This is a genomic window from Salinivibrio sp. AR647, from assembly GCF_001995415.1.
Taxonomy (GTDB): domain Bacteria; phylum Pseudomonadota; class Gammaproteobacteria; order Enterobacterales; family Vibrionaceae; genus Salinivibrio; species Salinivibrio costicola.
On the sequence record NZ_MUFE01000003.1, the window covers coordinates 288,358 to 378,827 of the forward strand.

83 protein-coding genes, 1 tRNA gene and 1 other annotated feature (1 of these 85 running past the window's edge) are annotated in these 90,470 nt (G+C 47.2%); of the genes, 49 read left to right on the forward strand and 35 right to left on the reverse strand.

Going from position 1 to position 90,470, the window contains the following annotated elements:
• From hisB to BZG76_RS05320, 9 genes are all read right to left on the reverse strand, one after another.
• Positions 1-987: the 5' portion of a bifunctional histidinol-phosphatase/imidazoleglycerol-phosphate dehydratase HisB gene (hisB, locus tag BZG76_RS05280; protein ID WP_077460407.1), read on the reverse strand. The gene continues 81 nt to the left of window position 1, outside the view; only the first 987 of its 1,068 coding nucleotides appear in the window; its start codon is at positions 985-987; its stop codon lies beyond the left edge, outside the window.
• A gap of 11 nt (positions 988-998) precedes the next feature.
• A complete protein-coding gene (gene hisC / locus BZG76_RS05285; protein WP_108743650.1) occupies positions 999-2,051 on the reverse strand; it encodes a histidinol-phosphate transaminase in 1,053 nt (350 codons plus the stop codon).
• Positions 2,052-2,053: 2 nt separating this feature from the next.
• A complete protein-coding gene (hisD, locus tag BZG76_RS05290; RefSeq protein ID WP_077460409.1) occupies positions 2,054-3,370 on the reverse strand; it encodes a histidinol dehydrogenase in 1,317 nt (438 codons plus the stop codon).
• Positions 3,371-3,376: 6 nt separating this feature from the next.
• Positions 3,377-4,273, reverse strand: a complete 897-nt coding sequence (gene hisG, locus BZG76_RS05295) for an ATP phosphoribosyltransferase (RefSeq protein ID WP_077460410.1) — start codon at positions 4,271-4,273, stop codon at positions 3,377-3,379.
• A gap of 34 nt (positions 4,274-4,307) precedes the next feature.
• Positions 4,308-4,446 (reverse strand) — a sequence feature (His leader region).
• 243 nt (positions 4,447-4,689) lie between these two features.
• On the reverse strand, positions 4,690-4,893 hold the full coding sequence (locus tag BZG76_RS05300; RefSeq protein ID WP_021022348.1) for a hypothetical protein: 204 nt from the start codon (positions 4,891-4,893) through the stop codon (positions 4,690-4,692).
• Positions 4,894-4,991: 98 nt separating this feature from the next.
• Positions 4,992-5,468 carry a YchJ family metal-binding protein gene (locus BZG76_RS05305; protein WP_077460411.1) on the reverse strand — a complete coding sequence of 159 codons (477 nt, stop codon included), beginning with the start codon at positions 5,466-5,468 and terminating at the stop codon, positions 4,992-4,994.
• Positions 5,469-5,497: 29 nt separating this feature from the next.
• Entirely contained in the window at positions 5,498-6,232 is a 735-nt protein-coding gene (lpxH, locus tag BZG76_RS05310; RefSeq protein WP_077460412.1) for a UDP-2,3-diacylglucosamine diphosphatase, read from the reverse strand.
• An 81-nt stretch (positions 6,233-6,313) separates the two neighbouring features.
• Positions 6,314-6,811 (reverse strand): peptidylprolyl isomerase, encoded by a 498-nt coding sequence (locus BZG76_RS05315; RefSeq protein ID WP_021022351.1) that lies wholly within the window; start codon positions 6,809-6,811, stop codon positions 6,314-6,316.
• A 197-nt stretch (positions 6,812-7,008) separates the two neighbouring features.
• Positions 7,009-7,587 carry a MarR family winged helix-turn-helix transcriptional regulator gene (locus BZG76_RS05320; protein WP_077460489.1) on the reverse strand — a complete coding sequence of 193 codons (579 nt, stop codon included), beginning with the start codon at positions 7,585-7,587 and terminating at the stop codon, positions 7,009-7,011.
• A 240-nt stretch (positions 7,588-7,827) separates the two neighbouring features.
• Here BZG76_RS05320 and cysS point away from each other — a divergent pair, with 240 nt between their 5' ends.
• The gene (cysS, locus tag BZG76_RS05325; RefSeq protein ID WP_101494572.1) at positions 7,828-9,222 is read left to right on the forward strand and encodes a cysteine--tRNA ligase; all 1,395 of its coding nucleotides are present in this window, start codon (positions 7,828-7,830) and stop codon (positions 9,220-9,222) included.
• 133 nt (positions 9,223-9,355) lie between these two features.
• On the opposite strand, the gene BZG76_RS05330 is transcribed toward cysS, so the two are convergent.
• Both BZG76_RS05330 and BZG76_RS05335 read right to left on the reverse strand, forming a co-directional pair.
• The gene (locus BZG76_RS05330; protein ID WP_077460414.1) at positions 9,356-10,204 is read right to left on the reverse strand and encodes an ion transporter; all 849 of its coding nucleotides are present in this window, start codon (positions 10,202-10,204) and stop codon (positions 9,356-9,358) included.
• A gap of 135 nt (positions 10,205-10,339) precedes the next feature.
• Positions 10,340-10,978: a YchE family NAAT transporter gene (locus tag BZG76_RS05335; protein WP_077460415.1), complete on the reverse strand. Its 639-nt coding sequence runs from the start codon at positions 10,976-10,978 to the stop codon at positions 10,340-10,342.
• Positions 10,979-11,620: 642 nt separating this feature from the next.
• Between BZG76_RS05335 and adhE the strand changes: the two genes are divergently transcribed.
• Together adhE and BZG76_RS05355 are read left to right on the forward strand one after the other, a co-directional pair.
• Positions 11,621-14,368 carry a bifunctional acetaldehyde-CoA/alcohol dehydrogenase gene (adhE, locus tag BZG76_RS05340; protein WP_274532496.1) on the forward strand — a complete coding sequence of 916 codons (2,748 nt, stop codon included), beginning with the start codon at positions 11,621-11,623 and terminating at the stop codon, positions 14,366-14,368.
• Between the two features lie 1,114 nt (positions 14,369-15,482).
• On the forward strand, positions 15,483-16,463 hold the full coding sequence (locus BZG76_RS05355; protein WP_077460419.1) for an IS110 family transposase: 981 nt from the start codon (positions 15,483-15,485) through the stop codon (positions 16,461-16,463).
• A gap of 545 nt (positions 16,464-17,008) precedes the next feature.
• On the opposite strand, the gene BZG76_RS05365 is transcribed toward BZG76_RS05355, so the two are convergent.
• From BZG76_RS05365 to BZG76_RS05400, 8 genes are all read right to left on the reverse strand, one after another.
• Positions 17,009-17,656, reverse strand: a complete 648-nt coding sequence (locus BZG76_RS05365; RefSeq protein WP_077460421.1) for an SDR family NAD(P)-dependent oxidoreductase — start codon at positions 17,654-17,656, stop codon at positions 17,009-17,011.
• Between the two features lie 259 nt (positions 17,657-17,915).
• Positions 17,916-18,428 carry a VC2046/SO_2500 family protein gene (locus BZG76_RS05370; protein WP_077460422.1) on the reverse strand — a complete coding sequence of 171 codons (513 nt, stop codon included), beginning with the start codon at positions 18,426-18,428 and terminating at the stop codon, positions 17,916-17,918.
• An 80-nt stretch (positions 18,429-18,508) separates the two neighbouring features.
• Positions 18,509-19,516 (reverse strand): alpha-L-glutamate ligase-like protein, encoded by a 1,008-nt coding sequence (locus tag BZG76_RS05375; protein ID WP_077460423.1) that lies wholly within the window; start codon positions 19,514-19,516, stop codon positions 18,509-18,511.
• A complete protein-coding gene (locus tag BZG76_RS05380; protein ID WP_077460424.1) occupies positions 19,509-21,038 on the reverse strand; it encodes an inactive transglutaminase family protein in 1,530 nt (509 codons plus the stop codon). The genes BZG76_RS05375 and BZG76_RS05380 overlap by 8 nt, the downstream gene beginning before the upstream one ends.
• A 56-nt stretch (positions 21,039-21,094) precedes the next feature.
• A complete protein-coding gene (locus tag BZG76_RS05385) occupies positions 21,095-21,913 on the reverse strand; it encodes an ATP-dependent zinc protease family protein (protein WP_077460425.1) in 819 nt (272 codons plus the stop codon).
• Positions 21,914-22,311: 398 nt separating this feature from the next.
• Entirely contained in the window at positions 22,312-23,283 is a 972-nt protein-coding gene (cmoB, locus tag BZG76_RS05390) for a tRNA 5-methoxyuridine(34)/uridine 5-oxyacetic acid(34) synthase CmoB (protein ID WP_077460426.1), read from the reverse strand.
• A gap of 171 nt (positions 23,284-23,454) precedes the next feature.
• The gene (cmoA, locus tag BZG76_RS05395; protein WP_021022363.1) at positions 23,455-24,183 is read right to left on the reverse strand and encodes a carboxy-S-adenosyl-L-methionine synthase CmoA; all 729 of its coding nucleotides are present in this window, start codon (positions 24,181-24,183) and stop codon (positions 23,455-23,457) included.
• A gap of 134 nt (positions 24,184-24,317) precedes the next feature.
• On the reverse strand, positions 24,318-25,160 hold the full coding sequence (locus BZG76_RS05400; protein WP_198532301.1) for a DUF72 domain-containing protein: 843 nt from the start codon (positions 25,158-25,160) through the stop codon (positions 24,318-24,320).
• A 304-nt stretch (positions 25,161-25,464) separates the two neighbouring features.
• On the opposite strand from BZG76_RS05400, the gene aspS reads away from it, so the two are divergent.
• The 17 genes from aspS to nadA all read left to right on the forward strand — a co-directional run bounded on the left by aspS (position 25,465) and on the right by nadA (position 41,374).
• Positions 25,465-27,249 carry an aspartate--tRNA ligase gene (gene aspS, locus BZG76_RS05405; RefSeq protein WP_021022365.1) on the forward strand — a complete coding sequence of 595 codons (1,785 nt, stop codon included), beginning with the start codon at positions 25,465-25,467 and terminating at the stop codon, positions 27,247-27,249.
• Positions 27,250-27,358: 109 nt separating this feature from the next.
• On the forward strand, positions 27,359-28,105 hold the full coding sequence (locus BZG76_RS05410; protein ID WP_077460427.1) for a YebC/PmpR family DNA-binding transcriptional regulator: 747 nt from the start codon (positions 27,359-27,361) through the stop codon (positions 28,103-28,105).
• Entirely contained in the window at positions 28,106-28,627 is a 522-nt protein-coding gene (gene ruvC, locus BZG76_RS05415; protein WP_021022886.1) for a crossover junction endodeoxyribonuclease RuvC, read from the forward strand. It begins immediately after the preceding gene.
• A 471-nt stretch (positions 28,628-29,098) separates the two neighbouring features.
• Entirely contained in the window at positions 29,099-29,728 is a 630-nt protein-coding gene (gene ruvA, locus BZG76_RS05420; RefSeq protein WP_077460428.1) for a Holliday junction branch migration protein RuvA, read from the forward strand.
• Between the two features lie 3 nt (positions 29,729-29,731).
• Entirely contained in the window at positions 29,732-30,745 is a 1,014-nt protein-coding gene (ruvB, locus tag BZG76_RS05425; protein WP_021024358.1) for a Holliday junction branch migration DNA helicase RuvB, read from the forward strand.
• A gap of 509 nt (positions 30,746-31,254) precedes the next feature.
• Entirely contained in the window at positions 31,255-32,838 is a 1,584-nt protein-coding gene (cydA, locus tag BZG76_RS05430; RefSeq protein ID WP_028569775.1) for a cytochrome ubiquinol oxidase subunit I, read from the forward strand.
• 11 nt (positions 32,839-32,849) lie between these two features.
• Entirely contained in the window at positions 32,850-33,986 is a 1,137-nt protein-coding gene (gene cydB / locus BZG76_RS05435; protein WP_077460429.1) for a cytochrome d ubiquinol oxidase subunit II, read from the forward strand.
• Positions 33,987-34,001: 15 nt separating this feature from the next.
• Positions 34,002-34,109 carry a cytochrome bd-I oxidase subunit CydX gene (gene cydX, locus BZG76_RS05440; RefSeq protein ID WP_021024361.1) on the forward strand — a complete coding sequence of 36 codons (108 nt, stop codon included), beginning with the start codon at positions 34,002-34,004 and terminating at the stop codon, positions 34,107-34,109.
• Positions 34,102-34,398, forward strand: coding sequence for a cyd operon YbgE family protein (locus tag BZG76_RS05445; RefSeq protein WP_158011321.1), 297 nt, complete (start codon positions 34,102-34,104; stop codon positions 34,396-34,398). Before cydX ends, BZG76_RS05445 begins: the two co-directional genes overlap by 8 nt.
• A 230-nt stretch (positions 34,399-34,628) precedes the next feature.
• Positions 34,629-35,036, forward strand: a complete 408-nt coding sequence (ybgC, locus tag BZG76_RS05450) for a tol-pal system-associated acyl-CoA thioesterase (protein WP_077460431.1) — start codon at positions 34,629-34,631, stop codon at positions 35,034-35,036.
• Complete coding sequence (gene tolQ, locus BZG76_RS05455) at positions 35,033-35,719, forward strand: protein TolQ (protein ID WP_021024365.1); 687 nt, start codon at positions 35,033-35,035, stop codon at positions 35,717-35,719. Before ybgC ends, tolQ begins: the two co-directional genes overlap by 4 nt.
• 3 nt (positions 35,720-35,722) lie before the next feature.
• A complete protein-coding gene (tolR, locus tag BZG76_RS05460; RefSeq protein WP_021024366.1) occupies positions 35,723-36,169 on the forward strand; it encodes a protein TolR in 447 nt (148 codons plus the stop codon).
• A gap of 9 nt (positions 36,170-36,178) precedes the next feature.
• A complete protein-coding gene (tolA, locus tag BZG76_RS05465) occupies positions 36,179-37,240 on the forward strand; it encodes a cell envelope integrity protein TolA (protein WP_077460432.1) in 1,062 nt (353 codons plus the stop codon).
• A gap of 107 nt (positions 37,241-37,347) precedes the next feature.
• Positions 37,348-38,679 (forward strand): Tol-Pal system beta propeller repeat protein TolB, encoded by a 1,332-nt coding sequence (gene tolB / locus BZG76_RS05470; protein WP_077460491.1) that lies wholly within the window; start codon positions 37,348-37,350, stop codon positions 38,677-38,679.
• 50 nt (positions 38,680-38,729) lie between these two features.
• Complete coding sequence (pal, locus tag BZG76_RS05475) at positions 38,730-39,248, forward strand: peptidoglycan-associated lipoprotein Pal (RefSeq protein WP_077460433.1); 519 nt, start codon at positions 38,730-38,732, stop codon at positions 39,246-39,248.
• A 33-nt stretch (positions 39,249-39,281) separates the two neighbouring features.
• Positions 39,282-40,019, forward strand: coding sequence for a tol-pal system protein YbgF (ybgF, locus tag BZG76_RS05480; protein ID WP_077460492.1), 738 nt, complete (start codon positions 39,282-39,284; stop codon positions 40,017-40,019).
• A 311-nt stretch (positions 40,020-40,330) separates the two neighbouring features.
• Positions 40,331-41,374, forward strand: a complete 1,044-nt coding sequence (nadA, locus tag BZG76_RS05485; RefSeq protein WP_077460434.1) for a quinolinate synthase NadA — start codon at positions 40,331-40,333, stop codon at positions 41,372-41,374.
• Between the two features lie 546 nt (positions 41,375-41,920).
• On the opposite strand, the gene BZG76_RS05490 is transcribed toward nadA, so the two are convergent.
• The 3 genes from BZG76_RS05490 to BZG76_RS05500 all read right to left on the reverse strand — a co-directional run bounded on the left by BZG76_RS05490 (position 41,921) and on the right by BZG76_RS05500 (position 43,872).
• The gene (locus BZG76_RS05490) at positions 41,921-42,241 is read right to left on the reverse strand and encodes a nucleotidyltransferase family protein (protein ID WP_443216259.1); all 321 of its coding nucleotides are present in this window, start codon (positions 42,239-42,241) and stop codon (positions 41,921-41,923) included.
• Positions 42,231-42,644 (reverse strand): HI0074 family nucleotidyltransferase substrate-binding subunit, encoded by a 414-nt coding sequence (locus BZG76_RS05495; RefSeq protein ID WP_077460435.1) that lies wholly within the window; start codon positions 42,642-42,644, stop codon positions 42,231-42,233. Before BZG76_RS05495 ends, BZG76_RS05490 begins: the two co-directional genes overlap by 11 nt.
• A gap of 655 nt (positions 42,645-43,299) precedes the next feature.
• Complete coding sequence (locus BZG76_RS05500) at positions 43,300-43,872, reverse strand: UPF0149 family protein (protein WP_077460436.1); 573 nt, start codon at positions 43,870-43,872, stop codon at positions 43,300-43,302.
• 229 nt (positions 43,873-44,101) lie between these two features.
• On the opposite strand from BZG76_RS05500, the gene BZG76_RS05505 reads away from it, so the two are divergent.
• Positions 44,102-44,189, forward strand: a tRNA-Ser gene (locus BZG76_RS05505).
• A gap of 81 nt (positions 44,190-44,270) precedes the next feature.
• Here BZG76_RS05505 and BZG76_RS05510 read toward each other — a convergent pair.
• Positions 44,271-44,741, reverse strand: a complete 471-nt coding sequence (locus BZG76_RS05510) for a helix-turn-helix transcriptional regulator (RefSeq protein WP_077460437.1) — start codon at positions 44,739-44,741, stop codon at positions 44,271-44,273.
• Positions 44,738-46,099 carry a type II toxin-antitoxin system HipA family toxin gene (locus BZG76_RS05515; RefSeq protein ID WP_077460438.1) on the reverse strand — a complete coding sequence of 454 codons (1,362 nt, stop codon included), beginning with the start codon at positions 46,097-46,099 and terminating at the stop codon, positions 44,738-44,740. Before BZG76_RS05515 ends, BZG76_RS05510 begins: the two co-directional genes overlap by 4 nt.
• Positions 46,100-46,290: 191 nt before the next feature.
• Here BZG76_RS05515 and BZG76_RS05520 point away from each other — a divergent pair, with 191 nt between their 5' ends.
• The gene (locus tag BZG76_RS05520) at positions 46,291-47,457 is read left to right on the forward strand and encodes a nucleotide sugar dehydrogenase (RefSeq protein ID WP_077460439.1); all 1,167 of its coding nucleotides are present in this window, start codon (positions 46,291-46,293) and stop codon (positions 47,455-47,457) included.
• Between the two features lie 89 nt (positions 47,458-47,546).
• Here the strand turns inward: BZG76_RS05520 and uhpC are convergent, their stop codons facing one another.
• The 6 genes from uhpC to BZG76_RS05550 all read right to left on the reverse strand — a co-directional run bounded on the left by uhpC (position 47,547) and on the right by BZG76_RS05550 (position 55,921).
• Positions 47,547-48,836, reverse strand: coding sequence for an MFS transporter family glucose-6-phosphate receptor UhpC (uhpC, locus tag BZG76_RS05525; protein ID WP_077460440.1), 1,290 nt, complete (start codon positions 48,834-48,836; stop codon positions 47,547-47,549).
• A 12-nt stretch (positions 48,837-48,848) separates the two neighbouring features.
• Positions 48,849-50,360 carry a signal transduction histidine-protein kinase/phosphatase UhpB gene (gene uhpB / locus BZG76_RS05530; protein WP_077460441.1) on the reverse strand — a complete coding sequence of 504 codons (1,512 nt, stop codon included), beginning with the start codon at positions 50,358-50,360 and terminating at the stop codon, positions 48,849-48,851.
• Positions 50,357-50,965, reverse strand: coding sequence for a transcriptional regulator UhpA (gene uhpA, locus BZG76_RS05535; RefSeq protein WP_077460442.1), 609 nt, complete (start codon positions 50,963-50,965; stop codon positions 50,357-50,359). The genes uhpB and uhpA overlap by 4 nt, the downstream gene beginning before the upstream one ends.
• Positions 50,966-51,070: 105 nt before the next feature.
• On the reverse strand, positions 51,071-52,468 hold the full coding sequence (gene uhpT / locus BZG76_RS05540) for a hexose-6-phosphate:phosphate antiporter (protein WP_077460443.1): 1,398 nt from the start codon (positions 52,466-52,468) through the stop codon (positions 51,071-51,073).
• Between the two features lie 213 nt (positions 52,469-52,681).
• Positions 52,682-53,890, reverse strand: coding sequence for a mannose-6-phosphate isomerase, class I (manA, locus tag BZG76_RS05545; RefSeq protein ID WP_077460444.1), 1,209 nt, complete (start codon positions 53,888-53,890; stop codon positions 52,682-52,684).
• Between the two features lie 120 nt (positions 53,891-54,010).
• Positions 54,011-55,921, reverse strand: coding sequence for a PTS fructose transporter subunit IIABC (locus BZG76_RS05550; protein WP_077460445.1), 1,911 nt, complete (start codon positions 55,919-55,921; stop codon positions 54,011-54,013).
• Between the two features lie 249 nt (positions 55,922-56,170).
• Between BZG76_RS05550 and BZG76_RS05555 the strand changes: the two genes are divergently transcribed.
• Entirely contained in the window at positions 56,171-57,034 is an 864-nt protein-coding gene (locus BZG76_RS05555; protein WP_077460446.1) for a helix-turn-helix transcriptional regulator, read from the forward strand.
• Here the strand turns inward: BZG76_RS05555 and BZG76_RS05560 are convergent.
• The 3 genes from BZG76_RS05560 to malI all read right to left on the reverse strand — a co-directional run bounded on the left by BZG76_RS05560 (position 57,025) and on the right by malI (position 59,241).
• The gene (locus BZG76_RS05560) at positions 57,025-57,789 is read right to left on the reverse strand and encodes a PTS sugar transporter subunit IIA (protein ID WP_077460447.1); all 765 of its coding nucleotides are present in this window, start codon (positions 57,787-57,789) and stop codon (positions 57,025-57,027) included. The genes BZG76_RS05555 and BZG76_RS05560 overlap by 10 nt on opposite strands.
• Complete coding sequence (locus BZG76_RS05565; RefSeq protein WP_077460448.1) at positions 57,786-58,091, reverse strand: PTS fructose transporter subunit IIB; 306 nt, start codon at positions 58,089-58,091, stop codon at positions 57,786-57,788. Before BZG76_RS05565 ends, BZG76_RS05560 begins: the two co-directional genes overlap by 4 nt.
• A 127-nt stretch (positions 58,092-58,218) precedes the next feature.
• Entirely contained in the window at positions 58,219-59,241 is a 1,023-nt protein-coding gene (malI, locus tag BZG76_RS05570) for a Mal regulon transcriptional regulator MalI (protein ID WP_077460449.1), read from the reverse strand.
• Between the two features lie 233 nt (positions 59,242-59,474).
• On the opposite strand from malI, the gene malX reads away from it, so the two are divergent.
• The 22 genes from malX (at position 59,475) to BZG76_RS05680 (ending at position 83,330) form a co-directional block, all read left to right on the forward strand.
• Positions 59,475-61,049: a maltose/glucose-specific PTS transporter subunit IIBC gene (malX, locus tag BZG76_RS05575; protein ID WP_077460450.1), complete on the forward strand. Its 1,575-nt coding sequence runs from the start codon at positions 59,475-59,477 to the stop codon at positions 61,047-61,049.
• A gap of 82 nt (positions 61,050-61,131) precedes the next feature.
• The gene (locus tag BZG76_RS05580; RefSeq protein ID WP_077460451.1) at positions 61,132-62,310 is read left to right on the forward strand and encodes a MalY/PatB family protein; all 1,179 of its coding nucleotides are present in this window, start codon (positions 61,132-61,134) and stop codon (positions 62,308-62,310) included.
• A gap of 136 nt (positions 62,311-62,446) precedes the next feature.
• Positions 62,447-63,379, forward strand: a complete 933-nt coding sequence (locus BZG76_RS05585) for an alpha/beta hydrolase (protein ID WP_077460452.1) — start codon at positions 62,447-62,449, stop codon at positions 63,377-63,379.
• A gap of 166 nt (positions 63,380-63,545) precedes the next feature.
• Positions 63,546-64,907, forward strand: coding sequence for an MBL fold metallo-hydrolase RNA specificity domain-containing protein (locus tag BZG76_RS05590; protein WP_077460453.1), 1,362 nt, complete (start codon positions 63,546-63,548; stop codon positions 64,905-64,907).
• 236 nt (positions 64,908-65,143) lie between these two features.
• On the forward strand, positions 65,144-66,232 hold the full coding sequence (gene rfbB / locus BZG76_RS05595) for a dTDP-glucose 4,6-dehydratase (RefSeq protein ID WP_077460454.1): 1,089 nt from the start codon (positions 65,144-65,146) through the stop codon (positions 66,230-66,232).
• A 4-nt stretch (positions 66,233-66,236) separates the two neighbouring features.
• Positions 66,237-67,106: a glucose-1-phosphate thymidylyltransferase RfbA gene (gene rfbA / locus BZG76_RS05600; RefSeq protein ID WP_077460455.1), complete on the forward strand. Its 870-nt coding sequence runs from the start codon at positions 66,237-66,239 to the stop codon at positions 67,104-67,106.
• On the forward strand, positions 67,106-68,062 hold the full coding sequence (locus tag BZG76_RS05605; RefSeq protein ID WP_077460456.1) for an NAD-dependent epimerase/dehydratase family protein: 957 nt from the start codon (positions 67,106-67,108) through the stop codon (positions 68,060-68,062). The genes rfbA and BZG76_RS05605 overlap by 1 nt, the downstream gene beginning before the upstream one ends.
• A complete protein-coding gene (gene glf, locus BZG76_RS05610; protein WP_077460457.1) occupies positions 68,059-69,189 on the forward strand; it encodes a UDP-galactopyranose mutase in 1,131 nt (376 codons plus the stop codon). Before BZG76_RS05605 ends, glf begins: the two co-directional genes overlap by 4 nt.
• Positions 69,186-70,046 (forward strand): glycosyltransferase, encoded by an 861-nt coding sequence (locus BZG76_RS05615; protein WP_077460458.1) that lies wholly within the window; start codon positions 69,186-69,188, stop codon positions 70,044-70,046. The genes glf and BZG76_RS05615 overlap by 4 nt, the downstream gene beginning before the upstream one ends.
• Positions 70,043-70,816 (forward strand): ABC transporter permease, encoded by a 774-nt coding sequence (locus BZG76_RS05620; RefSeq protein WP_077460459.1) that lies wholly within the window; start codon positions 70,043-70,045, stop codon positions 70,814-70,816. The genes BZG76_RS05615 and BZG76_RS05620 overlap by 4 nt, the downstream gene beginning before the upstream one ends.
• Positions 70,813-71,784, forward strand: a complete 972-nt coding sequence (locus tag BZG76_RS05625; protein WP_077460460.1) for an ABC transporter ATP-binding protein — start codon at positions 70,813-70,815, stop codon at positions 71,782-71,784. Before BZG76_RS05620 ends, BZG76_RS05625 begins: the two co-directional genes overlap by 4 nt.
• 337 nt (positions 71,785-72,121) lie before the next feature.
• Positions 72,122-73,228, forward strand: a complete 1,107-nt coding sequence (locus tag BZG76_RS05630) for an ISAs1 family transposase (RefSeq protein WP_077460461.1) — start codon at positions 72,122-72,124, stop codon at positions 73,226-73,228.
• Positions 73,229-73,437: 209 nt separating this feature from the next.
• The gene (locus BZG76_RS05635) at positions 73,438-73,893 is read left to right on the forward strand and encodes a hypothetical protein (RefSeq protein ID WP_077460462.1); all 456 of its coding nucleotides are present in this window, start codon (positions 73,438-73,440) and stop codon (positions 73,891-73,893) included.
• Complete coding sequence (locus tag BZG76_RS05640; protein WP_077460463.1) at positions 73,883-74,728, forward strand: sugar nucleotide-binding protein; 846 nt, start codon at positions 73,883-73,885, stop codon at positions 74,726-74,728. Before BZG76_RS05635 ends, BZG76_RS05640 begins: the two co-directional genes overlap by 11 nt.
• Positions 74,729-74,730: 2 nt before the next feature.
• Positions 74,731-75,759 carry a GDP-mannose 4,6-dehydratase gene (locus tag BZG76_RS05645; protein ID WP_077460464.1) on the forward strand — a complete coding sequence of 343 codons (1,029 nt, stop codon included), beginning with the start codon at positions 74,731-74,733 and terminating at the stop codon, positions 75,757-75,759.
• A 12-nt stretch (positions 75,760-75,771) separates the two neighbouring features.
• Complete coding sequence (locus tag BZG76_RS05650; RefSeq protein WP_077460465.1) at positions 75,772-76,803, forward strand: GHMP family kinase ATP-binding protein; 1,032 nt, start codon at positions 75,772-75,774, stop codon at positions 76,801-76,803.
• Complete coding sequence (locus tag BZG76_RS05655; RefSeq protein ID WP_077460466.1) at positions 76,791-77,378, forward strand: D-sedoheptulose-7-phosphate isomerase; 588 nt, start codon at positions 76,791-76,793, stop codon at positions 77,376-77,378. The genes BZG76_RS05650 and BZG76_RS05655 overlap by 13 nt, the downstream gene beginning before the upstream one ends.
• Before the next feature lie 4 nt (positions 77,379-77,382).
• Positions 77,383-78,060, forward strand: coding sequence for a nucleotidyltransferase family protein (locus tag BZG76_RS05660; RefSeq protein ID WP_077460467.1), 678 nt, complete (start codon positions 77,383-77,385; stop codon positions 78,058-78,060).
• The gene (locus BZG76_RS05665) at positions 78,057-78,587 is read left to right on the forward strand and encodes a D-glycero-alpha-D-manno-heptose-1,7-bisphosphate 7-phosphatase (protein ID WP_077460468.1); all 531 of its coding nucleotides are present in this window, start codon (positions 78,057-78,059) and stop codon (positions 78,585-78,587) included. The genes BZG76_RS05660 and BZG76_RS05665 overlap by 4 nt, the downstream gene beginning before the upstream one ends.
• 12 nt (positions 78,588-78,599) lie before the next feature.
• Complete coding sequence (locus tag BZG76_RS05670; RefSeq protein WP_077460469.1) at positions 78,600-79,910, forward strand: glycosyltransferase; 1,311 nt, start codon at positions 78,600-78,602, stop codon at positions 79,908-79,910.
• The gene (locus BZG76_RS05675) at positions 79,903-82,092 is read left to right on the forward strand and encodes an FkbM family methyltransferase (RefSeq protein WP_077460470.1); all 2,190 of its coding nucleotides are present in this window, start codon (positions 79,903-79,905) and stop codon (positions 82,090-82,092) included. The genes BZG76_RS05670 and BZG76_RS05675 overlap by 8 nt, the downstream gene beginning before the upstream one ends.
• 104 nt (positions 82,093-82,196) lie before the next feature.
• Positions 82,197-83,330: a glycosyltransferase family 4 protein gene (locus tag BZG76_RS05680; protein WP_077460471.1), complete on the forward strand. Its 1,134-nt coding sequence runs from the start codon at positions 82,197-82,199 to the stop codon at positions 83,328-83,330.
• On the opposite strand, the gene BZG76_RS05685 is transcribed toward BZG76_RS05680, so the two are convergent.
• Complete coding sequence (locus BZG76_RS05685; protein WP_077460472.1) at positions 83,320-85,188, reverse strand: polysaccharide biosynthesis protein; 1,869 nt, start codon at positions 85,186-85,188, stop codon at positions 83,320-83,322. The genes BZG76_RS05680 and BZG76_RS05685 overlap by 11 nt on opposite strands.
• 158 nt (positions 85,189-85,346) lie before the next feature.
• Between BZG76_RS05685 and BZG76_RS05690 the strand changes: the two genes are divergently transcribed.
• Together BZG76_RS05690 and BZG76_RS05695 are read left to right on the forward strand one after the other, a co-directional pair.
• A complete protein-coding gene (locus BZG76_RS05690) occupies positions 85,347-86,336 on the forward strand; it encodes a UDP-glucose 4-epimerase family protein (protein ID WP_077460473.1) in 990 nt (329 codons plus the stop codon).
• Positions 86,337-86,376: 40 nt separating this feature from the next.
• Positions 86,377-86,925, forward strand: a complete 549-nt coding sequence (locus BZG76_RS05695; RefSeq protein ID WP_077460474.1) for a sugar transferase — start codon at positions 86,377-86,379, stop codon at positions 86,923-86,925.
• Here BZG76_RS05695 and BZG76_RS05700 read toward each other — a convergent pair.
• Entirely contained in the window at positions 86,922-88,313 is a 1,392-nt protein-coding gene (locus BZG76_RS05700) for an O-antigen ligase family protein (protein ID WP_158011323.1), read from the reverse strand. The two genes, BZG76_RS05695 and BZG76_RS05700, sit on opposite strands and share 4 nt — an antisense overlap.
• Before the next feature lie 261 nt (positions 88,314-88,574).
• Between BZG76_RS05700 and BZG76_RS05705 the strand changes: the two genes are divergently transcribed.
• Together BZG76_RS05705 and BZG76_RS05710 are read left to right on the forward strand one after the other, a co-directional pair.
• Positions 88,575-89,681: a hypothetical protein gene (locus BZG76_RS05705; RefSeq protein ID WP_077460476.1), complete on the forward strand. Its 1,107-nt coding sequence runs from the start codon at positions 88,575-88,577 to the stop codon at positions 89,679-89,681.
• Positions 89,682-89,929: 248 nt separating this feature from the next.
• The coding region (locus BZG76_RS05710; RefSeq protein ID WP_131825312.1) for an SDR family NAD(P)-dependent oxidoreductase at positions 89,930-90,470 on the forward strand (541 nt) is incomplete at its 3' end.

Sequence of the window (90,470 nt, forward strand, 5' to 3'; positions counted from 1 at the left end):
TAAGCTTTCTACCAAGTGATGGGTGTTTTCGCCATCGACGGTCAGGTGAAGGGTACAGGCCAAAGTATCGGTCAATGAGCGGAAAAAATGCCCGACCATTTCGGTCGACATATCGCCCACTTGTGGTTGCGGGAAGCTGGCCTCAAATTTAAGAAACGGACGTCCGGATAAATCCAACGCACATTGCGCCAAGCATTCATCCATCGGCAGGCTAAACCCAAAACGGCCAATACCGCGCTTATCGCCCAGCGCCCGTTTAAGCGCGTCGCCCAAGGCGAGGGCGGTGTCTTCAATGGTGTGGTGGTCATCGATGTGCAAATCGCCTTTAACGCCAACGCTCAGCTGAAAACCGCCGTGGGTGGCGATTTGATCCAACATGTGGTCAAAAAAGCCCAGTCCGGTTTCAATGCGGCTGCCGCCACTCTTATCCAGGTTAACAGCCACCTGAATGTCGGTTTCTTTGGTGGTGCGAGTCACCGATGCGATGCGCGGCTGCAAGGTCAGACGCTCGACAATCTGCGGCCAGCCCATCACCTCACGTTGGTATTTGATCCCTTGTAGCGCCATATTGTTGGCTAAGGTGATATCGGTGTCGCGATCGCCAATCACCGCCGATTGGGCGAAATCAATCCGGCCTTGCTGCAGATAGTCTTTTACCAAGCCTAATTTGGGCTTGCGGCAGCTACAGTCGTCGCTATCAAAGTGCGGACAAATCAGCACGTCTTCAAAATGGATCCCTTGTGAGCGAAATAGCGTCATCATCATGTTGTGTGGTGCATCAAAGTCCGCTTGCGGGAAGCTATCGGTCCCTAAACCATCTTGATTGCTCACCATCACCAAGGTGTAGCCCGCCGCTTGCAGGCTAAGTAGTGCGGGGATCACGTCCGGCTCAAAGGCCAATTTATCCAGACGATCCACTTGGTAGTCTTCAGGCGGCTCCACAATCAAGGTGCCATCACGGTCAATAAATAAAATCTTGTCTTTCACAGTGGTTGTCCTTATTCACTGAGCTGCTGGCGGATAAAAGCCAACACTTTTTCACATTCGTCACGGTTGCCAATACTGATGCGTAAGCTGTTCTCGATCGCGGTACGGCGCACAATAATCCCCGCATTACCCAAGTGCTCGAACACCGCATCGGTGTCGTCCAGGCTTATCAGCAGGTAGTTACCAAAGCCTGGATGCACCTTGATGCCGGGCAGCATACTGAGGCCGGCTTGCAAATAGGCACGGTTGGCGGTTAAGTCCAAAACCTGATACTTCATCCGCGCCAAGCCCGCTTCAGAGAGCGCTTGCTCGGCAATATCTGCCACGGGCACCGGCACCGGATACGGCGGGATCACCTTGAGCATCAAGTTAATAATAGCGGGATTGGCGAGGGTAAAGCCGCAACGTAGTCCCGCCAGAGCGAACGCTTTTGATAGCGTGCGCAAAATGGCGAGATTCTCAAAGCGCGCGAGTAAATCGGTGCAGGTCGCTTCTGGACTAAATTCGATATAGGCTTCATCCAACACCACAATCGCGCGACCTTGGGTGCGGGTGAGTAGCGCTTCTATGTCGTCGCGGTTAATTAAATTACCGGTCGGATTATTAGGACTACATACGAAGATAAGCTTGATGTTGGCATCTGCCTCCAAGGCGGAATCAATTCCTGCCATGTCCAGCTGCCAGTCGGCGGTGAGCGGCACTTGGGTGGTCGCGATCCCTTGGTTTTCTGCACTGACCGCATACATGCCATAGGTGGGTGGGCAAATCAGTACGCTATCTTGGTTTGGCTCGCAAAACGCGCGCAGCAATAAATCAATCCCTTCATCGGCGCCACGAGTGGTAATCACTTGGCCCTTGTCTACCCCCGCATAGTTAGCATAGGCATTAATCAATGATGCCGGCTGACAGCTGGAGTAGCGATTGAGTCCTTGGCCGCTCAGGGTATAAGCATTGTCAAAGGGGGATTCATTGGCATTGAGCCACACATCCCCGCTGCCACCGATACGGCGGGCTGACTGATAGGGCGTGAGCGCTTGTACTTGCTCACGGGCGAGTTTATCGATGCTCATACTAACGGGTCCTCTGAGGCTTGGGCTTGTTGTAGCTTATTTAGACGAATATCGACCGCTTGGCGATGCGCATCCAAGCCCTCGGCTTCTGCGATTCGCATCACGGTCGGGCCCAGTGCTTGTAAGCCGCTTTCGCTGACCTGTTGCACTGTCATCCGCTTATTAAAGTCGGCCAATCCTAAACTGCTGTAGGTACGGGTATAACCGTAAGTCGGCAACACATGGTTGGTGCCTGAGGCGTAATCACCCACGGATTCGGGCGAATAGGCGCCCAAGAAAATCGAGCCAGCGTTATCCAACAGCGGCAACAAATCTCGAGGCTGCTGAGTCTGCACAATCAAGTGCTCTGGTCCGTAGCGGTTAGAAATCGACACGCATTGGGTGAGAGTATCGGCAATAATAATCACACTGCTGCCCAGCGCTTGCTTGGCAATTTCTGCACGACTGAGCGTGGTTAATTGCTGCTGCACCGCATCGGCGACTTTTTCTGCCATCTCAGGGGCCGGCGTCACTAGCACTACTTGTGAATCGGGGCCGTGCTCCGCTTGGCTGAGTAAATCCGCGGCAACAAAGTCGGGATCCGCGCCGGCATCAGCAATCACCAAGACTTCAGAGGGGCCGGCAGGCATGTCCATCGCTGCGCCATTGGCAGCAAGGCTCACCTGACGTTTGGCTTCGGTGACATAGGCATTGCCCGGACCGAAAATCTTATCCACCTTGGTCACACTTTGGGTGCCAAAGGCCATCGCCGCCACCGCTTGTGCGCCACCCAGGGTATAAATTTCATCAATCTCACACAGTTTGGCACAGTATAAGATTTCATCGGCCACTGGCGGTGGGGTACAGAGCACCACTTTGCGGCAGCCAGCAATTTGCGCCGGCACGCCCAGCATCAACACTGTAGACGGCAAGGGCGCGCTACCGCCAGGAATATACAGCCCGACGCGATTAATTGGGCGAGTGATGGATTCACATACCACCCCTGGCATGGTTTCGACTTTCAACGGCTGGGCTTTTTGTGCGCGGTGAAAGGTGCTGATGTTGTCGTAGGCTTGACGTAGGGCAAGTTTGATATCTTCCCCCAATCGCGCTTCGGCATCGGCCAAGATCGCTTTGTCGAGTTTGATGCTATCGAGGTCGACACCATCAAATTTTTTTGTCAGCGCCTTTAAACTTTCATCTCCGCGCTCTCGGACATCGGCGATAATCTCCGCGACGCTCGCTTGGGTTTGGGCACCGGTTGTGATCGCAGGGCGGCGCATCAAGCCCTCTTTTTGTGACTCTCCGAGTGATTTCCAGACTACTGTTCGCATGGTGACTTACTCCATCATCTTTTCAATCGGCAGGACCAAGATTGAGCTTGCGCCCAATTGTTTGAGCTTTTCCATGGTTTCCCAGAACAGGTTTTCGGTACTGACAAGGTGCACCGCCACACGGCTTTTTTCGTGTGCGAGCGGCAAAATGGTCGGGTCTTCGGCACCGGGAAGCAGCTCAACAATTTTTTCTAGCGCCTCGCTTGGCGCGTGAAGCATGATGTATTTCGACTCTTTGGCTTGAATCACGCCTTGCATGCGAGTGAGCAAGCGTTCAATTAATGCGGTTTTCTCTTCGCTGAAGCTGCCTTCACGCTGAATTAACACTGCCTTGGAGCGAAAAATGACTTCGGCTTCTTTCAAGCCGTTGGCCTCTAAGGTGGCGCCCGTTGAGACCAAATCACAAATCGCATCGGCGAGCCCCGCACGTGGCGCCACTTCCACGGAGCCATTGAGCATACAGGTGCTGAAATTCACACCCTGCTTGTCCATGTAGGCTTTAAGAATATTGGGATAGGTGGTCGCAATCCGTTGCTCAGCGAGATCTTGTGGGCCGTTGTAATTTTGGTCTTTATCCAGCGCAATGGAAAGACGACAGCCACCAAAGTCGAGGCGACGAAGCAGCTGATACTGGCTTGGCTCACCCAACTTGATGCGCTCAAGGCGAACCTCTTCTAATTCGTTCTCACCAATCACACCTAAGTCGACTACGCCGTCCATGATAAGGCCAGGGATATCATCATCACGAACCAGTAGCAGATCGATGGGCATGTTTTCGGCGTGGACCACCAAGCGCTCGCCGGTGTAGTTAATTTTAACCCCGCAACGTTTGAGCAGCTCCTGGCACTCTTTGGCGAGACGGCCCTTTTTTTGGATGGCGATACGTAAGCGTTGTGTTTGCATGTGTGCTTCCTTGTCTAAAAATGAAAAGCTAAAAAAGAAAAAACCCTCGGAAGACGATGCTCCCGAGGGTCTGAATCTGTTAGCTGGCTAATGACCGACGGAAGCGCTTTTTACTCGTCTTCCAGTCGAAACCATTCCTCCCGAAAGACTAGTCAGGATGATGGTGGTGATGCATGGTCATTAGTGCTGAAATCATTGTTGGTCGTCCATTATCTAGCGAAAATACGCTCTGTGGCAAAAAATAAGCTCTATACCAAAAAGCTTAACTGTTTATGACCATATCAAAATCCGTTTGGATTGCAACCAGTCAACGCGCGTTTTTTTCACGTGTCTTTATGCCAGGTGTCGTGCTAAGTAGGTGTCGTGCTAAGTAATTGTCGCTATCGCCATGAACAGCGAGAGAATCAACACCGGGGCTAGACATAAATATCGAGTTCACCGTCTTTTTTAGGTGTTTTTTCCTCGTGCTCTTGGTGCGGTTGCTGAGCGTGATCATTGAGATCGTCTAGCCGCCGCTCTTTACGCGCATCAATGTGTTCCGATTTGCGGATCGCCCATACTTTCGTGGGCGGTGCATGCGGCGTGCGATACACAGGACTCAAATTGCCAAGCCAGTTCATGATGGTCCTCCTTTGGTCTTACTATTAGTATCGACCACGAAGCACCAAACTTGATGATTTTTTAACCAGGAGTTATTTAGAATGGCGAGGCTAGGGGGCTAGCAGCAACACTTTTTAAACTTACGCCCACTGCCACACGGGCAAGGGTCATTGCGGCCGGCTTTGACATGGCCGGGGAAAACACCATCGATATATCGCCATTGAGGCTGTCCATTGATTGTTTCTTGGATAAACCGAGACCGCTCATGCAAACACTGAGGCTCACCGTCGGCAATAAAGTGGGCTTTGAAGGTCACAAATCCAAGCTCACCGTGGTTTAATACCTCGCTATCTAGCACCTCAAGTGATTGCCACTGATGATCGGTCATCATGGCAATATCATCCCGAAATGCCTCGGCGCCGCATTCGCGGTGATAGGTCGCGACAATAAAGTCCACCAAGCCTTTCGGATGTGCGCTGTAGCGAGCGCGCATTAATTGCTCAGGGTGGGCAGCGTTGGCCGGATGTTGATGAACGGGCGCGCAGCATTCGGCGTAGGGTTTGTTACTACAACAAGGGCATAAATCAGTCTGCATAAAGATCTCTTAACGATAGGCTGAACAGCTTAGTGATGAGTAAAGTCGCGAGTTTGTAAGTCACAGCCTTGCGGGCCACACACTAATACCGACCCGTGTTGGTACCAATCGCCTAACACGATGCGCTGGTAATCGTGGCCTTGATCACACCATTGATGGACATGGGGGCGATGGGTATGGCCGTGAATCATGTTAACCACTCCTGCGTTATCTAACTGGCGCTGCACTTCTTGTGGCGTCACATCCATGATGGTGGATGACTTTTGCTGATTGGCATTGGCACTGCCCGCGCGCATTTTGGCCGCAATACGACGACGCAACGCTAAGGGTAAACATAAAAACACGTGTTGTAGCCAGCGCTGGTGGACTTTGCGACGAAATGCTTGGTAGTCGGCATCCGCCAAACATAGGGTATCGCCATGGAGAATCAAGGTCGGCGTACCATATAAATCAATGCGTGTGTGCTCATCCAACAAGGTGATGCCTGTTTCACGGGCGAAACGCTTTCCGATTAAAAAATCACGATTGCCATGAATAAAGTACACAGGCACGCCTTGCTGTGTCAGGGTCGCAAAGGCGGTTTTGATTTGCTGATGAAAGGGGCTGTGATCATCATCGCCAATCCAAGCCTCAAACAAATCTCCCAGCACATAGAGTGCATCAGCGTGGACCGCTTCCTCGGCCATAAATCGCAAAAAGCAATCAGTGATATCTTGCCGAGTAGGGCTGAGGTGTAAATCAGCAATAAAGAGGGTATGTGGCATGTATTGGCTTTTTATTGGCAAAACGAGCGGCTCACTCAAAAAGAAAGGGTAGCTTTAGCTACCCTTGTTGACGAGTGCGGCTTAGTCTTCGATAGTCACGCTATTGATTAATACTTCTTCAACAGGGACGTCTTGGTGGACATAACCCCAATTGCCGGTGGCAACGCCTTTGATCTTATTGACCACGTCCATGCCGTCGACGACTTCGGCAAACACACAGTAGCCCCAACCGTCTGGCGTCTTGGCTTTGTGATCCAGGAATAAGTTGTCATTCACGTTAATAAAGAATTGTGAACTGGCTGAATGCGGCTCCATGGTACGCGCCATGGATAAACGACCGGTAAGGTTACTTAAACCGTTATCCGCTTCGTTTTTGATCGGTGCACGCGTCGACTTTTCTTCCATGCCAGAGGCCATGCCACCGCCTTGGACCATAAAGCCGTCGATAACACGGTGGAACAGGGTTCCGTTATAAAAGCCGTCACGGCAATATTGTAAAAAGTTCTCGACCGTGGCCGGTGCTTCGTCTGCATACATGCGGAGTTTGATATCACCGAACGTGGTATGAAGAGTTACCATGATGTAATCCTGTCATTGGCTTGGCTAAAAAGGATCACAGATTTTAGCCTAACGAGCCGGGTGATCAAGCATGATCGCCCTGGATGTGGAATTAATCATCGCTAAGTGACCCCAAAGTGCCGATTTGCAGGGGCGCATTGTCATTTTAATTCCTCGAGATGACTTTTATTTCTCAAGATCACTTTTATTCATCGAGATCATTCTGACGATACAGGTTCAACATGCCCGAGCAACTTTTTGAGTAAATCAGCCAAGTTGGCTTGCTCACTGGTGGTGAGTCCAGCCAGGAGCTGATGCAAGTTATTGGTATGATCGGTCACCGCCTTATCGATCAAATCCAGCCCTGCGTCGGTGAGTGAGACATAGACCCCACGGCGATCGTTGGGATCGGGGCTGCGTGCCACCAAGCCTTTGTGCTCCAACCGATCAATGCGGTTAGTCATGGCGCCGGAGGTGAGCATCAAAGCATCCAGCAGCTGATTTGGGGTTAACGTGTAGGGTTTGCCCGCACGCCGTAACGAGGCCAGCACATCGAATTCCCCTGGGTTTAGATTGTATTGGCCGAAAACATGCTGCAGTTTGGGATTAATGTGGCCGTTGATACGTGCCAACCGGCCTGTAATCGCCATGGGGCTCGGATCAATATCAGGGCGTTCACGGTGCCACTGGCTCAGAATGAGATCAACCTTGTCAGTTTGTGATGGAGTAACACCTTGTTCTTGGCTTTTTGAAGCAGCCGTGGTTACTGGGTGTGTGCACGTTGAATTTTTTGTCATAATGGTTATCGATAAAGATTCTTTACCGAAAAATAAATGATCACCCCGACCCAACTCAAGCACCGATTGGTCGGTTTTGGTTCAAATCGTGCTTTTTCTCTTAACTTGTGAACTCGGTCGTCGCGCTTTATCGGGCCAGACACCGGGTCGATGCTTGCGTCACGCTAGCAGAAAAGGTGTAATAGCAGCTTCACTTTACTCATTGTCATTACTGTAACGAGTCATCTAATTATTATGTCGATGCAAACCCCCCCGTTAAAGATCTACAACTCACTGACGCGAGAAAAAGCCGTCTTTCAGCCTATCACGCCAGGAAAAATTGGTATGTATGTGTGTGGGGTGACGATTTACGATCTTTGTCATATCGGACATGGGCGCACCTTCGTTTCGTTTGACATGATTTCTCGTTACCTGCGTTATCTGGGCTTTGATCTGACCTTTGTGCGCAACATTACGGATATTGATGACAAGATCATTAAGCGTGCCGCTGAAAATGGCGAGACTTGCGATGCGTTAACAGAACGTTTGATTGGTGAAATGCATCAAGATTTTGATGCCTTAAACATGGTGCGTCCTGATATCGAGCCGCGTGCGACCGATTATATTGACGAAATCATTACCTTGGTAGAAACGCTGATTGCGCGTGGTTTTGCCTATGTGGCCGATAACGGCGATGTCATGTTTGAAGTCGCTAAGTTTGATGAATACGGTAAGTTGTCTAAACAAGACTTGGATCAGCTCCAAGCTGGTGCCCGTGTGGATATTGAAACTGCGAAACGCAGCCCGCTGGATTTTGTGGTGTGGAAAATGTCGAAACCCGGCGAGCCGACGTGGGAATCCCCTTGGGGCCCGGGCCGTCCAGGTTGGCACATTGAATGCTCAGCGATGAACTCAGCGCTTCTGGGTAAGCACTTTGATATTCATGGCGGCGGCTCAGACCTACAGTTCCCGCATCATGAAAACGAAATTGCTCAGTCGTGCTGTGCCCATGACACCCCATATGTGAATACGTGGATGCACAGCGGCATGGTGATGGTCGATCGTGAGAAGATGTCTAAGTCACTTGGAAACTTCTTTACCATCCGTGACGTGCTGGTGCACTACGATGCTGAGACCGTGCGTTATTTCTTGCTGTCAGGCCATTATCGTAGCCAGCTTAATTACAGCGACGAAAATCTTAACCAAGCCCGCTCAGCATTAGAGCGCCTTTATACCGCATTGCGTGGTTTAGACACTCAGGCAACCCCGGCAGGTGGCGACCAATACGTGGCGCGTTTTGAAGCGGCAATGAATGACGACTTCAATACGCCAGAAGCCTATTCAGTGTTGTTTGATATGGCCCGTGAGATTAACCGCCTCCGTGCTGACGATATGGCCGCCGCGTCTGCGCTGGGCGCGCAAATGCGCAAATTGGCGTCTATTCTTGGTTTGCTCGAGCAAGACGCCGATAACTTCTTGCAAGGTGATGCTGGCGCTGATGATGAAGTTTCTGACATTGAAGCCTTAATTCAAACACGTAATGATGCCCGTAAAGCCAAAGACTTCGCGGCAGCCGATGCGGCGCGCGATGCGCTCACAGCGATGGGTATTGTGCTGGAAGACGGCCCGCAAGGCACCACCTGGCGTCGTAAGTAAGCAGATAAAGCGCCATCCGGCCGAGAATAATAGCAATCTAATGGAAACGGAGCCAAATAAGGCTCCGTTTGTTATTGTCGGTGTGATAATCGTGTGACACAGAAGGTCAAATGCGTGAAGGCACCGGCCTGGATTACCGTCCAGGCTTTACTTCACGCTTATCGGGCTCAGGCAGTTCACTACCACAATGTTTACAAAAGTCCGCATCAGACTCGTGCCCCCCTTTTGAACAATTTGGGCATTTGACTAACTGGCGATGCAGTGTCATTTGTTGGCCTATTTCAGCAGTAATGATCCCCGTGGGGACAGCGATAATGGAATAGCCCATCAGCATAGTGAAAGAGGCCAGCGTCTTACCAATATCCGTTTGGGGGACCAAGTCGCCATATCCGACAGTGGTAAGCGTTACTATCGCCCAATAAATGGCATAAGGAATACTGGTGAAACCATTCTCTGGTCCTTCTATCACATACATTAGAGCGCCGAATACTGTGACCAGAATCATGACTGTGGAAAAGAAAATCATCACCTTGCGCGATGACATGATCATCGAACGCATCAGAATATTGGAGTCTTCCAAAAAGCGCATGAGTCTCAGTATACGGAAAATACGTAATACACGGAGCAGACGCACCACCATCATATAAGTCGTGCCCGGAACAAATACGGCGATGTAAGTGGGGAGAATGGCAAGCAGGTCCACGACGCCATAAAAGCTACGTGCATAGGCGGATGGGCGTGGGGAGCAATAAAGACGTAGCAAATACTCAATGGTAAAAATGCCAGTAAATCCCCACTCAATCCAATATAGCCATTGTGACCAGCGGGCGTGGACACTTGCGATCGACTCCAGCATCAATGCCACCATTGATGCCAAAATCATGACGATCAATGCCAGATCAAACACCTTACCGTGCTTGGTTTCCGTACCAAAAATTGTGGTATATAAGTAATGCTGCAATCGGCTTTGTGGTTTGTTCATGGGCTTTCCTTGCTCGAAAAACATGATGATTGAGCTGAAAAACCGACACTGCAACACATAACATGGCTACAAAGCTCAACGTGCCGGTTTTTGATATTTGTTTACCGTGTAGCCTAAGGCCAATCTGCGACAGGGTCAGTTAAGGCCTGGAAACAAAGCCCGCATGCCAGAGGCAATAAACTCGATCCCGAGAGAGCCGAGAATCAGACCCATGATTCGAGTGATCACGTTAATACCGGTTTGTCCCAAGAATTTTACCACCGCAGGTCCCACTTTAAATAAGCCCCAAATGCCAGCGGCGAAGATCACCAGGGTTGAAATAAGCGTGACCGTACTCCATGTATCAGGGTATTGGGAGCCGTAAACAATGGTCGAACTGATCGCGCCGGGGCCCGCAAGCAACGGCATGGCAAGCGGCACCACGCCCACTTGCTCACGACTGATGGTTTCTGACTGCTCCTGCTTGTTTTGTTTACCTTCTCCTAACTTACCGTTCATCATCGTAAAAGCGATACTGAGCAGTAGCATGCCACCGGCGACACGGAAAGAGTCTAAAGAAATACTGAACAAGTCGAGCAACATCTGACCGGCAAGCAAGGACACAATCAAGATAATCGCCACCGCAATCGCTGCGGTATACGCAGTGCGGTTTCGTTCTTGCTTGTCAAGATGCACGGTAAGGGTCACAAAAACGGGCATGATACCGATAGGGTTCACGGCGGCAAAAAGCCCGACAAAAAACTGTACAAAAATCATGGTGTCAAAAACGGCCATGGCGAATCTCGTGATGCTGTGAGGAAGTCCAGTTTCTCTCGGGTTAAAAGGTGGGGCCAGTATAGCGACCTCAGCTTAAAAACCAACCGCTTAACCTTGCATTTTCTGCAAGTCTTGATTGCGGTTTTAGTGAAGTCATGGGAGGGAGCAAAAAAGTCCCCAAATGAGTGAGCAAGTTTGTTAGCGCAAACTATACTGAGCCACTAAACGGTTTTTACTCACTAGAGGAAAAAGAGTCACATTGGTGGGCTTACAAGAATAAAAGAAACAGCTTTATGGTAGACACTCACTTTTTGTTGAAAAAATAATACAAAATCACCGCTTTTGTTGGCCTCGCATGTAAAGGTCGTGTTACTTTGGTGAAAATATTGGACACGTGGCCTGTGTGCTACATGATGAATAAACCCAATGTTCATGGGGGTTAAGCAATAAATTCGTTGTGATTGATTTGATAACAAATGATCGAGATCAAGTTGCTATCGCTGTGAAAACTTATACTCAGTTTTGAAAGTTATTTACTAAATGCGATGCCGTTAGGGTGAAGAAATCTCGGTTAGAGGGGTCAAACGCCAGGCAGCCATCAAAAACCCAACCAAGCGGGTAGGCTGGTGGTCGCAAGCAGTTACTAAATGATTTTCAAATATGAACCAGGAGACAACTATGCCTGTTACTAATATTGCCGAACTCAACGCGATGGTTGAGCGTGTCAAAAAGGCACAACAAGAATTTGCTACCTATTCACAGGAGCAAGTAGACAAGATCTTCCGTGCTGCATCTCTGGCGGCAAACAACGCGCGTATCCCGCTGGCTAAACAAGCCGTCGAAGAGTCAGGCATGGGTATCCTCGAAGACAAGGTTATCAAAAACCACTTCGCGTCTGAGTTCATCTACAACAAATACAAAGACGATAAAACCTGCGGCATTTTGGAAGAGAATGACGAATTCGGCACCATGACCATTGCCGAACCAGTGGGTCTTATCTGCGGTATCGTTCCAACCACGAACCCAACGTCGACAGCGATCTTCAAATCTCTGATCTCACTGAAAACCCGTAACGGCATCATCTTCTCGCCACACCCACGTGCGAAAAACTCCACCAATGATGCCGCAAAACTGGTTCTCGACGCCGCGGTTGCCGCCGGTGCGCCTAAAGACATTATTGGCTGGATTGATCAACCGTCTGTTGAGCTTTCTAACGCACTGATGAAGCACGATGACATCAACCTGATTCTGGCCACGGGTGGCCCAGGCATGGTGAAAGCGGCATACTCATCTGGTAAACCAGCTATCGGCGTGGGTGCGGGTAACGTACCTGTCGTGATTGACGAGACTGCAGACATTAAGCGTGCTGTAGCTTCTGTGCTCATGTCTAAAACCTTCGATAACGGCGTGGTATGTGCGTCAGAGCAAGCGGTTATCGTGATGGACGAAGTGTATGACGAAGTCAAAGAACGCTTCGCCTCTCACAAAGGCCATGTATTGAGTAAAACCGACGCCGACAAAGTGCGTAAAGTGTTGCTCATTAACGGCAACCTGAACGCAGATATCGTCGGTCAATCAGCAACAAAAATTGCCGATATGGCAGGCGTAAGCGTCCCATCAGACACAAAAATTCTGATTGGTGAAGGCCTGGAAATCAGCATTGAAGAAGAATTTGCACACGAGAAACTCTCACCAACCTTGGGTATGTTCCGTGCCAAAAACTTCGAGCACGCCGTCGACATGGCTTGCAAAATGGTAGAAATGGGCGGTATCGGTCACACATCAGGCCTGTATACCAACCAAGATGTCAACCAAGACCGCATTAAGTATTTCGGTGACCGCCTGAAAACAGCACGTATTCTGGTGAACATTCCAACGACGCACGGTGGTATCGGTGATTTGTACAACTTTAACGTTGCACCGTCACTCACACTGGGTTGTGGATCATGGGGTGGTAACTCAATTTCTGAGAACGTTGGGCCTAAACACCTGATGAACAAGAAAACTGTTGCGAAGCGAGCTGAGAATATGCTGTGGCACAAACTACCAAAATCTATCTACTTCCGTCGCGGCAGCTTGCCAATCGCACTGGGTGATTTGGAAGACAAGAAACGTGCGATGATCGTGACTGACCGCTTCCTGTTTAACAACGGTTATTCAGAGCAAATTGAGTCACTGCTTAAAGCGCAAGGCATGGATGTAAACACTTTCTTCGAAGTGGAAGCGGATCCAACGCTAAGCGTGGTACGCAAAGGTGCTGAAGCGATGCAAAGCTTCCAGCCTGACGTGATTATCGCTCTTGGTGGTGGTTCACCGATGGACGCAGCGAAAATTATGTGGGTAATGTACGAGCATCCAGAAACCGCGTTCGAAGAGCTCGCAATGCGCTTTATGGATATCCGTAAACGTATCTACAAATTCCCGAAAATGGGTAAAAAAGCCGAATTGGTTTGTGTAACAACCACTTCAGGTACTGGTTCAGAAGTCACGCCGTTTGCGGTTGTGACTGACGACGAAACCGGTGCGAAATACCCACTGGCTGACTACGAGCTGACACCACAAATGGCGATTGTTGATGCCAACCTAGTGATGAACATGCCGAAGTCGCTGACAGCCTTTGGTGGTTACGATGCGATTACTCACGCGATGGAAGCTTACGTGTCTATCCTGTCAAATGAGTACTCGGAAGGGCAAGCGTTGCAAGCACTGAAACTGCTGAAAGACTATCTGCCAGCAAGCTATACGCACGGTGCTAACGACCCAATCGCACGTGAGAAAGTGCACAATGGTGCCACCATTGCCGGTGTCGCGTTTGCCAACGCCTTCTTGGGTGTGTGTCACTCCATGGCGCATAAACTCGGTGCTGAGTTCCACCTGCCGCATGGCCTGGCGAACGCATTATTGATTTCAAACGTGGTACGTTTTAACGCCAATGACAACCCAACCAAGCAAACGGCATTCTCGCAGTACGACCGCCCACAAGCACGTCGTCGCTATGCAGAAATCGCTGACCACTTGGGTCTGGCTCAAGCCGGTGACCGTACCGCACAGAAAATTGAGCGTTTGTTAACCTGGCTTGAAGACATGAAGCTGAAACTAGACATTCCAACCTCTATCCAAGCGGCGGGTGTACCAGAAGCAGACTTCATGGCTAAATTAGACGAGCTGGCGGAAGAAGCGTTTGATGACCAATGTACCGGTGCAAACCCACGCTACCCACTCATCAAAGAGCTGAAAGAAGTGTTAGTTGCGTCTTACTATGGCAAGCCTTACGTTGAAGGTGAAACCTTTGAAGGCACCACGGTTATCAAAAAAAGAGATGACCAACCCGCTGCAGCGCCGACCAAAGCGGCTAAAGCTGACGCAAAAGCGAAAGCTGAGCAAAAGGACCAAAAAGCAGACGCCTAATGTAACCTAGGCAACCGCTTAACGAAAAAGACCCGCCACCGGCGGGTCTTTTTGATTTTACCCGCGTGATTGCTTAATCTTACGATTGAACACAAGTCCCGGCGCTTATGCCGACCTACGCGATATTCGGGAATTGGAATACAGAGCGCTTCGCTTACGGAATACGGAAAGAGACGAGACGCTTCGCTTCTTGCTCGTTCCCACGCTCCTGCGTGGGAATGCATACAATGACAAAATTTATACATCGATGGTGCCATTGGCGACGATGACACAAGCCCCAGCACGATGATGAATATGTGTACATTGTGAACGGGCGCCTGTCACGTTTGGCGCCAAATTTAACATCGGGATTAATCTTTGGCTTTGATGTCGGATGGCGCGCGGCCCACATCGTGATAATGATTGGCATTGTGCTGGCGCTTATGCCGACCTACGCCTGGTTTTGCTCGTTCCCACGCTCCTGCGTGGGAATGCATACGGAATTTGAGCCATGATTAGAGGTCGTGACAAAACCATCGAGCCGCACTTCCTACGCCTGATTTATACATCGGTGGTGCCATTGGCGACGATGATACAAGCCCCGGTAAGATGTTGGATAAGTGCACATTGTCAACGGGCGCCTGTCACGTTTGGCGCCAAATTTAACATCGGGATTAATCTTTGGCTTTGATGTCGGATGGCGCGCGGCCCACATCGTGATAATGATTGGCATTGTGCTGGCGCTTATACCGACCTTGTATCTCTCCTGGAGTTGAGGTTAGCTACCTCTGTTCCGGTGAGTTTGGTGATGCTGATTCCGACCTTAGCACCTGATGCTGTTATGTAGATCAGCGCCCAGACTCTTTTGTTCTTATACATTGAATGGTATCCAAGCACCTGTTTTCAGTGATGCTGCATGTACAAGGGTAGTGAGAGATGCATTATATCGGNACCTTGTATCTCTCCTGGAGTTGAGGTTAGCTACCTCTGTTCCGGTGAGTTTGGTGATGCTGATTCCGACCTTAGCACCTGATGCTGTTATGTAGATCAGCGCCCAGACTCTTTTGTTCTTATACATTGAATGGTATCCAAGCACCTGTTTTCAGTGATGCTGCATGTACAAGGGTAGTGAGAGATGCATTATATCGGTATTGATATCAGTAAAGCCAAACTCGATTGTTGTTGGTTACGTGACGCGGAAAAAAACAAATTCAAAACCAAAGTATTTAAGAATAATGCGGCAGACAGCAAGGCCTTAGACATCTGGCTTACAAGTCTGACCAAAGCTGATCCCAGTGAGATTACCGTGTTGATGGAAGCAACCGGTATCTACCATGAAAATCTTGCTCATTATCTTTTTGAGCGCGGCTATCAGATCTGTGTTGTTAACCCAGCCCGAACTAAAGAGTTTGCATCCAGTCTGGGTAATACTCACAAGACGGATGCCAAAGACAGCCAGATATTAGCTCTCTATTGTCACAGAATGCATCCTGAACTCTGGCAGCCGGAACGCCCGGAAATTCGTGAATTAAAAGCACTTCTGGCACGCTTAGAATCGTTGGAGACAGATTTAAACCGCGAGACTAATCGCTTGGAGAAAGCCGAGTTTAACTGTTCTTCAGAGCGTGTCATTGGGTCATTAAACCTGATGATCGAACAGCTTAAAGCGGAGAAAAGGCGACTTGAAGATGATATCGACAACCATATTGGTCGCTACCCACAGTTGAGAAAAGATCGCCAGTTGATGGAAAGCATTCCGGGTGTAGGACCGATAGTCTCCCGTTTAATGCTTAGCGTGCTGCACAGCCGTTCATTCAGAACAGCGGGGCAAGTTGCTGCATTTTTAGGGTTAGTCCCCCGCATACAACAGTCTGGACAATGGAAAGGCCGTAGCCGTCTAAGTAAACAAGGGCCCGCTAATGTCAGAGCAAAGCTGTATATGGCGGCAGTTGTTTGCTTGAGATATAACCCGGATATCCAGGTACAATATCAGCGCCTAATGGAAAACGGTAAAAGTAAAATGCAGGCTTTAGGAGCTGGAATGCGCAAGCTGGTACAGATTTGTTTTGGTGTTGTAAAACATCAAAGCGAATACCACCCGCAAGTGGTTACATAACCCTTTACGGATGGTTCGGAGAGATGGTATCTACNTTTGCTTGAGATATAACCCGGATATCCAGGTACAATATCAGCGCCTAATGGAAAACGGTAAAAGTAAAATGCAGGCTTTAGGAGCTGGAATGCGCAAGCTGGTACAGATTTGTTTTGGTGTTGTAAAACATCAAAGCGAATACCACCCGCAAGTGGTTACATAACCCTTTACGGATGGTTCGGAGAGATGGTATCTACGCCTGGTTTATATATCGGTGGTGCCATTGGCGTAGGTGACACAAGCCCCAGCACGATGATGGACATGTGCACATTGTCAACGGCGCCTGTCACGTTTGGTGCCAAATTTGACCTCAATGTCGGAGGCGCGCAGGGCACATCGATGCACGAGGCTTACATCGGACTGGCGCTTATGCCGACCTACGCGGTATTCGGGAATTGGAATACAGAGCGCTTCGCTTACGGAATACGGAAAGAGACGAGACGCTTCGCTTCTAGAGACTAGAAACGAGAAAGGACTGCCGCTTACTCGCATCGGGGCTTTTGCTCTTTCTACCCACTTGCTTCTAACAACCGGCCGTTAAAAGAATCATTCGAGACAATATACTCCGCGTTTCGAATTAATTCGTCATCCATCTCAAAGGTTGCCCGATGTCGGTGGCGTGGCACAATGCCTCCCACGCGGATCTTTAGCCCGGAAAGCTCTTTGGCCCAGCGCTGGGTTAAGCCGCCAATCATGGCATTGGCAACGGTGTCAGGGGTAAGATGAGCGCCAGCGACATTAATGATCACACCGGGGCGACCACGTTGTTGCATACACTCTGCCGCGTGCTGAACCACCAGATAACACGGCGAGGTTGTATTGGTCAGCATTCTCGGCATATCACACCAAGCACCATTGTTAAATAAACTGGGCAATATGTCGCCTTGCCATTGGTTGATGAGCACATCAATGCCGCCAAAAAGTTGCGTCACTTGTGCGAACGCATCATGGATAGAAGCCGGTTGATCATTGGCCAAACAAATCGGCTGGACGCGCCCAGCATAGGGACGGCATTGATCGGCACTTAAGCGCAGTGCTGGCCATTCAGTATCGAGCAATGCGACGTCAGCACCAAGCGAGCAAAAATGCTCTGCCATTGCGCGTCCCGATGATGAGCCGCCGGCGGTAATAACGACCACTGCGTTATCGATCTTCATGGTCAWTTCCTTAATAGTATCAATAAATTAGCGCATCACGCCTTGCCTTTTATACTCAAGCTAATCACGTGAAAATGACAGCTTACTCACACCTTATTCAAGCGTGGGAAGGTAATACTGGACCATAATGACGCCGACTGCGAAAAAAAGGCGCAAAACGTCTGGTCGTCTGGCAGAAATATTGTTGGGAATTGAGAGACGATCACAATTTCGATAAGGATCATGAAACCCTATCAGGATCAACTTGCGATCTTCGTTGTTATGCGCTTACACGCATTTTATCGAAGCAATGCGATGTGGTGAGTTTTTCATACAAGGTGGCAGGGTTAAAAGCGGGGCGGCTCGGGGTTGCATCAGCTAAATGACGACGCTCATGACCGGAAAGATTATGGTAGACCGCTTCATCAAAGCCGTGTGTCCCCTGGGGCGGATAATGCATAGCGGCCGGAGCAAGTTGAAAGCGCAAATTAGCGCTGGCTAAACCGCCACGATGAAAGGCATCGGCTTGGGTACTGGCGCGCTGATAATCTTCTTCATTGCTGGCCGCCAAGGGTTGCGGCTCTGCCAGCTGGAACTGCTGGCGCAATACCGCATCATTACTGATAGGGTTATCGGTGAGGGTGAGTGGCGTTGACTCATTCGCATCCCCGGAAAGCAGCGCCATCATCAACGCAAAGTCGGAACGACGCCCTTGCACCACCGCCTGATTGAGGTTGCCCCCAAACTGGACGTCGCTAATAAGCTGCGCTTTGTCGATGGTATGGATAGTCACTGCGGTTACCCTAATTCATATCGTGATTGTGCGGATGTGTAATAGGGTATCGGCCGCGTACGGTAAACTTTAGTGCTTTTTTATCCGGTTTGTGCCAGTTGGGGCGACAATGGCTGCGTACTTTGTCCAGCAAAATGCTGCATCGAAAACGCCACGCGATCGTCTGGCATCAGCGGGTAGCGCCGAGGTGGAAGTGACTCAATCAGCCGTAACCTTGGCAGCAATCCGCAACCATTGGCAATTTGGATCGCAAGACCAGGCCGTGCATTAAGCTCGAGTACCATCGGGCCCTTCTCTTTATCTAATACCATATCTGTCCCCATGTAACCTAAGTCGGTCATCTCCCAGGCGCTGGCTGCCAGCGTGAGCAGCTGCTGCCAATGAGGCACTTTCAGGGTATAAAGGTCATGTTCCGTATCCGGGTGATGGGTGATGGGGCGGTTAAATTGCACCGCCTTTAGCGCCTTACCGGTGGCCATATCTAGCCCGACGCCTACCGCCCCTTGATGCAGATTGGCCTTGCCATCAGATGCTGAGGTCGACAGCCGCATCATCGCCATCACCGGATACCCTTGAAACACAATCACGCGAATATCAGGGACCCCTTCATAGCTAAAACCGGCGAAGCTATCGTCGAACGCGATCAAGTTCTCGACCACGGCGACATCCGCTTTGCCACCGAGCGAGAACAGGCCCGCGAGCGTATTGGTGATATGACGTTCAACATCGATGTGGCTCACGGTCTTGCCAGAGGCCTTGGTATAGACCCCTTGATGATTTTTCGTCACCACCAAAATGCCCTTACCGCCTGAGCCTTGCGCCGGTTTAATCACAAAACCGGGCCAATTTGCCACCATGTGATGAATACGTTTGACGTGCGCTTGGCTATCAATCACGCCGATCAACTCAGGGACGGTAGCGCCGGCTTGCTGGGCGATCAACTTGGTTTTAAGTTTGTCATCCACTAATGGATAAAGACGTCTGTCGTTGTAACGACCAATGTAACGGATATTACGCTGGTTCATCCCCATAATGCCGGAGTGATTCAGGCGAAAGGGGGAGGCGAACCGTGAAAAGAATTTAATCATCACGACCGCTCCCATCCTGTTGTGCTAACGGGCGAAACCGCTTCAACTCCGACAAGCGGTAGCCGGTGTAATTACCCAGCATTAATATCAATGCCAAGATCACCAGCTGCAAACCAATAAAGTTAAAGGTCAGATGCCGGACCAACTCATTGGTCATCGCCAAATACACCAACACCGCAGTGACGAGTGAGCCACCGCCTTGAATGACCACTTCTTTTGCGCCTTCCTCTTCCCATAAAATCGACATCCGCTCGATGGTCCATGACAGAATAATCATTGGGAAGAAGGTGATGGTTAGCCCTTCCATTAAGCCGATACGGAACGCGATCACGCTAAATACCGAAATAATTAAAATGACCGTGATAATCACCGCGGAAATTCGCGCCACCAGCAGCAAATTAAGCCGCGAGAGATAGCTTCTTATCACCAGCCCAGTGCCGACGATCAACACAAAGCCAACAATCCCAGTGAGTAATTGGGTTTGCACAAAGGCAACCGCAATCAGCACTGGCATAAAGGTCCCTGAAGTCTTTAACCCCACGATCACGCGCAAGAACACCACAATCAGCGCGCCAATCGGGATCAGCATAATGGTTTTAAACATCGCCTGCTCTTCAATGGGCAAGCTATGAATAGAAAAGTTAAGTAGGTTATCGGCGGAAACCTTCGCCGAAGTGGCCTGTTGTGGGCTGATATCTTGGGAGATAATTGAAAAATGTACCTGGCTATGTTCACCGCCCATCACTTCTAACAATGGCCCGCCGTGCTGGTTCCAGAGCAGGACATTACTGTGATGGCCATTTTGCCCAGTGGTTAAATCAAACAAGTGCCAGCGTGTGTCTTGCCACACTTGTAGCATGGGAGAAATGGTTTGGCGACGTCGCCCATCTTCAAGCTCCAAGCCACCGACCACGCGCGCATGCACACCTTCCAGTGCCAAGGTTTTTCGTAGGGCGTCGGGTTTGTCGAGGGTATTGAGTAACAACGCCGCGTTTTGACTATCTGGGCTATTAAATTGTTTGATGAGCTCACGGGTCAACGTAATGTTGTCCGCCGAGCGCGCCCGTGCACGATCCAGCAGTGTTAACGCCGCATTTTTGGCAGCATTATCCATCACAGGAAGCGTCACCGGCTCTTCATCAGGTGGGGCCATGGTATAGCGCGCACTGTCGTCGACTAACATTTGGTTTTTAAAATAAAGGGTTTGCTTACCGTTGGCTTGGCGCGTCGACCACTGTGCTTGGCGGCCATGTTCAGTGTTAAGCAATGAAAAACCATAGCCTGCCGAGGAGGTGCTCTCATCGATAAGCGTAAGCCCAGGTTGGCTATCTGGTGCAGCAAGGCTAACTTTTACTGGGCCATCGCCGGCATCAAAGTTAATTCTGGCTTCAATTTGCCAGACTTGGCGAGTGTCATCCGCTTGCCAAGGCACCCCATAACCTAGGTGGCGATAGGCACTCAGTGCGATACCGGCCAAAATTAAAAAGCCGATCAAAAAGTAAAAAGGAACCCGTGAAACCATGTCGATTACCTATTTTCGTAGAGCTTATTTTCGAAGAGCCTAGCTTTTCGTAAAGCCTATTCTTGTAGAGCCGATTCTTTAGACGCTGATGGCGGCTGACGATCATCATCACTAGGCTCCGGGGGAGTGTCCGGCTGATATTGCGGATGAATGTGTACTTGGCTGACATCTATCACGGCTAAATCTTTAAAAAACGAGCGGCCTAACAATACGGGGTATTCCATATTGGTGCGATCCGCGAGGGTAAATTCGGTTTTTTCGTGAATGTTACCCACCCGGATCCACGCTTCAACCACGGGGCGGCGGTCAGTTTTATCGGCCGATGATTGCCGTATACGCACCCAGCGCTTTACGGGCATTTCCATAAATACCGACTGGTCATTATTTTCACTGTGATTGACATTAAACTTGACCCAGGTGTCACCATCGCGCTCAAATTCTTGAATATCTACCGCATTGAGCGACGAGGTTGCCGCACCGGTATCTACGCGCGACTGGAAGGTGCTTTTGACTTCATCAAACCAAACCCATTCACGTCCGCCGAGGACCACTTTGTCGTTATTCACGGGCACCCGGACCACTTTTTCTTGGATTTTAACTTCCGGTTTTGGGTTGGCGAAATTGGCATACATTTTTGCCTGAGTCCGCTGCATGACGTTTAATTTATCAGCCAGTTGACGCATCTCGTCGGTCAATACGACCAGGGTCTTGTCATGGGCTTTTAATTGGTCCTGTGTGGCCGTTTGTTGCTCATGCACATGGGTGGCGGTGGAGTGAATGGTGTTTAGCGTTTCTTTGTGCTGGTGCTGTGAAGTCAAGGTACAGCCAGAAACGATAACGAGCAAACCACCAATCAATGTGTAGCGATAAACCATGTAAAACCCTCGGCGCTGGAAAGATAATTCTCGTATATGCTTGAAATATAGCTTGTCGATGACTTAGTCGCGAAGCCGATTTGTATTTCATCAGTCGGTTTATGTTGCTTAGCCTGACAGGAAGGATGAAACGACAAGCCGTGGACGCAGATTCTAAAGGATGCGACCAAGATGGATAGAGGGATTCTGTCAAATGTTAGTCAGAATTGACTAAACGTTGATTATATCAACGCTATTGGTGAAAAATTGCCCGAAAACAGGCAGTCGCGCCCTTGTGCATAAAGTGAATAACAATAAAAGGGCGCAGATCGCGACATCAGCGTCAGCGTTGCGTGTGCTCTAGGTCAAATTAACTACACTAGGTAAAATTAACCACAGCACACGCCGCCTGGCGCGATTTAATCAGGATTGCGCGCCACTAAAATTGCGCGTTTAGGCGCCGGATACCCTTCGATGGTTTGCGTCGGGTCATCTGGGTTTAGGTACTCTGGCAACGAGTTATGGGTCATCCACGCTGTGCTGCGCTGCTCATCGGTGGTGGTGACACATTCATCGACAATACGGACATCGACAAATCCGACTTTTTCCAACCACACTTTGAGCGCACGCGCCGAAGGGAAAAAGTAGACATTGCGCATTTGTGCATAGCGGCCTGATGGCACCAATACAGCGTTTTCATCGCCATCAATCACCAAGGTTTCCAGTATCAGCTCACCGTCTTTCCCTAACTGATCTTTGAGTTGCATTAGATGATCGAGCGGCGAGCGACGGTGGTAAAGCACGCCCATGCTAAACACGGTATCAAATGCACGCAGGGCAGGGAGTTTTTCGATTCCTAAGGGCAGCAGATGCACGCGTTGGTCATTGCCCATTAAGCGACGAATGGCGTCGAACTGCATTAAGAAGAGCTCAGAGGGATCAATACCCACGGTCAGAGCCGCCCCTTCACCCAACATCCGCCACATGTGGTAGCCATTCCCACAGCCGACATCGAGCACATAGCGCCCTTTGAGCGGAGAGATATGGGGAAGCACCCGATCCCACTTCCAATCCGAACGCCACTCGGTGTCGATATCCATACCGTGAACCTGATAAGGCCCTTTGCGCCATGGGTGAAAGCTACGGAGCAGATTTTCTAACTTTTTACGCTCACCGGCAGGCAAGCTGGTGGCATCGCCAATCTGGACCCTATCTTTTAGCTCCACCTGCTCGGGCGCATCGGTCGGGATTTTATTCAGCACTTTTATCCACTTTGGCATATCGCCATGGGGCTGGGTTTGCCACTCCGCCAATTGCGCCGGCAGAACTTCTAACCAATGAGAGAGACGGTTTTTGGCGATCAGTTGATAAAAATCGGAAAAATCAAACATCAGATTACTCGTACTTAATGGCGTGTTTCGCTGAATCAAAGGGTTGACTGGATCAAGGGTGCAACTCGATCAATGGTGTAAATAGATTAATGGTGTAACTGGATCAATGATCTAAATAGATCAATAGCGTACCGGGATGACGGGACGCATCGCTTTATGTCATCGCTTATCTTATTTAATCGCGAACATCGACCCAAAGTTAAAACATTGAAACCACATGGCGACACTGCTAAAACCAATCTCGCTCAATCGCGTTTTATGGGTATCAATGCTATCTGGACGCATCACGTTTTCCAGCGCACTGCGTTTTTGACTGATCTCAAGCTCGCTATAGCCATTGGCGCGTTTAAAGTCATGGTGCAAGTCAATCAGCAGTTCATTGGCGGTTTCGTCTTCAAAGCAATACTTCTCCGACAAAATCAGGATCCCGCCCGGTTTTAATCCCTGATAGATGCGGGTGAGTAGCGCTTGGCGATCGTCCGGGCTTAAAAATTGTAGGGTAAAATTAAGCACCACCATGGAGGCATTAGTAATAGTCACATCGCGAATATCAGCCTCACGCACCTCAACATCGGCAGCGCCGCGATAGGCATTCACATGCAAACGGCAACGCTCCACCATCGCTTGTGAATTATCAACCGCGATGATGGTACAGCTGTCATGAGGAATATGGCGGCGCATCGACAAGGTGGCGGCGCCCAACGAACAACCGAGATCGTAAATATGGCTATCTGGCGTGGCAAAGCGTTTCGCCAGCATACCAATCGCCGAGATAATGTTGCTGTACCCAGGCACCGAGCGCTGGATCATATCCGGGAACACCTCGGCGACATTCTCATCGAAGGTAAAGTCGCCCATCTTCTCAATCGGCGCCGCGAAAATTTTATCCTGATTAGCCATATAAGCCCCTACAAATCAGCCCAGCTGGCCAGTGTGAGCACCTGACGCCAGCAAACCCTATCGCAAAAGCGGCGTATTGTAGTGAATTTTTCAGCGCCTGTCTGCACGGTGAGCCTGCACCTTGCGTGGATACACTAAAACAGTGCCCCTTGCTGACTTTGCGCGGCGCGGATGACTGAAGCCAGTGGCGTTGATAAATCAAGACGTTGATACAGTTGAGCCGCGAGTGCCGGGGCTTGGTCGTTATCCGAGGTATGAATCATTAAATAGGGCGTTTTGCCCGCGGCTATCCATTGAGATAAACGTGGGATCCATGGTTCAAAAAATGCGCTATTGTTTGCCAGCTCAGGATGACCAATAAACCGCACCATAGGCGCATCGCTGGTGGCAATCGCATGCACGGGGACACGCGGCTTTTTCTTTTGTGCATCAATCACCGCTGGCGTGTCCGGTTTCGCCGAGAACACAGGACGACTGTCCATGATCACTCGGTTGGCATGATGGGCGATCAAGAGTCGATTCAACGCTTTCTCTGCCTCTCCTTTGGCAAAAAAAGCCGGGTGCCGTACTTCCACGCCGATAAAGATATTCGCCGGTAAGCTTTGCAAAAAGGCGGCCAGATCCGGCAAGCCTTCAGGACCAAAGCGGGCCGGCAGCTGAATCGTCCACTGGCCAATTTTATCATGGAGAGGCGCCATCAAATGAATAAAATCCCGCGTTAAATCTTGCGCATGGCGCAACTGGCATTGATGGGTAATGGTTTTGGGAAACTTAAAAGTAAATTGGAAAGTGTCTGACGTCGCGGCCGCCCAATTCGCCACCGTCTGTGGCGACGGCGACGCGTAAAAGGTGGTATTGCCCTCAACCGTATTGAATACCTCTGCGTAGCGGGCTAAACGCTCACCCGAACGGGTACCTGGAGGATAAAAATGGTGCTGCCAACTGGGATGAGACCACTGGGTCAAACCAAGGCGCAACGGCGGATCGGACAGTTGATGTAGCATCAGAGACATGGCGTCGTTATGATTGGTCAATACACGTTGCGGTAGCCTAATCGCAACCGGGGAAAAAAACCATATGAAGGAGAAACAGAATAAAAACACGCGATCGCTTTACCAAGAGCGGGGCTTTTCCTTTATAATGGCAGGTCTTTGACAGTAACGGCAGTCGCAGGGGCGTATCGTCAGGTACGACAAAGGCTGTTGTCGAATTTCCCTCAGAATTGACAGGCTTGTGCCCAAGGGGGCAAGCAGAATTATCAGAACAGATCAGGAATAGTCTATGCGCACCCAATATTGTGGTCACCTGAATAAAGCCCATGTCGGGCAAGAAGTAAGTCTTTGTGGTTGGGTTAATCGTCGTCGTGATTTGGGCGGCTTGATTTTTATCGACATGCGCGACCGAGAAGGTCTGGTGCAAGTTGTGATTGATCCTGATATGGGTGATGTTTACGAACATGCCAATAAATTGCGTAACGAATTCTGTGTTGCCATTCGTGGTGAAGTCCGTGCACGTCCAGACAGCCAAATCAACCGTGATATGGCCACCGGCGAAGTCGAAGTGGTGGCGAAAGGGTTGGAGATTATCAACCGCAGCGCACCGATGCCGATTGACTTTAACCAGTTTATCTCTGAAGAGCAGCGTCTTAAGTACCGCTACCTCGACTTGCGTCGTCCAGAGATGAGCGATCGCATTAAACTGCGTGCCAAGGCTACCAGCTTTGTCCGTCGCTTCCTGGATGAGAACGACTTTTTAGATATCGAAACCCCCGTACTGACCAAAGCAACCCCGGAAGGTGCGCGCGATTACTTGGTGCCAAGCCGCGTTCACAAAGGCAGCTTTTATGCCTTGCCACAATCGCCACAGCTGTTTAAACAGCTACTGATGATGTCTGGTTTCGATCGCTATTATCAAATCGTAAAGTGCTTCCGAGATGAAGACTTGCGCGCGGATCGCCAACCAGAATTTACCCAAATCGATATCGAAACCTCGTTCATGAGCGCTGAACAAGTACGTGACGTGACCGAGCAAATGATCCGCGAAATGTGGCAGTCGCTACTCAACGTTGATTTGGGTACCTTCCCCATCATGAAATATGAAGAAGCGATGCGTCGGTTTGGCTCTGATAAGCCAGATTTGCGTAACCCGCTTGAAATCGTCGATGTGGCCGACATTGTCAAAGACGTTGAATTTAAAGTCTTCTCTGGTCCAGCGAACGATGAAAAAGGCCGCGTGGCAGTCATCCGCGTGCCAGGTGGCGCCAGCTTATCTCGCAAACAAATTGATGAGTACACCCATTTTGTTAGCATTTACGGCGCCAAAGGCTTGGCATGGATGAAGGTCAACGATCGCGACGCCGGCTTTGACGGTATTCAATCGCCCGTCGCCAAGTTCCTTAACGCGGATGTCGTGGAGAGTATTCTGTCACGCACTGACGCGCAAAGCGGGGACATTATCTTGTTCGGCGCCGACAAAAAATCGGTAGTCACCGAAGCGCTGGGCGCATTGCGTGTAAAATTAGGTTTGGATCTTGAACTGACCGACACCCAAGCTTGGACCCCGCTGTGGGTAGTGGACTTCCCGATGTTTGAGGAAGACGACGAAGGCAACCTGCACGCCATGCACCACCCATTTACAGCGCCAACTGACGTCACGCCAGAGCAGCTAAAAGCCAATCCGGCCGCGGCGAACTCCAATGCCTACGACATGGTGATTAATGGCTATGAAGTCGGCGGTGGCTCGGTGCGTATTCATAACCCAGAAATGCAAGCAGCCGTCTTTGAGACCCTGGGCATTGACGAACAAGAGCAGCGCAAGAAGTTCGGTTTCTTGCTCGACGCGCTAAAATACGGCACCCCTCCACACGCAGGTTTGGCATTTGGTATGGACCGTTTGGTGATGCTGCTGTCTGGCACTGAGAACATTCGTGACGTCATTGCGTTCCCGAAAACCACAGCCGCAGCGTGCTTGATGACGGATGCGCCAAGTATTGCCAATGACGCCGCGCTTGAAGAGCTAGCGCTCAGCATTACCGTGGCAGCCGAGCAAAACGAACAAAGCGAATAACGTTACCTTAACGTCATTTCATCAACGCGCCTCAGACTGAAAAGCCAAGGCGCGTTTTTTCTGATTACTCCTTTCACGTGAGGGGAGCGCAAAAAAACGGAGAATCGATATGGCAGGTCACAGTAAGTGGTCGAATATTAAACACCGTAAAGCCGCTCAAGACGCGAAGCGCGGTAAGATTTTCACCAAACTGATTCGAGAATTAGTGGTTGCCACCAAAGAAGGTGGTCCCGAAGCAGAAACCAATCCACGCTTGCGTGCGGCGGTCGATAAAGCGCTATCTAACAATATGACACGCGACACCATCAACCGAGCGATCACACGCGGAGCTGGCGGTGATGGCGACGACAACATGGAAACCGTGATTTACGAAGGGTATGGCCCAGCGGGCACCGCGGTGATGGTGGAATGCATGACCGACAACCGCAATCGTACCGTGTCAGGTGTCCGTCACGCATTTTCCAAATCTGGCGGTAACCTAGGCACTGACGGCTCGGTCAGCTTCCTATTTGATAAAAAAGGCGTTGTGACCTATGCGTCTGGCCTGGAAGAAGATGACGTCATGGAAGCGGCACTCGAAGGCGGGGCAGAAGACGTGGTCACCTATGACGACGGCTCAATCGATGTCTACACCACCCCTAATGATTTTGGTACCGTCAAAGATGCCCTCGACAAAGCCGGGTTTGAAGCGGAACGCGCCGAAGTGACTCAGGTGCCATCGACCAAAGCCGAGTTAGATGCAGATACCGCACCGAAGTTACTGCGTCTTATCGATACGTTAGAAGACCTTGACGATGTGCAAGAGGTCTATCATAACGGGGATATCTCGGATGAAGTGGCAGCGAGTTTAAGCTAAATGACCATTATACTGGGGATTGACCCAGGTTCGCGGATCACCGGTTATGGGGTGATCCGCCAACAGGGGCGGCATCTTGAATACCTCGGTAGCGGGTGTATTCGGACAGAAACCGACGACTTACCCGGTCGCTTGAAGCATATCTACGCAGGGGTGAGTGAAGTGATCACCCAATTTCAGCCGGACAACTTTGCCATCGAACAAGTCTTTATGGCCCGTAATGCCGATTCGGCGCTTAAATTGGGCCAAGCACGGGGCAGTGCCATCGTTGCGGCGGTGAATGCCGATCTACCGGTATCTGAATACGCAGCAAGGCTTATCAAGCAAGCAGTCGTCGGCAAAGGTAGCGCGGATAAAAAGCAAGTGCAGCATATGGTTACCCACATGTTGAAACTCAGCGCCACCCCCCAAGCCGATGCCGCCGATGCCCTGGCCGTGGCGATTTGTCATGCCCACACCAACCACACCCTGATCGCCATGGCCGGCAAAGCCAACGCCGCCCGCCGCGGCCGATATCGGTAAAAGCGCTTTTTACTCTTTACTCGTTCCCACGCTCCTGCGTGGGAATGCATACAATGACAAAATTTATACATCGGTGGTGCCATTGGCGTAGGTGACACAAGCCCCGATAAGATGTCAACAATGATGTGCTATGCCAACGGGCGCCAGTTGCACTGCGCCTGTCACGATCGGCGCCAAATTTAACATCGAGGTTAATCTTTGGCTTTGATGTCCGATGGCGCGCGGCCGGCTCGGGTATTCATTATTGATATTGTGCTGGCGCTTATGCCGACCTACGCGATATTCGGGATTTTTGAATACAGAGCGCTTCGCTTACGGAGTACAGAAGAGAGCAGAAAGCCGTTCCTAGGACCTAGGAACTTTATCTACCAGAGCTGGCACGATAGGCTTTTCCGTATTCCCTCAATTCGACTGGATATACATCCAGTTATTCTTTATCCTGGAGGGAAAGTAACAAACAGAGAATCGATTGTGATAGGCCGATTACACGGAACCCTGATAGAAAAGCAGCCGCCGGAGATTTTAATTGACGTAAACGGCGTCGGTTACGAAGTGAGCATGCCCATGAACTGTCTATATCAACTGCCGGACGTGGGTGAGACGGCCACTGTGTATACCCACTTTGTGGTCCGTGAAGACGCGCAATTACTCTATGGCTTTAGTGGCAAACGCGAGCGGGCGCTGTTTCGGGAAGTGATCAAAGCCAATGGCGTGGGGCCTAAGCTCGGATTAGCGATTTTGTCGGGAATGACAGCCAATCATTTTGTCGACAGTGTTGAGCATAACGATGTATCGACCTTGGTGAAGATTCCCGGGGTAGGGAAGAAAACCGCGGAACGCTTGGTGATTGAAATGCGCGATCGGCTTAAAAACTGGGAAGCATTCGATCTCTTTACCCCGCGTACGGATGCGGCTACTGGCGAGGGGGCGGCCACTCGTCCGGTACCGACCACGGTCTCAACCGCGGCAGACGAAGCGGTGAGTGCCCTGGTCGCCTTGGGCTATAAAGCGGCACAAGCAGAAAAAGTGGTAAAACAAATTGCAACCGATGACATGAGCAGTGAAGACGTCATTCGTCACGCGCTGCGCTCGATGGTGTAACCCATGATAGAAGCTGATCGTTTAATTTCGGCGCAAACCACGCCCGATCGCGAAGATGAAGTGATTGACCGCGCGATACGCCCCAAGTTATTAGAAGATTATCAAGGCCAAGACCACGTTCGTGGGCAAATGGAAATTTTTATCCATGCCGCACGCAAACGCCAAGAAGCCCTGGATCACCTGCTGATTTTTGGCCCGCCCGGCCTCGGTAAAACCACTTTGGCCAATATTGTTGCCAACGAAATGGACGTGAGTATTCGCACCACCTCAGGCCCCGTGCTAGAAAAAGCTGGTGATCTTGCCGCCTTGCTCACCAATCTAGAACCCCATGATGTGCTGTTTATCGATGAAATTCATCGCCTAAGCCCAGTGGTGGAAGAAGTCTTGTATCCCGCCATGGAAGATTACCAACTGGATATTATGATTGGTGAAGGGCCAGCTGCCCGCTCGATTAAAATCGATTTGCCACCGTTTACCCTGATTGGCGCCACTACCCGTGCGGGCTCACTGACATCCCCCCTGCGTGACCGTTTTGGTATTACCCAGCGTTTGGAATACTACAACGTGCGTGATTTAACCGGGATTGTAAAACGCAGTGCGCATTGCTTGGCGTTGTCGATGGAAGACGAAGGGGCCGAGGAAGTGGCGCGTCGTTCACGTGGTACACCACGGATTGCCAACCGTTTACTCCGCCGTGTGCGCGACTTTGCCGAAGTAAAAGGCAGTGGGCACATCTGTCCCGATATCGCCCAGCGCGCCTTGGATATGCTGGACGTTGATAGCCAAGGGTTTGACTACATGGACCGCAAACTGCTCAACGCCATTATTGAAAAATTCGATGGGGGGCCGGTCGGCTTAGATAACCTGGCCGCGGCGATTGGTGAAGAAAAAGACACCATTGAAGATGTGATTGAGCCTTATCTGATCCAGCAAGGCTATTTACAACGCACCCCGCGTGGTCGAATTGCCAGCCAGCGCGCCTATCTGCATTTTGGCTTTGATGTGCCCAAGGTGTGACAAAAACCGGCCGAAAGCTTAACTGAGATCAAGACATTTTTTACCAAAACCGCCCCATTGACCGCCAATCAATGGGGTTTTTTGATCTAGATTAAGGTTATGTAGCACGTGACCCCTTATCGTTACTCCCATCTGCTGACAGTTACAGCCAACCAGAGTGAGATGTGGCTTTGAATTACAGCCAATAATCACTTGGTTTCTTTGTGGTTAATCACAATTTTACACCTCGATGTCGATGCTTTGTTGTTTTTGCAACTGACTCGACAAACTCGGGAAAAGGCGATTAACGCACATAAGTTACGTCTGTAATATTAGTTATAACTTAATTAGAATATATTTAACTATTAAGTAACTTGAGTGTTTCAAGCGTGTAACATGCAAGCAGTGACTAGAGAAAGTGTAGCGCTTTCCCCGCACCGGCCAGCGGTTTGGCGGCCATGCAGGGTGAGAAAGTAAAACGAGCGATACAACTGTATCGGCACCGAAAGCGGTGTAAAGGAGTGACCATGATTACCGATATCGTCGATTTATCGCGGCTGCAGTTTGCGCTGACCGCGATGTATCACTTCCTGTTTGTTCCCCTAACGCTAGGTTTGGCATTTTTGCTGGCCATCATGGAATCGTTATACGTGATGACCGACAAGCAAATCTACAAAGACATGACCAAGTTTTGGGGTAAACTCTTTGGGATTAACTTTGCGCTCGGTGTGGCAACCGGCCTCACCATGGAGTTTCAATTCGGGACCAACTGGGCCTACTATTCCCACTATGTCGGGGATATTTTTGGCGCCCCGCTCGCCATTGAAGGGCTGATGGCCTTCTTCCTTGAATCCACCTTTGTGGGCTTATTCTTCTTTGGTTGGGATCGTCTCAGTAAACGTCAGCATTTGGTCACCACTTGGCTGGTGGCGTTAGGCTCTAACTTTTCCGCGCTTTGGATCCTGGTCGCCAACGGCTGGATGCAAAACCCAGTGGGCTCGGAGTTCAACTTCGAAACCATGCGTATGGAAATGGTGAGCTTTGCCGATGTGGTCTTTAACCCGGTAGCACAAGTTAAATTTGTTCACACCGTCGCGGCAGGCTACACCACCGGGGCAATGTTCGTGCTCGGTATCAGTGCCTACTACCTACTGAAAGGGCGTGATCTCGCCTTCGCACGTCGCTCGTTTGCAATTGCTGCCTCCTTTGGTATGGCCGCGATCGTCTCGGTCATTATTCTGGGTGATGAATCCGGTTATGAGCTGGGCGATGTGCAAAAGGTCAAATTGGCGGCGATTGAGGCCGAATGGCACACCGAGGAAGCGCCAGCAGCCTTCACCGTGGTGGGTCTTCCTAATCAAGACACCATGCAAACCGATTATGCGATCAAAATCCCGTATGCGATGGGGATCATTGCCACGCGCTCACTGGATAAAGAAGTGACAGGCTTAACCGATTTGATTGCTGAGCACGAAACCCGTATCCGCAACGGGATGCAGGCGTACGCATTGCTAGAAAAATTGCGTGCCGGCGAGACATCGTCTGAAACTAAAGCCGCCTTTAATGAAGTGAAAAATGACCTCGGTTATGGTCTGCTGCTCAAGCCTTATACCGATAAAGTGGTTGATGCCACCGAAGGGCAAATTCAGCAAGCGGCACAAGACTCTATTCCACACGTGGCACCGTTGTTCTGGAGCTTTAGGATCATGGTGGCCTGTGGCTTTGCGATGCTGTTTATCTTTGGCATGAGCTTCTGGCAAACCTGCCGTCAACGTATTGATCAAAAACCTTGGCTACTCAAACTGGCACTGATTGGTATTCCGCTGCCTTGGATTGCCTGTGAAGCGGGCTGGTTTGTTGCCGAATATGGTCGTCAGCCTTGGGCTGTGGGTGAGATTTTACCAGTGCATATGGCCGCCTCTAACCTCGCTGCAGGCGATATCATCTTCTCGATGGTGGCGATTTGTTCGCTCTACACCGTCTTTCTCGTCGCCGAGCTCTATCTGATGTTCAAGTTTGCGCGCTTGGGGCCAAGTAGCCTCAAAACCGGCCGCTACCACTTTGAACAAAAAGGCAATCCAGAAGCGGATTTCAGCCGCCAGATTGAAGCATAAGGAGAGATAGCATGTTTGATTATGAAATGTTACGGCTGATCTGGTGGGCGCTTATTGGGGTGCTACTGATTGGCTTTACCGTCACCGATGGCTTTGACATGGGGGTGGGCGCTTTGCTCACCCTGATCGGCAAAACGGATAGCGAGCGCCGGGTGATGATTAACTCTGTCGCCCCGCACTGGGAAGGCAACCAAGTTTGGCTAGTCACCGCGGGTGGGGCATTATTCGCTGCCTGGCCGCTGGTTTATGCAGTGTCATTCTCTGGGTTTTATATCGCGATGGTGCTCACACTGGCGGCGTTATTTTTCCGTCCCATGGGCTTTGACTACCGCTCAAAAATTGATGATAAGCGCTGGCGTACTGCCTGGGACTGGGGCCTGGTTGCCGGTGGTTTTATACCGCCTGTGATTTTCGGTGTCGCCTTTGGCAACTTGCTGCAAGGCGTACCATTTCAGTTAAGCGAGCTGTTGATCCCAACCTACACCGGTGGCTTTTTCGCACTGCTTAATCCATTCGCACTGGTGTGTGGCCTTGTGAGTCTGTTTATGGTGGTGCTGCAAGGGGCAACCTGGCTGCAAATGAAAACCACCGATGCGCTGCATGTACGGGCACGCAATGTGGCGCAACTGTGTGCGCTACTGACCACCGTTTTGTTCGTGGCAGCGGGCTTTTGGGTACAAAACCTGGAAGGCTTTGTGGTGGTCAGTGAAGCGGCGAATCAAGCGGCGTCTAACCCACTGGCGAAAGAGGTGGCGGTGCAAAGCGGCGCGTGGATGCACAACTACCAAGCGATGCCAATCCTTTGGTTAGCTCCCATTGTCGGTGCGGTGATGCCACTATTGGCACTGCTGGCGTCTCGAGTTGAACGTGGTGGCTGGGCCTTCTTGTTCTCGAGCTTAGCCATTGCTGGGGTAATTTTGACCGCGGGTATCGCGATGTTCCCCTTTGTAATGCCATCGAGCACCTTCCCAAGTCATAGTTTGACCATGTGGGATGCCACCTCGAGCGAACTGACATTATCGATTATGACTATCGTCGCTGCGATTTTTGTGCCGATTATCTTGGCTTACACCTTGTGGTGCTACATTAAGATGTTCGGCCGCTTAGATGCGCAATATATTGAAGACAACAAACATTCACTGTACTAAGTAAGGAGCCTGCATATGTGGTATTTCACGTGGATTCTCGGTGTGCTGCTGGCATGCGCCTTCGGGATCATCAATGCGTTATGGCTTGAGCATACCGAAGCCATGGATCACGATAATGAGTGATCGCCAACCCGCCCCTTTAGGCCAGGATTTTTCTGGCCTTTGGCGGCTGCTCTCATTGGCCAGTGCATTATGCTGGGGGGGCCAAGTAATGTGGGCGCCTGAAGCCTTCGCGCAGCGCATGGGCGGCGTCACGTTCCTCATGGGCGTGGGCCTACTTTACGCCACCTGCTTGGGCGTGATTCACGCTGTCGGCTTTACAGCGCAAGGAAAATGGAGCCGCTGGCTTACTTGGCCGCCATTAGGGTGGGGCGTGTCTCTTCTTTTGCTCGCCTTGATGTGGTTACGCTAGTTGAGCCAAACGCTCGGTGAGCAAGCGCAAAGTGACAAACGAATGACAAAAGCACCCAGGTGGTGCTTTTTTCATCACTGGCAGCAGAGTCATTGTGTGTTTTTTGCGGCATATCACTTCTTGCGCCCTTCATGGGCCACCAATGCAGCGACCGCGCGGCTTCAGCATTTCTATACATCGATAACTTAGGTATAGTAATTGCCTATCGCTGAACCTATATGGATACAGTCATGACTGAATCAACGCCGTTTCGTTGGCCCGTGCGTGTTTATTATGAAGACACAGACGCCGGCGGGGTGGTTTATCACGCCAATTACCTCAAGTACTTTGAGCGTGCGCGCACTGAACTGTTACGCCAAATCGGTGTCAATCAACAGGCCTTGTTTGCTGAGCACTATGCGTTTGTGGTGCGCCACATGGATATCGACTTTCACCGCGGTGCACGGCTGGATGATGCCCTTGATGTTGTCACCACAGTGTCAGCCATGGGGCGCGCCAGCATGACGTTTTGTCAAAGCTTGGTGAATTCTGATCAAAAAGCATTGTGTGTGGCAACGGTTAAGATAGCCTGTGTCGACCCAACCACCATGAAACCCAAATCGATTCCAACACAGATAAAATCGGAGATGATGACGTGACCGCTGAACTTTCCATTCTCGACCTGTTTTTACAAGCAAGCCTGCTTGTTAAGGGAGTGATGCTGATATTACTGGGTATGTCAGTGATGTCTTGGGCCATGATCATCAAGCGCTCAAAAGTGATGCAGCAAGCCTTTAGCCGAGCGGAGCGATTTGAAGACCGATTCTGGTCGGGGATCGATCTCTCGCAACTGTTTCAAGAAGTGCAGGCCCGCAAGGATCACCTCACCGGTAGCGAGAAAATCTTTTACGCCGGATTTAAAGAATTTGCCCGCCTGCATCGCAGTAACGACAAAGTGCCTGATGCTGTGATGGAAGGCACGTCACGGGCGATGCGAGTTTCCCTGTCTAAACAAGTTGAAGAGCTGGAAACCCACTTACCGTTTTTGGCCACCGTGGGCTCAATTAGCCCCTACATAGGCCTATTTGGCACCGTGTGGGGCATTATGCATGCCTTTATCGCCCTGGGTGCGGTGAAACAAGCCACATTGGCGATGGTTGCGCCCGGGATTGCTGAAGCCTTGGTCGCGACAGCCATGGGCCTATTTGCAGCGATCCCTGCCGTCATGGCTTACAACCGTTTGACAGCCAAAGTGAGCAAGCTTGAACACAACTACATGAACTTTATGGAAGAATTTTCTAGCATTCTTCACCGTCAAGCGTTTGCGGCAACCCAGGAGTAATCCATGGCGTATCAACCAAAACGACGCAAAATGACGGCGGAAATCAATGTGGTGCCCTACATTGACGTGATGCTGGTATTGCTGATTATCTTTATGGTCACCGCGCCGTTTGTGACCCAAGGCGTCGATGTCGATTTACCACAGACCACGCAGGCCAAAACAGCGGCAGAGTTGGCGGAAGAAGAAGATAGCGGCGCGTTCATCATTGTGGAAGTAGACCAAGACGGCCAACTTGGGCTCAGTGTCAACAATGGTGATATGACCCGAGGGCTAAGCCTAGAAGAAATCTTGGTGCGGGTGAAAGCCGAACTTCAGCTTAATCCTAAATCCCCCGTCTTAGTCGGCGGTGATGGCCGCGTCCCCTATTCCGAAATCATCCTAACGCTTGATGCATTAAACCAAGCCGGCGTGTCGTCGGTGGGCTTAATGACAGAGCCATATGAGTCGTAGGTGAGGATGATGAACGAGCCAAACCATCGCGATCAGGCGACCAAAAGCAAGAAAAAAGACTCACTGGTGCCAGCGCTTGCCATTTCCGGCGGGCTACACGTGTTGTTGGTGATTGTGCTGTTATGGGGAGCAGATTTCACCTCAGACGCCAAGCCAACCCCGAAAGCTGGGCGCTCCATTGAAGCTACCGTGATTGATCCGGCCGTAGTGAATGCACAGGCAAAAAAAATTCGTGCGCAGCGCGATCAAGCCAAACGCGAAGAAGCTGAGCGGTTAAAGCGATTAGAGCAGCAAGCGAAACGCCTTGAGCAACAACGCGAGCAAGAAGAACAGCGCCTTCGCGACGTGAAGCGGAAAAAGCTCGAAGCGGAACGTCAAGCACGAGATGAGCAAAAGCGGATTGCCGAAGAGCAAGCCAAGGCCAAAGAACAAGCACGCCTTGCTAAACAACAGGCGGAACAAGCCGAACGCGAGCGTCAGCGCAAGTTAGAACAACAACGGAAAGCGGAATTGGCGGCAGAAAAAGCGGAGAAAGCGCGGCAAGAAAAACTGGCGGCTGAACGCAAAGCTGAAGCTGAACGCCAACGCAAGCTTGAGGAAAAGCGAAAAGCCGAAGAGCAAGCGCTAAAAGAGGCAGAGCAGGCGCGCAAAGAAGCCGAACAAGCGAGAAAAGAGGCCGAGCGCCGGGCGCAAGAAGCCAAACGGCAACAGCAAGAGCAAGAAGCGGCGCTTAATGATTTGTTTTCGGGGCTAGAATCGGAAGCCAGCCAACGGCAAAGCGCGCGCGGACAGTTTGTAGACGACGAAGTGGCGCGATACGGCGCCATTTTTACGCAAATGATCCAACAAAGACTGATTGTTGATGATGGCTTAAGTGGCCAAGAGTGTGTGGTCAATATGCGCTTGTCACCTACCGGCCTATTGCTTAATGTGGAACAAAAAGCGGGCAACTCGCGATTGTGTCGGGCAACAAAAACCGCGGTCGCGTCCGTATCACAATTTCCAATGCCAGACGATGGCGATATTATTGCTAAGTTACGTGATATCGAGTTAACCGTTCGACCTAACTAACCGACAGGATAAAAAACATGATGGAAGTGAGCCCCTGTGGTGGCACAAACCATGTCACAAACACGCGTCAGGATCGTTTACGGACGTGGCAAGTTGCCGCCGTTGTAATGCTGTTGGCCTGTTTGTCGTTACTCACGCAACCGGCACACGCTGCGCTTAAGTTGGTGATCACCGAAGGGGTGAACACAGCCAGGCCCATTGGCGTGATCCCCTTCCAATGGAAAGGGCAAGGCGAGATGCCTGAAGATATTGCCGGTGTAGTGGGATCCGATTTACGTCGCAGCGGTAAATTTAACCCATTATCTGTCAGTGACATGCCGCAAACGCCTTACAAAGATGCCGATGTCGATTACAACGCTTGGACCTCTCTCGGGGTGGATGCCGTGGTCACTGGCACCGTGACGCCCACGTCAGACGGCCGTTACCAAATTGATTACCAACTGATTGATATTGTGCGTGGCCAGCTCACGGGCGGCGACAGTAAAGGCCTAGGCGCCGATGGCCAGCTGGTACAAACCGATGACCACTTACTGGTGAACAACCGCGCCACGGTCAAAGAAAGCGATCTGCGCCGTTATTCGCATCGCATTGCCAATATTGTGTATGAACAGCTCACCGGCGAAAAAGGAGCCTTCTTGACCCGTATCGCCTATGTGGTGATCGATAAAGAGAACGACTACCCCTACCAACTGCGCTTATCGGATTACGATGGCTATAACGAACGCTTGATCTTGCGCTCTAAACAGCCACTGATGTCACCGTCGTGGTCACCGGATGGTCGCCAACTGGCATATGTCAGCTTTGAAAATGGCCAAGCCGAAATCTTTGTCATGGATATTTACACCGGTGAGCGCGAGAAGATTTCGTCTTATCCGCGTCACAATGGTTCGCCTCAGTTCTCGCCCGATGGCAGCAAGCTGGCCATGGTGCTGTCCAAAACCGGTAGCCTGCAGCTTTATATCTTCGATTTGAAGAGCAAAAAACTGACCCAAATTACCCATGGTCGTGCCAATAGCACCGAGCCATTTTGGGATCCCGATGGTAACTCGCTCATCTACACCTCGGACCGGGGTGGCAAACCACAGATTTATCGCGTAAATTTAGATGATGGAACCAGCCGACGGATCACGTGGGAAGGCAATCAAAATATGGGAGGGCAACTGACTCCTGATGGCCGCCACTTGATCATGGTAAATCAATCCGCGTCTGGCTATAACATTGCAAAACAAGACTTAAACAGCGGGGCGGTGCAAATCCTAACCAAAACCTTGTTGGATGAGTCGCCAAGTATTGCGCCAAATGGCAGCATGGTGATTTACAGCTCGGTATATGGACGTAAGAATGTGTTGTCACTCGTCTCAATCGACGGCCGCTTTAAAGCGCGGTTACCGGCAACCAACGGGCGCGTGCGTGCACCAGCCTGGTCACCTTACCTGTAGTTTTTTAATTTTAAACAACGTGCGCTAACTTTCTAGAAAAGGAAAATAGAATGCAAATCAATAAAGTACTGAAAGGTCTGGCGGTGGCACTGCCAATGTTAACTCTGGCTGCGTGTAGCTCAAGCGACAGCGCGACGGGCAGTGATGCTGGTCAATCAACCAACCAAAACGGCACTACCGTGGTATCACCGGTTGACGGCCAAGGCTCAATGACTGAGCAACAAATCCGTAACCAAGAGCTACGTCAGTCGCAAACCGTTTACTTCAACTTTGACGACTCATCAGTACTACCACAATACGAAGACATGCTGGATGCGCACGCGACTTACCTGCGTGACAACCCAGCGATGGAAGTAGTCGTTGAAGGCCATGCTGACGAGCGCGGTACCCCAGAGTACAACATCGCACTGGGCGAGCGCCGTGCTGAAGCCGTGTCTAAATACCTACAAGCGTTGGGTGTGCCAGCTAGCCAAATCTCTATCGTGAGCTACGGCGAAGAAAAACCGCTGGTCCTTGGCCAAAGCGAAGAAGCTTACGCCAAAAACCGTCGTTCGGTATTAGTGTACTAATCCAGCCGATAGGTAGTGGAAACGAGTATGAAAATAAACAGTAACTCTGTGCGAACCCTCGCGCTGGCGTTACTGGTGAGTGTGGCAGCCCCCGCGGCTGCCACATCTGCTCCGGTGACAGAAGTAGGGGCGGGTGGCTCTGCCGTTGATCGTCTAGAACGCATGCTACAAGCGCGCAACCAAATGCAGCTGGATATGCAACGCCAACTTGATCAAATGGCGCAAGAGCTAAGCACGTTACGCGGCAGTGTTGAGCGTAACAGCTACGACATCAAACAAATGGTAGAACGCCAGCGCGATCTCTATCGCGAGGTTGATACGCTAAGAACCACCAAACAGACACCTGAAAAGTCTAAAGACGAAAAAGAGCAGAGCATAGAGGGAAGTGCGGTTCGCTTTACGGATGATAAAAGCGAAAACGCCGCGTATGAAGCTGCCGTCAACCTGATCTTAAAAGAGAAAGACTACCAAGGGGCGACCAAAGCGTTTAACGCTTTCCTTTCACAATACCCAGAGTCGGTGTACACAGCAAACGCCCACTATTGGCTCGGCCAGCTTTATTTTTCTAAAAGTGAATTTGAGCAGGCAAACCAAGAGTTTACGGCAGTTAGCAAGTTTAAAGACTCCAACAAACGCGCCGACGCATTGCTCAAACTCGGCCTAATTGCGCAAAAACAAGGTAACGGCGACCAAGCCGATCAATACTTCCAGCAAGTGATTGATACCTACCCAGATTCAACCAGCGCCAAACAAGCCAAAAATGTGATGTAGGACGATGGTTCCATTGGCTTAGGTGACACAAGCCCCTATACGGTGTTGGATAGGGGCACATTGCCAACGGGCGCCTGTCACGATCAGCGTTAGAACTTAGCACGAATGTCGGAGGTACGCCGCGGACATTGATTCAGTAGTCCGCATCTCACCGGTGCTTGTCCGATCTACGCGTTATTTTAACGTCGATGAAGGTATTGATTCCGTGCCACGGCGCTTTTCCGGTCTGCGTGCTAATTTGTTTCTCCCCCCACTCGCGTTATACTACCCGGACTGGAAGCCCCGGACTGGAAGTAAGCATGAGTAATCCCATGAGCCAAGTGATTGAAACGTCGCAAAGGGTCTATCCCTTTCCGCCGAAACCGATGGCATTGAGTGACGAAGAGAAAAAACAACACGTTGCGCGCATCAAACAACTATTAAAACAAAAAGACGCGGTACTTGTTGCTCACTATTACACGGACCCAGAGATCCAAGCCCTCGCCGAAGAAACCGGTGGGTGTGTGGCCGACTCGTTAGAAATGGCCCGTTTTGGCAATCAACACCCAGCCAAGACCCTGATCGTGGCCGGTGTACGCTTTATGGGTGAGACCGCTAAAATCCTCACCCCAGAGAAAACCGTCTTAATGCCAACGCTTAATGCCGAGTGCTCGTTAGACCTAGGTTGTCCTGCCGATGAATTCACCGCCTTTTGTGACGCACACCCAGATCACACCGTCGTGGTGTATGCCAATACCTCGGCCGCCGTCAAAGCACGTGCCGATTGGGTGGTCACCTCAAGCATCGCGTTAGAGATTGTCGAGCACTTAGACAGCCAAGACAAGCCAATTATCTGGGCTCCAGATCGCCACCTAGGCGCCTATATCGAAAAAGAAACTGGCGCTGACATGGTCTTATGGCAAGGCGAATGCGTGGTCCACGACGAATTCTCAGCCCAAGCGCTAGAAAAAATGAAACACCTTTACCCCGACGCCGCGATTCTTGTTCACCCTGAATCCCCAGCGAGCGTGGTAAAAATGGCCGATGCCGTTGGCTCGACCAGTCAGCTGATTAAAGCGGCGCAAACCTTGCCAAACAAAAAACTGATTGTGGCTACCGACAAAGGCATTTTCTACAAAATGCAACAAATGGTGCCAGACAAAGAATTAGTCGAAGCCCCCACCGCCGGCGCAGGTGCCACCTGTCGCAGCTGCGCCCACTGCCCATGGATGGCAATGAACGGCCTTAAAGCGATTGAAAACGCACTTGAAAACGGCGGCGAAGAGCATGAAATTCACGTTGATGATAACGTGCGCGAAAAAGCGTTAATCCCACTCAACCGCATGCTCAACTTCGCCGCGGAGATGAAGGGGTAACACCGTTCCTAGGACAAGCGCCAATGGCACCGCCGATATATAAACGAGGCGTAGGTCGGACAAGCGCCAGCACAATGCCAACCATTATCACGATGTGTGCCGCGCGCCTCCGACATCGGCGGTCAAATATTGGCACCGATGTTAAATTTGGCGCCGATCGTGACAGGCGCCCGTTGGCAATGTGCACATACCCAACACCTTGCCGGGGCTTGTGTCACCTACGCCAATGGAACCACAGATATATAAACCAGGCGTAGGTCGGCATAAGCGCCTTCTTGATCGCACAAGCTTGGTGTGATTTCCGCCGCGCGCCCGTTGCACGGCGCCTCCGACATCGTGGTTAAATTTGGCGTCGATCGTGACAGGCGCCCGTTGACAATGTGCACATACCCAACACCTTGCCGGGGCTTGTGTCATCGTCGCCAATGGAATCATCGATATATAAACCAGGCGTAGGTCGGTATAAGCGCCTTCTCGATCGCACAAGCTTGGCGTGATTTCCGCCGCGCGCCATCCGACATCGTGGTCAAAATTGGCGCCTTTGGATTACTTTACTTGCTTGGCTTCTTCGCGAATACGTGTGATGAGCTCGGACGATTGGGTTTGATGTTTGAGTACGATATCAACGGTGAAAGGAAGCGTCGATTGCTCGAGTTTATCTTGTATTATTGCAAGATCATCGAATGTTAATGCGTTGCCCTCAAGCATGATGTCGATATCGGAATTACCTCTAAATGTGCCGGTTGCGCGAGAGCCAAAGATCCAGGCGTGTTGGACGCCAGGGTGGCTGAATACCATATCCTGGAGCAGTTGAAATTGATGCGGTTTTAACCCCATATCCATCATCAACGTGGCATTATTGTCCACTTTTATTCTCCAAATAACGCATTATCTCGGCAATAACAGGTGCGTAATGTTTGACGATCAGTCTTTGTGCCTCAAGGGCATTTTTTTCATCGTGGGTATGCGAAAGCAAGTTTCGCTTTACTAGCGCGTCAAGCAAGGTTTCACACTGATCTGACGACAGATGGTTGGCTTCTAACGTTGTGCGAATAACACTGCGCGGCGATGCAACATCAAACCCTTCATAGTTTAATAAGTCTTTTAAGGTTTTCCACATGAGCTCAAAAGTAAACTCAAACGTTTGTACGAGGCCTGCCAGCTCAAGTTCATTATAGCTTTCTTGCCCGCAAGCGTTTTCAAGCCGACGTTGTGCTTTAATCAGGTTTTGAAGTCGAAGTTGCCAGCGCTCTAGGTGTGTATCCGTCATTTTCACCTCGTTGCAGGGTTAAGGAGTCGATCCCCGAATTGTGCCATACGCCTATACAACCACCGATATATAAACCAGGCGTAGGTCGGCATAAGTGCCTTCTCGATCGCACAAGCTTGGTGTGATTTCCGCCGCGCGCCCGTTGCACGGCGCCATCGACATCGTGGTTAAAATTGGCACCGATCGTGACAGGCGCCCGTTGACAATGTGCCCATATCCAACACCATGCCGGGGCTTGTGTCACCGTCGCCAATGGAACCACCGATATACAAACCAGGCGTAGGTCGGCATAAGCGCCAGCACAATGCCAATAAGTATCACAATGTGGGCCGCGCGCCATCCGACATCGTGGTTAAAATTGGCACCGATCGTGACAGGCGCCCAGTTGGCAATGTGCACATATCCAACAATGTGCCGGGGCTTGTGTCACCTACGCCAATGGAATCACCGATATATAAACCAAGCGTAGGTCGGACAAGCGCCAGCACTATGTTAACTTGAGCCTCGGTCTAGCCTGCGCGCCTCCGACATGAAAGCCAAATTTGGCACCGATGCTAATTTGGCACTGACCGTGACAGGCGCCCGTTGACAATGTGCACATATCCAATATCTTGCCGGGGCTTGTGTCATCGTCGCCAATGATACCTCTGGCTGTTTACTCCGCATCCTCCGCCAGTGCCGCGCCGTGGTGGGTGAGGCCACACAACATAGTTGGCATGGCGTTGAAGATTTCCTCAAACTGTGCCAACTCTTCTGCGCCTTGCGCTTCCATGGTAGAAAGGGCAGTTTCTGGATCGTAAAGCAAGCTGATGGAAAGCACCACGCCGCCGAGTAGGGCATTGCCATCGGTGTTTTCCGGCATCAATGTTTCCCAATCATCACGGGTGAGGCTCCAGCCTTGCAACAAGCCTTCGGCAAAATCGCGCGTGGCTTGGTTGACAATTTCGGCGTCATCCAACAAACACCCTTCCGGCCACTGCCAATTTTTTTCCAACAGCTGTTGGCGCTGCGCATTCCAAATATCGACAATCAGGTTCGCGTACTGCTCAAACTGCTCATGGCTTTCAAATGGCGCTTGCTCGTCACCTCCCCACATTACCGGGAGCCACTCACTGGGGCTAATGACATGGGGCGCGGCAGCCATGGCGGTCACCACACCACGGGTTTGCATTTCGTTAAGCAGTTGCGCGCTATCAGTATGTTGGATAAGGAATTCGGATAAAGTCATCAGGCTCTCATTCGTATTCGATTTGTGTGCTGAGTTTAACAGCTTTCATGCTCACTTGCTTCCAGCTGATGTGATCCATATGGATGCGACTGGTGATGGAATAGCCATTTAAACGCAAACCTATCACCAACAACTTGACCGCAAAGCAGCAACTCTCTATAGTACGCCCCGTTAACGCGACAGCGGGGTTATAAGTCACCCAGTGTAAACGTCGTTTAACACACAATATGGTGAGGTGTCCGAGTGGCTGAAGGAGCACGCCTGGAAAGCGTGTATACGGCAACGTATCGAGGGTTCGAATCCCTCTCTCACCGCCATCATTTAAAAAACCGCCCTCGTGGCGGTTTTTTGCTATTTGGTTTTTTGCGCAGCATCTAATGCGTCTTGGCACAGTGCTCTCAATCCGTTTCACGCTCCGTAAGTAGCGATCTTAGCGTGTCGGGAGAAGAGGGGAGCAGCCCGACCTGTAAGCCAAATGGTTTGAATACCTTATTGAGCACCTCCGTATTGTAGCTGCCCCGATCATTCTCGATATCGGAGAGTGTTTTTCTTGAGACACCAACAAGTTTTGCGAACAGATCCTGTTTAAGTCCTAGTATGTTAACACGCAAGCCTTTCAACGCTTGGCCTTGGGTTAACTCACCAAACAATAGGCGTTTGATGATTTTGTTCGCTTCGGTTTTACGCTCTGCGGCACTGACAGCCATGGTGTTTTTTGAGACTTTCGTTCGCGTTGGCGAGTTACATTGTGGTTGGTCGTTGCTCGAATGAGCGGCCTCTCCCTCTTTTGTGCTCTGTCGGTGGCTGCGGTTTGCCCTCAGACGAGCGACCACATCTTGTACAGACTCTTTGCTGCTCGGCTTATTCATAAAAGCCCCCAGTTCGCGAGCTTTTGTGATAGATGATTAAATCCAATCGCTGGCATCTCCAAGACTTGTTCGGGAACGCCTCGCAACGCTAGCCGCTGTTTAAGATCAATGCATTTGCTTGCCGTCACCTTTAACTCTTTTAATAAGACGTCCTTCGGCACCAGATCAGAGAGGGTGTCCGCGATAGCGACAAAGTCATACGTTCCGCCAACCTCAAGCGGCGCTTTCCATTTTGTGGTCCTTGGAATACCTTCAGGATCCGCTTTCATCGGTGCGAAGTCATAAACAGGCGCAAGCTTGATGACGCCATCAGCTTTTAAGAATGACGTGTTTCTGCCGTGGTTGTCACTATTGCCGAACAAAATATTGAGAAGGTCTCTTTTCACCCACTCAATCACAAATTCTTGAGAGTTAAATATATACCCTTGGTCTTGAACTGTATGGCTGTTAGTGATTTTCTCGATGAGCGTTCGGATGGTGGTTTCGTGATCAAGGGTAACGCCAGCACTTTTGTTCAACATGGAATACACAGATTCCATACCCAACCTTTCTATTTGTTGGTGACTGACTTGAACATCAAATCGAGGGAGCCATAACGAGGGGTAGCTTAAACCTTCCTCCAAGCGCATACCGTCGATGGGGATCGTTTCGACACCCATTTCAGTTAGCTCATGATAATAGTGGAACTCCGCCCTGAGAATGTTGCAGTCGATAGAGCTTCGCGAACCTCTAGGGTACTTGACCAAGTAATGGGCGTCGTGGTTATGGTTGTCATCTTGGTATGGATCGATCCATATTTTTTCGCGTCCCGCGTGATGATCGAAACCACAACGTAGGACAAGTTTGGGGGCTTCACCGCCAGCGCCCGTTGCCCCACCTGCGGCTGCCCCTCTTTGCTGCGCATAATCGAGGAAATCACCGGCTCTATTTTTGACATCATCAACAGAGAAGTAGAGATTATCTGCCACGTCGTAGCGCTCAGGCAGGGAGTCTTTTATCCTTAGATTGCCAATTGGCGACATGGTACCAAATTTGAGCAAAATATAATTTTGGTCATCGACGCTAAGGTCTTCAATATCCAAGTGCTTAACCCAATACCGTCGGCTAGCACCGCTTGGCATAATATCGTTGAGAAATCGTAACCATCCGGGCTTGCCCAAGTCATCAAAAAAGAATGAAACAGGGTGATTGATTGAAACGGCATGGCAGTCATCTTGGTCATGATGCGCCAATGCATAGTCACTGAGGTAGTGGAGCTCCGTCACTCGAAAGTTATGTTGATGACTTTTAGGGAAAGATATTGTACCCACATCTACCCACTCCCCTTTGATAAACGCTTGCACGTTGAGCGCTTCCATCGTCCATCCCCCTGTTTATATATGAGTAAAAATTTACTCGCAAAGTGCTATTTTTTCAAGTTAAGAGTAAATAATTACTCATTTGTGTGATAACACCGCCCTCGTGGCGGTTTTTTGCTATTTACAGCCGCTAGTCGTTCCTCAATCCTCGTGATACCCTTTTCTCAGGTTTGATCCAAGAGAATAAAACGATGAAAATTGCCGTTGCTGGAACAGGTTACGTCGGCCTGTCAAACGCCATGCTACTGGCGCAACACAATGAAGTGGTCGCACTCGACATTGTGGAAGAAAAGGTCAACTTTCTTAACAACCAACAATCCCCGATTGTCGATACCGAAATCGAGCGATTTCTGGTCGAAAAGTCACTGAACTTTACCGCCACCCTAGATAAAGAGCAGGCCTACCAAGGCGCGGACTTTGTGGTGATTGCCACCCCCACCGACTACGATCCCGAAACCAACTACTTTAATACCAGCTCGGTTGAGGCGGTGATTAAAGATGTGATGGCGATTAACCCCGATGCGGTGATGGTGATCAAATCAACGGTGCCTGTGGGCTATACCGAGCATATTAAGCAACAAATGGGCTGTGAAAACATCCTCTTTTCCCCTGAGTTTTTGCGCGAAGGCAAAGCGCTTTACGATAACTTGTATCCATCACGGATCATTGTTGGTGAGCAATCCGAGCGCGCGCGCCAGTTCGCCACGCTGTTGCAACAAGGCGCAGTCAAATCGGGTATCTCGGTCTTGTTTACCCACTCCACCGAAGCCGAAGCGGTGAAACTCTTCTCCAACACCTACTTGGCGATGCGGGTGGCGTATTTTAACGAGCTGGACAGCTACGCCGAATCCCACGGTTTAGACGCGCGCCAGATCATTGAAGGGGTAGGGCTAGACCCGCGCATTGGCGATCACTACAATAACCCCTCCTTTGGTTACGGCGGTTACTGTCTGCCAAAAGACACCCGACAACTATTGGCTAACTACCAAGATGTGCCCAATAACATCATTCAAGCTATCGTTGATGCCAACACCACCCGCAAAGACTTTATTGCCAATGCGGTTATTGCCAAAAAACCGGAGGTGGTCGGTGTATACCGTTTGGTGATGAAATCTGGCTCAGACAACTTCCGCGCTTCGGCCATCCAAGGGATCATGAAACGGATTAAAGCCAAAGGCATTGACGTAGTCGTATATGAACCTGCTTTAGAAGAAGATACCTTCTATAACTCTGCAGTCATTAAAGACTTGGATACCTTCAAACAACGCGCTGATGTGATCGTTGCCAACCGCATGGTGGATGAAATCCGTGATGTAGAAAGCAAAGTCTACACCCGCGATTTGTTTGGGGCGGATTGATGAAAGTGTGAGGGCCTAGGATCCTAGGCCCATTGGTGGCGATGACACAAGCCCAAGTATATATTGAATAATAGATTTCCGTCCTTGTTCTATTTCTCCTCGCTCGTATCCACCTGCATTCTTAAAAAAGGGAGCAGTACCAGCCCAATGGTCACCGCACATAACGCAATAGCGATGAAAAAGCCTTGCCACGAAAAAGCTTCAATAATCAGCGCGAGAGGGTAGCCAGCGGCGGCTGCGCCTAAGTAGGCAAATATGCCCACAAAGCCTGTCGACGCGCCTGCTGCTTGTTTGTGGGAGCACTCAGCTGCAGCCATGCCAATGAGCATCTGCGGGCCAAACACAAAAAAGCCGACGCAAAATAGCAACAGTGCGTGAATAAAAATGTCGGTGAACGGAAATAGCCAGAACGCAGCGACCGATAGAAAAATACCGGTGGCAAACAAAATGCACATGGGCCCGCGGTTACCGGCAAAAATTCGGTCAGATCCCCAGCCTGCGACCAGCGAGCCTAATACCCCGCCGACTTCAAACATGGCCAAGGCAACATTGGCTTGAATCAAGCTGTAGTGATGCTGTTGGGTAAGATAAATATTGCCCCAGTCGTAAATGGCGGTGCGGACGATATACACCATGATATAGCTGACCGCGAGTAACCACAGATAGCGGTTGGTGAGCACATAGCGATGCAAAATAGTGCGATAGGCTAAAGAAGGGCTGTCTGCTTCGTGAAATTGCTCTAGCTTGTCTTTGCGCCAATCGCCAATATTGGGCAACCCAAGTGATTTGGGTTTATCACGTAAGTAAAAAAACAATAACAGCCCAATCACAATCGCGGCCACGCCGGGTAAGGCAAACCCAGCCTGCCAATTCACATGGATGACTAAATACGCGACTAACACCGGCACAATGGCACCACCAAGGTTATGTGCTGTATTCCAAACAGCCCACCACACGCCACGCTCGTTGCGGGAGTACCAGCTGGTCAGCAAGTTGGCACACGCTGGCCATCCCCATCCCTGAAACCAAGCATTAGCCACCCACAATGCAGTCAAGGCAGCAATACTGTGCATTTGGCTGAAAACCAGGCTAATCACGCCCGTCAATATCAGCCCTGTGCTCATAAAAAAACGTGAGTTGGTTTGATCTGCAATCATTCCCGATACAAACTTCGACACGCCGTAGGTTAACGAAAATAGCGTTCCCATTAAGCCGATATGCGCCATATCGATATTTAGGTTTGTAATCAACGCCGGCGAGGCAGCACTCAGTGTTTTACGGGTTAAATAAAAGCCTGCATAGCCCACATACATGCCCAGCATAATATGGCGCCGCCAATAGGCGTAGAGGGTGTCTTGGGTACGCGTCTGTGTTGTCATGATCTTACTTGTTTAAGGTATGTGTGGAAGTGATAGCGTGAGCGATGTTCCATTTTGATTGGATTGAATATCGCAATCGCCGCCCATTGCTACGACTCTCTCTCGAATGCCTTTCAGACCAAAGCCGTTAACGGTGTCTTTAGGGGTAAAACCACAGCCGTCATCCGTCACTTGCAAGGCGCTAGTATGACCCAATGAAATAACAACGGCGACATGACGTGCATTGGCGTGTTTATGAATATTATTCAATGCCTCTTGGCAAATTCGGTAGAGGGTAACACGCACGGTGTCGCTTACTGGGTGATGGTGAGTAATCGAAAGTTTTATATCAATCCCTTGGACGGCAAATCCCATATCATGCGCCAACTGGCTAACGGCATCATCAAAGCTAACATCATCTAAAACGGTTGGTCGCAATTGCGCAAGTAAGGTTTTAGTTGATTGATAAATGTTCATCGACATGTCTTCAATCACTTGCACATACGGGGCATAAGCGTGATCGTTATCCAGTCGTTTAATGATATTCGCGTGGGTTTTGATGGCGGTTATGTTCTGGCCGACATCATCGTGTAGCTCGCGAGCAATATCTCGTCGGATCTTTTCTTCAGTGCTGATCAGTTGACGCGACAAATATTGGTTCTTGCGCAGTTGTTGCTGAATACCAGTAGTAAGATCGCGCTGACGCTGCACGGCAAGTCCCAGCCCAATGCCGGTCATAGTTTGCACAGCAAGTGATAACAATAACTCGACAGTGGCTACCGTGGCTGTCGCTGAGGCGTCGGTATGGGCAACCACCAATGCCAAACTATTGAACAGAGTCGCAAGAAATGCACCTTGCCAGCCATATTTTAGCGCAAACAAAATGATGGGAATCGCCAAACAAAACGGTGCAAAACGGTCCAGTGAGGGAGGTAATTGCGTTTGAATGAGTAAGTTAAAGATAAACGCGGCGCTGCATATTAGCCCATCGCGCCAATGAAAGAGGATCGGCGTGTGTGCGATACGGGCAGAAACCATGCCCCATGGCTTTGAGAACAGATAAAAAGTGAGCAAATAGCAGCAGGGCAGGACAATTAACATGGCGGTAAGCGGCGCCAGTAATAACAGCATGTTATCGCTTGATAACGTCGCCCCCAGACTCACGATAGTGGCACTTTGGCCCAACCCCGCCACACTGGCGAGTAATAAAAACGGCCAATGGTGGCGGTGCGCATAAGCCGTTAGTACATGACATATTGGCCATGAAAGAACACTGAGTAACCCTAAACGAAGCCAATCTTGGCTGGGTAAGTATTGAAAAAGAATGGCCAAGGCCAGCCATTCGGCCAAGTAAATGGCCGCCCAATACGTACGACGAGTTGTGATAATCAACCCAAGGCGACAGGCAAAGGGTAAAAATACCACTGCGAGGGTATTCGTGGGCAAGAGAAAACGGCTGATCACCCAAAGACTGACCCATGCACAGAGTACGAAAAACAAAATGCAAAGGGCGTTGATGACCCAGTTAACCGTGGCTTTTTTCATACATCCTGTTGGAGTTTTTTTGCTAGGCACACATTGTTATCGACCGCGAGTTTTTCCATTGCATTGGCGCGGTGAACATGCACTGTTTTTGGGCTAATCCCCAATTGGTCGGCAATGTGTTTGATCGCATATCCGTCTGCAATCAGGGTCGCCACTTGCTTTTCACGGCGGGTGAGTGTGGCTAATTGACACGACGAAGGGTGGGTTGGTGCAGCGAGTTGCAGTGCGATATCTTTGGTCACAAAGAAGCCACCTTGTGCCAAGGTTCTTACAGCTTGAATGAGATCATCTGGGTGGCAGTTTTTACTGAGGTAGCCTTTAGCACCCAGTTGCAGTGCTTTTTCAATCATACTGGCCGAGTCATGAACACTTAGCATTAATGTGTTAATACTAGAGGGAAGCTGCTCGAGCAAGTGCAGGCCGCTCTCATTAGGCATAGAGATATCCATAATACAGACATGCACCGGCAATCCAGGTAGGTGCTGGCGGGCCTCTTTTGCCGAGCCAAATTCCCCAATCACATTGATATCAGGTTCAATATTTAACAGTTGACCAAAACCGGACCGTACGATTCGATGGTCGTCAATCAATACAACGTTGATCATAGACTGCCTGCAAAAAGCAGTACATTAGCGCCAGTATGACGCTAATGCAATGTGGTATATCAATTGTTGAGCGCGCAGCGCTGTGGGGCTGACTGCGCGTTCAATTTATAATGCCTGTGCCTTGAGCTTCATCGCCTTTTTCTTTTTGCGGATTTTGTGCTCTTCAGCGATAGCCACCATGGCCAGTAAGCCTAAGCAGATCAGTGCAGAGGCATCCAGTGCCGCAAAGGTGCCTTTCCAGCCCGTTAAGCCAAAGACTGGCGTGCCATCGGCCACCATACCTAAGCCCAGTTTAGCGAAGCTGTCACCAATCAGATACGCAAAGGTACCTTTCACGCCATCGGCGACACTGATCGCTTTTTTCGGTACAAAGCCAACCGCGGCGACACCGATCAATAGTTGCGGACCAAACACGAGGAAACCGAGCGCAAACAATGCAGACAGGTACATAAATTCGCTGGTGGCGTATTGGTAGAACTCGAGTGTCATGACAATGAGTGCGAGGGAAACGCAAGCAACCAGTGCACGGCGCCCGTTAGCAAGATCTGAAAGGTATCCCCACATCAGTGTGCCAACCAGCGCGCCGACTTCAAACATGGTAAAGCCAGAAATCGCGGTCTCTTTTGAGAAGCCCAGCTCTTGATACGCATACACGGTAGACCATTGGTCGATACCAATGCGAACGATGTATAGGAAGATGTTAGCAAAGCATAGCAGCCAAATGACTTTGTTTTTCAATATATACTTAAGGAACATTTCCTTTTTCGTCATCTTGTTTTCTTCAGCTTCACGATCTTCATCACTTATCGGTTCTTCGAAAAGCTCTTCTACGGTGCCTAGCCCATAGGCTTCTGGTGAGTCACTACCATATCGCATCCCAATTGCACCAACGATGATTGCAATGACTGCAGGGAACACGAACATCCCGATGACGTTACCATCAAAGAAAACGTTGGCACCAAACAAGGCCACACCGGCGGCACCGGCACCACCGACATTGTGCGACATATTCCACAAACCAAGGTATGACCCGCGTTTGTTGCTCGGTGTCCATTTAGTAATGGTTGAGTAGCTTGATGGACCACCGGTACTTTGGAAAAAGCCGCTCAGTGAGTAAAACGCCACCATTAGAAAGAGGCTGATGCTACCGCCGCCCAAACTAAAGCTGAAGCCAAGCATACAAAGACCAGAAAGGATCAGCATAAACGGGAGGAATTGCTTTGTATTCTTGCCATCGGCGTAGTAGGAAACAACGGTTTTACCAATTCCGTAGGTGACAGAGAAACCGAGACCAATCATCCCCAATTCGGTCATGGAGAGGCCATACTGATTGATCATATCGTTCTGAGCGACGTTGAAGTTTTTTCGCACCAGATACATGGTTAAATAGCCAATAAAAACGACTAAGTAAGATTGCAGGAAAGGTTTGAGCCACATTTTTCTGCGCTGTTCAGCTGGCAGATCTAATGTGGGCTTTCTGACTTGATTGAGAAAGTTCAACATAAGTTCGCTCGTAAGTGAGTGGAGGTAATGGCAAGCAGTATACGGCGCGATGACGCCGCTCCCTTGAGACGACGGCTTAGTTGAACTAGGAAATTGTCTTAGTTTTTATTGAGTAGGTTATAAATCGTGAAAGGCATCACAACAAACGTTAAGCATCATAAAAGACAAATACGATAAACGGCTGAGTAAAAAGGAGGGAAGGCCCCTCCTCATTTATCCTATCTGATTAAACACCCTCACAGCGCCGCCCTGGCAGTGTAATTGATACTCGCTCGTACACGCCGGTATAAAAATAGACTCGCCTTTTTCAATGGTCAGCTTGTGGTCGCCATGAGAAACAGTCAGTGGGGCATCAATGGCGAAGATGATTTCACCGCTGTGCATATGGCATGTGAGATCGTCAACCTGAAGGTAATGCGTAAAGGAAAAATCAGGCACCGCGACCGGGTAATGCGTTCCTTGGTCAGTGCGTGTCGGTTCGAGTGTTATGTTAGCCGTTGCTATAGGAGCAAAGCTTGTACAGGCGATCAGCTCATCAACATCGATATGCTTGGGGGTGAGTCCGGCTCGCAATACGTTGTCGGAGTTGGCCATGACTTCGAGTCCGACGCCGTTGATGTAAGCGTGAGGGGTGCGGGCGTGCAAAAACATCGCTTCCCCCGGCGCGAGTGTCACGACATTTAGCAATAACGTCGCAAAGAGGCCGACATCTCCTGGATACTGTGTCGCCAAATCAATAATGGTATCGAAGGGAGCTTCCGTCGCATTTTGATTGGCCACTGCCATTAAAGCGTCGACTGCTGCTGCTTTATCGGTTGCCTCAAGCGCTAATAGCTGAGCGAAGGCGCTTTGTAGCGTGTCTTCAGCCGGGGAATCGGTAAAAGCTTGAAAAATTGGGTTGAGCGAATCGTGATTGATTTTTGCAATGTTCGCAACAATGTCTGAATAGGGACGAAACCCGTTCATCGCCTTAAACGGGGTCAGCGCATAAATCAGTTCAGGTTTGTGATTGGGATCTTTGTAGTTGCGATGCGCGGCTGATAGGGAAATGCCTTGTTGGTTTTCTTTTTGATAGCCGTGTTCGGCTTCTTGTTTGCTTGGGTGTACCTGGATGGATAACGCTGTGTCTGCGGCGAGCACTTTGAATAGAAAAGGCAGTTCACCAAAGCGTTGATAAATCTCAGCGGATAAGGCGGATTGCGGGTCAGACGCAATCAAGGTATTAAGCGGCAGCCAAGCTTCGCCAACGTGTATCTCGGAGCTGGCTTTAGGGTGCGCGCCCATCCAGATTTCAGCTTGCGGCTGTTGGTCGGGGTTCGCAATATTAAACAGTGCTGGCAGAGCCGTGCAGCTCCCCCATTGATAGGTTTGAATGGGATTGCGCATTAAAAAAAAGGGCTGTGAGTGAAATGGGCTATTCATACAAGCTGTACTCTTAAACGAGAGAATATAGTCTTAAACGAGAAAATATACTCTTAAACGAGAAAATCGGCCCCGATTGGCGAGGCCGAAAGTGATAATAATGGTGTGCTTATAGCATAATTAAGCGGCTGATTGCAGCCACTGGGCTTTGCGTGCCTTCTTCAAGCTAACGCAAACCAATGCAGTCACCACCGCGCCGGCAACCATACAAACAAGGGCAATAACAGGCTTGTTCATCGCGCCCAGCAATGCCACCACGGGGCCACCATGTGCCACGCTGTTAGTCACACCGAATCCAAAGGCCATCACCGCCGCCACCATGGAGCCAATCATATTGGCGGGGATCACCGCAATGGGATCTTGGGCGGCAAAGGGAATCGCCCCTTCTGAAATTCCGACCAGGCCCATAGCCCCCGCCGCTTTACCGGCTTCGTGTTCAGTGGCTTCAAAGATATTAAGCTTACGGCCTAGCACGGTTGCTAAACTCATTCCTAGGGGAGCGACTGGGATAGCACAGGCCATCGCACCCATAAATTGAGTTTGTCCGCTGGCAATCATCCCCACGGAGAATAAGAAAGCCACTTTATTGAATGGACCACCCATATCAAAGCCTGCCATGCCGCCCAGTACAATCCCTAATAAAATGTAGTTACCGTTGCTCATGGCGGTGAGCATGGCGGTAAGTGAATCCATTAGGCTGGCAATGGGCGCCCCAATCACAAAGATAAATAGCGCGGCGATAAACAGGGTACCGGTAATCGGCGCAATCATAATGGGAACGAGTGGTTGGAGGAATTTATGGTAATTAATTCCGCTGACCCATTTGACGAAATACCCCACAAGCAAACCCGCAATGATGGCACCGATAAAGCCGGTGCCCGCTTCAGCGCTGTAAAAGCTGCCGGTATTCGCTATCCAGCCACCAATTAACCCTGGCGCAAGTGCCGGGCGATCGGCAATCGCATAGGCGATATAGCCGGCAAGCACTGGGATCATTAATTGGAAGGCAATCACACCGACATCGAGCACTTGTTGCCATGCACTGCCTTCTGGAATGGCCATGCCCGCTTCCGTTGGCTCACCGCCAATGGCGAGAGACAGCGCAATCAATAGCCCGCCAGTGACCACAAAGGGGATCATGTGCGAGACCCCATTCATCAAATAGCGATATAAGTTACTTCGCCAGTTTGTGGTGGCAGTGGACGGTGCGTTGGTGTTTGTGCTTTGCTTGGACGTACCCGCGGCTTGATAAGGGCTGGCATTAAGTGCGTTTTCGATTAAGCCTTTACCGTCGCGAATTGCTTCTTTAACGCCGACTTCGACCACAGCTTTGCCGTTGAAGCGGGTCATATCGGTTTGTTTATCACAGGCAACGACAATCGCATCGGCGCGTAATATGTCGTCTTGTGTGGGTGAGTTTTTAACCCCAATCGAGCCGTTGGTTTCTACTTTTATTTCATAGCCCAGTTCGTCAGCGGCTTTTTCAAGCGCTTCGGCCGCTAAATAGGTATGTGCCACCCCCGCCGGACAACCGGTTACACCAATAATAAGGCCTTTTTTCGGTCCGGTATTATTGCTTTCTTTGCTGGGCTGAGTCAGCAGGGTCATGACCTTACTGGGCGTGTTGGCTGCAAGTAGCGCTTGCGTGAATCCTGGCTCAATAAGTTTGGAAGAAAGGGAAGCCAGCACTTCAATATGATGGTCGCCACCGTTAGTGGGAGAGGCAATCATAAAAAAGATATGAGACCGCTCGCCATCTTCTGCACCGTAATCGATGCCGTCTCGGCTAATACCGATGACCACACCGGGTTTGGTAACGGCGTCACTTTTTGCATGAGGAAGTGCGATGCCCGCTTCAAAGCCTGTATTACCTAGGGCTTCGCGCGCATTCACATCCGCAATAAATGCGGCTTTATCACTAACACGGTCATTATCGACCAATGCTTGGCTCAGTTCATTAAATACATCTTGCTTGCTGGTGGCGTCGAGGTTGAGACGTATCAAGCGCTCGTTGATCAGTTCAGATATCATGATGGGCTCCTGCCGATTCGTGTGAACATGGTGATCAGTTTGCGCCCGTATGCGGCTGGAAAATAGTGCAGAGAAATAGCATTTACTGGATGATTGTGCCCAACCATTTTTAATGTGATCTCGCTCATTAACGGCAATGGCAGATCGTATGGGTATAATGGCGGTGTTGCTGATGCGTCGTACTGACGCCGTTTGCGGTCATTTGCCGTTTTGGACAGCGAGCCCGAAAACGATCGGATAGGGATGATAATGAAAGCCTCGACACCTACCAGCTTTTCTCATTTGCTTGAACTACTGAAATCACCTGACGAGCAGTTTGGTCGGGTGATCTTTGCCAATGATTGGCAAGTGCCTGAGCCTTTTAGCTATCAAGTTAACTTTCCACGCTTAGAAATTGTGGTGTCTGGTCAATATACCAATATTGTCTCGACGCCTGAGGGTGTAAAAACACACACGTTGGTCGGTGGCGAGGCGCTTTATATCGCGCCAAACTGTTGGAATAAACCCGATTGGCAACATTCATGCTCGGTGCTGAGTTTGCTGTATGGTCGTCGGCAGTTGGGGTTTAGCCTTGTGAATAAACGCGCCAACGTGGCCGGATTTTACGGTGTGCAGAAGTTCTCCGTGCCGATGCGTGCAGGCTTTGCGGTGGATAACATTCTTGAAGCGTTAAACGCGCTTGCTAAAGAGCCAAACAAGCACCTAACCGATGGGTATTTGATTAAGGCGTTGTTAGCCTACACCCATCAATTAGTTGATAAACCAATATTCAATGCCCACTCTCGCGGGGAAGATCTCTACCAGGGGATCTGTATTTACATTCAAGAGCATTACCAGCAAGCCCTTTCGCGTGCGGATATTGCTGCGCATTTCCACATCAGCCCGAGCCACCTGTCACGTTTATTTAAACAATATGGCCATATGACACTGGCAGATTACATTGTGTGGGTGCGCATTGACCGAGCCAAATTTATGTTGATGCGTTATGAGTTCCGATTAGTCGATATTGCCTGTCGTTGTGGGTTCAATGACGTGAACTATTTCTGCCGCGTGTTTAAAGCGAGAACGGGCAAGACCCCTTCTGAATATCGACGGCTCAGCCATCAATCCTGATCTAAGGCGGCATCTAGCATCGCAATTTGGGTAGGAATGTCATCACAGTGTGTTAACCAGCGCCGAAATGCGGATGAAGACAAACGGCGAGATAGGCGGCTGATGGCGCGTAGTGTCGTACGCTCGATGTCGCAGGGGATCGCGATCGCAATACATAGTGAAACCGATTCTTGATTCAACCAGGTCATCGCAGGGTGGCAGCGAGTCACTATGATGGCGGGATGAGGGACGCTGCTATCAATAATATGAGGGAGTGCAACCTGATCGCCAAGGTAAGTAGATGAATGTGCTTCCCGCGCCATAAAAGCAGCATGAGCTTGCATTGATGTGTCTTTTTCCGCGACGCGTTCAACGATCTCCCTAAACAGCGATTCACACTGTGTCGCTTGGGTGTGTAATCCTTCAACGCACAGATTTGGATGCGCGAAGCGCGATGGCGGATCTAACGGATTGTTTGCGGCAGCAGTAAAGGCAGAGGTGCTGAGTAAATGCCAGTGCTTACTGACGTATTCAGCGAGCACTAAGCACATTAGCTCGGCATCTGCTCCCTCAATCAGAAGCAGGCAAATATCATTGGGCTGGGTACCCGTGGCAAGCATGGATAAAGTGTCGGTGGTCGCTGATGTGCAGTCTTTGCTGACATTCACAAAGGTGCTTTTTCCACTAAACAGCGAGCATAGCCTTGCCAACTCGCTCATTTGCCAGCTGACTAAACCTTGCAGCGGCGCCGAAAAGCAGACAAATGCGCCCGTCATAGGGAAAGTTGCGTTTGTAGCGCCGCTTTCGCATCCGTGAGAACGTCTTCCATGGCAAGGCGAACAATGGTTGAGTGACTCAACCTTTCTGCTTTTTCTAGCTCGATATCAGAGACAATAACCACGCACTCTGCTTTCATGATCTCATCGAGTGATAAGGCATTTTCAATCCCCATTGCCCCTTGGGTTTCCACCTTTATCTGAATACCAAGACTTTTGGCGGCTTTCTCAAGCTGCTCAGCAGCCATGTAAGTGTGTGCGATGCCTGTAGGGCAAGCAGTAATTGCGACGATGTTGTTCATAGTGGTTGAAACGTCATAGTGGTTGAGTCGCTAAAATAGTGCCAGTTAGGCGAGGTGAAAGAAAGCGTATCTATCACAGTCGCGAGGTTACAATATGGTAAAAGACTTTATCACACACGATAGAAGATTAAGCAGAGTCACGAATGATTAACTTGGGAGGGAGAATTAAGTTGCAAGGCTCTCTATCTTTTTGTCTCAGTTGATCGATCAACCGCTTTGCTGCTTGTTTTCCCATCTCACGAGCATTGGAATTGATAAAAGTCAGAGAGGGTACGGTTAGAGCTGCTTCTTCGACATCATCGAAACCAATCACGGATACCTGTTCACCAATAAATTTATCTTTGCCGATCGAGCGGCCAGTTCGATGTATCCCATATACTGCGCCTAACGCTGTTGATGAGTAATGGCACAGTATGGCGGTAATTTGTGGATGGGCTGATAATAATTGCTGTATCGTTTGTGCGGCGGTAGCTTGACTTTTGCCACACTCAAGAACCCATTCTGGTTTAAAAGGTAAACCAAACTGCATTAAAGTTGAACAGTAACCACCGATACGTTCTGCGCGACACAGTGACGCGCTTGTTCCTCCTACATAAGCGATCCTACGGTGCCCTTGTTTAATAAGGTGTTCCGTTGCTAACTTTGCAGCATAGGTATTGTCAGGACCGACATGGTCGATTTGTCGATCATGTGATGCTCGTGAGATACACACCATGGGTAGGTTGTGTTGTGTCAACTTTTCGAGATTGAACTGCTGGCTTTCATCGTTAGGGCAAAATGCAATGCCACCAACACTTTGACGCGCCATCGTCAATACACACTGTTCTAGTTTCTCTTGGGTTCCCCCGCTTTGAGTAAGAAACAACATGTATCCTTGTTGTTCTAGTTCCTCACTCAGCCCAGCCGCGATTTCGGCATAGTATGGGTCACTGATATCTCTGAGAATAAGCCCAATAATTTCACTGGCATTAGCCCTTAGGTTGGCGGCCGCTCGATTACGAATATAGCCGAGCTCTTCCACTGCATGATTAACCTTGTCGATCATACCAAGCGAGATCCGCCCTTTATTTCCCAAGACCATGGATACCGTTGTCACGGACACGCCAGCGTGTCTAGCGACGTCTGTGATCGTCACTTTTTTTGAGGACATAGGATTACTTACCAGTTTGAAAAAACGTTTTATCAAGCAACTTTAACGCCATTTTTTTAGTTTTAAAAGGTTTAAGCTGCTTTTTGATATGTTCTTTAACTCGATCACACAAAGAATGATAAAACGTTTTATCATAATTTTATCAGCGTATATTTAAGACGACTAAAAAACGTCATCCGCACATAATGTGATCGGTATGAGCCCTACACGTTCTCATGTTCTGGAGAAGGACTATGTCTAAAAACAATAACAAATCGACCATGTGGGAGTTCTTGCAGAGCCTTGGCAAGACCTTCATGTTACCCGTCGCGCTATTAGCATTTTCAGGGATCCTGTTGGGTGTTGGTAGCTCATTGTCTAGCGCAGCGATCAAAGACGCCATTCCCATTTTAGATTTTGCACCTTTGCAGTTTCTGTTTATGTGGATGACCAAAATAGGGCTTGTGGCGTTTATCTACTTGCCAGTCATGTTCGCTATCGCGATTCCATTAGGGTTAGCACGTAAGGAGAAAGGCGTAGCAGGGTTTGCAGGCTTTGTTGGTTATGCAGCGTTCAACCTTGCAATTAACTTTTTTCTCACGGTTGCCGGTGTGCTGGGTGATGAATCGGAACGCCTCGCCTATGGTGTAAAGAACATTATAGGCATTGACTCGATTGATACGGGTATCCTAGGGGCGGTGCTTGTTGGTGTAATCGTGGCCAAGCTTCATCAGCGTTTTTACACCTTTAAAATGCCAGATGCGCTAGCCTTTTTTGGCGGTGCACGCTTTGTTCCTATTATTGCAGCGCTTGTACTCGGCGTCGTTGGTGTCCTTATTCCTTTTGTATGGCCTTATTTTGCTGCTGGCATTAATGGTATCGGCCATGTCATTAAAGGCGCAGGTGATTTTGGGCCGATGCTATTTGGTACCGGGGAACGTCTATTACTGCCGATCGGCCTCCATCACATTTTAGTCGCGCTCATTCGATTTACAGAAGCGGGTGGCACGATGGAAGTGTGTGGCCAAACGGTATCTGGTGCGCTTAATATCTTTTACTCTGAGTTATCTTGCGCTGATACCACTACGTTTACTCCCGAAGTGACGGCGTTTTTATCACAAGGGAAAATGCCAACTTTCCTCGGTGGGCTACCTGGTGCCGCGCTTGCAATGTATCACTGCGCGCGACCAGAGAGTCGTTCAAAGATCAAGGCGCTGCTTGTTTCGGGCGTAGTGGCATGCGTTGTTGGTGGCATCACCGAGCCTCTAGAATTTCTTTTCTTATTCGTTGCGCCAGTTCTTTACTTTGTTCATGCCATTCTGACGGGCTTAGGCTTTATGGTCATGGGGTTACTCGATGTCACAATTGGTAATACAGATGGCAATCTGATCGATTTTCTAGTGTTTGGCATTCTTCAAGGCACCGCGACTAAATGGTATCTCGTGCCGCTTGTCGCAGGTATTTGGTTCGTCGTCTACTATTTTGTATTCAAACTTGCTATTACAAAATTCAACTTAAAGACCCCCGGACGTGATATTGATACAGCCGAAATAGACAAAGAACTTGAAGTCGCTGTTGTCAATGCATCAGGTAAAGGTGCGTCTATGCTTGCAGCTCTCGGTGGTAAAGAGAATATTGCAGCATTAGATAACTGTATTACTCGGCTTCGTTTATCTGTGAACGATATGAGTTTAGTTGACGACGCCAAACTAAAAGCAAATGGGGCGCTTGGTGTCGTGAAGCTCGATCAACACAACCTCCAAGTCGTGATAGGGACCCAGGTTCATCTGGTGAAAAATGAAATTCAAGCCATGATGACAGCGAGTTAATCAAGAAACGTTAAAAAACTAATACGGTGCAATATCGCTACATATTCATTGCACCGTAGTTCGTCAATTTTGGAACATTATTATGCTTTATGATGTCGACTTTGATACACCCATCGATCGCAAGGGTACATACTGCACACAGTGGGACTACGTGTCGGATAGGTTTGGTCAAGCTGATCTTTTACCTTTCACGATTTCAGATATGGATTTTGCTATTCCACAGCCGATTATTAACGCATTGAAAACGCGTCTTGAGCACCCAGTATTAGGGTATAGCCGCTGGAACCATGATGACTTTAAATCAGCGATTCGCCACTGGTATAAAACGCGCTTCGAGTGTGATATCGATACAGAGTGGTTGGCCTATGGCCCATCAGTTATTTACATCGTCTCCAAGCTGATTGAACAATGGAGTCTACCCGGACAAGGGATTGTGTTTCATACGCCGGCTTATGACGCCTTCGATAAAGTGATTGCAGGACAAGGTAGAAAGTGTATCCGTAGCCGCTTAATCGAACGGATAGGGCGATTTGACATTGATTGGCCAGATTTTGAGGCGAAGCTAGCTGATGAGAACAACACCGTACTTTTGTTGTGTAGTCCTCACAACCCGACAGGGCGAGTATGGTGCCAAGAAGAGCTTCAAAAAATAGCTGATCTGTGTGACAAATACCAGGTAAGCGTGATTTCTGACGAAATTCATATGGATATCTGTTTCAAACCTCATCGTCCTTATGTAGATATTGGGCGTGATCATCGTTGGGCAGTCGTCACTTCTGCGTCAAAGTCCTTCAATATCCCAGCATTGACAGGAGCCTATGCACTGATTGCTGATAAGAAAAGCCATAATCAATATTTGCACAGGCTGAAGGAAGTGGATGGCTTATCATCACCGTCAATATTGGCGGTACTTGGGACGATGGCGGCTTATAACGAAGGTGAACGTTGGCTAACGGCGCTCAATGATTACGTGCTGGCCAACCATGAGTACGTAAGAGATACATTGCAAAGCGCTTTCTCTGAAATCATTTATCAAGTGCCAGATTCAACTTATTTGGCGTGGATCGATTTATCACCATTGAATCTAGATATGAAAGCGCTTGAAAAGACATTAATTGAAACATTCCATGTTGCTATCATGCCGGGTAGTACGTATGGAAAGGCAGGGAAAAACCACATGAGACTGAACCTCGGTTGTCCACGATCTAAAGTAGAGGTGGGTGTCGATGCGTTAATTCAAGCGATTAAACGACAGCGTTAAATGCATATCAGAAAGAGTAGATAAGGAAGCCTACTCTTTTTCCGCTCCCTCCCTCGCAAAACCCCCTAAAAACCATACAACTCAAAGGCCTACCTCGCTTACCCTCACCGCACATTCATAACCGGTGGATGATGCCATGTTATTTATTACCAGCCGTATTCCTGAGCAAGGGCCGACCAGTGAGGCCGGCCGTTGGTTAAACTTTGATAGCCAAAATACCGATATCTCAAAGTGGGTGTATTTTTGCCAGCGCGCCGGGCAGGGCGAATACCAAGAGATCACCGCGGCGCCGTTTATGGCCAAACTGAAAGCCTTGCCCGCGCATACCCAGGTACTGTTTTTGCTCCATGGCTACAATAACCAAATGGAGCGCAACATCTTCCCGATGGCGCAGACCTTACAACACCAGTTTGATCGCCTCGCCCCCAACGCTATGCTGGTGGTGCCGATTATCTGGCCCTGTGACGACGATGGCCGGCTCGATGCTATCGATGACTATTGGGACGACCAACTCGCCGCCACCGCGTCAGGGTTGGCATTTAGCCGCTTACTGGCGATGTTTGATGACTGGCGCCGCGCCCCCGAGCAACAAACCACCCCGTGCAAACGCCGCATGAACGTGCTTGCCCACTCCATGGGCAATCGCACTTTAATCAGTACCTTTTCTCATTGGCACCAACATGCCGGGCTCGACACCATGCCGCAATGGTTTCGGCATATCTTTATGATGGCCGCCGATGTCGATAACCAAGCCCTAGAGCCGCACCAGCCGGGCAGGGCAGTGCTGGATGCCGCCAAACAAGTCCACATTTACTATGCCGCCGATGATATCGCCATGGCCGCCTCAAAAGTGGTCAACGTGCGCCACCGCACCGTCACCCGGCGTTTAGGCATGACCGGCCCCGAAAACCTCGACGCACTTCCCGCCAACAAAGTGACGGTAACCGACTGCGACGCCTTTAACGACCAATTCGACCCAAATTGGGGCCATACCTATTTCCTCACCGACGACAACGGCCACCCAAGCCCATTGATAGAACAGATGATGGATAAGATGATAAAAGATTGAAGGCGGGAAGAGCAGCCCGATGCGAGACGGTCCGCTCTTTTCCGTATTCCGTAAGCGAAGCGCTCAGTATTCCAATTCCCGAATACAGATGACGGAATACAGAGTACAGAAAGAGCAAAAACCTGATGCGCGCACGGCCTGCTCTTTTCCCAACAAGGACGTAACCATGCCCAACACTTCACTAAAAACCTCAATAAACAATGAAACCCTCACCGTCACCCACCACGGTGGCTATCAAACCGTGACTGGCTCTTGCCACCAAGTCGACATTAAACCGACAGGCTTACGTTTATTAATTGACTGCGGTCAATACCAAGGCGATGAAGCGCGGGAGGTGAGGGTGAACCTCAACGGCAAACGCATTGATGCGCTGATCCTCACTCACGCCCATATCGATCACTGTGGTTTGCTGCCTTGGCTACTGGCGGCGGGCTTTAACGGCCCTATTTATTGCACTGAAGCCACTGCGGAGCTGGTGCCGCTATTGATTGACGACACCTTAAAGCTGCAACTCAACATGCATTATGGCAATCGCCAGCAGGTGCTCGAACGTATCCGCCAGTTAACCGTGACGCTGTCTTACAACAGCTGGCACCGGCTAAAGCCCAAGCAAAAAGGGCAGCCGGCGACCTATTTGCGCTTGCAACCGGCCGGGCATATTTTGGGGTCAGCTTATGTTGAATTAAAACTGCCCGACGAGCAGCGCGTAGTGTTCTCCGGCGATTTAGGGCCCAGTAATACGCCACTGCTGCCTGATCCAATCCCGCCAAGCCGCGCCGATATTTTGTTTTTAGAATCTACCTACGGCGATAAAACCCATGAGTCCGTCGGCAACCGCGCCCAGCGGCTCGAGACGATCATTCAACGCTCACTAGAAGACGGTGGCGCGATTTTGATCCCAGCGTTCAGTGTCGGCCGCACCCAAGAGCTGTTGTTTGATATCGAGCAGCTTATCCACCAAAAGCAGCTTGATGAGGCGCTCCCTATTATTCTTGACTCGCCCATGGCGCAAAAGGTGACGCGCCATTATCGCCAGTTTAAAAAGCTATGGAGCAAAGAGGCCAAAACCAAGCTTAATCAWCACCGCCACCCGTTAGCCTTTGAGCAATGCATCACCATTGATAAACACAGCCAGCATATGGCACTGGTCAATCGCCTAAAACAAACTGGCGAGCCGGCCATTGTGGTCGCCGCCTCCGGCATGTGCCAAGGCGGGCGTATTATGAACTACCTCGCCGCCTTGCTGGAAGACAAACGCACCGATGTGATTTTTGCCGGCTACCAAGCCCAACACACCCTCGGACGTGATATTCAGCAAGGCAACCAACAAGTGTGGATAGACAACACCCCCGTCACCGTCAACGCCCAAATCCACACCATCTCCGGTTACTCCGCCCACGCCGACCAAAATGACCTGGTCAACTTCGTGCAAGGCATCCAACCGCCGCCAAAACAAATCCACTTGATTCATGGCGAACCGGATAGCCAGCGGGAACTAGACGCGAAGCTGCTCCTTCCCATCCCCTAGGGCCCTTTCGCCCAAAAAACCGCCACACCGCTTGCGCAATGTCGACTTTTTTGCGCTCGGTCTTTTGCCTGCAAAAATTAGCAGGTAAACTCAAAGCCCGTTAAAATCTACATGGCTATGCGCCTTGCGCGTCCATATACAATCTAGCTATGCGCACAGGGGGAGCGACACCTCATGGCGGTAGCGTGGTTGAAACATAGTAGGGTTTTGCGCTCTACTCGAAGGAAATCCTAGCGATGAAAATATTAGTCACAGGCGGTGCAGGGTTTATCGGTTCTGCGGTTATTCGCCATATTATTCAACAAACCAAAGACAGTGTGGTTAACCTCGATAAGCTGACATATGCCGGTAACCTTGAATCGTTAGTGTCAGTTTCGAAAAGCGATCGTTACGCGTTTGAACCAGTGGATATTTGTAACCGCGCTGAATTAGACCGGGTTTTTGCTTTGCATCAGCCTGATGCTGTTATGCATCTTGCTGCAGAGTCGCATGTTGACCGCTCAATCGACGGCCCCGCGGCTTTTGTCGAAACCAATATTGTTGGCACCTATACACTGTTGGAAGCGACGCGCGAGTATTGGAACCAGCTTGATGAAAGTGCTAAACAAGCGTTTCGTTTCCATCATATCTCCACCGATGAAGTATATGGTGACCTCCCGCATCCGGATGATATAAAACACAAGGTTGATTCAGCCAATGAATCGCTGCCGATGTTCTTGGAAACGACACCCTATGCACCCTCAAGCCCTTATTCAGCCTCTAAAGCCTCTAGTGATCATCTAGTTCGTGCCTGGTTGCGCACTTATGGCCTTCCTACTATCGTGACAAACTGCTCAAACAACTATGGACCTTATCATTTCCCTGAAAAGCTGATCCCACTTGTCATTCTCAATGCCCTGGAAGGCAAAGAACTGCCAATTTATGGGAAAGGTGACCAAATTCGCGACTGGCTCTATGTAGAAGATCATGCTCGTGCGCTTTACAAAGTGGTGACAGAGGGAATAGTTGGTGAGACGTACAACATTGGTGGTCACAATGAAAAGCAAAACTTAGAGGTGGTTCAAACCATTTGTTCCATTTTGGACACGCTAGTTCCGAAAGAGACCGCTTACGCTGAACAAATTACCTACGTTCAAGATAGGCCAGGACATGATCGCCGCTACGCCATCGATTCAAGCAAAATGCAAAAAGAGCTTGGTTGGACGCCTGTGGAGACGTTCGAAACCGGTCTAAAGAAAACGGTTCAATGGTATTTAGACAATCAACAATGGTGCCAAAATGTCCAAGATGGCAGCTACCAACGTGAACGCTTAGGAGTTGAATAGGCAAATGAAAGGTATTGTACTAGCAGGGGGCTCAGGAACCCGCCTTTACCCACTTACACGTGGTGTCTCTAAGCAGCTGTTACCTATCTACGATAAACCGATGGTGTTTTACCCGATTTCCACGTTAATGTTGGCGGGAATCAAAGACATTCTCATCATTACCACACCCGAAGATAACGAAGGTTTTAAGCGCCTGTTAGGTGATGGTAGTGACTTCGGCATCAACTTAGAATATGCCATTCAACCAAGTCCCGATGGGCTAGCGCAAGCGTTTATTATTGGTGAAGACTTTATCGGCGATGACAGTGTGTGTTTAGTCCTTGGAGACAACATTTTCTATGGCCAGTCGTTCAGCCAAACCTTGAAAAGCGCCGCTTCGAGAGAGAGCGGGGCAACGGTATTTGGTTACCAAGTGAAAGACCCAGAGCGTTTTGGTGTCGTTGAGTTTGATGAAGAAATGAAAGCGGTGTCGATAGAAGAAAAACCCGCAAAGCCGAAATCAAACTATGCCGTAACCGGTTTGTATTTCTATGACAACCGAGTTGTCAATTTTGCAAAAGAGGTGCAGCCTTCTGTAAGAGGTGAATTAGAGATTACATCAATTAACGATATGTACCTCAAAGATGCGTCGTTAAATGTAGAGGTACTCGGACGAGGTTTTGCGTGGCTAGACACAGGTACACATGAGAGCCTTCATGAAGCGTCATCTTTTGTACAAACAATTGAAAATGTTCAAGGATTGAAAGTGGCTTGCCTTGAGGAAATTGCTTTACGAAATGGATGGCTATCTACGGAAGAAGCTATCAAGAATGCTACTCCTATGAGTAAAAACGACTACGGTAGATACATTATTAATCTAGCTAAAGGTGACTAATGGAATCACAGCATAACGGAGTGTTAATTACTGGTGGTGCCGGATTTGTTGGTAAAGCGTTGATTCGCAAGTTATTAGATAACAATATACCAATAGTTGCCATAGATGTAGTCGGGAAACCTGACTCTTTGCCTGAATTAAGTAAGAATTTTAAGTGGTTTGAGCTTAGTTACCTTGAAGTCGCTATCGATAAAAGACAACTGAGCGAAATTATAGATTCAAGCAATGTAAAAACGGTTATACATTTAGCTACAACAATGTTTCCAGCTGCATCAGAAACAGATTTAGATAAAGATCTGTTAGATAATATGTTGGCGAATACTCGCTTATTTAGAACTCTTTATCAGAACGGCTGCGAAAAAATCATATTTGCATCATCAGGTGGAACCGTTTATGGGCAGTCGAATAGAGTTTTTCACGAAAGCGATGGGTATAACCCAAACATTTCCTATGGAGTGAATAAGGCTACTACAGAAATTTATTTGAATTATCTTGCGCAAAAGTATGGTAAGCAGGCGGTATCCCTTAGGATCTCAAATCCTTATGGAGAGGAGCAAAACCTAGAGGGGAACCAAGGAGTTATACCTATATTCTTGAATAGAGTATCGAAGGGGTTACCATTGACAATAGTTGGTTCACTGAAAAGCAAGCGAGACTATGTGTATATTGGGGACCTTACAGATGCTTTTATAAAGGCGATTGAATATAAGGGGCAACAAAAAGCTTTTAATATAGGTTCGGGAGTTCCGATCTCACTAACTGAACTGATCAATACGATTGAGAAAAAAATGAGTATCAGTGTAGAAAAAAAGCTGGATTGCCAATCTATTGATATTGAAAGTAGTGTTAAGTTAGACGTGAGTAGTGCTAAGCAAGAGCTAAATTGGCAGGCGAGTGTTAGCCTCGCATGTGGCATTGAAAAACTAATTAAATTTCATAAATTGAGGAAAAAATGAAAAAAATACTAATCATTGGTTCAGGCTTTAGTGGGCTTACAATCGCAAGATTGCTCGCCGAAAAGGGTGTGAAGGTAAAAGTAGTAGATGATAGAGCACATATTGGTGGTAACTGCTTCGATCAGAGAGATGAAAAAACTAACATAAATGTCCACGTCTACGGGCCACATATTTTTCATACAGATAATAAAATGGTCTGGGATTTTGTTAACAAGTGGGGAGATTTTGAACCTTATATAACAAGGGTGAAGGCAACTGCCAACGGAAAGGTATACTCACTACCTGTAAATCTTCATACGATAAATCAGTTTTATGGATCTGCTCTCTCTCCCACAGAAGCTAAGAAATTAATTGAGTCGAAAGGTGATCAGAGTATCCAGGCACCGAAGTCATTTGAAGAGCAAGCTATAAAATTTGTTGGTTATGATCTATATAAAACTTTTTTCTACGGCTATCCAAAAAAACAGTGGGGGATGGATCCTAAAGATATTCCTTCATCTGTACTGAAGCGTTTGCCTGTCCGATTTGATTACAATGATAACTACTTTTCACATCAATACCAAGGTATTCCAAGAGATGGTTATACTGGTATTTTTAAGAATATGTTAAATCATCCCAATATCGAGTTAGAGTTAAATGTTAAGTTAGTTAAAGAAGATGTGGATAAACTCATAGATGAAGAAGGCTATGAACATGTATTCTTTTCAGGAGCTATCGATCACTTTTATAACTACGAATTTGGTCGACTAGAATATCGAACTTTAAAGTTTGAAAAGTTTTATAGTGAAGATGATTACCAGGGTTGTGCTGTAATGTCTTACTGTGATGAGAATGTCCCATTTACTCGAATTACGGAACATAAATATTTCACTCCGTGGGAAAAGCATGAAGAAAGTGTCATGTATAAAGAGTACAGCAAAAAGTGTGAAGGTGGTGATATTCCATATTACCCAGTTCGACATGTATCGGGAGATGATGTTTGGAATTTATATGAAGCGCGCTCGAAAAAAGAAAAGAATATAACTTTTGTTGGTCGGCTAGCGACTTACCGTTATCTTGATATGGATGTATGTATTAAGGAAGCGATTGAGTGCTTCGAAAATTATTGTCTAAAAAGCGGAATATGATATTTACAGTTGTGATTGTGTCCTATAATCGGACTCAAAAGTTGAAAGAGTCAATCCAACAATTATCGCGCACCTTTTTGGACGAAATAGTTGTTGTTGATAATGATTCATCATCGTTAACACGGGATATCTTAGATGACTTTTCAGAAAAGGATTCTAGAATTAGTGTAATTAAGCTTGAGCAGAATAAAGGGGCTTCATTTGGCTTTTTTACTGGTCTTGAGCACCTAGAAAAAAAATACGATAAATTTGTAACTACGTTTTTAGATGATGATGCCTTTTTTGGTAAAGATTTCTTAGATGAAATCCAAAGTTCTTATAAGGATATTGGGAGTAGTTATGCTTACTTAGCTCCTCAAGTTATCAATAAGAATAAAATTAGGCTAAATATGAATAGACCGATGAACTTTGTACCTAGTTCAATAAAGAAAAGTCTAGAATTTTTGATAAGTCGTCGAAAATTTGGTGAGGTGAGTGGTCCAATTGAAGCCGCTAGTTTTATTGGATTAACAATCTATAATGAAGGAATTTTTAAATGCTCATCATTAATACCAACTAATTACTTTCTATATTTCGATGATCTGACATTTACTCACAGACTGTCTAAAAAAATGAGGTTAAGTGGCTATTATCAAGATAAATTGGTTGTAACTCATGATGTGGATGATGTCGGTAGAGAATTTGATGAATTTCGACTTTCTTATATTCTAAAGAATAGTAGGAGGTTTAATCGTGAAATTAATGGTGTTTTCGGAATTTATCCGTTGTTAGTTCACATTTATTACTTTTCTATCTTTGCTAAAAAACTGAAACTGAATGTGTTCTTTAAAGCATTATTTAAGAGAAAATCATTATGAGCCGTCTGCCCTTTAGGACTTTAGAGCTAGTATGGATAAAGGCCAACCTTAATTTAAAGTCAGAAGCTTCGATCAACTACTTTAGTTATGCATGGTGGATTATTGAGCCACTATTGCAAATGGCTATTTACTATTTAGTTTTTTCTTTTTTGCTTAAGCAAGGTGGGCCTGATTATGTCCCTTTTTTGCTAACCGGATTGATTCCTTGGATATGGTTTGGGCGTAGCGTGAGTCATGCACAGGGAAGCATTATACAAGGTAAATACTTGATGAGTCAGGTACATGTACCCAAGATATTCTTCCCTTTAACTTTCATATTACAAGACGCAATAAAACAGGTCCTAGTGTTTCTATTGCTCTTCCTATTTTTACTAATTTATGGCTATGAATACAATTTAGTCCTGCTTTGGTTTATACCTATAGTTTTAATACAATTATTACTTATAGTAGCCTTCTCATTAGCTGTTTCATTAATAGTGCCATTTGTTCGGGATTTTTCCTTTGTAATTGAAACAGGATTACAAATAATGATGTTCTGTTCTGGTATTTTCTTTAACTATAGAGACATACCTGCAATGGAGTCAAAGATCTTTTTCGTAAACCCAATGGCGGTTATGTTGAGTTCATATCGTGATGTATTAATGTATCAAACAGTTCCTAACTTTAACTTGTTGTTATATGTAGTAATGCTATCTTTAACCATTATTTTGGTATGTTTTTTTGCTTTTAAAAAACTAGAGTATATCCTTCCGAGGGTAGTGCAAAAATGACCATTGATAAAGCCATAGAATTAAAAAACGTTAGTGTTATCTATAAAGAAAGAACTAGTCTTTTTTCTTATGATCAACACACAGCCTTAAAAGATATTACATTTAATGTGTTTAAAGGTGAGACATTAGGTATCATTGGCCGTAATGGTGCGGGAAAGTCAACACTACTAAGAATCTTGGCTGGAATTATTAAACCTGATGGCGGTAATATTAAAATTAACACACAGAGTGTATCGTTAATGGCGTTACAGGCTGGCTTTGACCCTAATTTATCAGGAAGACAAAATACTCTAATTAGTGGAATGTTGCTCGGGCACAGATTATCTCATATTAAAGATCTTATAGATGACATAAAAGAATATTCAGAGCTAAAAGATTTTTATGAAAAGCCGATTAAGAATTATTCATCAGGTATGCTAGCAAGGTTAGGCTTTTCAATTGCTATGTATACAACTCCAGAGGTGTTACTTATTGATGAGGTTCTTGGTGTTGGTGATGTGACATTTGCAGAAAAGGCTCAAAGCAGTATTAAGGAAAAAATAAAATCTAATACCACCGTGATAATAGTTTCCCATGATGAAGCTCAATTGCGATTGCTTTCTGATAGGTTGGTATGTATCGAGGATGGAGTTGTTATAGCTGAAGGCAGTAGCGACTCTGTATATATAAAATATAATATGATGATGAAGTTAACTAGCTATGGCTTAGCTTTTTCAGATTATGCTAATCCAGATGTGGTTGAATTAGATATTGGAGATATTAATGTATCAAAAGAGTATGCAGATATAGAATTTCATAAAAAAGATCTGAAATCATTGGAATTTTATGTAGACCCTGATGATGTTCAGTCATTAGGTGCAGACGTTAAAACGTTTTGGATGCGAGTTTTTTATGATACGGACTATACACTAGTGGTTCATGATGGTATCCAGAAAAAAATTAACTTCAACATCTCTATTTCTGTTTAGGTAAGCATCGTCAAATGATATTTTCATCACCAGAATTTATATTCTTCTTATTGCCATTAGTTTTAACTTTTTACTTTCTTTTCTCTAGATTTGTAAGTTTTTTTCTGCAAAGTTATTTTTAATAGCAGCATCATTGTTCTTTTATTCTTATTGCAGGGAAAACGCATGAAGATCCGCGCCACGCCTGGGCTAGCAACTTAATGACTAAGTTGCCACTTAGGGCTGAAAACCGTGCGTTATGCCATATTTATTAATTAAAATAAGTGAAAATAGAGGATCAATTTGTTGATCATTTTCAGTGCGATTTAATGGTCTCCTAACGTTTAGGAGATTAAAAATGACAGAAGATAAAAGTCCATTTATGCATTTCGTTTCCATTAGAGACATTCGCCAAGAAGGTAAAGTTGAACATACGTTATCAGATATTATTTTGATAACGATTTGTGCGGTGTTGTCTGGTGATGATACCTGGAAAGGTATGAGTGATTATGGACGTAAGCAGCGTGATTTTTTATTACGCTTTGGCTTCTCAGGTAAAACATCACCCTCGGCAGATACGATTGCAAGAGTGATTGGAACCATCAGTACAAAAGCATTACAAAAAGCCTTCATAGAATGGATGAAATCGTGTCATGAATTAACGGATGGTGAAGTAGTTGCCATTGATGGAAAAACACTGAGGGGTTCATATAACCGAGCAACAGACCAAGCTGCGATTCATATGGTTAATGCGTTCGCAACCGCAAATGGTGTATGCCTCGGACAGTCAAAAGTAAATAGTAGAACCAATGAGATCACTGAAGTACCTAAGCTGCTGGAATTGCTCGACATTTCTGGATGTTTAATTACTATAGATGCCATGGGTTGTCAGCGAAAAATCGCACAGAAAATCATTAATAAAAATGCCGATTATTTGCTCGCTGTTAAAGGAAACCAAGGTAAGTTAGACAAAGCGCTTGATAATTATTACCGGCCTTCAATGCTTCAAAACTTTGATGGTGATAGCTACTCATCACAAGAGAAATCGCATGNACTCATCAATACCGATTTAAGTGTATTAGGTGATTTGGCTTATGATTGGCCTGAACTAAAAACGATGGGCATCATGGTGAGTGTTCGACAAGAAGGCAAACACGCCGACGAATCCGATATTTCTGTGCGCTATTATATAAGTTCAAAAGCACTGACAGCGAAAGAGCTTCATGATGCCACTCGCTCGCACTGGCTAATTGAATCAATGCATTGGCAACTCGATGTTGGATTAAAAGAAGATGCCTGCCGAATTAGGGTAGATGACCGAGCTGAAGTTTTTGCACGAATAAGGCAAATGGTTTTGAATTTATTAAAGCAAGAGAAGAGTTTCAAAGCCGGCATTCAACGCAAGCGAATGATGTGCGCGATGGACCAAGAGTACTTGGCGACCGTGCTGGGAAGCCTTTCATGACGCGGATGTTCATGGGTTTTCCGTGAGTAGCATCAGAATTTGAAATCGATTATCTAATTGATGACCCATATAGTAGTCGTTACGACGAAAGTTGTTTTGTTAATACATCATATCATATAAAGTCTACTTGTGCTGATAAGAGAACATTAGATGTAATTAATGCTCTAAAGAATAATGGAGTTTTTGAACCTTCTGGCACCAATAGTTTTTTGAAATTCGCTGCAAGTGAACTTAGCAAGACAATACTAAAGCGGGGAAATACAAATTATCTGCCAACATTTGAGCTATCGAAAAAATATACTGCGAACGAATTGAAAGAAAGCCTTCGCGCTGGTTGGTATGATAATGAAAAGTGGGGTGTTTGGAGTCAAGGTTATGCCTCCACTATTCAATTTAAGATCAGGAAACCTACGGATGTAGCGCTATCGTTTTCTGGTAGTTATATCGTAAAGGAGCCAACTACTGTTATTGTAAATGGTACTGTTTTAGGTAATTTTGATCTTAATTCTGATGTCATTTATATTCCAAAGTCACTTGTGAATGAACGTATTGTTTCTATTGAATTAAAATTCGGCAATATATATGTACCATCTGAAATTAGTGACTCTAGTGATATTCGAGAACTGAATTTTGCGTTAACAGGAATGATATTAAATGAAGTTTGATAAGAGTGTATATATACTAGGATCTTCAGGTTTTGTTGGATATTCTTTATACAAAAAATTAGATTTTTCTAATAAGTTTACCGTCGGAAGAGCTAATTGTGATGTGTCTTTAGACCTATCTAGCAACAACTTTGATGATTTACTTTCTAGAGTCCAAAAAGATGATGTCGTTGTTTTTCTTGCCGCTATATCCTCCCCTGACTTGTGTGAAAAGGATTTCGATCAAGCTTATAATATTAATGTAACTAATACGATTCTTCTCATCGACAAGCTTATTGTCAAAGGCGTAAAAGTCATATTTTCGTCAAGTGATGCTGTGTTTGGATCTGCTAATAAACTTTGTTTTGATGACTCAGAAACGAAACCGTTTGGTCAATATGGGAAGATGAAATCTCAAGTTGAAGAGAGTTTTAAAGACAATGAGAATTTCTTTGTTGTTCGATTTTCATATGTTTTAGCCAAAGATGATAAGTTTTCTCTGATGGTAGCTGAGCATGCAGAATTAGGAAAAAACCTTGATGTCTTTGACGGATTTGAACGCAACGTTATTTCGCTTGATGACGTGTTATTGGGTATAAAAAATATCATTGTAAACTGGAATGACATAGAAACCAGAACTGTAAATTTTTCCGGTCATCAACTTGTAAGTCGACAGGATATCGTGAAAGAATTAGCGGACCAAAAACATCCAAATTTGACCTATTCTTTTACGGAAGCTCCAGTTAGCTTTTGGAAAGGTAGACCTAAGAGAATAAATACTGAAAGTAAATATTTAGATGCGATTTTAAAGAGACCTGCAAAATCCTATAAAGAATCTATCAAGGAGTACAATTAAAAATGAAAAACGTTCTGATTACCGGTTTTACTGGACAAGTAGGCTCACAGCTTGCCGACTATCTTTTGAATGAAACAGATTACGACGTCGTTGGTATGATGCGTTGGCAGGAGCCGATGGATAACATTTATCAACTGACAGAAAAGATCAATGCTAAAGAGCGTGTTTCTGTTGAGTACGCTGACTTAAATGACTTTGCATCTCTTTATGAGCTAATCGATTCAAAGCGTCCTAATTTTATTTTTCATTTAGCAGCGCAGTCTTTTCCTAGGACTTCTTTTGATATCCCTATTGAGACTCTACAGACCAATATTATCGGTACGGCTAACTTACTTGAATGTGTTCGCAAGTTAAAAGCAGCAGACGGCTACAATCCCGTGGTACATGTTTGTTCATCTAGTGAAGTATATGGTCGAGCAAAAGTTGGTGAAGCTTTGAATGAGGAATCACAATTTCATGGCGCTAGCCCATATAGTATCAGTAAAATTGGAACAGACTACCTTGGTCAGTTTTACGGCGAAGCATATGGCATTAAGACCTTTGTGACGCGTATGGGGACTCATACAGGTCCGAGACGAAGTGATGTATTCTTTGAAAGTACTGTTGCAAAGCAAATTGCTCTTATCGAAGCAGGCTATCAAGAACCCAAATTAAAGCTTGGTAATCTTGCAAGTGTTAGAACATTCCAAGACGCTAGAGATGCAGTTAGAGCGTATTACCTCCTTGCTCTCGAGAGCGAAAAGGGCAACGTGCCTTGTGGTGAAGCATTCAATATTGCAGGTGAAGAGGCATTTAAGCTTCCTGAAGTTATTGAAATATTGTTAGGTTTTAGTACTCGTAATGATATAGAAGTTGTAACAGATACAGACCGTTTACGTCCTATTGATGCCGATTATCAGATGTTCGACAACACGAAGATAAGAAAGTTTATTGATTGGAAGCCGGAAATTGCTACATCAGATATGTTTAAAGATTTATTACAGCATTGGCGTGATGAAATCTCTTCTGGTCGTATTCCTCTAAATCGTTAGGAAAAAATATTAATGAAAGTTAGAAGCAAAGCACCTTTACGCCTTGGAATTGCCGGAGGGGGGACTGATGTGTCGCCCTACAGTGACACATATGGCGGATGCGTACTCAATGCGACAATTAATATGTATGCGTATGCATATATAGATGATGAAGTTGAAGGCAACAAAGTCTATTTTGAAGCTGTTGATTTAGGGATTAGTGAAGAGATAGACTTGAGTCAAAATGAGTTTGGGTTAGAAGGTAAACTCAAGCTTCACCGCGCTGTATATCTTCGTGTTATGAATGATTACTTCGGTGGAGAGCTAAAGCCATTGAGAATTATTACTCACTCAGACGCCCCTGCTGGCAGTGGTCTTGGTTCATCTTCAACTGTCGTTGTTTCAATGCTTCAAGGTCTTACTCATTTATACTCATTGCCTCTAGGTGAGTACGACTTAGCTCAGTTGGCCTTTAGTATCGAACGAGTCGATTGTTCTCTTTCCGGTGGAAAACAAGACCAGTATGCAGCGACGTTTGGTGGTTTTAACTTTATGGAGTTCTATGCTAACAATCATGTAGTGGTGAACCCATTGAGAATTCGCCGTTATATTGTGAATGAGCTTGAATCATCTTTAATACTCTATTTTACAGGAACATCTCGTGACTCTGCTAAAATTATAGATGACCAAATCAAGTCTTTAGAGGAGGACAAAGACTCTAAGCTTGAAGCTATGCATAGTGTGAAGCGATCTGCGTACAGAATTAAAGAGCATTTGTTGAAATCAGATATTGATGCGATGGCGGCTGATTTTCTTGATGCATGGGAAAGTAAGAAAAAAACATCATCTTCAATAATGAACCCTATGATCCAAGAGATTGAAAACGAAATCTTTAATATCGGTGCCAAGTCAATGAAAGTGTCTGGTGCAGGTGGTGGTGGCTTTATGATGATATTTGTTCAGCCAGAAAAGAAAAATATAGTAGAACGTAAGCTTGAGCAATTTGGTGGTCAAGTATTTAAATTCCAATTTGTCGAAGAGGGAGCATATTCGTGGACAATCTAGAATACATCCATAGCTATTTAAACAAGAGCATTTCAGTTAAACAAAAGTTAATTTCTTCAAATGAAGTATTAGCTCAAGTTTCTAAGGTTGCAGATTTAATTATCGAAGCATATCGTAATGGTAATAAAGTTATTATAGCAGGTAATGGTGGTAGTGCTGCTGATGCGCAACATATCGCCGCTGAATTTGTGAGTAGATTCTTTTTTGATCGCCCTGGTTTGCCAGCTTTAGCTTTAACAACGGATACATCTATGCTGACGGCAATTGGTAATGATTACGGGTTCGATAAACTTTTTGCTCGACAATTACAAGCACAGAGCCGAAGCGGAGATATCTTTATTGGAATTAGTACTTCAGGAAACTCTGAAAATATAATTAATGCTATGAACCTAACTAAAGATTTAGGTGTGACGAGCGTTGCATTGTGTGGCGAAAGCGGTGAGTTAAAGGATATGGTTGATTACTCTATTAATGTACCTTCTACCGTGACTCCTTACATACAAGAGTGTCATATATGTATCGGTCATATGATCTGTGCGATTGTTGAAGAAGTTATATTTAAAACGGAAGAGTAAGTTTATGCATGATGTAGTTATCTTAGCTGGAGGGTTTGGAACCCGCTTGAAAACAATTAGCGGCGAGTTACCTAAGCCAATGGTGGATATCTCTGGGCAACCATTTCTTTATCGACTTATGAAGTACTTAGAGGAACAAGGTGTAAGAAGAATCATTCTGTCACTCTCCTACAAAGCTAACTACATCATTGAGAAAGTGCAGAAAGATAATCCAGTTAGCTGTGACGTAGATTTTATAGTTGAAGATGAACCGCTTGGTACTGGCGGTGCTATAAAGCTTGCAGCCAGTAAAGTGAAAAGTGAACAGTTTATAGTTTTAAATGGTGATACGTATTGCGAGCTTGACTATAACGCGTTTATTAATAGTTCCAAAAATGTTCAATTGCTAATTTCTGGTGTAGAGGTCAATGACGTAAGTCGGTATGGAAGTCTCAAGCTAGATCATGATAATAACGTGTTAGCTATGGTTGAGAAAGGGCCTGGCGGGAACGGAATTATCAATAGTGGGATTTATCTTCTCGATAAAAATATTATCGAAAATTACTCAAGAAATAAGTTTTCATTTGAAACGGACTTTTTACCAGGCTTTAGTGGGGTATTTAAGGCTTATACAAGTAAACCATATTTTATTGATATAGGTATTCCTGAGGATTATCATGAAGCGTGCGAGAAATTTAAATGAAAATTGCCTTTCTAGATCGCGACGGTGTAATTAATAGAGAAGTTAATTATCTATACAGAGTAGAGGATTTTGAATTTACTGAAAACTGTATTTCAGGTATGAAGCGTTTGATTGATTATGGTTATCAAATCATTATTGTGACGAACCAAGCTGGTATTGCAAGAGGATATTATACCATTCATGACTACGAAGTTCTTACAAAGTGGTACCGTGAAGAATTATCTAAATATGGAATAGATATTTTGGATATCTTATATTGCCCTCACCATAAAGAAGGTTCTGTCGCTGAATTTAGTTTTGAGTGTCGTTGCAGAAAACCTAACACTGGCATGTTAGAATTGGCATCGACTAAATATAATTTTGATTTGAATGAATCTATAATGATTGGTGATAAAGAAAGCGATTTATTAGCTGGAATTAAATTTGGTTTGTCAAAAGTATACATGGTCGAAACTGGTCATGATATTGAACTAAAGCATTACAATAAATATAATATATACTCAAACTTACTCTCTATTCCATTATAAAAAGGTCTTGTTTTGAATCGAATTAAGCTGTTCTTTGTCAAATGTTATCACACTAGAGTCGGAAGACGGGGATGGGGGCTGTTTGTTAAACTAGTGAATTCATATTACTTTAGGCGATTATTAAAAAAAGCACTTAATATCGTAGAGAAACTGCCTGAAGACACAACGGTACTGCCTAAAATAATTAAGTCTCACTCTAAAAAAAATGCATTAGTAGTAATGCCATTTTATGGCTCTGACGCTGTTGGTAAAAATTGCGACTCTAAAATAAGAGCCTTGAAGAAATTAGGCTATTCAATACATACTGTGATTTATAATGATTCTCCTTGGGATTCAAATAATGACTTATGGGATTATACTTATAATTTAAAAGCTATAGGTGGTAAATTTGGTCAACTTAAGCGAGATGTTAACCAACAAGTAATCGTAGATGGTAACGGTATTGATGATTGGGTCGATGACAGAGCAATGCAGTTTGTGGGCGCACTCTCTGCTACTAATCAATTTGATGTTGCGATGATCAATTATGTTTTCCTTTCTAAACTTTCAACTGCGGTAAATAAAGACGCAGTTATTATGTTAGATACGCATGATGTATTCGCAAACCGAAATTCCCGAATGAGTAATATAGGTGTTGCTGAAGATAAATTCTATTTTTCGACTTCACAAAGTGAAGAATCAATTGGGCTTTCTCGATCTGATTACATTATAGCGATTCAAGAGGCTGAGGGGGAGTACTTCCGAGACACAACATCTTCAAACGTGATTGTGCAACCCCCAATGATACCAAAGAACTTCTTAGATTATGCGCCTCAAGGAGGTTCTCAGCTTGTTGTTGGCTTTATGGCGTCAGGACATTACCCGAATGTTGTTGCGATAAAGAATCTGATAGAGAGCTTATCTAGAAGGGAGCACAATATAAGATTGAATGTGACGGGCACTATATGTGGTGCTTTAGATGAACTAGAGTTACCAAAATTTGTAAAAGTCTTGGGATTTTGCGAGAGTTTGGAAGAATTTTATGCATCATGTGATCTCATAGTAAACCCAGATGAATTGTTGTCTGGGATGAAAGTTAAATGCTTAGAGGCGTTATCTTTTGGCGCACCCTTAGTGTCAACTAAAGCGGGTATGGAAGGTATCCAAACTTCAAAAAGCTATCAGCAACTAGAGTCGGCAGATGAGTGTGCTGAATTCATAGCCCTACTAGATAAAAGTAGTCTGGCCTCTATGGCAAAAGACAGCCAAAGAGTTTTTGACGCATTCAATGATAGATACGACCTTGAGTCAACATTAAAGGCACTTCTTAAGAGTTATGAATAATATGGAATATAAAATATCAGTGATTCTTCCCGTTTATGCAGGAGAAGATACATTACCTCAGTGTTTAGACAGTGTCTTAGCTCAAAGTCATCAAAACCTTGAAGTTATTATTGTGAATGATGGGAGTCCAGATTCCTGCCATGAAATTATTGACGATTATGCTGGTGCGGATAATCGTGTTATAGCTATTCACAAAGAAAATGCTGGCTATGGAGCGGCAATTAACTCTGGGTTAAGTATTGCTACCGGAGACTTTATTGCAATTGTCGAGACTGATGATTGGATTGAGTTAGACATGTTCGAGCGCCTTGTAGAAGCTTATCAACTTGTACCTAATCCTATCGTTAAAGCTACCTTTAATCGCATACAAAATGATGGAGTTTTGAACACTCAATCTCTTAAGCACTTAACTCATTTCGATGAAAATAATATTGGTCGAGTAGTGCCAAGTGAATCTGTAGAGTTATTCCTTTTAGAATCTTCTATTTGGACTGGATTATATAAGCGCGACTTTTTAGAAGATAATTTAATAAGATTTTATGAAAGTCCAGGGGCATCTTACCAAGATATGCCATTTAAGTTTATCGCCTATTCTATTGCCGATGAAATAACACTTCTGGATGTTCCAGTATATAACTATCGTGTTTTAAATGAAGGTTCGTCAAGTGCGAGTTCTGATAAGGCTCTAATTTCATTTGGTAATTATGACGTAATTAAAAGGTTCCTAGTAGAAAGTGATCGCTTTCCTACTTTCGTACAGGCTTTCTATTTTCATCATATGTTTGATTTGGTCTTCCATGCTTCGCGACTCAAGGATCAAGGTCTGAAGCAATATTTGGCCAAGGCGAATTCAGTTTTCGATGAGGCTAAATTAGACGGCTTTGACGTTGATAACGCATCGTTTTCTCCAGATACCAACGACTATTATTATAATCACGTGTTACCTCTGTATAAGAGCCTCATATCAGAAAAAACTGTTGCTGTTAAACAAAAGAGAGCTTCAATACGACGTAAATTAGTCGAGAAGGCACGTTTGATATGTAATAAACTTATTGTTGACCCGGTTGTTGCTACCTTGAGTTCATCATTAAACTCCGCTATCACGAAGAATTCTGGTAAGTTGGTATCGCGTATCAACGAACTTGAACATGGCCACCTTTCAACAGAAATAGACAGGGTTTCTGATCTCATTTCACAGCGAGATCTTTACGATAGTAAGAGGTCTGACGCTAGCGTTACTTTGATGGTCGCACCAACAAATCAGTTTCACTACTATATTCGAGCTAACGAGAAGCGAATTTCGATACTCAGAGACGAATTTAGAGAGGGGCTCGATGAGTTTAGTCTTCTTAATGAAAGAAAGCTGTTTGGGCTTTACGAAATATTACCTTACTTTGAACATCAAGGCTTGGAGCTCAAGCTCCCTCTCTCAACGACTTTGTTTACCGATGAAGATAGGCTTATTCTTTCTAACCTCGAAGTTATTATGAATAAGCAAGAGCTTGACTATGCTCATTTAGATCTAGCCGAATTACCAATAACGTTGGCTACGAATTATTTTAAGTCAGGTATTAAGTATCTTCCTGACTCAATTCCAGAGACATTTAAAGGTAAGTTGGCTTTGGACTGTGGGGCATGGGTAGGTGATACAGCTATTATGTTTGCAAGCTTTGGTTTTGAAAAGGTCGTTGCAATTGAGCCAATGCTTGATAACTATAATTGTCTAAAAAGGAACCTTGAACGAAATAAGCAATATTTGGGGGATGTTATTGAACCTCGTAATATTGCTGTCGGCGAGACAGTAGAAACTCTTTCAATGAGAAAGGTTGGTGATGATGGTGTCGGTTCGTGTATTGTTGAAGGTGGCTCTGAAGGCAGTATTAAGGTCGACTCAGTTAGTATTGATGCACTTGTTAGCTCTGAATACGAAAATGGTGATGTTGGTTTAATTAAGTTTGATGTAGAAGGTTTTGAATTAAATGCCCTTAAAGGGGCTGAGGCTACTATTAGGAAAAATAAACCTGTATTACTGATATCTGTCTATCACCTCTGGCTTCAGCCAGAGCAAATATTTGATTGTAAGAGATTCGTAAAGGAATTGGACTTAGACTATCAATTTAAGCTGGTTCACCTACAGCCAGAAAAAGATTTAATCTACGAATACATGTTAGTTTGTTGGTAGTGAATTAGGTATGACATTAAGGGAGAACTAAGGTTCTCCCTTAACTCTATTTTTACTTCAAGTGTTATCTGGTTAACTTTAATTAGTGTTTTTTATGGCGAGTTATGAGTAAAAAGATCGTTTATGTAATAAATGTTGACTGGTATTTCCGCCTTCATTGGCTAGAGCGAGCAGAGTATTTTAAGTCATTAGGTTTTGATATACATATTGTTAGTAGTTTTTCAAATGATGTTATCAAGAACGAATTGGTTTCTAAAGGCTTCACTTGCCATCAATTATCTGTCAAAAGAAAAAGTGTAAATTTTTTTCGAGAGATCGCTAGTAGTTATAGCCTTAAAAAAATAATAGATGGTATTGAACCTGACTTAATACATTGTGTAACAATCAAGCCTAATATATATACTGGCTTACTAAATAGGTTTTTTTACCAAAAACCAATTGTTTACAGTGTTACTGGCTTAGGGGCTGTGTTTAGTTCTAATGCTATGAAGTTTAAATTATTAAAACTTATAATTGCTAACCTCTATCGCTTTATATCCTCCTCAAGCTCTCGCTTTGTTTTTGAGAATAACGAAGACTTTGAGTTATTTGGTGAGCTCGGTATTTTAAAATATCATAATGGTCGCGTGATCAAGGGGGCTGGAATTGATTTGGCTCGTTTTTCCCCTTCATTAGCTCCCTTAAATAAAAACGTTTTATTTGGTGCAAGACTTTTAAAAGAAAAGGGATTGGAGTCTCTAGTTTTAGCAAAGCGTGAGCTAGAAAAGCAAGGATTGAGTTTTACGCTTAACATTGCTGGGATTATTGATGATGATGTTTCTTCTGCTATTCCTCTTAGCCAAGTGAAGGCTTGGGCAAGTTCCCGAGATATCAACTGGTTAGGTAACGTGCAAGATATGCCTAAGCTAATAAAAGAAAACGATATAGTGTGTTTGCCAACTACATATGGTGAAGGTGTTCCTCGTATCTTGATCGAGGCAGCTTCTTGCCAAAGAGCGATAATCACAACCGATGTCGTTGGTTGTCGTGATATCGTATCTCATAATGTCAACGGCTTGCTGGCGCAACCTGGAGACGTAGTTTCACTTGTTAACTGTTTGCGAGCGTTGCTTGAGGATGATGAGAAAACTCTTGAATTTGGTGTTAAAGGGCGTAAGAAAGTTGAAGAAGAGTTTTCTCAAGAAATGGTATTTGAAAAAACTCTCAAAGTTTACGATGAGCTTGGTGCTATACTTTAATATTGGGTTTATATCCAGTTGGAGCATCTAATAGAATCCTCACAATACATTCTTCGTCAAAATCATGACAACAACCATCGAGTTGTTCTAAAAGTGTCTGCATGTCACTCCAGCTCAACATCTGTTCTCTGGCGGTCATGATTTTCTCATGACCTGTCCCTTCAACGTTATCGCCAATCAATAACTCTTCATATAGCTTTTCGCCGGGCCTTAACCCTGTAAACTGGATTTCAATGTCACCGTCAACCATGCTTGGTGTTTTCTCCCGCAGACCCATCAGCTGGATCATGCGCTTGGCCAAGTCTAGAATTTTTACGGGCTCGCCCATGTCGAGCACAAATACCTGGCCGTTGTGACCAATCGCACTGGCTTGGATCACAAGCTGGGCCGCCTCGGGGATCAACATAAAGTAGCGGGTAATATCTGGGTGTGTCACTGTTACTGGGCCGCCGGCACGAATTTGTGATTTAAATAAAGGCACGACAGAGCCGGACGACCCTAACACATTGCCGAAACGCACCATGGTAAACGTCGTATTGCTTTGTCTATCAGCTAGAGCTTGGAGCACGAGCTCTGCAAGGCGTTTACTGGCGCCCATAATATTGGTGGGTCGTACCGCTTTATCCGTTGAAATAAGCGTAAAGCTTTCTACTTGATTCGCGATGGCTGCGTTGGCGCATGCCAGGGTGCCAAACACGTTGTTGCGTATGCCTTCGACGATATTATCTTCAACTAAAGGCACATGTTTATAGGCTGCGGTATGATAAACCGTATTTATATCATGAGTAGCCATCAACTTATCGAGACGGTTCTCTTTTTGCACCGACCCTAGTGCAGCGACAAGTTGTATATCAAGAGCTAAATTGATACACATTTTTGACAGCGTCTGATGGGCGCGGTAAAGGTTATATTCGTTTAGCTCAAAAAGGACTAGCTTGGTAGGTTTTAGCTTTAGCGCTTGCTGGCATATTTCTAGACCAATTGAGCCACCGGCTCCGGTCACTAACACATTTTTATTGGTGATCTGTTTGGCCAACAGAGCAGGGTCGGGCTCAACCGGTGCGCGGCCTAATAGATCAGCAATGTCGAGATCTTTAATGTCACTCACAGTGCCTTTGCCAGCAGCAATGTCTTCAACGGAAGGGACGGACTGAATCTCAATCGGCCAATGGGCAAGCTTTTCAAGTAATCGTAGCCGCTCACCTTTAGTCACATTATTAATCGCGAGTAGCAGCTTAACGGGCTGATAGAGCGACCGCAGTCCATCAAATTCTGATGGATGATATACTCGAATGCCGTACATGATCTGGCCTACTTTCGCGCTATCATCATCGAGGATTGCTGCAGGATGATACTCATTACCCTGGATCAGCGCGTAGGCGAGATCACGCCCTGTTGCTCCGGCACCGTAAATAAACACGTTGGGCTTATTGCGTTTGTAATATTGCTCATAAAGTGTACGAAATAAAATTCGTGGCCCGCCTAGTGTAAGAATGGCAATGCCGGCGTATATAAAGGGAACGCTGCGCGGGATAAAAGACCTAAAAAAGAAACCACTTAGCGCTAAAGTGATTGCCGATATGCCCACGGCAAGAAAAATGTGACCAATGGCAGGCAAGGTCATGTACCTTAATACAGCCCGGTACATGCCGAGCCTGATAAAGCAAAACACAGTGGCGAGGATCGTGGCGAAAAAAGAGGCGGCCTCTTCGATACCAAACTCAAACGTGGTGGTGCCGAGGCGAAACACAATTGCAAGATAAATAGAAAGCACCACCGCAACCATATCATAAGATGCCGTAATTAGGCGTTTTTTGCCGCGGCTGGCATTGAGAAGTGGCTTAATAGGCGTGAACATTAGCGACCATTTGATTAATTGATTTGATGAAAGGATGTTACTTGTCACCAATTTAGTTGACTTCACAGGCAATTACGAGAAATTGACGATTGATTTTACCCGAAGAGCCGACAACAATGGTACTAAATTTGCAATGTTGTATGTGAGACGTTTCACAGATGAGTTTGTTACTTACCGGAAGTTCGGGGTTTGTGGGTCAAGCGGTGGTTAATTTAGCGACAGAACGTTGTCTCAACGTGCGAGAAGTGGTGCGCACCAAAGCAGACGCCCAGCGAGCAAATCAGCGTGAGACGCAAACGTCTCGATTTTGGGTGGATGCCATCAATGGCGATACGGACTGGAAGGGCGCCTTTGAAGGAATCGATTGTGTGATTCACTGCGCCGCGCGCGTGCATCACATGCATGAAACCGAGGCTGACGCACTGGCAGCGTACCGTTCAATTAACACCGAAGGGACTCGGCACTTGGCACAACAAGCCGCGGCTGCCGGTGTGAAACGGTTTGTGTTTATTAGCTCGATAAAAGTGAATGGCGAAGCGACCCCCCCTAATCAGCCGTTTTATGCCAACGATAAGCCTAACCCACAAGATCCGTATGGTATCAGCAAATATGAGGCCGAGCAGGCGCTGTTTGAAATTGCTCAGCAAACCGGGTTAGACGTAGTGGTGATCCGTCCGCCACTGGTATATGGGCCCGGCGTAAAAGCCAACTTTCTCACCATGATGAAATGGACCAAACGACGTATACCCTTACCCTTGGGTGCCATTCATAATCGACGAAGTATGGTTTACCTTGATAATCTTGCCGATCTGATCCTAACGTGTTGTATCCACCCTAATGCAGCCGGGCACGTATTCTTAGCCTCCGATAATGACGATGTCTCGACAACTCGGTTACTAAAAACCGTCGCGCAAGCAATGCGCCGACGTGCCTATTTACTGCCGATTCCCGCGTGCTTACTGACTCGTATAGCTCAATTACTCAATAAACCGCAGTTGTCGCAGCGTTTATGTGGTGACTTGCAAGTGGATATTCATAAAACCATGGGCCAACTTAACTGGCAACCGCGTTATAGCGTAGAGCAAGGGATCGCAAAAACCGTGAGTGACTATCTTGCAAAAAAACCTTATCTCACAAAAAAACCTTAACCAAGCCAACATCCACCACACCTAAGACAAGGCATTGTTCGTGATACGTTTACTCGATTTTATTTTTGCATTCGCCGGCCTACTGCTACTGTGGCCTATCATTATCGTGATCGCTGTTTTTGGATACTTTGATACCGGGGCGCCTATTTTTAGGCAAACCCGCGTTGGGAGAAATCAGCAGCCGTTCACATTAGTTAAATTTCGTACCATGCCGATACACACGCGGTCTATGGCAACTCACTTGGTCAGTGCAAGCGATGTGACCCGTCTAGGGCGTTTTCTACGCAGAACGAAGCTGGATGAATTGCCGCAGCTTATCAATGTGCTGCGTGGCGAGATGAGCTTGGTTGGCCCGCGTCCATGTTTGTTTAATCAAACCGAGTTGATTGAAGCACGAGAGCAACGGGGGATTTTTGATGTCAGGCCGGGGATCACCGGCCTGGCTCAGATTAATGGTATTGATATGTCAGATCCTACCAAACTCGCCCAATGGGATCACGACATGCTCGCAACCTTGTCATTAAAGCAGTATTTTCTCTACATCATCGCAACGGTGCTGGGCAAAGGGACGGGAGACCGTACCAGCTAAGTATTAGCGTTATTCTGTTCACTATTGGGTGAGATCGCCATACTTGCAAAAATCACCACTCCGAGTGAAAAAAACAAGATCCCAGAGTGGTGATTGATGTAGTGTTGCGTCAACATACAACCTGCAACAAGTATCAGGTGACAACGTAATAATACGATAGCGAGTTGATTTTCTGGGCTACCGTTTCTTTTGCCTTTTCTCGTTACTATCCAGGGTGCTGAGAGCATGAAAATTAGCGTGCCAAAACCGATTAAGCCTTTGACTTGTAACTCTTCTAAAAACTGGTTATGCGCGCGGCTGGAGCCTACTATAACGGCGTCCGAATAACCTTGTTCAACCAATCTCTGTTTTGCCGCCATGATGTTCGTATAACCCGCCCCTGTGATAGGGTTTTCGGCTGCTATCAAAAGCGCTGCTTTCCATAACTCGAGCCTGATTCCTGAAGAGCTACCGACACGCGGCGTTGGCAGCGTGGCAGATCCTATATTCGCCTCTGTTGATTGACTTTTGTCTTGAGGTGACGATGCTTTTGGTTGACTAACAGGTGGTTGACTAACAGGTGGTTGACTAACAGGTGGTTGACTAACAGGTGGTTGACTAACAGGTTCCGGGTGCATTGGCGTTTCGGTCACTTGCTCGTATCTTGCCAAATCCGATAAGACCAAGCCAGCGCGGTTTAACGCGGGCACGAGGGCGGTGGCTATAATGAGGGCAATACTGGCTCCCATGGCGACATAATCGCGGCGCGAGAAAACCTTGCGATAATAAACTAGCGCCCACAAGGCGACAAAGGGCGTAATCACCCATGAGCCACGGCCGCCACTAAGTAGTATGGCGATAAAGCCTAGGGTGATGCCTAGAAAGGCGATGGCCTTTAAGGTCGGTAACCTTCGTTGGCAACTATAGATATAGGCAAAAATGCTAAAAACGCTTAAGCCGGCCGCCATGCCTGCAACTTGGATCGGCATAAACCCGCCGGTCGAAAGCGCGCGAATATCGAGTATGTAATGCTGATACAGTGCGATGCTTCCCGCTACAGACGCCCCTATACCACAGCCATAAAAAACGGCTTTCAGCGAGGGGGGATACGTTAAGAGCAACGCAAAAATCAAAATGGCTAATAGCACACGGCTAGGCATATCCAGTTGCGTATAATGCCCGCCCGGCAGGGCAAAGGCGAGTGTGACCACAAAGTAGAGCACCAATGAGCCACTAATCAGCATGGCGGGGCGTGTTTTTAGCGCCTGCCACGTACTCGGCAACATGATCAGAGCGGTGACCGCCAGCAAAATGCCCACATATTTGTAAGACTCTGGCGTGATAAGCAAGGTGGCGAAGTAAGCCAAACACAACAAGCTGGTGAGCTGGCGACGAGAAGTGAGTAACAAGGTGTTTTCCTTTGTCTTATATCTGTTTTCATGAATAGCATGATTCGAGAATGCCAGAGGATTATACATATCTTGGTGGAGCGTGCACTTGTTGATTACCTCAGCAAGGATGAGTTAAACGGCTGTGGTGTGTGAAAAGGCGGATGCTCAAAAGATGAACTGGAGAGCGGATTCGCGGAGTTTTTGCTCTTGGTAGGCTCGTTAATCTGTTACACTATTGGTACTGTATATCAATGATAATTCAATGTATTGAGAGCGAGAATGGAAAAAAAAGAACACATTATAGTGGGCGACCATGAGCATGTTTTCATTAAACTTTATATTGATGTATTGATTAACAAATGTCTCGTGCCTCCAAGAAAGCTTCTTCTTGTATCACCATCTTGTGGTGAATCACGTGAACCGCTCCTAGACGTCGATGTTGTTTCATATCAGCATTGTGATACAAAAATATTGAATGATTGTTGTTCAGTGACGGCTATTTCACTCAATACAAAGAATGCGTCAGTATTAAAAAAATTGATTGTAGAAAATCATGCGGCTGAAAAAATAGCAATTCATTTAACTGACGATGAAGTTGCTAGATGGATTAATGTTAAAAACAAACATGGAGAATTAGTAGTCGCTAGCGAAGCACTTTTTGATGAAGATTGCCTTTTTGTTATCAATAATGTGAATACGTTGATTGCGCCAGAACCCTACTTCAAAGAAAAAATGGATCATTTGCTCCCAGATAAAACGTATAGATATGTTGATGCTAGAGATCCATTTAAATCGTTGCCGTCAAGAGAATGGGAGATGTTTAAATCTCTTCACCAATCTGAGAGTATAACGGTGCGTGAGAATAACATATGTATAGGTGCAAAAAGAGGTGTCTTTTCGTTAATCGATATTCTTAAAATGATTAGCGCCTTCAAAAAAGAGGGGCTGGTACCTAAGAATAAAATCACACTGTTCACTTACAAAAAGAAGAAGCACTTGAGAGTGATCATTGACCTCTATCTAGGTATGTTGCGTCACATTTATAAATGTAATGTCGATATCGCTTATCCTATTGCTACAACGCCGATAGCGTATAACGCAATCCTTGCGTCATGCCACTATCTCATATTACAGGGGCGAGGAAGCATGTCATCAGCAAGAAGTTACTTGAACTTAGGTAACGGAGTTGTTTGTGTAGAAGCCAACTCGGCAAACGAGAAAGAGCTTAAGTTTGCCGAAGGCGTTGATGTAATAAGTTATAAAACGTGGCACGACTTAGCGTTAGCGATTAAAAACAACAGTATTGATGCGGCAAAGAACCAAGCGATCATTAACCAAGCGTTTAATCGTAAGTATGCGGTGTTGAGGGAGTTTTATTCAGGTTAGGGAGTCAAGATCCTCATGGAGGCAGACAGTATCGATGCGTTCAAAATGAATGTTCATTTTGACTGCAGAGGGTGGGGTATACTCGCGGTTGAGACAACATATTTACACGAGTAAATGATTTGGTTGGATAGGATTAGCACCTTACCTTGAGTACAGTGAACCTCATAGAAAAAGGCTCTAAGGGATAAACAGAAGCTACGAAATGTAATATACTTGCCACCATACTTTTCGATTAGATTGTAAACGTTATGCTAAACAACAAATCAGTCCTCATCACCGGCGGCACCGGATCGTTCGGTAAGCAGTTCATCCAGACCATTCTTGTTCGCTACCCTGACGTAAAAAAAATCATTATCTATTCGCGTGACGAGCTAAAGCAATTTGAGCTCAAACAGCTGTATCCGCAAAGTGAGTACCCACAACTACGCTTTTTCATCGGTGATGTGCGCGACAGAGAGCGCATGGTGCAAGCGTGTGAAGAGGTGGATGTGATCATCCACGCGGCGGCGATCAAGCAGGTTGATACGGCGGAGTACAATCCAACGGAATGTATTCGCACCAACATTGATGGCGCGGAGAACGTGATTAATGCGGCATTGAAATGTGGAGTGAACAATGTCGTTGCACTTTCCACTGACAAAGCCTGTGCGCCGATAAACCTCTATGGTGCGACCAAGCTTGCATCAGACAAGCTATTTACGGCGGCAAACAACATTAAAGGCTCCCGTGACCTGAAGTTCAGTGTGGTGCGCTATGGCAACGTCATGGGCTCTCGCGGCTCAGTGATCC

Bases quoted from the DNA above. Each gene is read 5' to 3' on its own strand.
- tolR (WP_021024366.1), top strand. From the start codon at position 35,723: ATGGCGTATCAACCAAAACGACGCAAAATGACGGCGGAAATCAATGTG.
- BZG76_RS05515 (WP_077460438.1), bottom strand. From the start codon at position 46,099: ATGGAAGCGCTCAACGTGCAAGCGTTTATCAAAGGGGAGTGGGTAGAT.
- BZG76_RS05585 (WP_077460452.1), top strand. From the start codon at position 62,447: ATGTTATTTATTACCAGCCGTATTCCTGAGCAAGGGCCGACCAGTGAG.
- adhE (WP_274532496.1), top strand. From the start codon at position 11,621: ATGAACCAGGAGACAACTATGCCTGTTACTAATATTGCCGAACTCAAC.
- BZG76_RS05705 (WP_077460476.1), top strand. From the start codon at position 88,575: ATGGAAAAAAAAGAACACATTATAGTGGGCGACCATGAGCATGTTTTC.
- hisD (WP_077460409.1), bottom strand. From the start codon at position 3,370: ATGCGAACAGTAGTCTGGAAATCACTCGGAGAGTCACAAAAAGAGGGC.
- BZG76_RS05385 (WP_077460425.1), bottom strand. From the start codon at position 21,913: ATGGTTTATCGCTACACATTGATTGGTGGTTTGCTCGTTATCGTTTCT.
- BZG76_RS05580 (WP_077460451.1), top strand. From the start codon at position 61,132: ATGCTTTATGATGTCGACTTTGATACACCCATCGATCGCAAGGGTACA.
- BZG76_RS05320 (WP_077460489.1), bottom strand. From the start codon at position 7,587: ATGACAAAAAATTCAACGTGCACACACCCAGTAACCACGGCTGCTTCA.
- cydX (WP_021024361.1), top strand. From the start codon at position 34,002: ATGTGGTATTTCACGTGGATTCTCGGTGTGCTGCTGGCATGCGCCTTC.
- BZG76_RS05645 (WP_077460464.1), top strand. From the start codon at position 74,731: ATGAAAAACGTTCTGATTACCGGTTTTACTGGACAAGTAGGCTCACAG.
- BZG76_RS05445 (WP_158011321.1), top strand. From the start codon at position 34,102: ATGAGTGATCGCCAACCCGCCCCTTTAGGCCAGGATTTTTCTGGCCTT.
- uhpC (WP_077460440.1), bottom strand. From the start codon at position 48,836: ATGACAACACAGACGCGTACCCAAGACACCCTCTACGCCTATTGGCGG.
- cmoA (WP_021022363.1), bottom strand. From the start codon at position 24,183: ATGGCTAATCAGGATAAAATTTTCGCGGCGCCGATTGAGAAGATGGGC.
- BZG76_RS05365 (WP_077460421.1), bottom strand. From the start codon at position 17,656: ATGAAGATCGATAACGCAGTGGTCGTTATTACCGCCGGCGGCTCATCA.
- nadA (WP_077460434.1), top strand. From the start codon at position 40,331: ATGAGCCAAGTGATTGAAACGTCGCAAAGGGTCTATCCCTTTCCGCCG.
- rfbB (WP_077460454.1), top strand. From the start codon at position 65,144: ATGAAAATATTAGTCACAGGCGGTGCAGGGTTTATCGGTTCTGCGGTT.
- BZG76_RS05510 (WP_077460437.1), bottom strand. From the start codon at position 44,741: ATGAATAAGCCGAGCAGCAAAGAGTCTGTACAAGATGTGGTCGCTCGT.
- BZG76_RS05680 (WP_077460471.1), top strand. From the start codon at position 82,197: ATGAGTAAAAAGATCGTTTATGTAATAAATGTTGACTGGTATTTCCGC.
- BZG76_RS05615 (WP_077460458.1), top strand. From the start codon at position 69,186: ATGATATTTACAGTTGTGATTGTGTCCTATAATCGGACTCAAAAGTTG.
- rfbA (WP_077460455.1), top strand. From the start codon at position 66,237: ATGAAAGGTATTGTACTAGCAGGGGGCTCAGGAACCCGCCTTTACCCA.
- BZG76_RS05305 (WP_077460411.1), bottom strand. From the start codon at position 5,468: ATGCAGACTGATTTATGCCCTTGTTGTAGTAACAAACCCTACGCCGAA.
- cydB (WP_077460429.1), top strand. From the start codon at position 32,850: ATGTTTGATTATGAAATGTTACGGCTGATCTGGTGGGCGCTTATTGGG.
- cysS (WP_101494572.1), top strand. From the start codon at position 7,828: ATGCAAACCCCCCCGTTAAAGATCTACAACTCACTGACGCGAGAAAAA.
- ybgC (WP_077460431.1), top strand. From the start codon at position 34,629: ATGACTGAATCAACGCCGTTTCGTTGGCCCGTGCGTGTTTATTATGAA.
- uhpB (WP_077460441.1), bottom strand. From the start codon at position 50,360: ATGAAAAAAGCCACGGTTAACTGGGTCATCAACGCCCTTTGCATTTTG.
- glf (WP_077460457.1), top strand. From the start codon at position 68,059: ATGAAAAAAATACTAATCATTGGTTCAGGCTTTAGTGGGCTTACAATC.
- malI (WP_077460449.1), bottom strand. From the start codon at position 59,241: ATGTCCTCAAAAAAAGTGACGATCACAGACGTCGCTAGACACGCTGGC.
- BZG76_RS05315 (WP_021022351.1), bottom strand. From the start codon at position 6,811: ATGGTAACTCTTCATACCACGTTCGGTGATATCAAACTCCGCATGTAT.
- ruvC (WP_021022886.1), top strand. From the start codon at position 28,106: ATGACCATTATACTGGGGATTGACCCAGGTTCGCGGATCACCGGTTAT.
- BZG76_RS05560 (WP_077460447.1), bottom strand. From the start codon at position 57,789: ATGACGGGCGCATTTGTCTGCTTTTCGGCGCCGCTGCAAGGTTTAGTC.
- hisG (WP_077460410.1), bottom strand. From the start codon at position 4,273: ATGCAAACACAACGCTTACGTATCGCCATCCAAAAAAAGGGCCGTCTC.
- aspS (WP_021022365.1), top strand. From the start codon at position 25,465: ATGCGCACCCAATATTGTGGTCACCTGAATAAAGCCCATGTCGGGCAA.
- BZG76_RS05520 (WP_077460439.1), top strand. From the start codon at position 46,291: ATGAAAATTGCCGTTGCTGGAACAGGTTACGTCGGCCTGTCAAACGCC.
- BZG76_RS05410 (WP_077460427.1), top strand. From the start codon at position 27,359: ATGGCAGGTCACAGTAAGTGGTCGAATATTAAACACCGTAAAGCCGCT.
- BZG76_RS05380 (WP_077460424.1), bottom strand. From the start codon at position 21,038: ATGGTTTCACGGGTTCCTTTTTACTTTTTGATCGGCTTTTTAATTTTG.
- BZG76_RS05605 (WP_077460456.1), top strand. From the start codon at position 67,106: ATGGAATCACAGCATAACGGAGTGTTAATTACTGGTGGTGCCGGATTT.
- tolA (WP_077460432.1), top strand. From the start codon at position 36,179: ATGAACGAGCCAAACCATCGCGATCAGGCGACCAAAAGCAAGAAAAAA.
- BZG76_RS05550 (WP_077460445.1), bottom strand. From the start codon at position 55,921: ATGATATCTGAACTGATCAACGAGCGCTTGATACGTCTCAACCTCGAC.
- lpxH (WP_077460412.1), bottom strand. From the start codon at position 6,232: ATGCCACATACCCTCTTTATTGCTGATTTACACCTCAGCCCTACTCGG.
- malX (WP_077460450.1), top strand. From the start codon at position 59,475: ATGTCTAAAAACAATAACAAATCGACCATGTGGGAGTTCTTGCAGAGC.
- BZG76_RS05690 (WP_077460473.1), top strand. From the start codon at position 85,347: ATGAGTTTGTTACTTACCGGAAGTTCGGGGTTTGTGGGTCAAGCGGTG.
- ruvB (WP_021024358.1), top strand. From the start codon at position 29,732: ATGATAGAAGCTGATCGTTTAATTTCGGCGCAAACCACGCCCGATCGC.
- BZG76_RS05685 (WP_077460472.1), bottom strand. From the start codon at position 85,188: ATGTTCACGCCTATTAAGCCACTTCTCAATGCCAGCCGCGGCAAAAAA.
- BZG76_RS05665 (WP_077460468.1), top strand. From the start codon at position 78,057: ATGAAAATTGCCTTTCTAGATCGCGACGGTGTAATTAATAGAGAAGTT.
- tolB (WP_077460491.1), top strand. From the start codon at position 37,348: ATGCTGTTGGCCTGTTTGTCGTTACTCACGCAACCGGCACACGCTGCG.
- manA (WP_077460444.1), bottom strand. From the start codon at position 53,890: ATGAATAGCCCATTTCACTCACAGCCCTTTTTTTTAATGCGCAATCCC.
- cmoB (WP_077460426.1), bottom strand. From the start codon at position 23,283: ATGTTTGATTTTTCCGATTTTTATCAACTGATCGCCAAAAACCGTCTC.
- pal (WP_077460433.1), top strand. From the start codon at position 38,730: ATGCAAATCAATAAAGTACTGAAAGGTCTGGCGGTGGCACTGCCAATG.
- BZG76_RS05330 (WP_077460414.1), bottom strand. From the start codon at position 10,204: ATGAACAAACCACAAAGCCGATTGCAGCATTACTTATATACCACAATT.
- BZG76_RS05495 (WP_077460435.1), bottom strand. From the start codon at position 42,644: ATGACGGATACACACCTAGAGCGCTGGCAACTTCGACTTCAAAACCTG.
- BZG76_RS05555 (WP_077460446.1), top strand. From the start codon at position 56,171: ATGAAAGCCTCGACACCTACCAGCTTTTCTCATTTGCTTGAACTACTG.
- uhpT (WP_077460443.1), bottom strand. From the start codon at position 52,468: ATGTTGAACTTTCTCAATCAAGTCAGAAAGCCCACATTAGATCTGCCA.
- BZG76_RS05625 (WP_077460460.1), top strand. From the start codon at position 70,813: ATGACCATTGATAAAGCCATAGAATTAAAAAACGTTAGTGTTATCTAT.
- BZG76_RS05300 (WP_021022348.1), bottom strand. From the start codon at position 4,893: ATGAACTGGCTTGGCAATTTGAGTCCTGTGTATCGCACGCCGCATGCA.
- BZG76_RS05375 (WP_077460423.1), bottom strand. From the start codon at position 19,516: ATGATTAAATTCTTTTCACGGTTCGCCTCCCCCTTTCGCCTGAATCAC.
- BZG76_RS05640 (WP_077460463.1), top strand. From the start codon at position 73,883: ATGAAGTTTGATAAGAGTGTATATATACTAGGATCTTCAGGTTTTGTT.
- BZG76_RS05335 (WP_077460415.1), bottom strand. From the start codon at position 10,978: ATGGCCGTTTTTGACACCATGATTTTTGTACAGTTTTTTGTCGGGCTT.
- BZG76_RS05355 (WP_077460419.1), top strand. From the start codon at position 15,483: ATGCATTATATCGGTATTGATATCAGTAAAGCCAAACTCGATTGTTGT.
- BZG76_RS05565 (WP_077460448.1), bottom strand. From the start codon at position 58,091: ATGAACAACATCGTCGCAATTACTGCTTGCCCTACAGGCATCGCACAC.
- BZG76_RS05675 (WP_077460470.1), top strand. From the start codon at position 79,903: ATGAATAATATGGAATATAAAATATCAGTGATTCTTCCCGTTTATGCA.
- BZG76_RS05620 (WP_077460459.1), top strand. From the start codon at position 70,043: ATGAGCCGTCTGCCCTTTAGGACTTTAGAGCTAGTATGGATAAAGGCC.
- BZG76_RS05650 (WP_077460465.1), top strand. From the start codon at position 75,772: ATGAAAGTTAGAAGCAAAGCACCTTTACGCCTTGGAATTGCCGGAGGG.
- uhpA (WP_077460442.1), bottom strand. From the start codon at position 50,965: ATGATCAACGTTGTATTGATTGACGACCATCGAATCGTACGGTCCGGT.
- BZG76_RS05500 (WP_077460436.1), bottom strand. From the start codon at position 43,872: ATGACTTTATCCGAATTCCTTATCCAACATACTGATAGCGCGCAACTG.
- BZG76_RS05660 (WP_077460467.1), top strand. From the start codon at position 77,383: ATGCATGATGTAGTTATCTTAGCTGGAGGGTTTGGAACCCGCTTGAAA.